Origin of the sequence: Butyricicoccus pullicaecorum (genome assembly GCF_002160355.1) — a bacterium.
In the GTDB taxonomy this organism is placed as follows: Bacteria; Bacillota; Clostridia; order Oscillospirales; family Butyricicoccaceae; genus Butyricicoccus; species Butyricicoccus pullicaecorum.
Map to the genome: position 1 here is coordinate 172896 of NZ_NFKK01000004.1, position 85075 is coordinate 257970.

The 85075-nt window shown below is 57.0% G+C and carries 95 protein-coding genes and 6 tRNA genes (1 of these 101 running past the window's edge); 94 read left to right on the top strand and 7 right to left on the bottom strand.

The window, feature by feature from the left end; all coding sequences use genetic code 11:
* The 5 genes from B5F17_RS05325 to B5F17_RS05345 all read left to right on the top strand — a co-directional run.
* On the top strand, positions 1 to 147 hold the 3' portion of the coding sequence (locus tag B5F17_RS05325; protein WP_087371610.1) for an S-layer homology domain-containing protein. Its footprint begins 3945 nt before the window's first position; the window shows 147 of its 4092 coding nt (coding positions 3946-4092); its start codon lies beyond the left edge, outside the window; its stop codon occupies positions 145 to 147.
* Positions 148 to 490: 343 nt separating this feature from the next.
* Complete coding sequence (locus tag B5F17_RS05330; RefSeq protein WP_162608089.1) at positions 491 to 2596, top strand: copper amine oxidase N-terminal domain-containing protein; 2106 nt, start codon at positions 491 to 493, stop codon at positions 2594 to 2596.
* A 99-nt stretch (positions 2597 to 2695) separates the two neighbouring features.
* The gene (locus B5F17_RS05335) at positions 2696 to 4774 is read left to right on the top strand and encodes a stalk domain-containing protein (protein ID WP_087371616.1); all 2079 of its coding nucleotides are present in this window, start codon (positions 2696 to 2698) and stop codon (positions 4772 to 4774) included.
* Positions 4775 to 4997: 223 nt separating this feature from the next.
* The gene (locus B5F17_RS05340; protein ID WP_016148825.1) at positions 4998 to 5339 is read left to right on the top strand and encodes an arsenate reductase family protein; all 342 of its coding nucleotides are present in this window, start codon (positions 4998 to 5000) and stop codon (positions 5337 to 5339) included.
* Between the two features lie 197 nt (positions 5340 to 5536).
* Positions 5537 to 5953, top strand: a complete 417-nt coding sequence (locus B5F17_RS05345; protein ID WP_087371620.1) for a helix-turn-helix domain-containing protein — start codon at positions 5537 to 5539, stop codon at positions 5951 to 5953.
* Positions 5954 to 6078: 125 nt separating this feature from the next.
* Here the strand turns inward: B5F17_RS05345 and B5F17_RS05350 are convergent, their stop codons facing one another.
* The 5 genes from B5F17_RS05350 to B5F17_RS05370 form a co-directional block, all read right to left on the bottom strand.
* Entirely contained in the window at positions 6079 to 6588 is a 510-nt protein-coding gene (locus tag B5F17_RS05350) for a hypothetical protein (protein WP_087371624.1), read from the bottom strand.
* Between the two features lie 144 nt (positions 6589 to 6732).
* Positions 6733 to 6942: a PspC domain-containing protein gene (locus tag B5F17_RS05355; protein ID WP_087371627.1), complete on the bottom strand. Its 210-nt coding sequence runs from the start codon at positions 6940 to 6942 to the stop codon at positions 6733 to 6735.
* Positions 6943 to 6975: 33 nt separating this feature from the next.
* A complete protein-coding gene (locus B5F17_RS05360; RefSeq protein WP_087371628.1) occupies positions 6976 to 7839 on the bottom strand; it encodes a DUF4097 family beta strand repeat-containing protein in 864 nt (287 codons plus the stop codon).
* A 2-nt stretch (positions 7840 to 7841) separates the two neighbouring features.
* Positions 7842 to 8513 (bottom strand): DUF1700 domain-containing protein, encoded by a 672-nt coding sequence (locus B5F17_RS05365; protein ID WP_087371631.1) that lies wholly within the window; start codon positions 8511 to 8513, stop codon positions 7842 to 7844.
* Entirely contained in the window at positions 8510 to 8827 is a 318-nt protein-coding gene (locus B5F17_RS05370) for a PadR family transcriptional regulator (protein WP_016148819.1), read from the bottom strand. The genes B5F17_RS05365 and B5F17_RS05370 overlap by 4 nt, the downstream gene beginning before the upstream one ends.
* A gap of 230 nt (positions 8828 to 9057) precedes the next feature.
* Here B5F17_RS05370 and B5F17_RS05375 point away from each other — a divergent pair, with 230 nt between their 5' ends.
* The 13 genes from B5F17_RS05375 (at position 9058) to B5F17_RS05435 (ending at position 20747) form a co-directional block, all read left to right on the top strand.
* Positions 9058 to 10128 carry a D-alanine--D-alanine ligase family protein gene (locus B5F17_RS05375; protein WP_087371634.1) on the top strand — a complete coding sequence of 357 codons (1071 nt, stop codon included), beginning with the start codon at positions 9058 to 9060 and terminating at the stop codon, positions 10126 to 10128.
* Positions 10121 to 10921, top strand: a complete 801-nt coding sequence (murI, locus tag B5F17_RS05380) for a glutamate racemase (protein WP_016148817.1) — start codon at positions 10121 to 10123, stop codon at positions 10919 to 10921. The genes B5F17_RS05375 and murI overlap by 8 nt, the downstream gene beginning before the upstream one ends.
* 476 nt (positions 10922 to 11397) lie before the next feature.
* Positions 11398 to 11838, top strand: coding sequence for a YwiB family protein (locus B5F17_RS05385; RefSeq protein WP_016148816.1), 441 nt, complete (start codon positions 11398 to 11400; stop codon positions 11836 to 11838).
* 47 nt (positions 11839 to 11885) lie between these two features.
* Entirely contained in the window at positions 11886 to 13580 is a 1695-nt protein-coding gene (gene argS, locus B5F17_RS05390) for an arginine--tRNA ligase (RefSeq protein ID WP_087371637.1), read from the top strand.
* Positions 13581 to 13654: 74 nt separating this feature from the next.
* Positions 13655 to 15130 (top strand): S41 family peptidase, encoded by a 1476-nt coding sequence (locus B5F17_RS05395; RefSeq protein ID WP_087371639.1) that lies wholly within the window; start codon positions 13655 to 13657, stop codon positions 15128 to 15130.
* Positions 15108 to 16175 carry a hypothetical protein gene (locus B5F17_RS05400; protein ID WP_087371642.1) on the top strand — a complete coding sequence of 356 codons (1068 nt, stop codon included), beginning with the start codon at positions 15108 to 15110 and terminating at the stop codon, positions 16173 to 16175. Before B5F17_RS05395 ends, B5F17_RS05400 begins: the two co-directional genes overlap by 23 nt.
* Before the next feature lie 398 nt (positions 16176 to 16573).
* Positions 16574 to 17536 carry a 50S ribosomal protein L11 methyltransferase gene (gene prmA / locus B5F17_RS05405; RefSeq protein WP_087371644.1) on the top strand — a complete coding sequence of 321 codons (963 nt, stop codon included), beginning with the start codon at positions 16574 to 16576 and terminating at the stop codon, positions 17534 to 17536.
* 111 nt (positions 17537 to 17647) lie between these two features.
* Positions 17648 to 18379 (top strand): 16S rRNA (uracil(1498)-N(3))-methyltransferase, encoded by a 732-nt coding sequence (locus tag B5F17_RS05410; protein WP_087371647.1) that lies wholly within the window; start codon positions 17648 to 17650, stop codon positions 18377 to 18379.
* Between the two features lie 21 nt (positions 18380 to 18400).
* Positions 18401 to 19204 (top strand): hypothetical protein, encoded by an 804-nt coding sequence (locus tag B5F17_RS05415; RefSeq protein ID WP_087371650.1) that lies wholly within the window; start codon positions 18401 to 18403, stop codon positions 19202 to 19204.
* A gap of 153 nt (positions 19205 to 19357) precedes the next feature.
* A tRNA-Met gene (locus B5F17_RS05420) sits at positions 19358 to 19434 on the top strand.
* 6 nt (positions 19435 to 19440) lie between these two features.
* Positions 19441 to 19515: transfer RNA gene (locus tag B5F17_RS05425), tRNA-Glu, on the top strand.
* A 3-nt stretch (positions 19516 to 19518) separates the two neighbouring features.
* Positions 19519 to 19594 (top strand) — tRNA-Val (locus B5F17_RS05430).
* A 496-nt stretch (positions 19595 to 20090) separates the two neighbouring features.
* Complete coding sequence (locus tag B5F17_RS05435; protein ID WP_087371653.1) at positions 20091 to 20747, top strand: hypothetical protein; 657 nt, start codon at positions 20091 to 20093, stop codon at positions 20745 to 20747.
* A 200-nt stretch (positions 20748 to 20947) separates the two neighbouring features.
* Here the strand turns inward: B5F17_RS05435 and B5F17_RS05440 are convergent, their stop codons facing one another.
* Complete coding sequence (locus B5F17_RS05440) at positions 20948 to 21811, bottom strand: YitT family protein (RefSeq protein WP_016148807.1); 864 nt, start codon at positions 21809 to 21811, stop codon at positions 20948 to 20950.
* 283 nt (positions 21812 to 22094) lie between these two features.
* On the opposite strand from B5F17_RS05440, the gene B5F17_RS05445 reads away from it, so the two are divergent.
* From B5F17_RS05445 to B5F17_RS05740, 60 genes are all read left to right on the top strand, one after another.
* The gene (locus tag B5F17_RS05445) at positions 22095 to 24437 is read left to right on the top strand and encodes a SpoIIE family protein phosphatase (RefSeq protein WP_162608090.1); all 2343 of its coding nucleotides are present in this window, start codon (positions 22095 to 22097) and stop codon (positions 24435 to 24437) included.
* 58 nt (positions 24438 to 24495) lie between these two features.
* Positions 24496 to 24765, top strand: coding sequence for a hypothetical protein (locus tag B5F17_RS05450; protein WP_016148805.1), 270 nt, complete (start codon positions 24496 to 24498; stop codon positions 24763 to 24765).
* Between the two features lie 101 nt (positions 24766 to 24866).
* On the top strand, positions 24867 to 25376 hold the full coding sequence (locus tag B5F17_RS05455; protein ID WP_087371661.1) for a DedA family protein: 510 nt from the start codon (positions 24867 to 24869) through the stop codon (positions 25374 to 25376).
* A gap of 592 nt (positions 25377 to 25968) precedes the next feature.
* Positions 25969 to 26943, top strand: coding sequence for a tRNA dihydrouridine synthase DusB (gene dusB, locus B5F17_RS05460; RefSeq protein ID WP_087371664.1), 975 nt, complete (start codon positions 25969 to 25971; stop codon positions 26941 to 26943).
* 34 nt (positions 26944 to 26977) lie between these two features.
* Positions 26978 to 27595 (top strand): RNA polymerase sigma factor, encoded by a 618-nt coding sequence (locus B5F17_RS05465; RefSeq protein WP_087371667.1) that lies wholly within the window; start codon positions 26978 to 26980, stop codon positions 27593 to 27595.
* Positions 27588 to 28625 (top strand): anti-sigma factor family protein, encoded by a 1038-nt coding sequence (locus B5F17_RS05470; RefSeq protein ID WP_087371670.1) that lies wholly within the window; start codon positions 27588 to 27590, stop codon positions 28623 to 28625. Before B5F17_RS05465 ends, B5F17_RS05470 begins: the two co-directional genes overlap by 8 nt.
* Before the next feature lie 90 nt (positions 28626 to 28715).
* On the top strand, positions 28716 to 29528 hold the full coding sequence (locus B5F17_RS05475; protein ID WP_087371673.1) for a metallophosphoesterase: 813 nt from the start codon (positions 28716 to 28718) through the stop codon (positions 29526 to 29528).
* Between the two features lie 47 nt (positions 29529 to 29575).
* Complete coding sequence (locus B5F17_RS05480) at positions 29576 to 30052, top strand: YbaK/EbsC family protein (RefSeq protein ID WP_016148799.1); 477 nt, start codon at positions 29576 to 29578, stop codon at positions 30050 to 30052.
* Between the two features lie 1065 nt (positions 30053 to 31117).
* A complete protein-coding gene (gene rpsJ, locus B5F17_RS05485) occupies positions 31118 to 31429 on the top strand; it encodes a 30S ribosomal protein S10 (RefSeq protein WP_016148798.1) in 312 nt (103 codons plus the stop codon).
* Positions 31430 to 31644: 215 nt separating this feature from the next.
* Positions 31645 to 32343: a 50S ribosomal protein L3 gene (gene rplC, locus B5F17_RS05490; RefSeq protein ID WP_016148797.1), complete on the top strand. Its 699-nt coding sequence runs from the start codon at positions 31645 to 31647 to the stop codon at positions 32341 to 32343.
* A gap of 19 nt (positions 32344 to 32362) precedes the next feature.
* Positions 32363 to 32986 (top strand): 50S ribosomal protein L4, encoded by a 624-nt coding sequence (rplD, locus tag B5F17_RS05495; protein WP_016148796.1) that lies wholly within the window; start codon positions 32363 to 32365, stop codon positions 32984 to 32986.
* Positions 32986 to 33279 (top strand): 50S ribosomal protein L23, encoded by a 294-nt coding sequence (gene rplW / locus B5F17_RS05500; protein ID WP_087371676.1) that lies wholly within the window; start codon positions 32986 to 32988, stop codon positions 33277 to 33279. The genes rplD and rplW overlap by 1 nt, the downstream gene beginning before the upstream one ends.
* Positions 33280 to 33439: 160 nt before the next feature.
* On the top strand, positions 33440 to 34273 hold the full coding sequence (gene rplB, locus B5F17_RS05505) for a 50S ribosomal protein L2 (protein ID WP_016148794.1): 834 nt from the start codon (positions 33440 to 33442) through the stop codon (positions 34271 to 34273).
* Between the two features lie 18 nt (positions 34274 to 34291).
* Complete coding sequence (rpsS, locus tag B5F17_RS05510; RefSeq protein ID WP_016148793.1) at positions 34292 to 34573, top strand: 30S ribosomal protein S19; 282 nt, start codon at positions 34292 to 34294, stop codon at positions 34571 to 34573.
* A gap of 16 nt (positions 34574 to 34589) precedes the next feature.
* Positions 34590 to 34925, top strand: a complete 336-nt coding sequence (rplV, locus tag B5F17_RS05515; protein ID WP_016148792.1) for a 50S ribosomal protein L22 — start codon at positions 34590 to 34592, stop codon at positions 34923 to 34925.
* A gap of 14 nt (positions 34926 to 34939) precedes the next feature.
* Positions 34940 to 35704: a 30S ribosomal protein S3 gene (rpsC, locus tag B5F17_RS05520; protein ID WP_016148791.1), complete on the top strand. Its 765-nt coding sequence runs from the start codon at positions 34940 to 34942 to the stop codon at positions 35702 to 35704.
* Positions 35704 to 36132, top strand: coding sequence for a 50S ribosomal protein L16 (gene rplP / locus B5F17_RS05525; RefSeq protein ID WP_016148790.1), 429 nt, complete (start codon positions 35704 to 35706; stop codon positions 36130 to 36132). The genes rpsC and rplP overlap by 1 nt, the downstream gene beginning before the upstream one ends.
* Complete coding sequence (gene rpmC, locus B5F17_RS05530; RefSeq protein WP_040333023.1) at positions 36132 to 36329, top strand: 50S ribosomal protein L29; 198 nt, start codon at positions 36132 to 36134, stop codon at positions 36327 to 36329. Before rplP ends, rpmC begins: the two co-directional genes overlap by 1 nt.
* Positions 36330 to 36344: 15 nt before the next feature.
* A complete protein-coding gene (gene rpsQ, locus B5F17_RS05535; protein ID WP_016148788.1) occupies positions 36345 to 36602 on the top strand; it encodes a 30S ribosomal protein S17 in 258 nt (85 codons plus the stop codon).
* A 14-nt stretch (positions 36603 to 36616) separates the two neighbouring features.
* Entirely contained in the window at positions 36617 to 36985 is a 369-nt protein-coding gene (gene rplN / locus B5F17_RS05540) for a 50S ribosomal protein L14 (protein WP_016148787.1), read from the top strand.
* A gap of 15 nt (positions 36986 to 37000) precedes the next feature.
* A complete protein-coding gene (rplX, locus tag B5F17_RS05545; RefSeq protein WP_016148786.1) occupies positions 37001 to 37318 on the top strand; it encodes a 50S ribosomal protein L24 in 318 nt (105 codons plus the stop codon).
* 16 nt (positions 37319 to 37334) lie between these two features.
* Positions 37335 to 37877, top strand: a complete 543-nt coding sequence (rplE, locus tag B5F17_RS05550; RefSeq protein ID WP_016148785.1) for a 50S ribosomal protein L5 — start codon at positions 37335 to 37337, stop codon at positions 37875 to 37877.
* Positions 37878 to 37893: 16 nt separating this feature from the next.
* On the top strand, positions 37894 to 38079 hold the full coding sequence (locus B5F17_RS05555) for a type Z 30S ribosomal protein S14 (RefSeq protein ID WP_016148784.1): 186 nt from the start codon (positions 37894 to 37896) through the stop codon (positions 38077 to 38079).
* 230 nt (positions 38080 to 38309) lie between these two features.
* Positions 38310 to 38666 (top strand): hypothetical protein, encoded by a 357-nt coding sequence (locus B5F17_RS05560; RefSeq protein WP_162608091.1) that lies wholly within the window; start codon positions 38310 to 38312, stop codon positions 38664 to 38666.
* A 78-nt stretch (positions 38667 to 38744) separates the two neighbouring features.
* Complete coding sequence (locus tag B5F17_RS05565; RefSeq protein WP_087371682.1) at positions 38745 to 39182, top strand: hypothetical protein; 438 nt, start codon at positions 38745 to 38747, stop codon at positions 39180 to 39182.
* A gap of 148 nt (positions 39183 to 39330) precedes the next feature.
* Positions 39331 to 39777 (top strand): immunoglobulin-like domain-containing protein, encoded by a 447-nt coding sequence (locus tag B5F17_RS05570; RefSeq protein WP_087371685.1) that lies wholly within the window; start codon positions 39331 to 39333, stop codon positions 39775 to 39777.
* 172 nt (positions 39778 to 39949) lie between these two features.
* A complete protein-coding gene (locus B5F17_RS05575; protein ID WP_143287684.1) occupies positions 39950 to 40351 on the top strand; it encodes a hypothetical protein in 402 nt (133 codons plus the stop codon).
* A 912-nt stretch (positions 40352 to 41263) separates the two neighbouring features.
* On the top strand, positions 41264 to 41662 hold the full coding sequence (gene rpsH, locus B5F17_RS05580; protein ID WP_016148779.1) for a 30S ribosomal protein S8: 399 nt from the start codon (positions 41264 to 41266) through the stop codon (positions 41660 to 41662).
* Positions 41663 to 41676: 14 nt separating this feature from the next.
* Positions 41677 to 42222 (top strand): 50S ribosomal protein L6, encoded by a 546-nt coding sequence (rplF, locus tag B5F17_RS05585; RefSeq protein ID WP_016148778.1) that lies wholly within the window; start codon positions 41677 to 41679, stop codon positions 42220 to 42222.
* 19 nt (positions 42223 to 42241) lie between these two features.
* Positions 42242 to 42601, top strand: a complete 360-nt coding sequence (rplR, locus tag B5F17_RS05590) for a 50S ribosomal protein L18 (protein WP_016148777.1) — start codon at positions 42242 to 42244, stop codon at positions 42599 to 42601.
* 18 nt (positions 42602 to 42619) lie between these two features.
* Positions 42620 to 43123 carry a 30S ribosomal protein S5 gene (gene rpsE / locus B5F17_RS05595; protein ID WP_016148776.1) on the top strand — a complete coding sequence of 168 codons (504 nt, stop codon included), beginning with the start codon at positions 42620 to 42622 and terminating at the stop codon, positions 43121 to 43123.
* 17 nt (positions 43124 to 43140) lie between these two features.
* Positions 43141 to 43323: a 50S ribosomal protein L30 gene (gene rpmD, locus B5F17_RS05600; RefSeq protein WP_016148775.1), complete on the top strand. Its 183-nt coding sequence runs from the start codon at positions 43141 to 43143 to the stop codon at positions 43321 to 43323.
* Between the two features lie 4 nt (positions 43324 to 43327).
* Positions 43328 to 43768, top strand: coding sequence for a 50S ribosomal protein L15 (gene rplO / locus B5F17_RS05605; RefSeq protein WP_016148774.1), 441 nt, complete (start codon positions 43328 to 43330; stop codon positions 43766 to 43768).
* Position 43769: 1 nt separating this feature from the next.
* Entirely contained in the window at positions 43770 to 45050 is a 1281-nt protein-coding gene (gene secY / locus B5F17_RS05610; protein WP_016148773.1) for a preprotein translocase subunit SecY, read from the top strand.
* Between the two features lie 17 nt (positions 45051 to 45067).
* Positions 45068 to 45697 carry an adenylate kinase gene (locus B5F17_RS05615; protein WP_087371691.1) on the top strand — a complete coding sequence of 210 codons (630 nt, stop codon included), beginning with the start codon at positions 45068 to 45070 and terminating at the stop codon, positions 45695 to 45697.
* A 3-nt stretch (positions 45698 to 45700) separates the two neighbouring features.
* Positions 45701 to 46465 (top strand): type I methionyl aminopeptidase, encoded by a 765-nt coding sequence (gene map / locus B5F17_RS05620; protein ID WP_016148771.1) that lies wholly within the window; start codon positions 45701 to 45703, stop codon positions 46463 to 46465.
* A 2-nt stretch (positions 46466 to 46467) separates the two neighbouring features.
* Positions 46468 to 46770, top strand: coding sequence for a KOW domain-containing RNA-binding protein (locus B5F17_RS05625; RefSeq protein WP_016148770.1), 303 nt, complete (start codon positions 46468 to 46470; stop codon positions 46768 to 46770).
* On the top strand, positions 46763 to 46981 hold the full coding sequence (infA, locus tag B5F17_RS05630) for a translation initiation factor IF-1 (protein WP_016148769.1): 219 nt from the start codon (positions 46763 to 46765) through the stop codon (positions 46979 to 46981). Before B5F17_RS05625 ends, infA begins: the two co-directional genes overlap by 8 nt.
* A 95-nt stretch (positions 46982 to 47076) precedes the next feature.
* Positions 47077 to 47190, top strand: coding sequence for a 50S ribosomal protein L36 (rpmJ, locus tag B5F17_RS05635; RefSeq protein WP_016148768.1), 114 nt, complete (start codon positions 47077 to 47079; stop codon positions 47188 to 47190).
* Between the two features lie 286 nt (positions 47191 to 47476).
* Positions 47477 to 47845 (top strand): 30S ribosomal protein S13, encoded by a 369-nt coding sequence (rpsM, locus tag B5F17_RS05640; RefSeq protein WP_016148767.1) that lies wholly within the window; start codon positions 47477 to 47479, stop codon positions 47843 to 47845.
* A gap of 14 nt (positions 47846 to 47859) precedes the next feature.
* Positions 47860 to 48264: a 30S ribosomal protein S11 gene (gene rpsK / locus B5F17_RS05645; RefSeq protein ID WP_016148766.1), complete on the top strand. Its 405-nt coding sequence runs from the start codon at positions 47860 to 47862 to the stop codon at positions 48262 to 48264.
* Between the two features lie 18 nt (positions 48265 to 48282).
* Entirely contained in the window at positions 48283 to 48876 is a 594-nt protein-coding gene (gene rpsD, locus B5F17_RS05650; protein WP_016148765.1) for a 30S ribosomal protein S4, read from the top strand.
* A 117-nt stretch (positions 48877 to 48993) separates the two neighbouring features.
* On the top strand, positions 48994 to 49941 hold the full coding sequence (locus tag B5F17_RS05655; protein ID WP_016148764.1) for a DNA-directed RNA polymerase subunit alpha: 948 nt from the start codon (positions 48994 to 48996) through the stop codon (positions 49939 to 49941).
* A gap of 124 nt (positions 49942 to 50065) precedes the next feature.
* Positions 50066 to 50407 (top strand): 50S ribosomal protein L17, encoded by a 342-nt coding sequence (gene rplQ / locus B5F17_RS05660; RefSeq protein ID WP_016148763.1) that lies wholly within the window; start codon positions 50066 to 50068, stop codon positions 50405 to 50407.
* Positions 50408 to 50611: 204 nt separating this feature from the next.
* Entirely contained in the window at positions 50612 to 51058 is a 447-nt protein-coding gene (locus tag B5F17_RS14640; protein ID WP_143287685.1) for a hypothetical protein, read from the top strand.
* 86 nt (positions 51059 to 51144) lie between these two features.
* On the top strand, positions 51145 to 51879 hold the full coding sequence (locus B5F17_RS05670) for a hypothetical protein (protein WP_087371697.1): 735 nt from the start codon (positions 51145 to 51147) through the stop codon (positions 51877 to 51879).
* 133 nt (positions 51880 to 52012) lie between these two features.
* Positions 52013 to 52528, top strand: a complete 516-nt coding sequence (locus B5F17_RS05675) for a flavodoxin family protein (RefSeq protein WP_087371698.1) — start codon at positions 52013 to 52015, stop codon at positions 52526 to 52528.
* Positions 52513 to 53121, top strand: a complete 609-nt coding sequence (locus B5F17_RS05680) for a hypothetical protein (protein WP_087371701.1) — start codon at positions 52513 to 52515, stop codon at positions 53119 to 53121. The genes B5F17_RS05675 and B5F17_RS05680 overlap by 16 nt, the downstream gene beginning before the upstream one ends.
* Positions 53122 to 53362: 241 nt before the next feature.
* Complete coding sequence (locus tag B5F17_RS05685; protein WP_087371703.1) at positions 53363 to 53713, top strand: DUF805 domain-containing protein; 351 nt, start codon at positions 53363 to 53365, stop codon at positions 53711 to 53713.
* A 168-nt stretch (positions 53714 to 53881) separates the two neighbouring features.
* Complete coding sequence (locus B5F17_RS05690) at positions 53882 to 54346, top strand: ribosome maturation factor RimP (RefSeq protein ID WP_016148757.1); 465 nt, start codon at positions 53882 to 53884, stop codon at positions 54344 to 54346.
* 63 nt (positions 54347 to 54409) lie between these two features.
* Positions 54410 to 55462 carry a transcription termination factor NusA gene (nusA, locus tag B5F17_RS05695; protein WP_016148756.1) on the top strand — a complete coding sequence of 351 codons (1053 nt, stop codon included), beginning with the start codon at positions 54410 to 54412 and terminating at the stop codon, positions 55460 to 55462.
* Positions 55463 to 55485: 23 nt separating this feature from the next.
* Positions 55486 to 55764, top strand: a complete 279-nt coding sequence (gene rnpM / locus B5F17_RS05700) for an RNase P modulator RnpM (RefSeq protein WP_016148755.1) — start codon at positions 55486 to 55488, stop codon at positions 55762 to 55764.
* Positions 55754 to 56155, top strand: a complete 402-nt coding sequence (locus tag B5F17_RS05705) for a L7Ae/L30e/S12e/Gadd45 family ribosomal protein (protein ID WP_016148754.1) — start codon at positions 55754 to 55756, stop codon at positions 56153 to 56155. The genes rnpM and B5F17_RS05705 overlap by 11 nt, the downstream gene beginning before the upstream one ends.
* A 109-nt stretch (positions 56156 to 56264) precedes the next feature.
* Complete coding sequence (gene infB / locus B5F17_RS05710) at positions 56265 to 58631, top strand: translation initiation factor IF-2 (RefSeq protein WP_087371706.1); 2367 nt, start codon at positions 56265 to 56267, stop codon at positions 58629 to 58631.
* 103 nt (positions 58632 to 58734) lie between these two features.
* Positions 58735 to 59118 (top strand): 30S ribosome-binding factor RbfA, encoded by a 384-nt coding sequence (gene rbfA, locus B5F17_RS05715; RefSeq protein WP_087371709.1) that lies wholly within the window; start codon positions 58735 to 58737, stop codon positions 59116 to 59118.
* Entirely contained in the window at positions 59115 to 60080 is a 966-nt protein-coding gene (locus B5F17_RS05720) for a DHH family phosphoesterase (RefSeq protein ID WP_087371712.1), read from the top strand. The genes rbfA and B5F17_RS05720 overlap by 4 nt, the downstream gene beginning before the upstream one ends.
* Positions 60081 to 60992: a tRNA pseudouridine(55) synthase TruB gene (gene truB / locus B5F17_RS05725; protein WP_087371714.1), complete on the top strand. Its 912-nt coding sequence runs from the start codon at positions 60081 to 60083 to the stop codon at positions 60990 to 60992.
* 33 nt (positions 60993 to 61025) lie between these two features.
* Positions 61026 to 61928: a riboflavin biosynthesis protein RibF gene (gene ribF / locus B5F17_RS05730; protein WP_087371717.1), complete on the top strand. Its 903-nt coding sequence runs from the start codon at positions 61026 to 61028 to the stop codon at positions 61926 to 61928.
* A gap of 458 nt (positions 61929 to 62386) precedes the next feature.
* Positions 62387 to 62863, top strand: coding sequence for an RNA polymerase sigma factor (locus B5F17_RS05735; RefSeq protein ID WP_162608092.1), 477 nt, complete (start codon positions 62387 to 62389; stop codon positions 62861 to 62863).
* A gap of 1 nt (position 62864) precedes the next feature.
* Positions 62865 to 63719 carry a DUF3298 domain-containing protein gene (locus B5F17_RS05740; RefSeq protein WP_087371723.1) on the top strand — a complete coding sequence of 285 codons (855 nt, stop codon included), beginning with the start codon at positions 62865 to 62867 and terminating at the stop codon, positions 63717 to 63719.
* 171 nt (positions 63720 to 63890) lie between these two features.
* On the opposite strand, the gene B5F17_RS05745 is transcribed toward B5F17_RS05740, so the two are convergent.
* The gene (locus B5F17_RS05745; protein ID WP_087371725.1) at positions 63891 to 64565 is read right to left on the bottom strand and encodes a hypothetical protein; all 675 of its coding nucleotides are present in this window, start codon (positions 64563 to 64565) and stop codon (positions 63891 to 63893) included.
* A gap of 506 nt (positions 64566 to 65071) precedes the next feature.
* On the opposite strand from B5F17_RS05745, the gene trmL reads away from it, so the two are divergent.
* From trmL to addA, 16 genes are all read left to right on the top strand, one after another.
* Positions 65072 to 65572 (top strand): tRNA (uridine(34)/cytosine(34)/5-carboxymethylaminomethyluridine(34)-2'-O)-methyltransferase TrmL, encoded by a 501-nt coding sequence (gene trmL / locus B5F17_RS05750; RefSeq protein WP_087371728.1) that lies wholly within the window; start codon positions 65072 to 65074, stop codon positions 65570 to 65572.
* A 23-nt stretch (positions 65573 to 65595) separates the two neighbouring features.
* Positions 65596 to 66477 (top strand): DegV family protein, encoded by an 882-nt coding sequence (locus tag B5F17_RS05755; RefSeq protein WP_087371730.1) that lies wholly within the window; start codon positions 65596 to 65598, stop codon positions 66475 to 66477.
* A 255-nt stretch (positions 66478 to 66732) separates the two neighbouring features.
* The gene (locus B5F17_RS05760) at positions 66733 to 67923 is read left to right on the top strand and encodes a phosphoglycerate kinase (RefSeq protein WP_242968705.1); all 1191 of its coding nucleotides are present in this window, start codon (positions 66733 to 66735) and stop codon (positions 67921 to 67923) included.
* 136 nt (positions 67924 to 68059) lie between these two features.
* Entirely contained in the window at positions 68060 to 68830 is a 771-nt protein-coding gene (gene tpiA, locus B5F17_RS05765; RefSeq protein WP_016148745.1) for a triose-phosphate isomerase, read from the top strand.
* Positions 68831 to 68924: 94 nt separating this feature from the next.
* A complete protein-coding gene (gene gpmI / locus B5F17_RS05770) occupies positions 68925 to 70580 on the top strand; it encodes a 2,3-bisphosphoglycerate-independent phosphoglycerate mutase (RefSeq protein WP_087371737.1) in 1656 nt (551 codons plus the stop codon).
* Between the two features lie 68 nt (positions 70581 to 70648).
* A complete protein-coding gene (eno, locus tag B5F17_RS05775; protein ID WP_087371740.1) occupies positions 70649 to 71959 on the top strand; it encodes a phosphopyruvate hydratase in 1311 nt (436 codons plus the stop codon).
* Positions 71960 to 72468: 509 nt separating this feature from the next.
* Positions 72469 to 73422 carry a polysaccharide deacetylase family protein gene (locus tag B5F17_RS05780; RefSeq protein WP_162608093.1) on the top strand — a complete coding sequence of 318 codons (954 nt, stop codon included), beginning with the start codon at positions 72469 to 72471 and terminating at the stop codon, positions 73420 to 73422.
* A 269-nt stretch (positions 73423 to 73691) separates the two neighbouring features.
* The gene (locus B5F17_RS05785; protein WP_087371746.1) at positions 73692 to 74975 is read left to right on the top strand and encodes an O-acetylhomoserine aminocarboxypropyltransferase/cysteine synthase family protein; all 1284 of its coding nucleotides are present in this window, start codon (positions 73692 to 73694) and stop codon (positions 74973 to 74975) included.
* Positions 74976 to 74999: 24 nt separating this feature from the next.
* A complete protein-coding gene (cysK, locus tag B5F17_RS05790) occupies positions 75000 to 75932 on the top strand; it encodes a cysteine synthase A (protein ID WP_087371748.1) in 933 nt (310 codons plus the stop codon).
* A gap of 591 nt (positions 75933 to 76523) precedes the next feature.
* Positions 76524 to 76685 (top strand): rubredoxin, encoded by a 162-nt coding sequence (gene rd / locus B5F17_RS05795; RefSeq protein WP_016148739.1) that lies wholly within the window; start codon positions 76524 to 76526, stop codon positions 76683 to 76685.
* 296 nt (positions 76686 to 76981) lie between these two features.
* A tRNA-Asp gene (locus B5F17_RS05800) sits at positions 76982 to 77058 on the top strand.
* 39 nt (positions 77059 to 77097) lie between these two features.
* A tRNA-Phe gene (locus tag B5F17_RS05805) sits at positions 77098 to 77173 on the top strand.
* 19 nt (positions 77174 to 77192) lie between these two features.
* Positions 77193 to 77417 carry a hypothetical protein gene (locus tag B5F17_RS14645; RefSeq protein ID WP_143287686.1) on the top strand — a complete coding sequence of 75 codons (225 nt, stop codon included), beginning with the start codon at positions 77193 to 77195 and terminating at the stop codon, positions 77415 to 77417.
* Between the two features lie 108 nt (positions 77418 to 77525).
* Positions 77526 to 77601 (top strand) — tRNA-Gly (locus B5F17_RS05810).
* A gap of 76 nt (positions 77602 to 77677) precedes the next feature.
* Positions 77678 to 81079 (top strand): PD-(D/E)XK nuclease family protein, encoded by a 3402-nt coding sequence (locus tag B5F17_RS05815; RefSeq protein WP_087371751.1) that lies wholly within the window; start codon positions 77678 to 77680, stop codon positions 81077 to 81079.
* Positions 81060 to 84587, top strand: a complete 3528-nt coding sequence (addA, locus tag B5F17_RS05820) for a helicase-exonuclease AddAB subunit AddA (protein ID WP_087371754.1) — start codon at positions 81060 to 81062, stop codon at positions 84585 to 84587. Before B5F17_RS05815 ends, addA begins: the two co-directional genes overlap by 20 nt.
* The last annotated feature ends 488 nt before the right edge of the window (positions 84588 to 85075 follow it).

Genomic DNA, 85075 nt, shown 5'->3' on the forward strand with positions numbered 1-85075 from the left:
GCAGAAACTATTGCAAATAAGATTGCTACGGCATGCAGCTCCTCGATTGGTTATGACGTATCGGCAAAGGGCAATGTGATTACTGTAGCTCAGAAGGACTCTTTCATCAAGAATCAGGATATGGTTCTGTCGATTGTTGAGGCTTAATCACCCCGTGTGATTACCCATCAAGTTAACACTTGAGTCCAAAAGGGGCTCCGCTTCGGCGGGGCCCTTTTTCTATGCTAAATGACTGTTAAAATAGCGAATTTTAGCGATTAGGCAGAGATTTCATGACTTGGCCGACGGGGTCGGCCACAGCCTTATGGAAAAAGATTCCACCGGAATCTTTTTGTGCCCCATAAGGTTTTCAAATTGTTCACAAACGAGGGGAACTTTTCATTGTTCCCGTTCGTCTATTATGATAGAATAGGGATAACAAGGTATCCTTTATCGCCCGGTCGCCGTCAGCGTCCGGCGAAAAAAACCGGAAATGAGGAGGTCTTACTCAATGAAATTCATCAAGCGTTTGGGTGCGCTCTTTGTCGCCCTCTGCCTGATGGCCACCATGGTTCCCGCAGCTTTTGCCGCTGACGCAAAGGCCACCGGTGCCATTACCCTCACCATCGGCAGTTCGACTATGTCGGTCAATGGTACTTCTACCACCATTGACGCAGAGGGTTCCCGCGCAACCCTCTACAAGGGATATACCATGCTCCCGCTGCGCTCTGTCGTCGAGAATATGGGCGGCACGGTTTCCTGGAATGCTGCAAACCAGCAGATTACCATGAAGTATAACGGTTCCACGGTCAGCATGACCCTGGGTTCCAAGACCGCTTATGCAAACGGCGTGGCAAAGTCCATGTCTGTCGCACCCTTCACCGACAACGGACGTACTTACGTCTGGCTGCGCTCGCTGGAGTTCTTCCCGGGCGTGACCGTTGACTGGCGTGCAGACACCCGTCAGGCAACCGTCGTTTATCCCATGGTCGCAGGCTCTACGCTGGCGACCCAGCCCGTACAGCTCAAGATCACCAACACCTCGACCGTTGCTTATAAGGAGATCCGCTTTGCTCCCGCCGGCACCGAGGATTGGGGCAACAATATCCTGACCAATGAGCTGTACGCAAACAGCATTGCAAACGTCACCGCGAACTTCGCAAAGGTCAAGTACGACATGCAGCTGACCGGCGTTTACGGCTATAAGTCTTATATCCGTAACCTGGACTTTTCGAACGCAGGCACCTACGGCTCGCTGACCATCACCTCGGCTGACGCTGCAACCCTGGTACTGGACGGTGTACTGGCTTCGGGCACCGACTCGAGCGTTCTGCTGACCGTCCGCAACAACACCGGCAACGTCATCACCTCGATCGTTTACGGCTCGGCTGCGACCGGCGCATGGTCTGACGAGCAGCTGGCGACCCGTTACCTGGCAGCCGGCGGCTACACCACCATGACCCTGCCTTACGCTTCCGCGAAGCCCTACTACGACTTCCGCATCACTTACCAGAGCGGCTGGCAGGTAACCTACACCAACGTAAATCTGGCTTCTTCCTGGGGCACCCAGATGGTAACCTTCAATGCAAACGGACAGGTTTCCTACGCGAACTCGTCCACCTCGACCAACAGCGGCAGCACGGAGATTACCTTCAAGAACAACTATGGCAAGACCGTTTACGAGCTGCGTATGGCTCTGTCCAACACTGACTCGGCATTCCGCAACGCAAAGAACCTGATCGATACCACCAAGAACGGCGATACCGATAAGTTTAGCATCGACCTGACCGGTATGCGCAAGTGGTACATCCGTGCATACGATAAGGACGGCGACGTCATCGAGTCCGGCAGCGTTACCTTCTCGTCCACCTCGCCCAAGACCGCTACCATCACCCTCAAGAAGAGCGGCTTTGCACTGGGTTCGTCTTCGTCCTCGAATGATGGCCTGCTGATCTCCAACCTGACCGATCAGGATATCTATGGCATGTTTGTCATCGATCCGGATGATAAGATCAGGGATAACTGGGATTACGACGACTTCAACGACGAGTACGACGATATCGGCGATCTGGATAAGGGTGAGTACGATCTCTTTGATCTCGACTTGTACGGCTCCAAGGACAATGAGCTGACGCTCGTTGTATTCACCAGCAAGAAAAACTTCGTCAAGAAGGACATTACCTTTAATAAGAACATCTCGAATATCGGCGTCATCTGCATCACCAGCCTGTCTTCGAGCAGCATGTCGGTCAAGACCTATGACGACGGCGCAGATGACCTGGACGATGATCAGATTGTATTCACGGTTTATAACGCCGATTCCAAGTACAAGCTGAGAAATGTCTACGTCCGTGATGCCGAAGACGGCGACGCAGACAAGGACGATACCGTCAATAAGTTCGACGGCAAGAAGATCTGGTCTTCGACCGATCTGTCCAGCGGTACTGGTACGGTTGCACTGTTTGACTACGACGAGTGGAAGAACGATGGTTACTACGACTTCCTGTTCGAGTATGATGATTACTGTGTCACCGTGGACAACGAGGATCTGAGCGATTACAGCTATTTCGTTCAGTTCGAGGTTGATCACAGCAGCGCTGATGTAGACGGCGAATAAATCCTACATGGTATAAAAGTCCCCCGGCCATACCGGTCGGGGGATTTTTAGATAAGGGACGATTCAGGGACGTCCGATGGATTATAAGGAGGAATCACAATGAAACTGCGAAAACGGCTGAGTGCGCTGATCGTGAGCGCAGCTCTGCTGCTGACCGCACTGCCGGCAATCGCGCCTGCAACCGCGTCAGCGGCAACGACGATGGGCTCCATCGTTCTGACGATTGACAGCCCGACTATGACGGTAAACGGCACGTCCAAGGCGATTGATGCCGAGGGCAGCAAGCCGACACTGGATGCCGGCGGCTATACCATGCTGCCGCTGCGCGGTGTGGTAGAGGCGATGGGCGGCAGCCTGACTTGGGATGCGGCAAATCGTACCGTCACCATGGTAAAGGATGGCCAGACCATCAAGGTACCGATCGGCTCGACCAAGCTGACCGTAGACGGTGTCCAGAAGGACATGCTGGCAAACAACGGCACCTACAAGGCTGCATACATCAATAAGTCCGGCCGCACGCTGGTTCACGTGCGTGCGCTCCAGGCGTTTGGTAACACCACCTGCACCTGGAACCAGGCAACCAAGCAGGTAACGGTCACTTACCCGATGGATGCCCCCGTGGTATCTTCCAAGAACTACCGCGTTGACCTGATTAACCAGACCGGCGCAGACATCAATGCACTGTACTATGGCCAGTCGGGCACGTATTCGTACAGCAAGAACGTCCTGACTTCCACCCTCAAGAAGAATGGTACTGCATCGTTCTATATTTCGGTACCGGACAATGCAACCACCCGCCTGTATGACTTCTACACCGAGGGCGTGGGCACCAAGTTCTTCAACGGTCTGAACCTGACCGGTGTCAATGCCTATGTCACTGTCGTGCTCAAGGAGAACGGCAAGTTCGAGCAGGCAAACGACAAGACCATCACGGTATCGACTGGCGACACCGCGCTCAAGGTCGAGAACAAGTCCAAGCTGGATATTGAAAAGCTGTACATGTCCAAGGACAGCAGCTTCTCGAGCTCCGAGATCATCTGGGACAAGACCATCGACGCAGGCGATGACGAGACCATCGACATCGATCTGGACGGTACCAAGACCTGGTACTTCCAGGTTGTCGATGAGGATGGCGATAAGTACTCGAGCGGTAAGGTAACCTTCTCGAGCAGCACGGTCAAGAGCGCAACCCTGACCTTCTCGAGCAGCAAGAAGCTGTCACTCAAGGGCAGCTCGTCCGGCGATTCGACCATCACCTTTAAGAACGAGTCGGGCGATACCATCAAGGCCATCTACATGGCAGGCTCCAAGAGTGAGCTGGACGACGCAGACGATCTGCTGGACAGCACGCTCAAGGATGGTAAGTCGGTCGAGGTCGACATGGATCTGGAGAGCGACACCAGCTGGTACATCACGGTCGAATTTGAGTCGTATTCGGATATTGAAGAATACTCCCTGAGCTTCGACTATAAGGACCCGGCATCGGCTACGCTGGAGATCACCAAGAAGGCCGTAGACATCACCAAGGAGAAGAAGACCAGCCGCCGCGGTGAACTGTCGGTTGCCTTTGTCAACACCTCGGGCCGAGAGATCGTCGAGGCATATCTGGTAGATGACGTAGATGACTTTGATGTCAGCGACTATGACGACCTGCTGGACGGCGACGGTCTGGCAGATGATGCTGGTATCGTGATTGACGAAGCAGCAGATGCAGACACCTACGATCTGGTTCTGTTCTATGACGACAGCGATGACGATGATGATGCGTATGATTCGATCGAAGTCGATTTTGACGACGCGACCGATTACGCAGCTGTTTGGATCGACAGCTCGACCAGTACCAGCTTTGACGGCACGGAATATACCGATGGCGGCGACAAGATGATCGTTGGCGTTTACAATAACACCGATGATGATCTGACCAGCCTCAAGGTATATGATATCGATGACGATAGTGTCGAGTCGATCGGCAGCCTGGATCAGGAAGAGTATGCTTTCTTTGAGCTGGACACCGATGACTATCCGGACATTTACTTTGAAGCATCGAAGAGCGATGAATCTTACGATGTAAGCGATCTGGATGAAGAAGTTCCGTTTGCAATCGTAAATCTGGATGATCTGGAAGACGGCGACTGCTCGCTGGACAGCTTCGACGACATCAGCGATTTCGATTTTTAAGCACAAAATGCAGCCCCCTGCCATTCGGCAGGGGGTTTTTGCATGTTATGCATTTCGCGATGTGTGCTAAAAAGGATAGGAAACGAGACAAAAAAGCTAAAGTTACACACATTTCAGTAAAAAAGGTGACAAAAAGGTTAAATAACCAAAAAAAGGGTTTCCTTTGAAACAATAATTTGCTATAATGAGACAACACAAAGGGAGACAGGAGGTTAGACCTCTTATGAATATTCAAATTTTTGGAAAAAGTAAGTCGTTTGACACGAAAAAAGCCGAGAGATGGTTCAAAGAACGCGGAATTAAGTTCCAGTCGATCGATCTTGCGCGGTACGGCATGTCGCGTGGCGAATTCGACAGCGTAAAGCGTGCGGTTGGATCGATCGAGGCGCTGATCGACGAGAAGGCCAAGGGAGCAGCGGCGCTCAAATATCTGGCTTACGAGTCGGACAGGGAAGAAAAACTGCTCGAAGAACCCGCGCTGCTGCGTGCACCCATCGTGCGCAACGGCAAACAGGCGACCGTGGGATATGCGCCTGACGTGTGGGAAATGTGGACAAAGGGATAATCAAACGAACAAATTATACAATTTGTAATCGTTTGCAAAAAGGACCGATCGGCGTTGCGGCATAGAAGATCGGTTCATTGGGGTATGCCTGGGAAGAGGATCAGAGAACAGGCGATCAAGCGAAGATGGCATCATAAATACAGAAGATAGGCAATGCCCGATGCGTGTGAGGCGATTTGGGCAGGTAGGAGGTATCTATGCTGTTTACGGAGCTGAAAAAGATTCAAGATAACGATATTGAACAGACACTGGCCGAGAAGCTGGAAGCGCGGGGCATTGACCCGTCGATCTTGCAGCAGGAACTCGGAGGCACCGCGGTAACGGTCGAGCAGTTGATTTCCGAGGTGGTCGAGGGACTGATCGCGCAGGCAGCCGATGCCAACCGCGAGAGCTTCCGCGCACGCCAGCGCAAGGGCTTTGAGCAGGCGCAGGCAGCGGGCAAGTCGGTCGGTCGTCCGTCGCGCAAGTCGCCCGAGTCCTTCCGTCAGGTGCAGCAGATGTACGAGACGCACGAGATCAGCGGTACGCAGGCGGCAGCCCTGCTGGGGGTTGCACGCGGTACATTTTATCGCTGGCTGAAGGAAGCGCAGGAGGGCGTGCAGCAGGCGCCGTGACACAAAAAAAGAGGGTACAATCGTACCCTCGTCTTTCGCTCCCAGCATGGAAACTGAGATGAATGTTTTGATTCCGCTTCCCGTATTGGAACCGGTCAGGCCGTTCCGTATGGAGCGGTCTTTTTTTATTCTGCCTGCGATTCGGTGGACTGTGCAGCAGCTTCTGCGGCTTCGGCCTCAGCTTTTGCCTTGGCTTGCAGGCGCTTGGTGGCGTATGCACCGATCAGGTAGCCGATGACGGCACCAACGATACCGGGAATCGAGGAGGTGGTGACCTCACGGCCGGTGATGATGCCGAACAGACCGGTCACCAGCAGACCGCCGCCGTAGCCGAAGCAGATACCGTAGAGGGCAAGGCGATAGACACCGAACACCTTGTCGCAGTAGGGCGGGGTGTTGTCGACTTCCTCTTCGACTACTTCGTCGTCTTCGTCTTCTTCCTCATCATCGTCCTCGTCGTCCTCGTCGTCCTCGTCGTATTCCTCGCTCTCGGGGACTTTATCCTCACGCAGCGTGACGGCCTGCTCGGTCGGCTCGGCCTGCTCTGCGGGGGTGTCGTCGACGGGTGCGGTCTGTTCGGATGCCTGTGCGGCATCGACCGTCTCGTCGGTTTCTCTCAGGTTTTTCTCTTCCATTCTCTCGTAACCGTCCTTTCCGGGGATTGCCTTTATTGTAGCACAGACCAAGGGAAAAATCATCAACAAATTGCAAATAGGGCGGTATTTTGACGACAAAAAAGCCTGCCGCAGGAGGGCGGCAGGCTGGGGGAATCGTGAGGGTTAGGGCTCGTCGGGCATAACCACAGCGGCGAGGATATAGAGAATGATGCCGGTGGAGAAGCCGAGCACGGCGAGGGCGACAAAGGCCAGACGGACAAGGGTGGAGTCCAGACCGAAATAGTCTGCCAGACCGCCGCACACACCGCAGATTTTGCGGTCAGTCGCCGAGCGATACAGACGCTTGGGGGTATTGTTTTTGTTGTCGTTCATGGAAAAACGCTCCTTTCCGCGTTGATGGTTGTGTTAAGCTTGTGTGGTCAGGTTGATGGAACCCATGCCGCACGCAAGGTTCAGATGACGCGAACCGCTGCCGGCTGCGACCTCACCCGCGATGCCCTCGGTCAGCGTGATGCCGTTTGCCGTGACGCTGCCCATACCTGAGGTGACGTCATAGCGGTAGTCGCTCCAGCCGCCGCCAAGTTTGACATCGGCCGAGCCTGCGCCGACGGTCAGTTCCAGTTCCTGCGTGTCGAGCGCGTCAGCGGTCAGACTGCCTGCGCCTACGTTGACTTCGATCTCGTCAGCGCCTAGCGCACACAGCGCAGCCGAGGCCGCACCGATGTTCAGCTCAACCTGTTCGGGGCGGAAATTCTGGGGCAGGGTGATGGTGACCTTGCGGTCTTCCTGCTTACTTTGCCGATCTTCGTAAAAAATATTCCACGTATCGCCGTCGACCCAGTTGGTCAGCGCGTCCAGACCGGTGCCCGAGATGGAAAACTGGTCGTCCTGCCCGCGCACGATGGTGTATTCACCGCGTCCGAGGCTGAATGCCAGATTTTTGGTGTGGTTGTCGGAAAAGGCGGTCTCACCGTTCTGCATGGAGCCAGTGTGCTCGGATTCCGGGTGATGACCGACCGCGTCCCGCGCATCGTCCAGTGCATCGCGTGCATCATCCAGCGCGTCGCGGGCAGCGTCCTTGGCATCGTTCACGATATCACCGCGTTCATTTTGCCAGCTGCTCCAGCCGATGCTGAACGCCTCGCGGAAGGGGTGAAGCGCACCATTGTACCAGGCCGAGTAGACCGAGCCGCCCATAGCGTGACCGGCGGCGAACAGGATACCGCCGAGGATGAGCACCACGACGGCGAGTTTTGCCAAAAATTTCATGTTCACGCACCTCGTTTCAGACAGTTACGGATTTTCTCGATCGGCCAGCGAATGAGGGCGACCAGTCCGCGGATGATGGGCGGGACGAAGAGGATGCACAGCTTGATGACCAGCAGCACGAGCAGCAGACCGATCGCGCCGACGACCAGACCGGCACCCAACGTCGCGAGGGCGGAAGCCGGGGTTGCCCAGAGCAGGAAGGAGAACAGCACGAGCGCACCGCCGCCGATCAGGGTGGCAGCCGGGACGGCGACCACACAGGCGGCAACGCCGATGACCAGACCGACGATCGCGACGATGATGGCACCGATGACCGCGACAGCAATCGGGCCGAAAATCAGAGCGAGCGGCACGATGCAGGCCAGCATCCAGGGGTTGATGCCCTTTTTGCGCGTGAGCGGCTTGCCATCCCGGCCGAGCGGGACACCGTCCACCGTTTGCGCTTTTTCCTCCTCAAAGCGCTCGGGACGGCGGCGGGCAACGCCGGTGTAGTCGCGCAGAATGGCTTCGGCGACCTGCTCGGGAGGCCCCAGCTGCTCGATGACCTGGGCTGCGTTTTCATCCCCCGCGTCCAGGAAATAGTCCTCATAGTAGCGCATCGCGCTGTCGATTTCGTCGTCCGGCAGGACGGCGAGCGCCGCGCGCAGCGCCTGTAAGTATTCGTATGCGTTCATTTGGAACTCCCTCCAAAAAAGACAGATTCGATCTTGTCGCGGTAGTCAGCCCAGTCGGACAGATATTGCATCAGCTGCATGCGGCCGATGGGCGTGATCTTGTAGTAGCGCCGCATGCGGCCATCGACAGCCTGATCGTAGGTCTCGAGTGCGCCCGCCTTGAGCAGACGGCGCAGAACCGGATATAAGGTAGAATCGGAAACGTCGCAAACCTTGCGGATGTCCTGCGTGATTTTGTAGCCATAAGTCCCCTCACGGGAGACGACAGACAGCACGATTGCATCGAGCAGGGCGGCAGAGATGGGGAAAGACACGGCTCACACCTCCTTACTTGTTGTATAATACTATACGGCATATAATATTGCGTGTCAAGAGGCATGGCGCGGATTTACAAATCGTTCACAGATGTGCCGCAGGGTGCACAAGGGAGGCGAGCGACACAGAGCACTTTTCGGAAGACTTTTTATGCAAATCGTTTGTATTTCCTTCTGGTTTATCGTATAATAAATACTGAGTAAATATGTAAAAGAGGGTTTGGAAAAACATGTTAAAACTTGCGGTTTTATTCGGCGGACTGTCGAACGAGCATAGCATTTCTCTGTTGTCTTCGGCTTCCATCCTGCGGAACGTCGACCGAAACAAATATGACCTTGCAGTGATCGGTATTACCCGCGACGGCGCGTGGTTCCTGTACGAAAATGCCGACCCGGACAAGATCGAGAGCGGAGCATGGGAGAAGGAGCCGGGCCTGCGCCGCGCCGTGCTGTCGCCCGACCGCGAGACCCACGGCATCATCCTGCCCGAGACCGGTGAGACCATCCGAATCGACGTTTGCTTCCCGGTGCTGCACGGCATGGGCGGCGAGGACGGAACCATTCAGGGCCTGCTGACCCTTGCGGGCATTCCGTTTGTCGGCCCGGGCGTTGCCGCTTCGGCAAACTCTATGGATAAGAGCCTGACCAAGATCATCGTCGATACCACCGGCGTGCGTCAGGCCGATTACTACATCGCGCTGCGTCCCGATTACGAGAAGAACGCACAGGCAGTCGCTCGCGCAGCGGCTGAAAAGCTCAAAAATACCTATCCGATGTTCGTCAAGCCCTGCTCGTCCGGCTCGTCGGTCGGCGTTGCCCGTGCGGACGACTTTGACACCCTGGTTTCCGGCCTGGCTGAGGCATTCCGCTGGGATACCAAGGTACTGGTCGAGGAGTTTATCGACGGACACGAGGTTGAGTGCGCTGTGCTGGGCAATATCGACCCGGTCGCATCGACCGTCGGCGAGATCGCACCCACCCAGACGTTCTACACCTTCGACGCAAAGTATAACGACGAGACTTCGGCGCTGTACATCCCGGCGCACATTTCTGAAGAGGCCATCGAGACCGTTCGTAAGAACGCAGTCCGCGTCTATACCGCGCTGGGCTGCCGCGGCCTGTCGCGCGTCGACTTCTTCTGTACTTATAAGAATAACGAGATCGTGTTCAACGAGATCAATACCATTCCGGGCTTTACCAGCATTTCGATGTACCCCAAGCTGTTCGAGCACGCCGGCCTGTCCTATCCGGCACTGATCGACCGCCTGATCGAGCTGGCGCTGGAGGAAGCACATGGATAACCGTCCCATCGGGGTCTTTGACTCGGGCGTGGGCGGCCTGACCGCCGTGCGCCGCCTGCACGAGATTTTACCGCACGAGGATATCATCTACTTTGGCGATACCGGACGCGTGCCTTACGGTACGCGCTCGGCCGAGACCATCTTAAAATATACCCGTCAGGACGTGCGCTTTCTGCGCAAGTTCGACATCAAGGCGATCGTCGTCGCGTGCAATACCGTGTCGGCCACCGCACTGGACATCGTCGCAAACGAGACAGACGTCCCCATGATCGGCGTGGTCTGGCCGGCATGCGCCGCCGCCCGCGCCGCCACTAAGACCGGCCGCATCGGCGTTATCGGTACCCCGGCAACCGTCCGCTCGGGCGTCTACGACCGCATGCTCAAGGCCGCCGACCCAAACCTCGCGGTGTTCATGCAGCCCTGCCCGCTGCTTGTCCCGCTGGTGGAAAACGGAAGAGTGCATTGCGGCGATATCGTCGCCGAGACCGTGGTGCGCGAGTATCTGGCACCGATTAAGGCACAAAACGTCGATACTTTGATTCTGGCTTGCACCCATTATCCCTTGCTGAGCGAAGTGGTTGCTGCGGAAATGGGTGAAAACGTGACGCTAATCGACTCGGGCGCGGCTGCTGCCGAGAGCGTCCGCGGTATGTTGGTTCCGGCAGAGGAACGACAGGGAAAAACCCGGTATTTCGTGTCCGATGACCCGCAAGGCTTTAATCAGCTCGCTCCGGGATTTTTGAATGGAAGCCTGGATTTTCCGGCGGAACAGGTCGATATCGACGCATATTAAGGAATAACCACCGTACCCATTCCCGCCCGCAGGCGACAAGCGGGTCCGGGTCTGCGACCCGGCGCGATCCAGCCGCGCAGGCTGGCCGGACTCCGCAGAGTCCGGAATTCCCCTTTGAAACCCGGTGTCCGACCCGGGTTTCAACCAAAAAATAAAAAAGAAGCGCGTCCGCAGACGCGCAAGATTCTTTTGATTCCGGCCAAAGCCGGAATCAACTAAAAAAAATAAATTAGTTGATTCCCGGGTCGAATCCCGGGAATCAAAAGAGAGTTTCGAGCCTGCGGGCTCGACTAGGTTTCACCTGGACGGACCAGGCTGCGCGCCTGGACTGCGCCGGGCCTCAGGCCCGGACCCGATTTCGCCCACTCGTTTTATTCGCGCTCGGCGCGAGAATAAGGATAGTGACCTACGGGCTTTGGGCGGGAATCCGTTTATCTTTTTTCCCTTGACTCATACACAGAGAGGAGGAGACAACCATGGAAAACATCAAGAAAGACGTCTGGCTGTCCATCCATTCAACCCAGTGTTTTGAAGGCTGCGATCAGGAAGAAATCAATCTGGTCACCGCCGCACGTTTGTATCGCCGCAACGGCAAATACTACATCGCCTACGACGAGAGCGAGATTACCGGTCTTGAGGGCACGCGCACCACGCTCAAGCTTGACGGTAAGACGGTCTCCATGATTCGCACCGGCACCTGCCCGTCCGAGATGCTGTTTTTGGAGAACCAGCGCCACGTCGGTCTGTACCAGACCCCGATGGGTATGTCGGTCACCATTTCCACCCATACGTCGCGCATTCGCAACACGATTGGCGAGAACGGGGGAGAGCTGGCGATTGATTACACGGTCGAGGTCGACCACAATCTTGCAGGCAGCCATCACTTTGAGCTGACCGTTGCCACCCAACCCATGTAAATACAAAAAAGAAATAAAAAATAAGAATATTACGGAGTGTATTATCTATGAACCTGTTAGACACCGCACGTCAGGCCGCTGCCGACGTCGTCAAGGCCGCATACGACAAGGCAGTCGCTGCCGGAACCCTGCCGCAGGCCGAGCTGCCGCCGGTTGCTGTTGAGATGCCCAAGGATGCCGCAAACGGCGACTGGGCTTCCACCTTCGCAATGCAGTGCGCAAAGCCGCTGCGCATGGCGCCCCGCAAGATTGCCGAGGCAATCGTAGAAAATCTGTCCCTCGAGGGTACCTGCTTCGAGAAGATCGACATTGCAGGCCCCGGTTTCCTGAACTTTACTCTGAATCCTGCTTGGTATCAGGACGCTGTCCGTGCCGTTGAGACCTGCGGCGCAGACTACGGCAAGACCCGCGCGGAAAAGCCCGAAAAGATCATGGTCGAGTTCGTATCGGCCAACCCGACCGGCCCGATGCACATGGGTAATGCACGCGGCGGCGTTCTGGGTGACTGCCTGGCCGAGGTACTGGCATGGGCAGGCAACGACGTGACCCGTGAGTTCTACATCAACGATGCCGGCAATCAGGTGGACAAGTTCGCGCACTCGGTTGAGGGTCGTTACATCCAGGAGCTCAAGGGCGAGGACGCAATCGAGTTCGACCCGTCCTGGTATCAGGGCGCAGACATCCGCGAGCTGGCGCACGATCTGGCCCTGATGCACGGCGACAAGCTGCTGGACATGACCCCCGAGGAGCGTTTCGACGCAATCGTCGGCTACGGTCTGCCGCACAACATCGAGAAGATGCAGAAGGACCTCGAGCGCTACAAGATTCACTACGACGTATGGTTCCGCGAGTCCACCCTGCACGACTCTGGCGCAGTAGCCGAGACCGTTCAGATGCTGACCGACGCAGGCGTGACCTACGAGCAGGACGGCGCACTGTGGCTGAGGTCCACCGCATTCGGTGCAGACAAGGACGACGTTCTGCGCCGTGCAAATGGTTTCTACACCTATTTTGCAGCCGATATCGCATACCATCGCAACAAGTTCGTCACCCGTGGCTTTGACCGCGTGATTAACATTTGGGGCGCAGACCACCACGGTCATGTCGCGCGTCTCCAGCGCGCACTCGATGCACTGGGTCTGGACGGTTCGGGCCGTCTGGAAATCGTCCTCATGCAGCTCGTCCGCATGATGCAGGGCGGTGAGGTCGTCCGTATGTCCAAGCGTACCGGCAAGAGCCTGACCCTGTCCGACCTGCTCGACGAGATTCCGGTTGACGCAGCGCGTTTCTTCTTCAACTCCCGTGCCGCTGAGACCCAGATGGAGTTCGACCTTGACCTGGCTGTCAAGCAGGACTCCGAGAACCCGCTGTACTACGTCCAGTATGCGCATGCGCGTATCTGCTCGGTACTGCGCAACGCAGCCGAGAACGGCGTATCCGTGCCCAAGGCTGCTGATGTTGACCTGACCGTGCTGACTCACGCAGACGAGAAGGCACTGATTAAGGCCATCGCCCTGCTGCCCGAGGAGATTCGTGAGGCTGCGCTGTCGCGTGACCCGTCCAAGCTCAACAAGTACGGCATCATGCTGGCGGCTCAGTTCCACAGATTCTATAACGCTTGCCGCATTATGGATGCCGAGCCGGCTGTGCGCGACGCCCGCCTGTGCCTGTGTCAGGCGACCGTGCAGACCATCAAGAACGTGCTGGGCATCATCGGCGTAGACGCACCCGAAAAGATGTAAGCAAAGGCCGGGCGCGGCCTTCGCGCCCGATTCACCCAAGGAACTCTGGTATCCGCCGTGAAAGGAGCGTATTTTTGAAGCGAATCCTGCAAACCTGTATGGCAGTCGTGCTGTGTCTGACCATTTTGACCGGACAGGCGGCAGCGCTCACCGCATCCGAGCGTTTTCGCCGCGCCGCCAACATCATCAACGAGCGCGGACTGATTGCCGAACAGTCACCCATTCCGCAGGAAACCATAGACGAGGACGCGGTTTATCTGGAAGACAACCCGGACGCGCTTTCCAACATCTTAAACGACATTCTGAGCGGCATGGACGCGCATTCCATGTACCTGACCGCGGAGGAGTACCAAGCCGGATTTTCCACCCTGTCGGGCTACGCGGGCATCGGTATCGCGGTGTCCCAGACCGATGACGGGCTGATCATCCGCGAGGTCGTGCGCCACTCACCGGCAGCCGAAGCGGGCATGCAGGTAGATGACCGCCTGATCGCGATTGACGGCAAGGACGTGACAAAGACCCCGCTGAGCGAGATCGGCACGCTGCTGCAAGGCGAGACCGGCAGCACCGTGCGCGTGACGGTCGAGCGGGAGGGCAAAAAGCTGGACTTTTCCCTGATTCGTGAGACCATCCTGAGTGAAAACGTGTCTGCCCGTCAGGCTGCACCCGGCGTGGAGTATATCGCGATCAGCGCGTTTTCGTCCATGAATGACGCGGAGGATTTCGAGGAAATCTGGAACGGATTGGACGAAAAAGAGACCAAAGCGGTCATTTTGGACCTCAGAGACAACGGCGGCGGCATGATCGACGCAGCGCTTGCCATGCTCGACCTGATGATCGAACCCAAGACCAAGATCGCCACCATGCACTACCGCGAAGACCAGGGCGGCGATGAAGTTTACTATTCCACCGGCGGCGATCTGCCATTAAATAAGATCACCGTGCTGGTTAATGGCAATACCGCCTCGGCAGCCGAGCTCATGGCAGGCGTGCTGCACGAGGTCGGCGGCGCAACGCTGGTCGGAAGCAAGACATACGGTAAGGGTCAGGGACAGTACCATCTGAAGCTGGACGGCGACTATCTGGTGCTGACCTGTCTGGAAATGCTGCTGCCGAAGTCGGGCGGCTGGGAAGGTAAGGGACTGACCCCGGACGTGGAAGCGCACGCGCTGCGCACCATTCGGGGATACCTCAAGGACGCCGCCCCGCTGGACGAGACCAAACCGGTGCGCTACGGCGAGCAGAGTGCGCAGGCAAAGGCGGTCTGCCAGCGCTTGCACGCGCTGGGCTACCTTGCCGAACCCACCGACGTACTCGATACCCCTGCACTGGGCGCACTGCGCCGGTTCCAGACGGATGCCGGACTGGGCACCCGACTGAACGCGGATACCGATACGCTGCAGGCGCTGAGCCTTGCCTGTGAGAGCGCATCGAGCCGCGGACGCATGATAGATGACGTGTATTATACGGCGCTTGCCCTGTGCACCGAGGCGGCACAGAAGCCGCTGCGCTACAAGCCGCAGGCAAATGGCAGCTGGCGCGCCGCCTGACACCAAGGAGGAGACCATGGAACCCATTCCCTTATCCGGTGGACAGCTTATCCTGACCAATCCGGACGATCACACCCTGCTCGCGCGTGACCCGTCGCTGATCGGCGGCGCACTGGCGCACGATCTGGACACCTTGCAGAAAATGCGTATGACCTGCCCGGAAGTACCGGTGGGACTGTCGGCGGCCTGCCCGCCGCTGCCCGAAGATCGCGACGTGCCCCTGTGCGAGCGCTACATCCGCACCTGCCGCGCGGCATTTAAGCCGTTTGTGCAGGAACGCCCGGCGTTTTATTACCTGCACGGTGCGGAAAACTTCCGCGCCCTGCGCGCTGCCGTGCTGGCGATGACCGATCTTTCGGGCGCAGCCCTCATGGCCGAACTGCCGGTCGACGCGGACGGACGCATGGAGGACGGCACCGACGTGCTGGCCGCCGTGGCGGTCTTGCAGCGCATCGGCGTGTCGACCATCATCCTGACCGCTGAGGAATCCCAGGATTTGACCGACGCATTGCGCATCATCGCGCCCTATGCGCGAGTCTCGCTGGGTGTCAGATGCCCGGCTGTCTGGCTGCTGCGCGATATGGAGCTGCCCAACGTCGAGCTGTTCGTCCCGCTGCCGCACGAACGCGCCAGACGTCTGGCCGATCTGGTACGCACCAGACCGCATGGCCGCACGGTCATCCCGCGTGAGGTAGACGACGTGGCACTGGTGTCCGATGGCAGAGACGCACACTTTATCGACTGGACAACGGGCATTTCGGACGAGATTCCGTGCGATCACGAACTGGACGAGCGTTTGATCGAACTCGAGGACGAAGCCCCGGCAGCGTTTAAACTGCTCATCGAAGAGGAAGAGGACGTTATTACACTGGAAGAGAATCTGTATATGATTACGCGCCCGGTGTGCCTGTGCGCCCAGTCACCCGAACTCTTGGAAAAGGCGCTGCGCGTGTACGCAGGTCTTGCATTGTATGACGGAACCTGGGAACAGGAAGAGCGGATTTTGAAGTATTTTACTGAGAAATATGGCCTGATTTGCATGTAAAGACAAGTACCGCACCCCTAATGGAAGCTTTCGCCAGCCTTTCTCGAAAGGCTGCGGGTTCTCAGGGCAGAGCCCTGAGTCGCCCGTCGCAACGGGCGAAATTCCCCATTGAAACCCGGTGTCCGACCCGGGTTTCAACAAAACTCTCGTTCAAAGCGCTCGCCGCAGCGAGCAAGATTCTTTTGATTCCGGCCCGAGCCGGAATCAACTAAAAAAAGAAATTGGTTGATTCCCGGGCCGAATCCCGGGAATCAAAAAGGGGATTCCGCCGTCTGCGGACGGCGGCTTAGGGCGCTGCCCTAAGAACCTGCAAGCCTTTCGAGAAAGGCTTGAGCGAAAGCTTCATTTCGCCTGCGGGCGGGATTACCTTATCTTCTCACATCAAAAGGAGAAACCACATGGATTGGATTGAAGTGACGATTTTCACCACGACGGCGGGCATTGACCCGGTCGAGGGTGTGCTCGAAGACCTTGGCATTGAGGGCTATGCGCTGGAAGATGCTGCGGATTTCGAGGAATTTTTACAGGATACCGAGATTTACTGGGATTATGTAGACGAGAAGCTGTGCGAGGAGCTGCGCGGACAGGAGACCAAGCTCAAGGTATACATTGAGGACTCGGACGACGGCAGAGCGCAGATTGCAGCGCTCAATGACCGCCTCGCCGCACTCAAGGCGACTGATACCGACGACGTACTCGGCAGACTGGTGACCGAGCAGAGCGTGACTCGTCAGGAAGACTGGGAATGGGGCTGGAAGCAGTATTTTAAGCCTTTCCCGGTGGGTGAAAAGTTCCTGATCAAGCCGTCGTGGGAGACCGTAGACGATCCCGGCGCACGTCAGATTCTGGAGATCGACCCGGCGTCCTCGTTCGGCACGGGCACCCATGACACCACCCAGCTGTGTATCACTATGCTGGAAAAGACGGTCAAGGGCGGCGAAAAGCTGCTGGATATGGGCACTGGTTCGGGCATTCTGGCCATTGCAGCCGGTATGCTGGGCGCAAACCCCGAGGTCGCAGTCGATATCGACGAGCACTGCCTGACCTGCGCACTGGAGAACGCCGAGCGCAACGGCGTGACCATTAAAAAGACCCTGCACGGCGATGCGCTGCGCGATGACAAGCTGGCCGAGGAGATCGGCGGCGGCTATGACATTATCTGCGCGAATATCGTTGCCGATATCATCATCGGCATGGCGCCCATGTTCTTTGAAAAGCTCAAAGAGGGCGGTACGCTCATCACCTCGGGTATCATCGAGGAGCGCGCAGACGAGGTCGGACAGGCGCTCGAACAGGCCGGATTCCGCCTCACAGACCGTCAGGTCTCGAACGGCTGGGCAGCCTTTACCGCGGTACGATAAGACCGATTTTGGCAGTTCTCGGGCTGCTTTCGACGAAATTTGCCCTAGACAAGTGCGCGGGAGTTTGCTAAAATGGTTTGAGAATAGCGAAAGAGAGAGAGGGGGATCGCCTTGCCGAGATTTTTTGTAGACGGGGCATGCGACGGGGATACGATAACGCTTACCGGCGATGACGCACACCACATCACGCGTGTTCTGCGCATGAAGCCGGGCGAAGCCCTGACCGTGTGCGACGGTGCGGGAACCGATTACCATTGTACCCTGACCGATACCGCAGGCGGTACGGCGGTTTGCCGCGTGGACGCGCGCGAAGCCTCGCGCGGAGAACCGGACGTTTTCGTGACCCTATATATGGCGCTGCCCAAGGGCGATAAGATGGATTTCATCGTCCAGAAGGCGGTCGAACTCGGCGCGTGCCGGGTCGTGCCCTACGTGGGCGCACGCAGCGTGTCGCGCCCGGATGGAAAAGCGTTGCAGAAGAAGATCGAGCGCTGGCGCAAGATCGCACGGGAAGCCGCACAGCAGTGCGGCCGTGGCCGCGTGCCCGAGGTAGGGGAGTGCGTCTCCTTTGCCGAGGCGGTGCGCATGGCGAGCGAGAGCGATCTGCCCTTGTTTTTGTATGAGAGTGAGCAGGAAAACAGCCTGCGCGCGGTGCTGACCGCGCATTCCTTTGCCTCAGCCGCCCTGATGGTCGGCCCGGAGGGTGGATTTGCGGACGAGGAAGCCCGAGACGCTGTCCAGGGCGGCCTTGCGTCCGTATCCTTAGGCCCGCGCATTCTGCGCTGTGAGACCGCACCCTTGGCTGCGATCACCGCGGTGCTGTATGAGAGCGGCAATCTATGAAAGTATTAGGAGTTGATTTTTTTGGCTGCACAGATGCCTGAAAAGAATAGCAAACAGACGATACCCGGCAAGACCGATCCCAAGAGAAGCGAATACATCACCAATAAGGTGCTTCTGGTGTTCTCGGGCTGCCTGCTGGGTGTACTCGGACTGATGTTTCTCAACAATGTGCTGGGATACTCGGTGTACTGGGAGATCGGCCTCGCGGCAATCGGGGTTATGCGCATTGTAGGCGTCGTGCTTGCGGTCATCGGCGTGCTCCTGGTACTGCGTGAGAAGAAGCGCGGATTTGATATGTCCTATCGCGTGTTCAAGGGCAGTACCTTGGTCGTATTCGGTATTGCGCTGGCGATCGTGTTCTCGATCGTGGACTATAACGCTGTGACCGGTATTCACTTCCTGTACGTTGCACTTCCGGCATACGCCTTCGCGTATCTGATTTATCACTCGTACCAGCCTGAGTTCTTCATCATCGCGATGGACTGCGCAGCGGCAGCGGGTGCGATTGCAGCATCGCAGACCACGGTCGGCGAGGGCTACGAGAAGGTACTGCTCGCAGGCGTGCTGGTGCTGTACGTTTTGCAGATCATCGGCGTTGCCAAGGTCAAGAGCGACCTCGGCCGCATCCGCCTGGGCGATAAGCGCCGCTACGTGTTTGACTTCTCGCGCAATGCGTACGTGATGATGTTCCTGACTCCGGTAATTATGGCCGCTGTCTCGGCGGCAGGCCTGATGCTGACCGGCCGCGTGCCGTTCGGCTGCATGGTTGCCGCAGGCGCATACTTCTTCATCACCGCGGTCTATTACACCGTCAAGCTGGTGTGATCGAATCGCCCTTGGAAAGACCCTGTTTGGAGCGCAAAAAGCGCTCCAAAATTCTTTTCAAAAAAAATAAAAAAAGGTGTTGACAAAAAGCACCTCATAGCATATAATAAATATCGTCGCTGGCAGAGAGCCGCGCGAAGGAACTGTTGAAATGGCGGTATAGCTTAGTTGGCTAGAGCGTTCGGTTCATACCCGAAAGGTCATTGGTTCAAGTCCAATTACCGCTACCACAGTTTGGCCCGTTGGTCAAGTGGTTAAGACACGGCCCTTTCACGGCTGTAACATGGGTTCGAATCCCGTACGGGTCACCACATGGAAGTTTAGCTCAGCTGGGAGAGCATCTGCCTTACAAGCAGAGGGTCACAGGTTCGAGCCCTGTAACTTCCACCAGAAAAAAGAGACACCGAATGGTGTCTCTTTTGCTTTTCCCTGAACGAAAAAGAAAAAGTTCTCTCGTCCCGCCGGCAGGCGAAATAAAGTTTCGATCAAACCTTTTCAAAGGTTTGCGGGTTCTCAGGGCAGAGCCCTGAGACGCGCTCCGCAGAGCGCGGAATTCCCCTTTGATTCCCGGTGTCCGCCCCGGGAATCAATAGATTCTCGAAAAAAGCGCGACCCGCAGGTCGCGCAATCTCCCCGCGCGCCAGGCGCGCTCATAAGACCCGACCTGCTGGATCGGGTCTTTTTTTCTCAAATCCGCCATGTTTTCCACCTCACCACCCACCCTTTCGGTTTCCTTTTCACTAAAAGTTCATAATAATGATACCTGATTGAAACCATTTCGTTTCTGTTTTGTTATCGACAAACCCCTAAAAAGTTGTGTATACTAGCACAAATCCAAGAAAACAACGAGTATACAGCTGCTTTTGCAGCGAAAGGAGATAACAACATGAGCAGATTAAATAGAAAGACTATCGCTGGTATCGCCCTCGCATTGGCTCTCGCCCTGTCCATCACCGCATGCGGCGCAAAGAAGCCGACCGCAGAAACGCAGGACACCAAACCCACCACCGTGACCGAACAGACCACCGAAAGCCCGGATAATGCGGTCGTTCACGTGGAATCGGCGAAGATCACCGATGCCATCCGCTATCCGCAGGTGACCGAAGCACCCGGCGAGCTCATCATGGAATATATGAACCAGTCGCTCGAAGCTCCGGCCGCTGCTCTGCAGGAGGTAAACGGCGAGAGAGAAATGACCTACGAGGTCAAGCGCAACGATAACGAGATGCTGAGCGTGCTGTACACCCAGACCGTAAAGGGTGAGGACGGCAAGGAAGTCAAGACCCTGATTCCGGTGAACCTGCAGGTGAGCACGGGCGCAGAGGTCACCATGGACAACGCGTTTAACGATATTGCGGCAGTCAAGAAGCTGCTGGGAGAGGACGCAGCCAAGGCGGAGAATCTGCAGTTCTATCTGACCGATGACGGCGCGGTGTTCTTCTACCGTGAGGCAGACGATCAGGAGTACACGACGGTAGAGGTTGGAAACGACGCACTGGCGCCGTACTGGAACCAGTCTTTTGGCGAGAAGCCGGCGTCGTAATAAAATCAAGAGATATGAGAAAGACCGCTCGGTTTCCCGAGCGGTCTTTTTGTGTGTTTGTTTTAATTGAAACCCGGGTCGGACACCGGGTTTCAAGAGGGGATTCCGGACTCTGCGGAGTCCGGCTCAGGGCTCTGCCCTGAGAACCCGCAAGCCTTTCGAGAAAGGCTTGAGCGAAAGCTTCAATTTGGGTGCGGTGGTTAATCGGTCGGTTTCTGATAGAATCGACCGTTGAGCATTTCGGTGCGCTGGATATTGACGAAGGCCTTGGGGTCGATGGCGCTGATGCGCGAGCACACCAATTTCAGCTCATCACTGGACACGATCGAGTACAGCATCTGACGTTCCTGTCGCTTATAGCAGCCCACGCCCTTGAACAGGGTTGCGTCGTGGTTGGTGACCTCCGCGATCATCTGATAAATCTCTTCCGGGTGCTCGGTGATAATCCACAGGGTATGGCGCTGGTAGCGCTTGTGCAGGGTGTGGATGACCTGTGTCGAGACGAACTGGAAGATGATGGAGTAGAGCGCCTTGTCCCAGCCGAACAGCATGCCTGCGATGCCGAGGACGACGACGTTCATCAGGAAAATGGCGTTCCAGCAGTCGCGGCCCTTGATCTCACCCATAAACAGGCCGATGATATCGGTACCGCCGCCCGAGGCGTTGGCCAGCAGGCACAGCGAGACGGCCAGACCGTTGAAGATACCGCCAAAGACGGCAACCAGCAGCGGGTCTTGTGTGAGGGGGAAGGCAGGCAGGGCGTCGGTCAGGAAACCGGTCAGAACGACGCTCAGAACCGACAGGATGGTCAGCTTTTTGCCGAGATAACGGAAGCTGATGTACAGGGGGATGAGGTTTAAGGTGTAGTTGACGAGTGCGAAGGGTGGGGAGATGCCTGCAAATTTTTCGAGACAGGCGATGATCAGCAGTGAAATACCGTTGAATCCACCCGAGAAGATACCACCCGGACGGGCGAAGCTCTTGATGGTGAAGGCCATAACGAATGCAGCGAGCACGATCAGCGCGACGCGCTGCCAGAAGGGCTGTTGCTTCCTCCGAGCCATAAATAAAATTCCTCCTTTGGGGACGTTTCCCTTATATGTCTATGATATCGGCTGGACGGCCAAAAAGCAAGGAGGAAAAACATTGGATTTTATCCCTATAATCGGTCGCAGAACTCGACGGCGGACGGGAGCAAACACACCCGAACCGTCAAAAGTCTCATTGCTTCCGCATTCCCGCCCGAAAAAAAGCCCAGGGCGGGGGTATTTCCGGCTGTATTTTCCGACGGGCTGCGCACAGGGTTTGGCGTATACTGTTCCCACAAGCAAAAGGAGGGACGTGTTTATGGACAAGCATGTGTTTACAAGGAGAGGGTTCACGCTTGCGGCACGGGCGGGCAATCTGGCGCAGCGGGTGCAGAACGACGACCATGCGCGGGTGATCGTCGGAGGCCTGCGGCAGTTTGTGCTGGCGTTCGTGCTGTCGCGCGGTACGATGTTCGGCGGCTATGCACCGTTTGGACTGGCAGTCACCGCGGCGGCAGCGGGGGCCGGCGGCGGCTACGGTGCAGTGCTGGGGCTTTTGCTGGGCAGCTTTCTGCTGTGCGGCGGACTGTACGGACTGACAGCCGCGGCAGGCGGTGTGCTTGCTGTGGTGTGTGCGCATGTGTTCGACCGAGAGACCCGCCAGAAGGTATGGTTCATGCCGGTGTGTGCGATGGCGTGCATGGCAGCGACCGGGTTCGTACTGATCCCAGAGTTCACGCTTGCGCCAATCGCGCGGTTTGTGTGCGTGACGCTGGCGACCGGCGCCCTGACCGCCTGTTACGGCTTCGCGCTCGGGCCAGCCCGTCCCATGCGGATGATGCGGCCAGCCGGATTTCTGGCACTGTCCGCGTCAGCGCTGGTCAGCCTTTCTGACCTGACCATATTGGGGACGATTTCCCCGGCTCGCATCCTGCTGTATGCGCTGGTGCTTGCGGCGGCCTATTTGGGCGGCAGCGCGACCGGTACGGTAGCTGGCGTGGCGGCGGGCGCGCTACTGGATGCCTACACCGGGCAGGGCGCGTTCTTTACCTGTACATACGGATTGTCAGCGCTCATTTCGGGCGCGTTCCAGGGCGCAGGGCGGGTGGGCTTTGCGGTCGCGGCACTGATCGCAGGCGTGGGTGCAGCCCTGGTCGGCGCAGAAAACCCGGTTTTCGTGTTCGCACTCTATGAGGGCGTGTTTGCCGTGCTCATTTACGCCGCCGTGCCGGGCGGCGTGTGGCAGTACGCAAAGGACTGCCTAAACCCGGTGCGGCGGGACACGGCCGAGAGCATCGGACGCATCCGGCGGACTGCGGGACGGTACGCAAATGAAGCGTCTGCGGCCTTTGGCGAGCTGTACGAGGCGCTGCAAAGCGGTCTTGAGCACGGCAGAGCCGAGAGCAGCGACGAAGTACGGGCGGTCTTTGACCGTGCGACCGACGCGGTCTGCGCGCATTGCGAGGCGTGCGGTGCGTGCTGGCAGAAGGAGTCTGTCCAGACCATGAACGCATTCAGCACGCTGGCTGCACCCATGCTCAAACGAGGACGCGCCGAGGCCAGCGACTTTCCGCAGGGTTTTCAGGGTCGGTGTGTCCACCTGCCCGAACTGGTGCAGGCCATCAACCGCGGCCTTGCCGCCCTGCACGAGCGCCGCGCCTATCGCCGGCGTGCGCTGGACAATCGTGCGCTTATCGCCCAGCAGTACGCCGGTCTGACCGAGATTTTGCGGCAGGTGGGCGGCAGTTTGTCTGCCGATCAGGCATCTCTGCCTGCCCGCGAGCGGCAGGTGCGCTCGTATGCCCAGGCGTTCGGCAAGATCGATAAGGTGGCCGTGTTCCGGGACGTGTCCGGACGGCTCAGGGTCGAGCTTGCAGGCGAGGGCGCCGAGCGCATTCTGCAAGACCGGAAGGGGTTTGCGGTCGGACTGTCAGCTTTGCTCGGCTGCGGGCTGAGCGAACCCGAAGCGCTGACCGATGACCTTGGCAGCCGGGTGGTGCTGCGCGAACAGGCACCTTACCGGGTCATTGCAGGCATCAGTCAAAAACAGAAGGAGGGAGAGCAGGTATCAGGAGACACCGTACATACATTCGTGACCGAGGACGGACGGGCGTGTATGCTGCTGGCTGACGGGATGGGCACAGGGCGTGAGGCGGCCGGGGACAGCGGACTTTTGCTGTCCATGATGGAGCGATTTTTAAAGGCAGGCATTACGGTGGACGACGCGCTGCGCACAGTCGCGCCGGCGTTTCGGATGCGGGTCGAGGGCATGCGCGGGGTGACGCTGGACGCGCTGACGGTCGATCTGTATTCGGGCAAGGCGAGCTGTCTCAAGTGCGGCGCAGCGCCCAGCTATCTGAAGACGGGAGGAGGGATCACCACCCTTGCAGGAGAGAGTTTACCCATCGGACTGATGGAGTCGCCCGAGGAGGCGACACCCATACCCTTACGGATGCTGCACGGCGATCTGTTTATCCTGCTGTCGGACGGGGTGTCCGACGGTACGGATGACGGATGGGTGAAAAAGATCGTGGAGGAGCGCGCAGGGGACAGCCCCAAGGAGCTGGCCGCCAGACTGGTGGCGGCAGCCGAGAAGCGCGGCGCATCGGACGATCTGACCGCCCTTGTGGTGCGGCTGGAGCGCCGGAAACCGGCGGTATAAACCCGGAAGAACTGGGGCACAATGGAAAGGAAGTGAAAAGCAAGGAGGAAAAAGAGCCATGGTAAAAGGCGTATCCAAACGGGTCGTGGTGGTACGGCCGGACGACAGTCGGTTTTTCGAGCAGGCGTTCTTCATCGTACGGGAGGGACGGACGGCGAGCGGTGACGCGCTGAGGGAAGCATGCGCCCTGGCGGCGCGCTACCACGCCAAACACCCGGCAAGACCGCTGCCGCTCAGACGCTACACTGCACCGCAGATGGTACTGTCGGCACTGTTTGGAAGTGGACTGATGGGCGCCGCGTGGGCGGTATCATGTCTGGTTTTTTAAGACATCGTGAATTCTTTTTGAACTTCCGCGGCATAGCCTTGTAAGCAGGGCGGGGCTTTGCTATAGTAGGAGGTAATCAAAAGAGAAAGCATGGTGTAGACGTGACCTTCGAGACCTTTCTGGAGTTTTTCGCCAAGTATGGCTATCTGTTTATTCTGGTCATCTGTTATTGTGAATACCTGAATCTGCCGGGCTTTCCGGCGGGCATCATCATGCCGGGCATCGGGGTGCTGGCGGGGCAGAGCCAGCTGAACCTGATTTTCGCACTCATCCTGTCGATTTTCGCGGGAACGATGGCGAGTCTGACGCTGTACGGTGTCTGCCGGTTTGGCGGTGCGCCGCTGCTGCATAAGCTGTTCGGCGGGAACAAAAAATTTCAGCACTTTGTTACGCAATGTCATGCACGGATCGAGAAGCACGGCGGCCGCGCGCTTTTCATCTGTCGATTGATCCCCGTGCTGCGCACGATTGTGTCGATTCCCGCGGGACTGCTGAAGGTACCGGTCGGCGAGTATACGGGCTGGACGGCAGCGGGTATCACGTGTTGGAATACCGTGTTTATCGTCTGCGGGTATCTGGGTGGACATGTGATCGTCGGCTGGCTCGGCTAACCATCGCACGGGTTCCCGCCCGCAGGCGACAAGCGGGTCCGGGTCTGCGACCCGGCGCGATCCAGCCGCGCAGGCTGGCCGGACTCCGCAGAGTCCGGAATCCCCTTTTGATTCCGGCCAAAGCCGGAATCAACCAAAACAAAAATGAAAGGCGCGACCCGCAGGTCGCGCAATACTCCCGCGGCTGAAAGCCGCTCATGAAAACCGTTCCGAGAGGAACGGTTTTCTTTTTTTGTCGGGATTTGTTGAAACCCGGGCCGGACACCGGGTTTCAAGAGGGGATTCCGCCGTCTGCGGACGGCGGCCAGCCTGCGCGGCTGGAGCGCGCCAGGGAACTCGTCCCCTGGACCCCGATTTTCGCCTAGCGCTCGTTTTATCCGCGCACGGCGCGGGAAAAAGGATAGTGACCTACGGGCCGGGCGGGAATCGGCTGTTCCGTTTGCGTTCTGATTCTCGCAACAAAACCCCACAAAATTGCCAAAAAACGTCGAAAATTCCGCTGTTTTTGAATTGTAACCCGGAAAAAGTTTGCATTATGCGGTCTTGTGTGCTACAATAAGACGGAATCAAAAAATGACAAGGAGGCCGAACTGTGTTCTGTATCGGCAACGTAAATCTACCGAATCGCTTGATCTTAGCCCCGATGGCGGGCGTGACCGACCTGGCATTTCGCCAGATCTGCCGGGAACACGGCGCAGGATTGACCGTTACCGAGATGGTCAGTGCAAAGGCGATGGAGTTCGGGGACAAAAAGACCCCAAAGCTGCTCCGTCTCGCGCCCGGAGAACATCCGGCTTCCGCCCAGATTTTCGGCTCTGATCCCGAATGTATGGCGCGCAGCGCACAGCGCGCACTCGAGATCTCGGGCTGTGAGATCATTGATATTAACATGGGCTGCCCTGCGCCCAAGATCGTAAACAATGGCGACGGCTCGGCGCTTATGAAGTCTCCCGACCTTGCCGCACGCATTGTCGAGGCGGTCAAGAAGGCCGTGCCCGTACCGGTCACTGTTAAGTTCCGCATGGGCTGGGACGCGAACAGCATCAACTGCGTGGAGTTTGCACGCATGTGCGAGCAGGCCGGCGCGGACATGATCGCCGTGCACGGACGCACCCGCAGCCAGCAGTACAGCGGACAGGCCAACTGGGATATCATCCGCGCGGTCAAGCAGGTCGTATCTATTCCGGTCACGGCAAACGGCGACGTATTTACCCCGGAGGACGTGCCGCGCATTCTGGCGCACACGGGCGCGGACTTCGTCATGATTGGCCGCGGCAGTCTGGGTGACCCGTGGATTTTCGAGCGCGCAAACGCGCTCTTGCAGACCGGCGAATTGCCGCCGCTGCCGCCCTTCGCCGCGCGCATCGACACTGCCGTTCGTCAAATCGAGCTTGCGGTAGAGGACAAGGGCGAGCACATCGCGCTGCTCGAGGCCAGAAAGCACGTCAACTGGTACTTAAAGGGCGTGTCCCATGTGCGCGACTTCAAAAAACGTATCTCGGCGCTGGAAAAACTGTCCGAACTGCACGCGCTGGCCGAGGAAATGAAGGCGCAGATCACCGACTGATGAGAAAGAGAGAGAAAGAGAAAGGAGGCGTTCGATGACTGGAGAGAAAGTGCTGCTTGCCCGGGCAAAGAAGGGTGAGATCGCCGCTTTTGAGTCACTCATGACCGCCTACGAGAACCGCATCTATTCGCTGGCGCTGCGCTCGACCGGCTCGGAGCAGGATGCAGCGGATATCACGCAGGAAGTCTTCCTGCGTGCCTGGAAGAACCTGGATTCCTTCCGCGGTGACAGCAGCCTGTCCACCTGGCTGTACCGCGTAACGTCCAACCTGTGCGTAGATTTCGCACGAAAGAAGGCAGCCGAGGGTATGCCGACCTCGATCGACGACGAGGAAAGTCCGGCAGCCGACCTTGCAGACTCTTCGCGCATGGCGCAGCCCGAAGCTGCCGCCGAGAACAGCGAGCTGCGCGAGGAATTGCAGTTTGCGCTTGCGCAGCTGTCCGAGGAGCACCGGCGCGTCGTGCTGCTGCGCGACGTGGCAGGCATGACCTACACCGACATTGCCCGCACGCTCGGACTGGAAGAGGGCACAGTCAAGTCGCGTCTGGCGCGTGCGCGTGCAAGCTTGCGCAAAATCTTGCTCGAACGAGGGAACATTTCGCTCTCTGCTTCGTCTAAACAAGCAGAAGGGAGGCGGGCAGACCATGAATGAAAATAATTGTGCACGATACGAAGAACTTTGTTCGGCTGCGGTTGACCATGCGCTGACCGAGCAGGAACAAAAAGAATTGGACGCACATCTGGCCGAGTGCCCGGCCTGCCGGGCGTATCTGGAAGAGCTGCGCGTGATGCGCGAGCTTTGGAAGGAACTGGAAACCCCGATGCCGCCCGCGCTGCATGAGAAGATCATGGGCGAGATCGAGGCCGAAGTCCAGAAAACCATCATACAAACCCCGCAAAAACATCGCCGCCGTCCGCCGGTCTTTACCATGCTGGCAGCGGCAGCTGCGTGCGTCATGCTTGCGGCGACCGGCAGCCTGACCGGACTGTTCGGTCACGTCGGTACGACACCGCTTCAGGCCGCGACTGCGGACGCATCCACACAGACCGACCCGGGTGTCTCGACTGCCGAGGACTTGCCGCGCAGCACGATTCAGGCCAATGACCCGACGGCCGACGCGGCGCAGGACACGCAGCCCGAGACCGAGGAGCAGACGACCGAGTCCAACAACACCGACGAGAACACGAACGAGAGCACGCAGTCGACCGAGGATGACACAGCTGCCGCACCGCGCAGCGCCAAGGTCGCACCCAAGTCGTCGAGCGACAATGCGGACGCACAGGACAGCGGTACCGACTCGAGCAGTGCATCGTCCGAGTCGAGTGACAGCGCAGGCGTCGCGACTGCGTCCATCATGCCGTTTTCTGCCGCGTCGGGCAATCGCTCGGCAGCCGCAGACGGTAATTCCATTCCGCAGGAAGTAAGCAGCATGTCGTTCGCGCGCTGCTACACGGTATCGCGCACCGATAAGAGCCCAGACAGCGTACCGGTCATTGAGGACATGTCGCTCATCATCGCGGAGGACAACACCGCGTATTACTGCGTGGAAAACAACGAGTCCAAGATCGAAAAGGTCTTGCAGGAACTGGAGAAGAATGGATACACCACCGCACTCAACCAGTCGTCCGGCATCACCACCCAGCGGGACGCCAAACTCGTCCTGCTGCTCGTACAGCAATAACATATCGCAGGACGGCCTCTTTTGAGGTCGCCCTGTTTTGCTTTTTACAGACATCTATTATATGGAACCGACACGGAGGGTCACACCGACATGAAAGGACGTTATTGGAAGATCGCGGCGGTCTGCGCCGTGGTTGCCCTGAGCACGGCAGCCCTGTGGCAGGGTCTGCAAACGACGCATTACACCCTCGCTTCACCGCACCTCAAAAAACCCGTGCGCTTCGCCGTGGTCACCGACCTGCACAGCACCTGGTACGGGGAAAATCAGTCCGAACTCGTCGGCGCAATCGAGCGGGAACACCCGGACGCTGTGCTGCTGTCGGGCGATATCGTGGACGACAAGGAACCGCGCGACGCAGCCAAAGCCTTTTTGGAGACCATCGCACAGAAATACCCGACCTATTATGTCCTCGGAAATCACGAGTTCCGCACACCCGACCCGGAGGAAGTCAAGGACTGGACGAGAAATCTGGGTGTCACCGTGCTGGACGGCACGGGCGAGACGGTCACGCTGAACGATCAGACCGTGCTCATCTGCGGGACGGATGACCCGGCGTGCGGCATTGCGGACTTCCAAAACCAGTTTTTCGCGGTCAGCCGCATGGCGCAGGAAACTGACGCCTTTACTGTTTTATTATCCCACCGACCCGAACTCATCGACTGGTACACAGACGCAGGGTTTGACCTCGTAGTATCCGGTCACGCACACGGCGGACAGGTCAGATTGCCGCTCGTCCTGTCTAACGGACTGATCGCACCCGGTCAGGGACTTTTCCCAAAATATACCACCGGCCTGCACGAACTGGAGGACACCACCTTGCTCGTCAGCCGGGGACTGTGCCGGAACTGGCTGCCGCGGGTGTGCAACCGACCGGAACTGGTCATCCTTGACGCGACCCCGTAAACATCCTATTATATAAGGAGTACGTCACCAAAGGGAGGCAGATTACTATGTCGATTGAACGCGCAAAGGCGCATCTGAAGAATAAAGGATACTTAGACCGCGTGATTGAACCCGAAGCCGGTACGTTTACGGTGGAGGACGCAGCGCGTGCGCTGGGCTGTGAACCGGCTCACATCGCGAAAACCATGTCGTTCTATGCACCCGATAACGAAAAGACCATCTTGATTGTCGCAGCGGGTGATGCCAAGATCGACAACCGCAAATTCCGTGATGCACTGGGTGTCAAGCCGCACATGCTCAAGATGGACGAGGTGGAACCCCGAATCGGTCATGCACCCGGCGGTGTGTGCGCGTTCGGTATCAATCCCGGCGTCGCGGTGTATTGTGATGTGTCGCTCAAGCGGTTTGATTATGTCTATCCCGCTGCGGGAAACGATCACTCGGGCGTGAAGCTCAATTGTAATGAGCTTTATGACGCTTGCGACGCGAAAGCGTGGGTGGATGTCTGTAAGGGGTGGGAGTGACCCAACCACCGCACCCCTAATTGAAGCTTTCGCCAGCCTTTCTCGAAAGGCTGCGGGTTCTCAGGGCAGCGCCCTGAGTCGGACTCCACAGAGTCCGAAATCCCCTTTTGATTTTCCCGTCCCCCGCAAGGGAAAATCAACTAAAAAATGATTTTCAGCGCGACCCGCAGGTCGCAAGACTCTTTTGCGCGCTAAGCGCGCTCATGAAAACCGTCCCCATTGGGGACGGTTTTCTTTTTGCGGCTGGCGCCGCAGTTTTGACTTTTCTGCTTCCGTCTCACCCGGAAGACCAGTGTTAATCCCCTTCTGAGGGGAACGAAGGCCAAAGGATGGGGAACCCATGGTTCCTCACCCTTTGGGAACCCGTCTTCCTTCCTCGTTAGCTTTACTGTGTACCGCCGATAGGGTGGGAAAGTACGAACTCCGCACAGCGGGAGCGTGCTATGCGGCGCTTCTGTTTATGCTAGGACTGCGGATTTGCCGTGTACTTTAAGGGACGACTGCGAGCCGAGTATCGGTTTTCTACGGTTCGGGCGCTCAGTGCGGCAGTACGACCGGCTTTTTCGGTGCCGATCTGCGCGCCCGGGTGAGGGCGCGGCGAATCCGATGTACAGTTTGTAATCAAGGCCAAATTTGATTACAGGGTAGACAAGCGCCGCGAAAAAGTTCAAAAAAATTTGAAAAACCTCTTGACATTGCGCGTCCGATGCGGTAGACTATTAACGCACCTGTGAGAACAGGCAAGAGCGATGATGCCGGAGATTGCTGGTAGAAACCAGGTAACTTCGGCGGAGTAGGTCCGACAATCGGGCGGTTGAGACAACTGCTTATCAAGTAAGCACAATGTTCCTGCGTAAATTCGGGACTATCGGCGCGTGCGCCGGTCAGCCGATGGCACGAACCACTTGCGCTTTTGTTAAACCGGACCCCGGCACCTTTGCGTGCAATTCCGGTTATTTTCATGCCCCGAGGTGATACACCGGGTGGGGTTGCAGTTTCTCTCCGTAACGAGTCGGTACATTGCATTGCATGTACGACTGCAAAATACGAGGAGGAAAATCCAAAATGGCAAACGCTGAAAAGATCCGTATTCGCCTGAAGGCATACGACCACGAGCTGATCGACCAGTCCGCAGAGAAGATCGTAGAGACCGCTAAGCGCACCGGCGCTAAGGTTTCCGGCCCGATCCCGCTGCCGACCGAGAAGGAGATCGTCACCATCCTGCGCGCAGTACACAAGTACAAGGATTCCCGCGAGCAGTTTGAGCGCCGCACTCACAAGCGTCTGATCGACATCCTGAACCCGGCTCAGAAGACCGTTGAGTCTCTGATGACCCTGGATCTGCCGGCAGGCGTAGAGATCGAGATCAAGCTCTAAATCGTTTGATACGTCGTTGCACGCTGCGTTGCGTATCCCAAATACGCGGCCTCGCGTGCGCCTAGTCTGAAACGATTTAAAATTATCTCACTTTCGCACACACTCCGCGGACTTTAACCCAATCCGCGGGTTGTTCACCTAGCCGCCATCTGGAGCGGCGGGGTCAAGTTGGCGGTTCCGCCCGTCAACCAATAACCTTTAAGGAGGAAAAACGTATGAAGAAAGCAATCATCGGCAAGAAGATTGGTATGACCCAGATCTTCGACGCTGAGGGCAAGGTAATCCCGGTTACCGTCATCGAGGCAGGTCCCTGCGTCGTAACTCAGCTCAAGACCGAGGAAAAGGAAGGCTACAACGCTGTACAGATGGGCTTCCAGGACGTTAAGGAAAAGAAGCTCAACAAGCCGCAGATGGGCCACCTGAAGAAGGCTGGCGAGGCTGTCAAGAAGTACCTGAAGGAGTTCCGTTTCGACGACTGTTCCATGTTCCAGGTTGGCGACACCATCAAGGCTGATATGTTCGCAGAGGGCGATTACGTAGACGTAACCGGTATCTCCAAGGGTAAGGGCTACGCTGGCGTTATCAAGCGCTGGAACGCAGGCCGCTCCCCGATGAGCCACGGTGCTGGCCCGATGCATCGCCATCAGGGTTCCATGGGCGCTTGCTCTGACCCGTCCAAGATCATGAAGGGCAAGATGATGCCTGGTCACCTGGGCGCTGAGCAGGTTACCATCCAGAACCTGGACGTTGTCAAGGTTGATGCAGAGATGAACCTGATCGCTGTTCGTGGCGCAATCCCCGGCCCCAAGGGCGGTATCGTATTCCTGAAGAATACTGTCAAGAACAACCGCGTTGCTAAGGGTCCGGCTGCTGCAGTCAGCAAGAACCCGCAGAAGGCTTCGGCCAGAAAGTAAGGGGAGGAGGAAATAAGTCATGCCTACCGTTAAGGTTTACAATATGGCCGGTCAGCAGACCGGCGAGATGGAGCTCAACGCCGCAGTATTCGGCATCGAGCCCAACGTACCCGCTATGCACGCAGCAGTCAAGAACTACCTGGCTAACTGCCGTCAGGGTACTCAGTCCACGCTCACCCGCTCCGAGGTTCGTGGCGGCGGCATCAAGCCGTGGCGCCAGAAGGGCACCGGCCGCGCTCGTCAGGGCTCGATCCGTGCACCCCAGTGGACGCACGGCGGTATCGCTCTGGGCCCCAAGCCCCGTTCTTACCGCTACAGCCTGAACAAGAAGCTGAAGCGTCTGGCAATGCTGTCCGCACTGTCCGCTAAGGCTCAGGCAGGCGAGATGATCGTCGTTGACGGTCTGGATATGGGCGAGATCAAGACCAAGACTTTCGCTGGTTTCCTCAAGTCTGTTGAGTCCACCGGCAAGGCTCTGGTTGTTACCCCCGAGGTTCGCAAGAACATCGTAAAGTCCGCTGCTAACATCCCGGGCGTTCGCACCACCATCGCGTCCACCCTCAATGTTTACGACATCCTCAACGCTGACATGTTCATCATGGACAAGGATGCGGTACAGAAGCTCGAGGAGGTATACGCATAATGAAATTCGCACATGACGTAATCAGAAAGCCTGTTATCACCGAGCGTTCTATGTCCGGTCTGGCTGAGAACAAGTACGTGTTCGAGGTTGCTCCCGGCGCAGGCAAGATCGAGATCAAGAAGGCTGTCGAAGAGATCTTCGGCGTAAAGGTTGCTAAGGTCAACACCATTAAGCTGCCCGGCAAGTGGAAGCGCATGGGCGTTTACACCGGCAAGACCGCTGCTAAGAAGAAGGCAATCGTCACCCTGACCGACGATTCCAAGAAGATCGAGATCTTCGAGAACATGATGTAAGTTCCGGCGCGTCCCGCTCTTATATAAGAGAGGGAAACCGTTCGGACGCGGCGCGGAGGGCGCAAAAAACAGTGTCCTCCACCGCAAAAGGACTCCCGGAGTCCGGTTATGGGGAAAGCACCCCGATAAGAAAGCATATGATTTAAGGAGTTGAAATCAAATGGCGATCAAGACTTTCAACCCGACGACCCCGTCCCGCAGAAACATGACCGTTCTGTCTTTCAAGGGTCTGTCTAAGGTGAAGCCCGAGAAGAGCCTTCTCGTAAAGCTCAAGAAGACCGCCGGCCGCAACAGCTACGGCCGCATCACCGTCCGTCATCATGGCGGCGGCAACAAGCAGAAGTACCGTATCATCGACTTCAAGCGTCAGAAGATGGAGATGCCCGCTACCGTCATGACTCTGGAGTACGATCCGAACCGTTCTGCTAACATCGCGCTCATCCAGTACGAGGATGGCGTTAAGGCATATATCCTCGCTCCCGAGGGTCTGAAGATCGGCGACAAGGTCGTATCTTCCGCAACCGCGGACATCAAGCCCGGCAACTGCCTGCCGATCGCTAACATCCCGGTTGGTACCATCATCCACAACATCGAGCTGTATCCTGGCAAGGGTGCGCAGCTGGTTCGCTCCGCAGGCGTTGCTGCACAGCTGATGGCAAAGGAGAACGGCAAGGCACAGGTTCGCCTGCCCTCCGGCGAAGTTCGTTACGTTCGCCTCGACTGCAAGGCTACCATCGGCCAGGTCGGCAACCAGGATCACTCCAACGTACAGCTGGGTAAGGCTGGCCGTACCCGTCACATGGGTATCCGCCCGACCGTCCGCGGTTCTGTTATGAACCCCTGCGATCACCCGCATGGTGGTGGTGAGGGTAAGAGCCCGATCGGCCGTCCCTCTCCGGTTACCCCGTGGGGCAAGCCGGCTATGGGTTACAAGACCCGCAAGAAGAATCACCGCACCGACAAGCAGATTGTCAAGCGTCGTAACGGCAAGTAAGGAAAGGAGACTTAAAACATGGGCAGAAGCATTAAGAAGGGCCCTTTTGTGGCTCCTGAGCTTTACAAAAGAGTCGTTGCAATGAACGAGGCAGGCGAAAAGAAGGTCGTTAAGACCTGGTCTCGTGCCTCCACCATTTTCCCGGAATTCGTTGGCCACACCATCGCAGTGCATGACGGCCGCAAGCACGTTCCGGTATATGTGACCGAAGACATGGTAGGTCATAAGCTGGGCGAGTTCGCGCCGACCCGTACCTACAAGGGCCACGCGGGCAGCAAGACCTCCAACAACGGTAAGTAAGGGGAGGTAAGAACAAATGGAAGCAAGAGCAATTGTTAGAAATGTCCGCATGACCCCCCGCAAGATGAAGCTCATCTGTGACCTCATCCGCGGTAAGGACGCTGGCACCGCAATGGCTATCATTATGAACACCCCGAAGGCTGCCTCTGAGGTTATGGCAAAGCTGCTCAAGAGCGCTGTTGCCAACGCAGAGAACAACCACGGCATGGACACCGACAAGCTGTATGTCAAGGAAGTCCATGTAGCACCCGGCCCGATCATGAAGCGCGTTATGCCGCGTGCACAGGGCCGTGCATTCCGCATCCTGAAGAGAACCTCTCATGTCACTCTGGTTCTCGCAGAGAAAGAATAAGGGGAGGTTAAACAATGGGCCAGAAAGTTAATCCGCACGGTCTCCGTGTAGGCGTAATCAAGAATTGGGATTCCCGTTGGTTCGCAAAGGACGCACAGTTCGGCGATCTCCTCGTGGAAGACTACAACATCCGTAAGGTTCTGAAGAAGAAGCTGTACGACGCAGGCGTTGCAGCAATCGAGATCGAGCGTACCCAGAAGGACGTTAAGATCATCCTTCAGGTTGCACGTCCGGGCCTGGTTATCGGCAAGGGCGGCGAGCTGATCGAGAAGCTGCAGGCTGAGATGAGCAAGATGATCGCAAAGCCGGTCAAGATCTCCATCATCGAGCTGAAGAACCCCGACACCAACGCTCAGCTGGTTGCAGAGAACATCGCTTCTCAGCTGGAGAAGCGTATCTCCTTCCGCCGCGCAATGAAGCAGTCCATGGGCCGCGCAATGCGCATGGGTGCGAAGGGCATCAAGACCTGCTGCTCCGGCCGTCTGGGCGGTGCAGAAATCGCACGTACCGAGCACTACCATGAGGGTACTATCCCGCTGCAGACTCTGCGTGCAGACATCGACTACGGTTTTGCTGAGGCAAACACCACCTATGGTAAGATCGGTGTCAAGGTTTGGATTTACAAGGGCGAAGTCCTGACCGGCGGTCCCCGTCTGGGCCGTTCGATCGAGGCTCCGAAGCCCGCTTTCGAGCGCCGCGACCGCCGCGACCGCCGCAATGGCGACCGTCGCAACGGTGACCGTCGTCGCGCACCGCGTCAGGAAGGAGGCAACCGCTAATGCTGCTCCCCAAGAGAGTTAAATATCGTCGCGTACACAGAGGCCGCCTGAAGGGCAAGGCTTCCCGCGGCAACTTCGTTGCATACGGTGATTTCGGCATTGCGGCTACTGAGCCCGCATGGATCACCTCGAACCAGATCGAGGCAGCCCGTATCGCTATGACCCGTTACACCAAGCGTGGTGGTAAGGTCTGGATCAAGATTTTCCCCGACAAGCCGGTTACCGAGAAGCCTGCTGAGACCCGAATGGGTTCCGGTAAGGGCTCTCCGGAGTACTGGGTAGCTGTTGTTAAGCCGGGCCGCGTTCTCTTCGAGATCGCTGGTGTTTCCGAGGAAGTTGCTCGTGAGGCACTGCGTCTGGCTAGCCACAAGCTGCCGGTCAAGACCAAGTTTGTAGCCCGTGAGACTAAGATTGGTGGTGAAGAATGATGAAGGCAAAAGAGATTAGAGAGATGAGCGCCGCTGAGCTCGAGACCAAGATCGCGGAGCTGAAGAAGGACCTCTTTAACCTGAGACTTCAGCATGCTACCAACCAGCTTGACAACACCAACAAGATTTCCGAGGTTAAGCGCGATATCGCGCGTGTCAACACCGTTCTCCGCGAGCTTCAGCTTGCGGGCAAGTAAGGGAGGTAAGCGAAGTTGAGCGAGAGAGCGTTACGCAAGACCAGAGTCGGCAAGGTCGTATCCGACAAGATGGACAAGACCATTGTCGTTGCTATCGAGGACAGCGTTCAGCATCCTCTGTATAAGAAGGTTATGAAGAGAACCTACAAGCTGAAGGCACACGATGAGAACAACGAGTGCAAGATCGGCGATAAGGTTAAGGTTATGGAGACCCGCCCGCTGTCCAAGGACAAGCGCTGGAGACTGGTCGAAGTGATCGAGAAGGCTAAGTAAGGAGGAGCGCACACATGATTCAGCAGGAAACTTTTCTGCGCGCGGCTGACAACAGCGGCGCAAAGGAGCTGAAGTGCATTCGTGTTCTCGGCGGCTCCACCCGTAAGTACGGCAACATCGGCGACGTTATCGTCTGCTCCGTCCGCAAGGCAACCCCGGGCGGCGGCGTCAAGAAGGGCGACGTTGTCAAGGCTGTTATCGTCCGCTCTGTAAAGGGCCTGCGCCGCGCGGACGGCAGCTACATCCGCTTCGACGAGAACGCGGCTGTCATCATCAAGGAAGATAAGAACCCCAGAGGTACCCGTATCTTTGGGCCCGTTGCACGCGAGCTGCGCGACAAGGACTACATGAAGATCCTGTCTCTGGCTCCCGAAGTACTGTAAGGAGGTCCCCGAAACATGAATACTCTGCATCTCAAGACGGGCGACACCGCAGTTGTCCTCTCCGGCAAGGAGAAGGGCAAGCAGGGCAAGGTTCTGTCCGTTAACCCGAAGAAGGGCATGGTAGTCGTAGAGGGTGTCAACATGATCACCTGCCACCAGAAGCCCCGCCGCCAGGGTGAGACCGGCGGCATCGTAAAGCGCGAGGGCGCACTGCGCGCTTGCAAGCTGATGAAGGTTTGCCCGAAGTGCGGCAAGCCCACCCGCCCCGCTGCCAAGATTCTTGAGAACGGCCAGAAGGTTGCCGTTTGCAAGAAGTGCGGCGAGACCATTTAAGGAGGAGGTTTAACTTATGCCCAGACTGAAAGATAAGTACGTCGCAGAGGTTGCACCTGCTCTGATGAAGAAGTTCGAGTACAAGAGCACCATGCAGATCCCGAAGATCGACAAGATCATCGTTAACTGCGGCTGCGGCAAGGAAGCAAACGGCAACGCTAAGGTTCTCGAGGCAGTTGTCCGCGACCTGACCACCATCACCGGCCAGAAGGCAGTTGTTACCACTGCTAAGAAGTCGGTTGCAAACTTCAAGCTCCGTGAGGGCATGCCGGTAGGCGCAAAGGTTACCCTGCGCTCCGACCGCATGTGGGAGTTCCTGGATCGTCTGTTCAACGTGGCTCTGCCCCGTGTACGTGACTTCCGCGGTATCTCCGCTAACTCTTTCGACGGCCGCGGCAACTACGCATTCGGCCTGAAGGAGCAGCTGATTTTCCCGGAAATCTCCTACGATCAGATCGACAAGGTTCGTGGTATGGATATCATCATCTGCACCACTGCCAACACTGACGAAGAAGCTCGCGAGCTGCTGACCCTGATGGGCGCTCCGTTCGCGAAGTAAGAAGGAGGAGAATTCAATGGCTAAGAAGGCAATGGTACTCAAGCAGCAGAAGACTCCGAAGTTCTCGACTCGTCAGTACAACCGCTGCAAGATCTGCGGCCGTCCGCACGCTTACCTGCGTGATTTCGGTATCTGCCGTATCTGCTTCCGTGAGCTGGCTTACAAGGGCCAGATCCCGGGTGTTCGCAAGGCTTCCTGGTAAGTCCAAGCGATTTAAGCGATTATACAAAGCCGCACAGCATAAGCTGTGCGGCTTTTTTGTGTTGCCAGAAATCAAAATCTTAAATAATTCTTAAGCAAATCTCAAGCTGGGCTTAATTGTATTTGCAGAGGGGGAAACGTATAATATAGATAAAGAAACCGGATCGCAGCCATGGTATAGCGGTTTTAATGGGATCAGAGGTGAGACAGCTGAAGAAAGTTCTTTGTCTTGTGATAGCAGGTATGTTGTGTGTTCTTGCTTGGGGAATGTGGTCGATCAAGCGTCCGCAAGAGGCTCAGATGCTGCAAGATTCGGTAAAGGGTAGTGCAGCAGGTGCTGCGTTTGAGAAAACAGCAGTCCTGACCGATAGCAATGGGAAAATCGTAAATTTTTGGATTCGCAACAACGGTACAACATCAGTCGCGATTACAATCAACGGAAAAGGAAGTCGTACAATAAAGCCGGGGACTGAGGGACATATTTCGGCAGATGTCGGATATTTCACGAAAGACTACACCTTCAAGGCCTCTCCGACTCCAAACGGCGGCGATATTGATATCGAATATAAGATCGCTCAACAGGATTGACCGCACATGATACAAAGCCGCGTGGCATCCATCAAGTGGTGTTTTTGCATCGGCAGGATTGTTTAAGGAGTGATTTTTATGACAAAGCATACGATACGCAAAATCAGTGCGATACTCTGTGGGGTACTGCTGTGTGCAGGTACAGCACAAGCAGGGATTTATATGCGGCAAAAAGATCTTGTCGCGGAGCAGAAGAAGCAAATGACGTGTCGGGAAGAGGATTATCGAGTCTCCTTGGGCAACAATGGTACGGAAAAGGAAATTTGCAGAGCACTTATCAATGATGCAACAAAAGTTGCAGTTGTTTTTCAAGGAACAGGCGGGCCGGAAAAGGTAAAAATTAGAATTTACCAGAGTGGGGAGCAATCTGACGAGATCGTCAAAGTAGAGACCCTACCGCTTGGCGACGCAGCGGCGGTATCCATTGACCGGGATGCATTTGATGAGTTTTATATCACCGCAGAGGTCACAGAGGGAATGGGTGGCAACGCTACATTTCGGGTTTCGTGGACTTGAGTCAGTAAAGTAAACTTTTTCAAGGTATACAAAGTCGCACAGTACATGCTGTGCGGCTTTTTTGTGTTTCAAAGAGTCATTTCAGAAAACGATTGACAGGATATTTCGTACATTATATGATAAAGAAAAAATCAGAGAGGTGTTTACAGTGCGTCGAACGGTGTCGATTGTGGCAGTTGCAGCATGTGCGGTCTTGATTGCTGGGTTCTTTATCTGGACGCGGTCGTTTCGCACTGCGCCGAGTGAGTATGGGTCGGCTGTGCCGGTGAGCGGCGTAACTTGGCAGATACAACCTGACCAGACGCAGCTGGACTGGGGCATGTACAACGAGAGTGGCGCAGATTTGCTGTTTGGTGAGCAAATGGCTCTGGAATATCAGAAGGACGGAACTTGGGTGGAAGTACTGACGCGCCTGAGCCGTCGCGCTTCGGAACGTTCATATACTGCCATGGGACGAGAGTGCCCGAACGGGGGAAGCACACAGGGAACATTTTCTTTGAATGAATACCCGGCGCTTCGCGCGGGAATCTACCGGCTGGTCATCCCGTTGGACGGTGGACAAGCACTGTTCAGTCAATCATTTGTTATATCCTGACTGTGGAAAAAGGCGCCGCAAGGCGTCTTTTTTGCTATATGGTATTTTACGGGTTTTCTCACAATTTTAACCGATCTGTCTTGCAATTTCTGCAAAAATCATCCATGATAGAGATAATAGATATTTCCCGGGAATCAGGAAAGAAAGAGGTGTTTTGATTTTGTATCGATATGTGATAACCGGAGTCGCAGCCGGTGCGCTGTGCATTGTAAGCGTTTGGGGCGCACTGATGGCGATTGGACAGGTAGGCGTACCGGGCAAAACACCGACCGAGCCGCTGACAGACCCGGATGCAGCCCTGACCGAGGGCACTTCGTCCTGGAGAGGATTGGAACTGACCCAGTCGCTGACCGCCGAGCATGGCGGAACGGTGAATTTCTGGATTCGGAATGAAGGATTCGACCCGGTCGAGATCACGATCAACCGCACGGGCGCGCGCGTGATCGAACCGGGTGCTGAGGGGCATATCTCGGCAGAGGTCAGATGGGAAAAGACCGACTACCTGTTCGAGGCCAAACCGGCAGGGGAGACCGGCTCGGTCGAAGTTGACTATAAAATCGCCCAACGGACATAAAAATAAGAAAAAGGCACCGTAAGGTGCCTTTTGTATTGTAGAAATGGTATCGGTGCATGGATTTCGGGCCTTGACCGAGCAAGTCGGTCACAGCCTTACGGGAAAACACCCCACAGGGGTGTTTTCTGATTCCGTAAGGTTGCCGAAATCTACGGTAGGCGGTTATGTCCTCCATTCCGAAAGGAAGGGGGTGATCTTATGGTGACATATTCAGAACTGTTTCAGTTTTGTCTGGTACTCATAGGATTTGCCGGTCTGATTTTCCAGATTTGCAAAAGAAAATGACCGCCCCCACGCCAATGAGTTGCGGTCATTTTCTGACTAAACTCTGAGGGCGTAACCGTCTGCTGGTAACGCGCCCTTTTTCTATCCTTACTATAATACAAAGCGATGAAAAAGTCAATTCATAAGATGGCGGGTACGCTTGGTCATCCGGTCAAACTGCCCAAAAACTTCCTGCAAAATTGTGCGAAATCGCGCGAAAAAAATCTTGCAACCCCGGGCGTATCTTTGATATAATATGTTGTAGACGTGCGATGCACGCTTAACTGCCAGCCTCAATTTTGAGGCCGAGCGCGGTGCCAATTTAGAGCACTGCCCGCCCGCTGGCCGTCAACCGGTTTTCATCCGGCGCGGTCTGTGGAGCGCAAAAAACGGCCGACCTGCCGTTATAACATTTTGACCCGCCCAAAGGGAATTTTCTGCGCAAAAATCGGCATAATTTCCATTGCGGACGGGCTCTTACTGTGTTATAATTATCGATGGTCTGGTCAAAAACAGGCCATCGATTTTTATATTTTTCCCCAGCACCTGCCGTGAAAAGGTCACGGCAGCGTTAGTAAGAAAAGTGGGCGGCAACCCGTGGGCGAACCCACACGAAGTACCGCCAAACTTCTGAAAGGAGCAAAAGTAATGCAGATCACTGATCCGATTGCGGATATGCTGACCCGCATCCGCAACGCGGGCGCTGCTCGTCACGAGACCGTTGACGTACCGGCGTCCAAGATGAAGAAGTCCATCGCGCAGATCCTGCTCGACGAGGGCTACATCAAGGCTTTCCAGCTCGTTGACAACGGCAACCAGGGCCTCATCCGCATCACCCTGAAGTACGGTGCAAACCGCCAGAAGGCAATCACCGGCATCAAGCGTGTATCCAAGCCCGGCCTGCGCGTCTACGCTGGTGCACAGGAGCTGCCCAAGGTTCTCCGTGGCCTGGGCGTTGCCATCATTTCTACGTCCAAGGGCGTCATGACCGACAAGAAGGCTCGCGAGCTGAACGTCGGCGGCGAAGTCCTGGCGTTCGTATGGTAAGGAGGTAATTCACAATGTCGAGAATTGGTAGAATGCCTATTGCCATCCCCGCTGGTGTTACTGTCACCCTGGACGGCAATGTCATTACGGTTAAGGGCGCTAAGGAAACCCTGACCCGCGAGCTTCATCCGAACATGCAGGTTGCTGTTGAGAACAACGAGATCGTTGTTACCCGTCCGAACGACGAGAAGCAGAACCGCGCACTGCATGGCCTGACCCGCACCCTGATCCACAACATGGTTGTCGGCGTAACCGAGGGCTTCAAGAAGGAGCTGGACGTTAACGGCGTAGGTTACCGTGTTGCAAAGCAGGGCAAGGATCTGGTTATGAACCTCGGTTTCTCTCATCAGGTTGTTATGAGCGAGATCGACGGCATCTCCATCGAGGTTCCGAACCCCAACAAGATCATCATTTCCGGTCCCGACAAGCAGAAGGTCGGCCAGTTTGCAGCGGAAGTACGCGAGAAGCGTCCGCCGGAGCCGTATAAGGGCAAGGGCATCAAGTACGTTGATGAGCACATCCGCCGCAAGGAAGGCAAGACCGGCGGCAAGAAGAAGTAAGAAAGGAGAGTGTGCTTAAATGGTTTCTAAGAAGGATTCTAACAAGGCGCGCCTGAAGCGCCATAAGAGAGTACGCGGCAAGATCTCCGGCACCGCTCAGTGCCCCCGTCTTGACGTATACAGAAGCGCAAAGAACATCTATGCACAGGTGATCGACGACGTAGCCGGCGTGACCCTCGTCTCCGCTTCGACGATTGAGAAGGACTTCACCGAGTACGGCGGCAACAAGGACGCTGCAAAGAAGGTTGGTCTGCTGGTAGCAGAGCGCTGCAAGGCAAAGGGCATCGAGAATGTCGTATTTGACCGCGGTGGCTATCTGTACCACGGCCGCGTGAAGGAACTCGCAGAGGGCGCTCGCGAGGGCGGCCTTCAGTTTTAAGTCGGGAGGAGGTAAAACATGGCTAAGTTTGATCGTAACGAGAAGAGAGAGGACGAGTTCAAGGAAACCGTCGTCGCTCTCAATCGCGTATCCAAGACTGTTAAGGGCGGTCGTATCTTCAAGTTTGCGGCTCTCGTAGTCGTAGGCGACGGCAAGGGCACCGTTGGCTTCGGTCTGGGCAAGGCCTCCGAAGTTCCCGACGCGATCCGCAAGGGTATTGAGGATGCAAAGAAGAACCTCATCAAGATTTCCCTCAAGGGCACCAGCATTCCCCACGAGGTAATCGGTGAGTTCGGTGCAGGCCGCGTGCTGATGAAGCCCGCTGCTCCTGGTACCGGTGTTATCGCAGGCGGCGCTGTCCGTGCTGTCGTTGAGGCAGCTGGCATTAAGGATATCCGTACCAAGTGCCTGCGTTCCAACAATCCGCAGAACGTTGTAACCGCAACCATCGAGGGCCTCAAGAGCCTGCGCAATGCAGCTGAGGTTGCAGCAGTTCGCGGCAAAGACGTAAACGAACTGTAATAGGAGGGGTAATAGACATGGCAAACATTCAGATTACCCTCAAAAAGAGCCTGGCAGGCCGCAAGCAGCAGCACATCGCGACCGCTCACGCTCTGGGTCTTAAGAAAATCAACGACGTAACCGTTCAGCCGGACAACGCTGCAACCCGCGGCAAGCTGGCTCAGATCGGCTACCTCATCGAAATCGTAGAGGAGGCGTAACGACATGAAGCTTCAGGACTTACAGCCCGCTCTGGGTTCTACCAAGAAGGCATACCGCAAGGGTCGTGGCGCTGGTTCCGGTAACGGCAAGACCGCAGGCCGCGGTCACAAGGGCCAGTGGGCTCGCTCCGGCGGCGGCGTTCGCCCGGGCTTTGAGGGTGGCCAGATGCCTCTGGCACGCCGTCTGCCCAAGCGCGGTTTCAACAATATCTTCGGCACCACCTACGCACCGGTTAACGTTTCCGCTCTGGAGCGTTTCGAGAACGGCACCGAGGTTACCACCGAGCTGCTGCTCGAGACCGGTGTCATCTCTAAGGCACTCGACGGCGTCAAGATCCTTGGCAACGGCGAGCTGACCAAGAGCCTTACCGTAAAGGCTGCGGCATTCTCTGCTTCCGCAAAGGAGAAGATCGAGAAGGCAGGCGGAAAGGCCGAGGTGATCTAAGGTGCTCGAGACCATCAAGAATGCGTGGCGGGTCGCAGAACTGCGTAAGAAGATTCTGTACACTCTGTTCATTGTCTTCATCTTCCGCCTCGGTTCTTCTATCCCGGTTCCGTTCGTAGATTTCGCCATGCTGTCTCAGGTCTTTGAGCAGCAGACCTCCAACGGCTCGCTTCTGAGCTTCATGGATGTCTTCACCGGCGGCGGCCTGTCCAATGCGACGATTTTCGCAATGGGCATCACTCCCTATATCAACGCATCGATTATCCTGCAGCTGCTGACCGTTGCCATCCCTGCTCTCGAGCACATGGTTAAGGACGGCGGTGAGGAAGGCCAGAAGAAGATCGCAAGCTGGACGCGCTACGTTGCTGTTCTGCTCGGCTTCGTTCAGGGCTTCTCCTACTACATGCTGCTTAAGAGCTGGGGTCTGCTGACCGAGACCGGCGTCTGGGCTGCAATCGTCATCATCATGGCGTTCACCGCAGGTACTGCGCTGATTATGTGGATGGGCGAGCACATCACCCAGAACGGTATCGGCAACGGTATCTCGATCATCCTTTTCGCGGGCATTATCTCCCGCGGTCCTTCTCTGGCAACTGCAGTTATGCAGCTGTTCAAGACTTCCGCAGTCATCGGCATCCTTATGATCCTGGTCGGTCTGGCGATGGTCGTATTCATCGTCTACATGTCGAATGCTGAGCGCCGCATCCCGATCCAGTACGCAAAGCGCGTTGTGGGCCGCAAGATGTACGGTGGCCAGTCGACTCACCTGCCGATCAAGGTCAACGCAACCGGCGTTATGCCGATCATCTTCGCGTCTTCGATCCTGTCTCTGCCGGCGACCATCCAGATGTTCTGGAATCCCGAGGCAGGCACGGTCGGAGCCTCGATTATGAGCCTGTTCCAGCAGACTTCCCCGTTCTATATCGCACTCTATGCGGTTATGATCTTCGGTTTCTCGTACTTCTACGCTTCGATTCAGTTTAATCCCATCGAGATTGCGAACAACCTGAAGAAGAACGGCGGTTATATCCCGGGCTTCCGTCCCGGCAAGCCCACGTCCGACTTCATTATGAAGGCACTGGGCAAGGTTGTCTTTGTTGGCGCGATCTTCCTGTGCGTCGTCGCGCTGGTTCCGCTCATCATTGGCGCATTCAACTCCAACCTGCGCAATGTTGCACTGGGCGGCACCTCGGTCATCATCGTCGTCGGCGTTGCGCTTGAGACTGTCAAGCAGCTCGAGGCACAGATGATGATGCGTCACCACAAGGGCTTCTTGGAGTAATTTAGGGGGCATTTTCTGTGAATCTGATTCTTTTAGGCGCTCCTGGCGCCGGCAAGGGCACGCTCGCGTCCTATCTGATTGAAAAGATGGGCGTTCCGTCGGTTTCGACCGGCAACATCCTGCGCGAGGCCATTGCCAATAAAACTGAGCTTGGCCAGAAGGCTAAGGCATTTATGGATGCCGGCCAGCTGGTACCCGATCAGCTCGTCATCGACCTGCTGCGTGACCGTATCGCTCAGGATGACTGCAAAAACGGCTTCATCCTGGACGGTTTCCCGCGCACCATCCCGCAGGCCGAGGCACTCGACCAGATCGCTTCTATCGACTGCGCGCTGTCGCTCGAAGTTGATGACGCGGTCATCGAAGGCCGCATGACCGGCCGCCGCGTCTGCCTCAAGTGCGGCGCGACCTACCACATCAAGGCGAACCCGCCCAAGCAGGAAGGCGTCTGCGACGTCTGCGGCGATACGCTGCACATCCGCAAGGACGACAAGCCGGACGTGGTCAAGCATCGTCTTGCGACCTATCACGAGCAGACCGAGCCGCTGAAGGATTACTACGGCGCACAGGGCAAGCTCAAGAGCATCGACGGCGCACAGGGCATTGAACAGACCAAGGTTCTGGCATGCCAGGCGCTGGGTCTGTAAGATATGATTCCGATCAAAACGAATGAACAACTGGAGCGCATGCGCGTCGCCTGCCGGATCACCGCCCTGGCGCGGAAGGCAGCGTATGACGCGGTCGCTCCCGGGGTTACCACGGACGACATCGACCGGATTGTCCGCAAGACCATTGAGGAGGCGGGCGCTAAGCCCTCCTTCCTCGGTTACGGCGGCTTTCCGGCGAGCGCCTGTGTATCGATCAATGACGAGGTCATTCACGGTATCCCTTCCAAAAAGCGGGTCGTCCGCTCGGGCGATATCGTAAAGATTGACGTTGGTGCCTATATCGGCGGCTTCCACGGCGACTGTGCGTGCACAGTACCGTGCGGGGAGGTCTCCGAAGAGGCCAAGCGGCTGATCGAGGTAACCCGGCAGAGCTTCTATGAGGGCATCAAGTTTGCCCGAGAGGGCTGCCGCGTTTCCGATATCTCGGCCGCGGTGCAAGCCTACGCCCAGGCCAACGGGTTCTCTGTCGTCCGCTCCTTCGTAGGTCACGGCGTTGGCCGCCAGCTCCACGAGTCGCCCGAAGTTCCGAACTTCGGCCGCCCGGGACATGGCGTCCGCCTGCAAAGAGGTATGACCCTTGCGGTCGAACCGATGGTAAACGCCGGTGTGTACGACGTGCGCGTTCTGTCTGACGGCTGGACCGTCAAGACCAAGGACGGCAAGCTGTCGGCACACTATGAAAACACGATCGCCATTACCGATGGCGAGCCGGAAATCTTGACGGCCATCGACGGCGAGGTGCTGTGACCATGTGTTCCCATGTATCTGACCTGGTGATCTCGCTGGCCGGACGCGACCGGGACGAAGTGATGCTGGTCGTGCGCGAGGAGGAGAACTTCCTCTGGCTTGCAAACGGCAAGCTGCGCCGGGCGGAAAAGCCCAAGCGCAAAAAGCGCAGACACACCACGTTTGTCGCACACTGCGACGAACGCACCCGGGAAAAGCTTCTGACAACCGGACGACTCACCAACAGCGATATCCGGAAAGCCCTGTCCATCTGGGCAGGTGAGAACCAAAACACTGACCAAGAAAGGGAAAGCGAACATGGCTAAAGACGACGTAATTGAGCTGGAAGGTACCGTCATAGAGGCGCTGCCCAATGCGATGTTCCAGGTTGAGCTGCCCAACGGGCACAAGATCCTGGCTCACATCTCGGGTAAGCTCCGCATGAACTTTATCCGCATTTTACCCGGCGACAAGGTCACCGTGCAGATGTCGCCCTACGACCTGACCCGCGGCCGCATCACCTGGCGTTCCAAGTAAGACGCCCTTTGTGATGAAAAGGCGGGCGGAGGCTCCAACGTGACCGCGGAGCCGTTATCCACCACCGATCTATTATCTGATGGAGGTTTATTCTCATGAAAGTAAGACCGTCTGTAAAGCCGATCTGTGAAAAGTGCAAGATCATTCGCCGCAAGGGCCGCGTAATGGTCATCTGCCAGAACCCGAAGCACAAGCAGAAGCAGGGCTAATTTAAGGGAAACGACCCTTGGGTTAGAGCGCTCCGCAAACGGCTGCGGCAGGGAAGCAAAAAGACACCCCTGGTCGCAGAACGTGCGGCTGTATCCCACACGGAGGCAAGCAAAGTTCTGTCTCCGGCGCTTCTTTGTGTGGGGATTCCGTTCGGGATTCCCAATATACAAGCGACGGTACCAACAAGCACGTGCGCCCAGGCGCACGGCGCTACAAGGGCGGGGACGGCCCTTAGACTGGTTACCGCACACACGTCCCAGCAAGATACTTTGGAGGTAAATGTAAATGGCACGTATTGCCGGTGTTGACCTTCCGCGTGAGAAGCGCGTAGAGATCGGCCTGACCTACATCTACGGCATCGGACGGAAGCTGTCCAACGAAATCCTGACCAAGACCGGTATCAACCCGGACACCCGCGTTAAGGATCTGACTGAGGAAGAAGCAGCAAAGCTGCGTGAGTGCATCGAGCACGGCTACACCGTAGAGGGTGACCTGCGCCGTGAGATCGGCCTCAACATCAAGCGTCTGGTTGAGATCGGCTGCTACCGCGGCCTGCGTCATCGCCGTGGCCTGCCGGTTCGCGGTCAGCGCACCAAGACCAACGCACGTACCCGCAAGGGCCCGAAGAAGACCATTGCGAACAAGAAGAAGTAAGGAGGGGAGCATAAATGGCTAAGGTTCAGAAGAAGGGCGCTCAGGTACGCACCAAGCGTCGCGAGCGCAAGAATATCGAAAAGGGCGCGGCTCATATCCGCTCCTCTTTCAATAATACCATCGTTACCATCACCGACACCAACGGCAACGCTCTGTCCTGGGCATCCGCTGGTGAGATGGGTTTCCGTGGCTCTCGTAAGTCTACCCCCTACGCTGCACAGACCGCTGCAGAGACTGCTGCAAAGGCAGCTATGGAGCATGGCCTGAAGACCGTAGAGGTCTACGTAAAGGGCCCGGGTTCCGGCCGTGAGGCAGCCATCCGTGCGCTGCAGGCAACCGGCCTCGAGGTAACCATGATCAAGGACGTTACCCCGATCCCGCACAACGGCTGCCGCCCGCCCAAGAGAAGAAGAGTTTAATCAAGGAGGAAACCAATAATGGCAAAGAATACGCAGCCCATTCTGAAGAGATGTAAGACCCTGGGCATTTCCCCTGCAGTTCTTGGTTACTCCAAGGAGACCAAGCGCAACCCGAAGCAGTCCCGCCGCAAGCAGTCCGAGTACGGCATGCAGCTGACCGAGAAGCAGAAGGTCAAGTTCATCTACGGCGTCCTGGAGAAGCAGTTCCGTAAGTACTACGAGAAGGCTGAGAAGAAGCAGGGCATCACCGGTGAGATCCTGCTGCAGGAGCTGGAGCGCCGCCTGGACAACACCGTTTACCGCATGGGTTTTGCAAACACCCGTCGTGAGGCTCGCCAGCTGGTTAGCCATGCACACTTCACCGTAAACGGCAAGCGCGTCAACATCGCTTCCTACCAGGTAAAGCTGGGCGACGTTGTTGCAGTATGCGAGAAGTCCCGCACCTCGACCAAGTTCAAGACTCTGCTCGAGGAGAACGGCAAGAAGGCTTGCCCGAAGTGGATTGAAAAGGCAAACGACTCCTTCGAGGGCAAGATCGTTGCAATGCCTGCTCGTGACGACATCGACTACGAGGTAGCCGAGCACCTGATCGTCGAGCTGTACTCCAAATAAGCCAAACCCTTATTTCCTTGGATTTCTTTTACGCGCTGCCGCGATTTTCGCGGGGCGCGTGAAATTTCCATCGATATTACAAGTGAATTGGCCGCATGAAAAGGAGGGTATCTTACAATGATCGAAATTGAAAAGCCGCGCATTGATTGCGAGGAGCTGGCAGAAGACGGCTCCTATGGCAGATTCGTCGTAGAGCCGCTGGAGCGAGGCTATGGCACGACGCTGGGTAACTCCCTGCGCCGCATCCTGCTGTCGTCCCTCCCGGGCACTGCCGCGACCTCCATCAAAATCGCTGGCGTGCAGCATGAGTTTTCCACCATTCCCGGTGTGAAGGAGGACGTAACTGAGATCGTCCTCAATGTAAAGGGCATCATTGCCAAGCTTTACTGCGATGGTCCGAAGACCGTCTATATCGAAGCCGCAGGCGAAGGCGAGGTCAAGGCCGGTGACATCCATTCGGATGGCGAGGTCGAGATCCTGAACCCGGACCTGCATATTGCGACCCTGATGAGCGACGCGCGCCTGTCTATGGAGATCACCCTGGCATCCGGCCGCGGATACGTTCCGGCAGAGCGCAACAAGCAGAATCAGAACGCGATCGGCGTCATTCCGGTGGACTCGATCTACACCCCGGTGTACAAGGTAAACTATACCGTAGAGAACACCCGTGTCGGCAACACGACCGACTACGACAAGCTGACGCTGGAGATCTGGACCGACCGCACCATCCATGCGCGTGACGCAGTTTCTCTGGGTGCAAAGGTTCTGCGCGATCACCTTGACCTGTTTGTTGATCTCTCGGAGGAGATCGGCTCGAAGTCTACCGTCGTAGAGAAGGCGGAGGCACAGCACGACAAGGTACTGGAGATGACCATCGAAGAGCTGGACTTCTCGGTACGTTCGTTCAACTGCCTCAAGCGTGCTGGCATCAACACGGTAGAGGACCTCATCAACACCTCGGAAGAGGACATGATGAAGGTAAGAAACCTCGGACGCAAGTCGCTCGAGGAAGTCATCGGCAAGCTGGAGGCTATGGGTCTGTCGCTTGCCAAGTCCGAGGAATAAGTTTCCCCGGCCCACGCGCTTGCTGACAAGATCAGGAGCGCCCTGGTAATTTAGCACGAAAGCGGCGGCGTTTTGCCGCGCCGTCGCTTTATATCTATTGACCTATATATGGAGGTACACGAACATGGCAGCAAATCGTAAGCTCGGCCGCACGACCGAACACCGTATGGCGATGCTGCGTGCAATGGTAACTTTCCTGCTGGAGAACGGCAGAATCGAGACCACCCTGGCACGTGCAAAGGAAGTCGCTCCCCTGTGCGAGAAGATGATCACCCTGGGCAAGAAGAACACCCTGGCAACCCGCCGTCAGGCTATGGCTTTCGTTACCAAGGAAGCTGTTGTTGCAAAGCTGTTCTCTGAGATTGCTCCGAAGTACGCTGAGCGTAACGGTGGTTACACCCGCATCATCAAGACCGGTCCCCGCCGTGGTGACTGCGCTGAGATGGCAATCATCGAGCTGGTATAAGTTCAAAGTGTCAGGCGTTAGCGCTTTTTTGTAAAGGTTAACGCATAAAGGTCAGTTCACCTGAGGCGTGCTCCCAGGTGAACTGATTTTTTTTGCCCAAACCACCGCACCCCTAATGGAAGCTTTCGCCAGCCTTTCTCGAAAGGCTGCGGGTTCTCAGGGCAGAGCCCTGAGCCGCGTCCCGCAGGACGCGGAATCCCCCTTTTGATTTTCGCGAAGCGAAAATCAACAAAACTTTCGTTTCACTCGCTCGCCGCAGCGAGCGAAATCCCCCCGCGGCTGAAAGCCGCTCATAAGCCCAACCCGCTGGATTGGGGCTTTTTTCATCCCACAAAATCCCACCTTGCCACCCATACCCGCCTGTGCTACAATAATAAAAAATCATCAAAATTCCGTCCTTATGAAAGGGGAATCCCCTCCATGAATCGAAAGCAAATCGGCCAGATCGGCATGATTGCCAGTGCTTTGATACTCTCCCTAGAGTTGTTCTCACTCAAAATCCTCCAATCACTCGACAAAATCACCGGAGAATGGGAAACCAGCGCATGGAGCTACCTGACCTATCCGACCAGCTTGCTCGCATTGCTGCTCGTCCTCATCGTTTTTGTCGTTTCGCTGGTGCTGTACTTAAACGGAAAAGAAAATCTGTAATCATAATCTCCCTCTTGTATCTGCCATAATCTGTGCTACAATGAGGGAAACAGAGAGATTTTTCCGAATAAACTGGGGGTGTCCTTATGTTGACCCGCATCTGGAAGACCTATAAAAAACAGTGCATCATCGCCATTGTCGCACTCGCCGCTGTCCTTATCCCGCTCTATCTCTATTTCATGTTCCAGACCGGTATCTGGTATCAGGATGCCTTTCTGGTCAAACAGAGAGACGGCAGTTTTCAGGGGAAAAAGGACGGCATACACTATGTATTGCACATCACCCCAACCCAAAACGGTGCACAGATCGACTTTTCGGTGAACGGCCAAAGCCGACAATATGAAGTTGTCAAGACCGAGCTGGATGGAACACGCGGAGCACAATTTTACGAAAATGGCACACCGGTCTTTGAGGGATGTGTACTGACCTCGAACGCCCGCACGCACGATTATATGATCGCGACCGAAGACTTTGACATTGTGGATGGTCTCGATTTTCACATCCGTGGAGACGCAGAGCCTGAGCCAGTGGAATATTTTCCCGGATACGGTACGCAGTATGGCTGGACAGTAATGCGCTTGGAAGAGTCGTACGAGACCCGCGGCGAGCCGCTTATGCTGTTGCCTGCTCTAATTGTAGCCTTCTTTTTGTGGGTGGATATCCTGTATCCCGACTTGTTTTTTGAGCTGCGCTACCGACGGTATGTCGACGGCGACTGCGAGCCGAGCGAATACTATCGTTTCTGGCAGGTCATCGGGCGCGTGGTGCTGGCCATTGTCATTATCATGTGCCTGTGGATGGGTATGCTCAATATCATCTGAGCATGCTCAGGGGCAGTCTGTTAAAATTCAGGATTTACGCCGCAAATTGGACGTGGTAGAATAGGGGGGACTGATAGAAACCCGGACGGTATGGGATATATTTTCCATCTGTCCCTGTATGGAGAAGTAAAAGATGAAACTTGTATTGAGCGACCGCCCTCTGCCGCTTTCGGACAGCCTGGACGCGGACACCCGATATTTCGACCTGTCCAGCTGCCGGATTGCGCACTGTGTCGGCTGCTTTGGCTGCTGGACAAAGACGCCGGGGCGGTGCGTGATTCGTGACGACGCGGTGAGGATTTACCCGGTCATCGCCAAAAGCGAACGCGTCCTATATGTAAGCAGGGTCAAGTACGGCGGCTATGACAGCCCCATGAAAACCATGCTCGAGCGTGCCATTCCGGTGCAGCAGGCGTTCATCCGCGTGCTGGACGGCGAGACGCACCATGTCCAGCGTGCGGTCGAACCCAAACGCGCAGTTATTCTCGCCTACGGCACGACATCGGACGAGGAACGCGAAATTTTCCGTGCACTGGTTGCGAGAAATGCCAAGAACATGAACTTTTCGTCCTATGAGATCCGGTTTGTGACCGAGGACGAGGTAGAACAGGCCGCAGCGCAGGAGGTACGGGCATGGCAGGCATCCTGATTTTGAACGGCAGCCCGCGTGCGCCGCGCTCCAACTCCAAGCGCTACGCCGCGCTGTTTATGAACCGCTGCAAAGTGCAGTGTGAGTACCAGAACATCACCCGAACCAATCACGCCGCGCTGTGCGAGAAGATGAACGAAGTGTCCGACGTGCTGCTGGTCTTTCCGCTGTATGCGGACGGCTTGCCGGTGACGCTGCTTGACTTCCTCAAGACGCTGGAAACCTGTCCGCCGGAGCGCAAACCGGTCATTTCGGTGCTGATTAACTGCGGATTTTTTGAACATCACCAGAACGATATCGCCGTGCGCATGGTCGAGCTGTTCTGCCGTCAGAATGGGTATCGGTTTGGGTCGGTGCTCAAGATTGCGAGCGGTGAGGCCATTTTGGACACGCCGTTTTGTGGGCTGGTGAAGCGCAAGCTCGGGCAGCTTGCGGCGGCGATCGTGCAGGGCAAGGCGCGGGTGCTGCATGTGAGCATGCCGCTGACGCGTGGGATGTTCGTACGGGCATCGACGCGGTACTGGGTCAGCTACGGGAAGAAGAACGGAGTCAGCCGGGAACAGATGGCGGTTATGGAGATTGAGGGGAAGTAAAAGGTTAGGGAAAACCAATCCGGCAGGTTGGTTTTCATGAGCGGCTTTCAGCCGCGGAGATTTGCGCGTCCGCGGACGCGCTGAAAGTTAAGTTTTGGTTGATTTTCCCTTGCGGGAGACGGGAAAATCAAAAAGAGAATTCCGCCGTCTGCGGACGGCGGCCAGCCTGCGCGGCTGGACCGCGCCGGGCCTCAGGCCCGGACCCGATTATCGCCTGAGGGCGGGAAAGGAGAGACGTTATATGGAAACCAATGCTTTTGGTGCATTTATTGAGATGTGGGCGCGTGCGTTTGACTTTTCCGGTCGGACGCGGAGAGCGACGTACTGGGAAGCGTTCCTGATTACGATTGCCATCAGTCTGCTTCTGGGCGCATTTTTCCCCTATGCCGATGTGATTTTCACCGTTTTGGCAGCCATTCCCATGCTGTCTATGGCGGTACGCCGTTTACATGATATCGACAAGCGTGGCTGGTGGGTACTCTTGGGACTGATTCCCTTTGGTGGGATTGCAGTCTGTGTGATGCTGCTGATGGACAGTGACGGCGCAAATCGTTTCGGCGACAGCCCGAAATACGGAAAGGTGCCGCTCTGACCGGCAGAATGTGCGCAAAAAAGACAGGAACCGCTGCAAAAAATTTTCCAGACGGCTTGCATCGGGCAAAAAAAGATGGTATACTAACAAAAGTAGTATGTAAGTTTTTCGGAGAGTGGGGCAACCCACTCTTTCTTATTGCTTATGACCATTTTTGAGGAGGTAGGTATGCAGACCAAGGAACTGATCCGCCGCGTGGAGGAAATGGCGCTGCCGCTGTGCGAGCAGGCAGGCGTAACGCTTTGGGACGTGGAATTTGAAAAAGAGGGTGGCCAGTACATGCTGACCATCACGATCGACCGCGACGGCGGTGTGGACATCGACCACTGCGAGCAGATTTCGCGTGCGATCGATCCCATGCTGGACGCGAAGGACTTTGATTCTCTGCCGCCTTATACGCTGTGCGTGTCCTCGGCAGGCTTGGAACGCCGCCTGAAGAAGCCCGAGCACTTCGCAAAGTACATCGGTGAGACCGTTGAGGTCAAGTTCTACCGTGCGATCGACGGCGCAAAGATCGTCGAGGGCAAGCTGATGGGTTATGATAACGGCAACGTCACCGTCGAGGTCGGCGGCCAGACCGTTGTATACGAGGCTGCGGACGTTGCATCCGTTCGCCTGACCGTGCAGTTTTAAGAGAGAAAGAATGTGTCCTGAACGGGGCACCCGCTAAGATATAAGGAGTGAATCACAACCACAATGATCAATAAGGAATTTTTTGCCGCCCTCGAGCAGCTGGAAAAGGAGAAGGGCATTCCGGTTGACTACATGCTCGACCGCGTCGGTCAGGCACTCATCACCGCATATAAGCGTGAAAACGACGGTATGACCGATAATGTATACGTCGTACCCGACCGTCAGGGCAAGGACATCCGCATGTTTGTCCGCAAGACCGTTGTAGACGATGTTTATGAGCCGTACGAGGAGATGACCGTCGAGGAAGCACGCGAGTATAAGGCTGGCGCAGTTCTGGGCGACGTCATTGACATCGACATCCCGACCAAGTCCTTTGGCCGCATCGCAGCCCAGACCGCAAAGCAGGTCATCATCCAGGGCATCCGTGAGGCAGAGCGCGGCATGGTACTGTCCGAGTTCGAGTCCAAGGAGCATGAAATTCTGACCGCAACCGTTTCCCGTATCGACCCGCGCGGCGGCTACATGCTGGAAATGATCTCGCAGGGTGAAAAGACCGAGGCAATGCTGCCGCTGTCCGAGCAGGTACGCACCGAGCAGTTCAAGGAAGGCGACCGCATCAAGGTTTACGTCATCGAGGTTCGCAAGGGCACCCGCGGCCCGCAGATCCTGATCTCCCGTACCCATCCGGGTCTGGTCAAGCGTCTGTTCGAGCTGGAAGTACCCGAGATTCACGACGGTATCGTAGAGGTTAAGTCCATTGCGCGTGAGGCAGGCAGCCGCACCAAGATCGCAGTCACCTCGAACGACCCGAACGTTGACCCGATCGGTGCATGCGTCGGTACCCGCGGCGCACGTGTCGGCAACATCGTTGACGAGCTGGGCGGCGAGAAGATCGACATCATCAAGTGGAGCGAGGACACCGCTGCGTTTGTATCGGCAGCACTGGCTCCGGCAGATGTTATTTCTGCTACCATGCAGCCCGAGACCAAGGCTTGCCGCGTCATCGTGCCCGACGATCAGCTGTCTCTGGCGATCGGTAAGGAAGGCCAGAACGCACGTCTGGCTGCTAAGCTGACCGGCTGCAAGATCGACATCGCGCCGGCATCGCAGGCCTAAGTTTGTCTGGGAGGACAGCCGTGATGCAGCACAAGAAGATTCCGATGCGGCAATGCCTGGGCTGCCGCACCATGTACGAAAAGCGTGCCCTGATTCGCGCCGTGCGCTCGCCTGAGGGCGAAATCACGCTGGATTTCAGGGGAAAAGCCCCGGGTCGCGGCGCCTATCTGTGTCAAAATCCCGAATGCCTGAAGAAAGCCCGCAAGGCGCGCGCACTGGAGCGTGCCTTCGGCTGCGATATTCCGGCAGAGGTGTATGATGCGCTGGAAAAGCGCATGGAGGAGGCCGGACATGCAGATTGAGCCGCTTTTGGGCCTGATCGGTCTGGCACGCCGTGCGGGCAAGCTGGCAGTCGGTGAAGCGCTGACGGCAGAGCTGGTCGCAGAGGGCCGTGCCCGTGCCATCTTCCTGGCTGAGGACGTGGGCGAGGCCACCCGCCGCAAGGTCATGCGGCACGATGCCCGCGTACCGGTCTTCCGTCTGCCCTGCGCAAAGGCCGAGCTCGGCCGCGCGGTCGGTTTCCCGGACTGCGCTGTGTGCGCCATGCAGGATATCGGCATGGCACAGGCTGCGGCAAAGAAGTTCGCGGACAGCTCGGAGGAGAACCGACTGGCTGCCGCCCGCGTCGCTCAGAAAAAGACGCGCATTGACAGCCGCAAGGGCATCAAAAAGGATAAAAAATCCCGCGGATAATCCGCGTTTGCATATTCCGCCGTGTTCCGAACGGGATTCGGCGGCCTTCCAAAACCACGCGCCGCGTGTGAGCGCGGCCAGGTGGAAATCTTTCTGGAGGTGAACGCCAATGGCATTAGAAAATAAATACCGCGTCCACGAAGTCGCAAAGGACTTTGGCGTGGGCAACAAAGAAGTGACCGATATTTTGGCGAAGTACGCCAAGGCGCCCAAGAACCACATGCAGGTTCTGGAGGATAACGAGCTGAGCCTGATTTTTGAGGTTATGACCCGTGACAATCAGGTTGCCGACCTCGAGGGCGTACTCGAGCGCCAGCAGCAGGCGCGCAGCAAGAAGCTGGCAGAGTCGCGCCAGCAGGCAGCTGCACACAAGCAGGAGGCGAGCAAGCAGCAGGCACAGCAGCCGGCAAAGGACAACAAGCAGTCGTCCCAGCAGCAGCCGCAGCAGCAGGCACAGCCGCAGCAGCACAGCCGCGTTAAGCAGGTACACCGCATCGATACCCGTACCGGCGGCGACGTCAACCTCGACAAGTACGACGAGCGCATTGATTCTCTGGTTTCCGAGAAGGCAGAGCGTATGTCCTCGTCCAGCCAGAAGAAGCAGAAGCTGACCAAGAAGTCCGACCAGCGTGCCAAGCAGCAGGCATCGGGCAAGCGCCGTCAGGAGGAGCAGGAGAAGATGCGCCGCCTGCAGCGTCAGCAGCAGCAGGCTGCTGCCAAGAAGGTACAGCTCAAGGTCTCCATTCCGGACGAGATCAACGTCGGCGAGTTCGCACAGCGCATGAAGCGCACCGCAGCGGACGTCATCAAGGAACTGATGAAGCTGGGCGTTATGGCTTCGGTCTCCGAGACCATCGACTTTGACACCGCGGCACTGGTTGCCGAGGAGATGGGTGCAAAGGTTGAGAAGGAAGTCCATGTCACCATCGAGGAGCGTCTGTTCGACGAGCACGAGGACAAGGACGAAGATCTCAAGCCCCGCGATCCGGTTGTCGTCGTTATGGGTCACGTTGACCACGGTAAGACCTCTCTGCTCGACGCCATCCGTAAGACCAAGGTCACCGAGGGCGAGGCCGGCGGTATTACCCAGCACATCGGTGCATACCGTGTACAGGTAGACGGCAAGCCCATTACCTTCCTGGATACCCCGGGTCACGCGGCGTTCACATCCATGCGTGCCCGCGGCGCACAGGTTACCGATATCGCGATCCTGGTTGTCGCAGCCGACGACGGCATCATGCCGCAGACCATCGAGGCGATCAACCATGCAAAGGCAGCGAACGTACCGATCATCGTTGCCGTCAACAAGATCGATAAGGAAGGCGCAAACCCCGACCGCGTGCTCCAGCAGCTGACCGAGTACGAGCTGGTGCCCGAGGAGTGGGGCGGCGATACCATCGTCTGCAACATCTCGGCAAAGTTTGGCCAGGGCATCGAGAACCTGCTCGAGATGGTTCTGCTGACCGCCGAGGTTTCCGACCTCAAGGCAAACCCCGACCGTCAGGCAAAGGGTACGGTCATCGAGGCAAAGCTCGACAAGGGCCGCGGCCCGGTTGCAACCGTGCTCGTACAGAACGGTACGCTGCATGCGGGTGACGTTGTCGTTGCCGGTACGGCAGTTGGCCGTGTCCGTGCGATGACCGACGACGACGGTAAGAAGATTCAGTCTGCCGGCCCGTCTGTTCCGGTCGAGATCATCGGTCTGGGCGAAGTTCCGGGCGCTGGTGATATCTTCTACGCAGTCGACGACGAGCGCATGGCACGTGAGCTGGTCGAGCAGCGCAAGCAGAAGGAGAAGGACGAGCGCAATAAGCAGTTCCACAAGGTTACTCTGGATAACCTGTTCGCTTCCATTCAGGAAGGCGAGATGAAGGAACTGTCCATCATCGTCAAGGCCGACGTACAGGGTTCGGTCGAGGCACTGCGCGCATCGCTCGAAAAGCTGTCTAACGAGGAAGTACGCGTGCGCGTTATCCACGGTGCAGTTGGTGCGATCAACGAGTCCGACGTTATGCTGGCTGCCGCTTCGGGTGCCATCATCGTTGGCTTTAACGTCCGTCCTGACCGCGTTGCAACCGATTCGGCTGCCGCACAGGGCGTTGACATGCGCATGTACCGCATCATCTACGACTGCATCGAGGAGATGGAGCAGGCGATGAAGGGTATGCTCGCGCCCAAGTTCCGCGAGGCGGTTCTGGGTCACGCAGAGGTGCGCACCACCTTCCGCGTATCCGGTGTCGGCACCATCGCAGGCTGCTACGTTCAGGACGGCAAGATCCAGCGCGCAGCACAGGTTCGTATCGTCCGTGACGGTATCGTCATCCATGAGGGCGTTCTGTCCTCGCTCAAGCGCTTCAAGGACGACGTCAAGGAAGTTGCATCCGGTTACGAGTGCGGCTGCGGCTTCGAGAACTTCAACGACATCAAGGAAGGCGACGTATTCGAGGCCTTCGTGATGGAGGAAATCAAGCAGTAATTTTTCGGGATTGGGGCATCCTAGTCCTGTTACACCGATCAGCCACAAGGGGCGGGCACACTGCCCGTCCCTTGTTTTCATTTGCTCCGAAGGAGGGAGACTTATGGCGAACAATCGCATCGACCGCATTTCCGAACTGTACGGCCGCGCATTGGCCGAAGCCATCCGACAGGTCAAAGACCCCCGTGTGTCCGGCGCATTCGTGTCTGTGACCCACTGTGAGGTCACCAATGACCTGCGCTATGCCAAGGCCTATATCTCGGTTCTGGGCGCAGACGACCAGGCCAAGGAAGTCATGAAGGGTCTCAAGTCTGCTGCCGGCTGGCTGCGCCGCGAGGTCGGACGCGCTGTCCAGCTGCGCTACGCACCCGAGCTGGTGTTCACGCTCGACCACTCGATCGAGAGCGGCGCACACATCAACGACGTCATCCATCAGCTCGCGCGTGAGGGCAAGATGGGCGCACCGGAAAGCGGGGAAGAGGAATGACCGGTACGGCCTCTGAGGCAGCCCGCGCTCTGCTGGCTGCCGACAACATTCTCATTCTGACCCACCGCCGTCCGGACGGTGACACCACCGGCTGTGCGGGTGCGCTGTGCCGCGGCCTGCGCCAGCTGGGCAAGACCGCATATATTCTGGAAAACGTCGAGCTGACCCGACGCTACGAAGGGCTGATCGCGCCGTGCTACGCACCGGCAGACTTTGTGCCCGCTTGCGTGGTCACGACCGACATTGCCGATTACGGTCTGCTGACCGACAACGCAGAACCTTACCGCGACCGTCTGGACGTGGTGCTGGATCATCATCGCTCGAACGCCATGACAGCACCCGTGCGCGTCGTGCGCGAGACCGCCGGCGCGTGCGCCGAGCTGATTGCCGACGTGCTGGACGAGATGGGCGTTGAGCTGACCGCTGACATTGCCGAGTGCCTGTATATCGCACTGTCGACCGACACCGGCTGCTTCCGCTACTCTAATACCACACCCGACACCCTGCGCATCGCGGCGCGCTGCCTGGAAGCGGGTGTGGACGGGGGCGAGATCAACCGCCGCCTGTTCGAGGTCAAGAGCTGGCCGCGCTTTCAGATGGAACGCATCATTTTTGATACCATGGAGTTTTTGATGGACGGCAAGATCGCGCTGGTCATCATCCGCCGCGCGGATATCAACCGCACGGGCGCGGATATGGATGATCTGGACTCCATCGCCTCGCTGACCCGCCAGATCGAGGGTGTACAGGTGGGCATCACCATCACCGAGAACACCGACGGCACGAGCAAGATCTCGGTGCGCACCACCAAGGAAGTGGACGCATCGGCCATCTGTGCCAAGTGCGGCGGCGGCGGACACCTCAGAGCGGGCGGCGCAAGCCTGTCCTGCGGCCCGGATGAGGCGCGTGACCAGATTGTCGACGCAGCCCGTCAGGTGTACGCGGAAAGTGAGCTGGCCTGAATGGAACTGAACGGCATCCTGATTTTCCATAAACCGCAGGATTTCACCTCGCACGACGTGGTCGCCAAGCTGCGCGGCATTCTCAGAACGCGCAAGATCGGTCACGGCGGCACGCTCGACCCGATGGCAACCGGCGTGCTGCCCATCTTCGTCGGCGGCGCGACCAAGGCTGCCGACTACGCCGCCGCGCAGGACAAGACCTACGAGGCCGGGTTCACGCTGGGTTTTTCTACCGACACACAGGACACGACCGGAACGGTCACCGCACAGTCGGAAAAGCGCGTGACCGAGGACGAGGTACGCGCAGCACTTAACACCTTTTTGGGTGCACAGAAGCAGGTGCCGCCCATGTACTCGGCCATCAAGATCGACGGCCAGAAGCTCTACGACCTCGCTCGCAAGGGAAAAGAGGTCGAGCGCCCGGCGCGTGACATCACCATTCTGGACATTGCGCTTTTAAATTTCGACCCGGACAGCCAAAAGGGGGCGTTCCGCGTGACCTGCTCTAAGGGCACTTACGTGCGCACCATCGTGCACGATTTGGGCGAAAAGCTGGGCACCCACGCGGCCATGCACGCACTGACCCGCACCCGTGCGGGCGTGTACGACCTGTCCGAGGCGGTGACGTTCGAGCAGATCGAGCGGGCACGTGACGACGGCACGCTGGAAAGCCTGTTCCGACCGACCGACAGCCTGTTCGTAGACTACCCGGCAGTTACCTTGAATGCCGAGGGACGCGACCGCGCCGCACGCGGTGCGACCGTGTTCGAGCGTCAGACTGACGGCCTCGCGCAGTTTGCACCGGGTACCCTGTGCCGCGTGTACGCGGACGGCAAGTTTCTCATGCTCGGCCGGGTGGATACCCTGGACAAGGGCGGAAACGGCCTCTTTGTCCACAAGAATTTTCGATAAACAGGGGAGAGTCCTCCCCGCTGGAGGTTCCAGATGAAACAGCACAGACCACCGCGTGCCATCGCACTGGGCTACTTCGACGGCGTACACATGGGTCACCGCGCCCTCATGGAACGCGCCGTCCAGCGTGCCCGGGAGATCGGCGGCACATCCGCGGTGTTCACCTTCGACAAACATCCGTCGTCGGTCATGACCGGCCGTCAGGTTCCGCTCCTGACCGCGGGCGCATACCGTCAGGACGAGATCAAACTGCTCGGCGGGGTAGATGAGGTCATCTTTGGACATTTCGAGGAGCTGCGCACCATGGATTGGCGCGATTTCATCCACGAATTGCTCATCGGACGCTTCGGCGCGCAGTATATTATCTCCGGACATAATAATCGCTTCGGCTATATGGGCAAGGGCACCCCGGAGGGTATGGCGGAAGAGTGCAAGAAGGCCGGTATCGGCTACGACTGCATCCCGGACGTCAAGATCGACGGCATCGTCGTGTCCTCTACGTACATCCGTCAGCTCATTTCGCTCGGTGATATGGAGCGTGTGACCAAGTTTTTGGGTCATCCCTATACCATCACCGGCGTGGTGGCACACGGCAGAAAGGTAGGCCGCACCTACGGCGTGCCGACCGTCAATCTGCCCCTGCCGCCCGAGATGGCATTGCCGCCCTATGGCGTGTACGCTACCCGCGTGCGTGTGGACGATCAAGTATACCTCGCCGCAACCAATATCGGCGTCAAACCGACCTTCGTGGACGGCGGCGCACCGACCATCGAACCGCATCTGTTGGATTTTTCAGGCGATCTGTACGGCAAACTCATTCATGTTGAGCTGCATCAGTTTTTAAGACCGGAAAAAGCCTTTGATTCGGTGGAGGAATTGCACGCGGCGATTGAGGAGAATGTCCGCCAGACTAGAGCGTTTTTCGTGGACAAATAAGCACCGCACCCCTAATGAAGCTTTCGCTCAAGCCTTTCTCGAAAGGCTTGCGGAGTCTTGAGGCAGAGCCTCAAGTCGCGTCCCGCAGGACGCGAAATCCCCTTTTGATTCCCGGTGTCCGACCCGGGAATCAATGAAAACAAACAAAAAGGAAAGACCGTCCGACCGGACGGTCTTTCCAGAAATTGCGCGTCCAGCGGGACGCGCTTTTCTTTTTCATTTTGGTTGATTCCGGTCTTTGACCGGAATCAAGAGGAGGTTTCGCCATCTGCGGATGGCGACTCAGGGCTCTGCCCTGAGAACCTGCGGCCTTTTGAAAAAGGCCGGCGAAAACTTCATTTCGCCTGCGGGCGGGTTTCCATACTCCCAACAAAAAATTTTTCCTTTCCCGGGAACAAAACAAAAAAGCCATCCGTGTAAATAGTGTAATGCGCAAGGGACAGAAAGAAGGGAACACGATGAAAGATAAAACCGCGCTGTGCGCAGCCATGGACGCGCACGGTGATATGGTCTATCGATTGGCGCTTTGCCGTCTGGGCACGAAATCGGATGCCGAGGACGTGTATCAGGACGTATTCCTGCGACTGTTCCGAGATGATACGGTATTTCGAGACGATCACCACCTGAAAGCATGGCTCATTCGCGTGACAGTGAATTGCTGTACAGATCTGCACCGAAGCGCATGGTTTCAGAAGAGCGCACCGCTGGAAGAGTGGTCGGCGGACACCGCGCCGGTGCCCGAGGACTACGCCGATTTGTGGAACGCCGTCGCCGCACTCCCGGAGGAGCTGCGCACGGTCATCTATCTGCATTACGTCGAAGGCTATCAAACCGATGAGATCGCGAGCATGCTCAGGTGCCGCCCGGCAACCGTGCGCACTCGTCTGCATCGTGCGAGAAACAAACTGAAATTGAAACTGGAGGAGGACACCTGAAATGAAAAATTTAGAGGAACTCCGAAGGCTGCAAGAAATCCACGCGCCGGAGCAGCTGAAAGAGCGTACACTGGCCGCGATCGAGCAGGGAAAGGAAGTTATTGATATGAAACAGCTGAGAAGAAAAACCAGACGCCGCATTGCGACTGCCGTTACCGGTGTTGCAGCTTGCTTTATCGTAGCCGTCAACGCAAGCCCGGCTTTTGCACTCGGTCTTGCCGATATTCCGGCGCTGGGTGCGCTGGCACGCATTGTCTGCGTGCGCAGTGATATTTATGAGACTGCGGACAGCACGGTGACCGTATCGGTACCCGAGGTGCAGGGCGAGCAGACCGACCGCGTCAATCAGCTGATCGACGAGCAGGTCAAGGCATACGAGGCCAAGGCCGCAGCTGACCTTGCGGAATATAAGGCTGCATTCCTCGCAACCGGCGGCACGGAAGAGGAATTTGCTGCAAAGGACATTCAGGTCAAGGTCGATTATGACGTGAAGTACCAGAGCGATGCAGTGGTTTCCTTTGTTCTGACCGGTTCGCAGGATTGGAACGCTAGCACCGTCGAGCGTCATTACTATAACCTGCGTCTGACCGACGGCAGCGAGATTACCCTCAAAGATCTGCTGGGTGAAAACTGGGTCGAAGAGGCCAATACGCAGATCAAGCACCAGATGGATGTGCACGACGGCGCGAGCGAAATGAAGTATTTCACGGCGGAGGAAGGCGGCTTCCAGACGGTCGATGAAAATACCAAGTTCTATCTGAATGAACAGGGTCAGCCGGTTGTCGTGTTTGAGAAGTTCGAGGTTGCACCGGGTGCAATGGGCGAGCCGGAGTTTACACTGGATTTGACCCACTAAATAATGAAGCTTTCGCTCAAGCCTTTCTCGAAAGGCTTGCGGAGTCTTGAGGCAGAGCCTCAAGTCGCCATCCGCAGATGGCGAAATCCCCTTTTGATTCCCGGTGTCCGACCCGGGAATCAACCAAAACAAACATACAAGAAAAGACCGTCCGGTTGGACGGTCTTTTGATTATTTACTTCCCATCACATTGTTTTCATAGGCAACCACACCAGATACCGAAAAGGGCACAGCTGATCGCCCAAGTAAGTGCAGTTTTCCGCCCCAAGAAACCTGTAAGATCGCAGATGCATCTGGATTTATCGTAGAATCCAGCACAGATGCATGAACTTCCAATGTCAAAGGCAGAGATGCGTCTTTTATGACAAGCGATTTCGGATATTCAGCCGATAAGACCTGACCCATCGAATCTGTGACAAGTCCTAATGTGGTGTTTGCGTCCGGTACCAGAGATAGTTCCAGTTCGTTTGGCAGCAAGATGCGGCCAGAGTTGCCAAACTGCAGAATATCCAGATGAAACTTCCAAGATGTTGTGCCTGCTGTGTAAACTGGATTGCTTTCCACGATCAGATAGGGAAGACACATCGAGCTGTGTTCGGAATCGGAGCGCGTCGCATCACCGAATAAATAGAAGTCGCCAAAGAATACGGTGTTGGGGCTGTGTGCCTGCAAAACCATTGCGATTTTTTCCGTAACGGATGGACGCTGCATCAGCACGGTATACGCAGATGACTGTGGTGTGATGCATTGGATTCGTTGTGCTGTGTACAGGAGATTGTAAAGGACGATCAGAAAAATGCAGGTAAATCCTATAAAAATTTTAGGATAGATTTTAGATAAGATCATAGCGTTACCTCAAATGCAAATATAGGTTAAGGAATTTTTCATGTTGACATGAACCGCGTGATCAAAGGATGTATTGGTTCTACCATAAAAAGGCAAAAGAAACAAGAGGGAAACAGGATAAACTATGACAGGAAAAATTGTCTATGTTCCACAAAGCACAAGAGATATATTATATGCAAAGAAGGTCCAAGACGGTCTTTCTAGAGATTGCGCGTCCTGCGGGACGCGCTTTTCTTTTTTATTTTGGTTGATTCCGGTCAAAGCCCGGAATCAATGGAGAGTTTCGCGCGCTGAGGAGCGCGACCAGGTTCCACCTGGACGGGCCAGCCTGCGCGGCTGGACCGCGCCGGGCCACGGGCCCGGACCCGTTTGTCGCCTGCGGGCGGGAAGCGGGGTGAGATAATGGCTTTTTTGCTCTGCAATTCGCGGAAAAATCCCAAAACCGCTTGAAAAAATCTTATTTTTCACATAAAATAGGGAAAGTAATAAGAGTAGAGAGGCGTTTTATGTTTCATATTGTATTGGTCGAGCCTGAGATCCCGCAGAATACCGGCAACATTGCGCGCACGTGTGCGGTGACAGGAGCTGTTCTGCATCTGGTCGAGCCGCTCGGTTTTTCCATTGATGACAAGCAGCTCAAGCGCGCCGGTCTGGATTACTGGCATTTTCTGGACATCCGGCGCTACAAGAATGTAGAAGAATTTTTTGAAAAGAACCCGAATGGACGGTATTTCTACCTGACCACCAAGGCAAAGCACGCATATACCGACATTTCCTTTGAGGACGGCGATTATTTCCTGTTCGGCAAGGAGACGCGCGGACTGCCCGAGGAAATGCTGATCGAGCATCCCGAGCGCTGCATCCGTATTCCCATGCGTGAGGGCGCACGCAGTATGAACCTGTCCAACTCGGTTGCCGTGACCGTCTTTGAGGCGCTGCGCCAGACCGGTTTTGCCGGACTCGAGCAGGCCGGACGGTTTCCGGGCGAGATGGGCCCGGCACTCTGACCAACAGAAAGGAGAGGAATCCGATGGAAAAGATTTATATTTTCTGCGACTCGGCGGGCGACATTCCGCGTGAGGAAGTCGAGCGATATGGAATCGATATCGTACCCGAGCGCATTACACATGCCGGACACTCGTTCCGGGAATACTACGACATGACCCCGCAGCAGTACTGGGATCTGCTCGAATCGTCCGACGAGATCCCGACCACCGCGCAGGTCACGCCGGCGCTGGCGATGGAGTGCTATGAGCGTGCCCGTGCAGCCGGATGCACCCACGTTGTTGGTGTGATGATTAACGCGGCCGGTTCGGGCGGCTATCAGTCGTGCGGCATTGCGCGCGCGATGTTTTATGAAAAGTACGGCGAGGACATGCGCATTGAGCTGATCGATTCCGAGAGCTATACGTATATTTATGGCCGCGTGGTCGTGGACATGTGCCGTATGCGTGACGCAGGCGATGCATTTGACGATATTGTGCGCATTGCGCGTTCCCGTTTGGCACGCAGCGAGGCCATTTTGGGTGTATACACGCTCAAACACCTCAAAAAGTCCGGTCGTATCTCGGGCGGCGCGGCATTTATGGGTGAGGCACTGGGCCTCAAGCCGGTCAGTCTAGTGTGCGCGGGCAAGGTTGACGTCATCGACAAGGCACGCGGCGAAAAGAACCTGATTCCTAAGGTGCTGTCCCACGTGGCAAAGCGCGTCGTCCAGCCTGAAAAGCAGACCGCAATCCTGCTTTACGGCAAAATCGCGCCCGAAAAGCTCGACCAGATCGAGCGGGCGCTGCTGGAAGATCTGCACTTTGCAGCCGTCCATCGCACCCCGATTGGCATTTCGGTTACAACAAATACCGGCCCGCAGGCCTTCGCCGTAGCCTACCACGGCGAGCAGCGTCCGGTTTCGTAACTTCCAAAAAGCGGGTAATGTTGGGGAAATCCTTGCACGATTGAGGTAAATTTACGGTTCTGGCCGCGTCAGGGCGTGAAAATATTGAAAAAAACACAGATTTTTCAGATTTTCTATTGAAACCTGATAAAAAACCAAGTATAATTTTGTCTTAGTGGTGGGAACCTGGAAAAGGCGGTGCTTTTGGCCAGGAATCCCCGGTATTTTCCGTTCATCCGTCTATAATTTTCATCTGATATAAAGGAGATGCTATTTATGGATTACAACAAGAAGAGCGTAGAGGATATTGACGTTTCCGGCAAGAAGGTTATCGTTCGCTGCGATTTCAATGTCCCGCAGGACGAGACCGGCCGCATCACCGACGACAAGCGTATCGTCGCTGCACTGCCGACCATCAAGTATCTGCTCGAGCATAACGCTGCTGTTATTCTGTGCTCGCACCTGGGCCGCCCGAAGGGTGAGTTCAAGATGAAGTACTCTCTGGCACCGGTTGCAGAGCGCCTGTCCGAGCTGCTCGGCAAGGAAGTAAAGCTGGCGAAGGACGTCATTGGTGAGGACGCTAAGAAGCTGGCTTCCGAGCTCAAGTGCGGCGAGGCTATGCTGCTCGAGAACGTTCGTTTCCACAAGGAAGAGGAGAAGAACGATCCCGCTTTCGCGAAGGAACTGGCTTCCATGGCTGAGATCTACGTTAACGATGCATTCGGTACTGCACACCGTGCACATGCTTCCACCGCTGGTATTGCTGACTACCTGCCCGCAGTTTGCGGTTTCCTGATCAACAAGGAAATCTCCATCATGGGCAAGGCTCTGGCAAACCCGGTTCGTCCGTTCGTTGCAATTCTGGGCGGCGCAAAGGTTTCCGATAAGATCGGCGTTATCAACAACCTGATCGAGAAGTGCGACACCATCATCATCGGCGGCGGTATGTCCTACACCTTCATGAAGGCTATGGGCAAGGAGATCGGCACCTCCCTGTGCGAGGACGACAAGCTGGATCTGGCTAAGGATCTGATGGCAAAGGCTGAGGCAAAGGGCGTTAAGCTCCTGCTGCCCATCGACACCGTTTGCGCAGACCACTTCGCAGCAGACGCCACCCCGGTTGTCTACGAAGCAGGCGCTCTGCCGGCTGACATGATGGGTCTGGACATCGGCCCCAAGACCGTAGAGCTGTTCTCTGAGGCTGTTAAGGACGCTGGCACCGTTGTTTGGAACGGACCCATGGGCGTATTCGAGTTCGACGCATTCGCAGTCGGCACCAAGGCTATGGCGAAGGCAATCGCAGAGTCCAATGCTGTTTCCATCATCGGCGGCGGCGACTCGGCTGCAGCAGTTGAGAAGCTGGGCTTCGCAGACAAGATGAGCCACATCTCCACCGGCGGCGGCGCTTCCCTGGAGTTCCTCGAGGGTCTGGTTCTGCCGGGTATCGCTTGCCTGGAAGACAAGTAATTTCTTTTCGGTAATCCCGGGGCGGTGCTTTTCCGCCGCCCCGTGTTTTACATATAAATCCTAAGTTTAAATTGTAATCCATCCGCACACAAGCAAAAATTACCATCGTGCGGGTGTTGAAAGGGGTATTTGAACAATGAATCGCAGATATCGCAAGACGATCATCGCCGGTAACTGGAAGATGAACAAGACGCCGAGCGAGGCGAAGGCTCTGATCGAGGAGATGAAGCCGCTGCTGAGCAAGACCAAGTGGTGCGAGATGGTACTGTGCGTACCGTTCACCGACATCCAGGCTGCTGTTAAGGCTGCAAAGGGCTCCAAGATCGCAATCGGCGCTGAGAACATGCACTTCGAGAAGTCCGGCGCATTCACCGGTGAGATCTCGGCAGATATGCTCAAGGAGCTGGGCGTTAAGTACGTGATCGTCGGCCATTCCGAGCGCCGTCAGTACTTCAACGAGACCGACGAGAACTGCAACAAGAAGGTAAAGGCTGCAATCGAGAACGGTCTGCGCCCGATCCTGTGCGTTGGCGAGTCTCTGGCAGAGCGTGAGCAGGACGTTACCATGGAAGTCATCCGCAAGCAGGTCAAGATTGCCCTGCAGGGTGTTGCGGCTGAGGACATCAAGAAGGTCGTCATCGCTTACGAGCCCATCTGGGCAATCGGCACCGGCAAGACCGCTACCTCCGAGCAGGCTGGCGAGGTCTGCGCTAAGATCCGCGACTGCCTGCGTGAGCTGTACGGCGCACGCGCAGCTCGTGCAATTACCATCCAGTATGGCGGCTCTATGAACGCAAAGAATGCGGCAGAGCTGCTGGCACAGCCCGACGTTGACGGCGGCCTGATCGGCGGCGCGTCCCTGAAGTCTGCTGACTTCGCTGCCATCGTTGAAGCTGCAAATCAGTAATTTCTGCGTGCGGGTGTTTTCCCCGTGCACATTTGTGGAGGGGGACAACGGGCATCTGTTGTCCCTTTCTCACGGCGTGAAGGAGTAAAAAGAAATGGCAACCAAGAGAACAAGCAAGACGACCGCGGCGAAGAAGGCTGCACCGGTTGCTGCACCGGCTGCGACAACCGCGGCAAAAACGACCGCGAAGACCACCGCAAAGGCGGCAAAGACCAAGACGTTTAAGAAGCATCCGCTGGCACTCATCATCCTCGACGGCTTCGGCTATCGCAAGGAGACCGAGGGCAACGCCATCGCAATGGCAAAGAAGCCGGTGCTGGACGAGGTATTCTCCGCACATCCCCACACCCTGATCGGTGCGTCCGGCATGGATGTCGGTCTGCCCGACGGTCAGATGGGTAACTCGGAGGTTGGCCACACCAACATCGGCGCTGGCCGCATCGTCTATCAGGAACTGACCCGCATTACCAAGGCAATCCAGGACGGCACGTTCTTCGAGAACGAGGCATTCCTGCATGCTGTGGATCAGTGCAAGTGGTTTAATTCTACTCTGCATATCTTCGGCCTCATGTCGGACGGCGGCGTACACTCGCATATTGATCACATCTGCGCCCTGCTCGACCTGGCAAAGCGCAACGGCCTGACCAAGGTCTGCGTGCATTGCTTCATGGACGGCCGCGACACCGCACCGACCTCGGGTGCTGGCTATGTCCAGAAGGTGCAGGATAAGATGGGCGAGCTGGGCATCGGCTGCATCGCAACCGTATCCGGCCGTTACTACGCAATGGACCGTGACAAGCGCTGGGAGCGCCTCGAGCGCGCTTACGCTGCTATGGTTTACGGCCAGGGCGAATTCTGCCCGGATGCTGTCAAGGGCATTCAGGCATCCTATGACAAGGGCGTGACCGATGAGTTCATCGAGCCGTTCGTTGTCACCGAGGGCGCGACCATCCAGAAGGATGACGCAGTAATCTTTGCAAACTTCCGCCCCGACCGTGCTCGCGAGATCACCCGCGCACTGGTCGATCCGGCGTTCGACGGTTTTGCACGCGAGAACGGCAACCTGCCGATCAAGTTCGTATGCATGACCCAGTATGACGCGACCATGCCGGGCGTAGAGGTCGCATTCAAGCCCCAGTCGCTCGAGAACACCTTCGGCGAGTACATCGCAGAAAAGGGTCTGACCCAGCTGCGTATCGCTGAGACCGAGAAGTACGCACATGTTACGTTCTTCTTCAACGGCGGTGTTGAGCGCGAGTACAAGAACGAAGAGCGTGCACTCATCAAGTCTCCCTCTGTCGCAACCTACGATCTCAAGCCTGAGATGTCTGCGTTCGAGGTAACCGATGAGGTTGTAAAGCGCATCGAGTCGGACAAGTACGATGTCATCATCCTCAACTTCGCAAACTGCGATATGGTTGGTCACACCGGCGTAATTCCGGCAGCAGTCAAGGCTGTTGAGGCAGTGGATACCTGTGTTGGCCGCGTTCTGGAAGCCCTCAAGGCTCACGGCGGCTGCGCACTGATCACCGCTGACCACGGCAACGCTGACCAGATGCTCGAGGCAGACGGCAAGTCTCCGTTTACCGCACACTCCACCAACCCGGTTCCGCTGGCTCTGGTTGGCCGCGAAGACGTCAAGGCTCTGGCTGAGGGCGGCGTTCTGGCTGACCTGGCTCCGACCATGCTCGACCTGCTCGGTCTTGCACAGCCGGACGAGATGACCGGTCACTCGCTCCTCGTTAAGTAAGGGCATTTTTAACTAGCTTTTCTTTATCCACCATATATATCAAATCTAGAAAAGGAGATGTACGAATTATGAAGGGTTACATCGAAATTATGGACGTAGTAGGCCGCGAGATCCTGGACTCGCGCGGCAACCCCACCGTTGAGGTTGAGGTTTACGTTGAGGCTGATACCGGCGCATTTATGGGCCGTGCAGCTGTTCCGTCCGGCGCATCCACCGGTATCTTCGAGGCTTGCGAGCTGCGTGATGGCGACAAGGATCGCTACATGGGCAAGGGCGTTCTGAAGGCTGTTGACGCTGTTAACGGCGAGATCGCTGAGGAGATCATCGGCATGAACGCTCTGGATCAGCAGGCGATCGACAAGGCTATGATCGATCTGGACGGCACCCCCAACAAGACCCGTCTGGGCGCTAACGCTATCCTGGGCGTATCTCTGGCAGTTGCAAAGGCTGCAGCTGAGGCTCTGGGCCTGCCGCTGTACAACTACATCGGCGGCTGCAATGCTAAGGCTCTGCCCGTTCCGATGATGAACATCCTCAACGGCGGCGCTCATGCAACCAACAACGTTGAGATTCAGGAATTCATGATCATGCCTGTTTCCGCTCCTTCCTTCCGCGAGGCTCTGCGCCGCTGCGCTGAGGTCTTCCACACCCTGAAGAAGACCCTGAAGGAGAACGGCACCCCGGCTGCTGGTGTTGGCGACGAGGGTGGCTACGCTCCGAACCTGAAGAAGGACGAGGACGCTCTGAAGGTTATCGTTCAGGCGATCGAAGAAGCTGGCTACAAGCCGGGCGAGGACTTCATGATCGCGATCGACGCTGCTTCCTCCGAGTGGTGGAACGACGAAGAGAAGTGCTACATCCAGCCGAAGTCTGGTAAGAAGATGACTCAGCAGCAGCTGGTTAAGATGTGGAAGACCTTCGTTGACAAGTACCCGATCATCTCCCTCGAGGACGGCATGGCTGAAGAGGATTGGGAAGGCTGGGCAATGCTGACCAAGGCTCTGGGCGACAAGATCCAGCTGGTTGGCGACGACCTGTTCGTAACCAACACCACCCGCCTGAAGAAGGGCATCGATCTGGGTGTTGCTAACTCCATCCTGATCAAGGTTAACCAGATCGGTTCTCTGACCGAGACCCTGGACGCTATCCAGATGGCTAACCGTGCTGGCTACACCGCTGTTGTATCTCACCGTTCCGGCGAGACCGACGACACCACCATCGCTGACATCGCTGTTGCACTGAACGCTGGTCAGATCAAGACCGGTGCTCCGTCTCGTACCGACCGCGTTGCGAAGTACAATCAGCTGCTCCGCATCGAGGAAGAGCTGGGCGATATCGCAACCTATCCGGGCCGCGCTGCTTGGTTCAACCTGAAGTAAGTTAAAAGACTTAAGGTTTTTGAGACCGCTCCCTTGATTGGGAGCGGTCTTTTTTTGGAAAACCACCGCACCAAATATTGAAGTTTGGATCAAACCTTTTCAAAGGTTTGCGGGTTCTCAGGGCAGAGCCCTGAGTCGGACTCCGCAGAGTCCGAAATACTCCTTTGATTCCGGTCTTTTGACCGGAATCAACTAAAAAAGAATAAAAAGCGCCGCCCGCAGGCGGCAAGATACTCTTGCGGCTGAAAGCCGCTCATGAAAACCGTTCCATTGGGAACGGTTTTCTTTTTTGTATATTTAGGTTGATTTTCCCTCGCGGGAGATCGGGAAAATCAAAAGGGGAGTTCCGCCCGTTGCGACGGGCGGCTCAGGGCTCTGCCCTGAGAACCCGCGGCCTTTTGAAAAAGGCCGGCGAAAACTTCAATCAGGGCTGCGGTGCTGATTGCTACTTGGAATCTACTCTTTTCTGTTGTATAATAAGTTAGAAAATGCATCACAGGAGGAAACTTATGCTGCGTCGCAGAAGATATTCCGGTTATTCCTCGCGCTATCGCCGTCGACGGGTGAGTGTCAGCGCGGTTTTTCGTTTTATTCTCATCGTTCTGCTCATCGGTGTGATTGGCTACTGTGCGGTCACGGTTTACCGTGCCTTCCGTTCGAGTGCCTACATTGCCGAGCTGGAAAGCCAGAACAAGACCTTACAGGCAACGGTTGACCGCTATCAGGCGGCGCTGCCTGACCCGTCCATTGCCGACAGCATTGAGCCTATGGACTACCAGACGCTCTATCCCGAGATGAAGGTCGATCCCAAGCCGACCCCAGCGGCTGCACCGGAAAATACGGTCTATCTGACCTTTGACGGCGGCCCGTCGCAGAACACGGTTACCATCCTTGACGCCCTGAAAAATGCCGGACAGAAGGCGACCTTCTTTGTCGTGGGCAAGAACATTGCGGGAAATGAGGCGATTGTCAAGCGCATTGTAGATGAAGGCCATACAATCGGCATTCGCAGCTATTCCAACGATTACAACGCCATTTACGCCTCTCCCGAGGCCTTTCTGGAGGACTTCCACCAGGCTTATCAGGCGGTTTACGACGCTTGCGGCGTTTATCCGGCCGTATTCCGTTTCCCGGGCGGCTCGGTCAGCCCGTACAATCAGGCAAATTACGAGCAGCTGATCGCAGAAATGCTGCGCCGCGGCTTTATCTACTATGACTGGAGCGTCTCGGCAGGGGATGACACCAGCGCTTCGCGCACGATCACCCAGATTACGCAGGCGGTTCTGAACGGTCTGAGCAAAAAGTCGTCCTCGACGCCCGTCGTCCTGCTGCACGACGGTGCCAACAAGACCAGCACGGCGACGGCGTGTGCAAATCTGCTCAGCGAACTGAGCCGCGCAGGCTACACCTGCGACCGTCTGACCGGTTCGGTGCGTCCCGTGACCTTCGCATACAACCGGTAAAAGGTTATAATTTGACACAAAAGCAAAAAGATGCGGAATTCCCGCATCTTTTTTTATCAGACCGGTCATTGACAGAAAGACTTTTGCGTGCTACAATACAAAACCAAAGAAGCCAACAGAACCCCCGATTTTGAGGAGGCTCGCGCATGCAATTTATTTTCCCGCTTCTCCTGCGCGCCGGCTGGCGCTGTGGACGAATGTGAGCGCTGGAAGAACCAGCCATCCGTTCGTTTATCCACCTACAGCCGACCAAAAAAGGAGAAAATACAATGAAATCCAATCAGACTTACCGTTTTGAGACCCTGCAGCTGCACGCCGGACAGGAAACGCCCGACCCGAGCACGGGAGCACGCGCCGTACCGATCTACCAGACCGCGGCCTACGTGTTCGACTCGTTCGACCAGGCGGTTGATCGCTTTGCACTCAAAGATGCAGGCAATATCTATTCTCGTTTGACCAATCCGACGGTCTCGGCGCTGGAAGCACGCATTGCAGCTCTGGAGGGCGGCACGGCCGCGCTGGCGCTGGCCTCGGGCGCAGCCGCAATCACCTACGCGCTGCAAAATCTGGCGCAGAACGGCGGCCACATCGTCGCGCAGCGCACGATCTACGGTGGGTCTTACAACTTACTCGCGCACACGCTGCCGCAGTTCGGCGTGACGGCTACCTTTGTCGACCCGCTGACCGAGTCGTTTGAGGACGCCATTCAGGACAACACCAAGGCGATTTTCGTCGAGACGCTGGGCAATCCCAACAGCGACGTGACCGACATCCGCGCAGTTGCCGACATTGCACACCGTCACGGCATTCCGCTCGTAGTCGACAACACCTTCGGCACACCTTATCTGATTCGTCCCATCGAGCACGGCGCGGACATCGTCGTCCACTCGGCCACCAAGTTCCTTGGCGGTCACGGTACCTCGCTCGGCGGCGTGATCGTCGAGGGCGGCAAGTTCGACTGGCGTGCTTCGGGCAAGTTCCCGCTGCTGGCCGACCCCGACCCGAGCTATCACGGTCTGTCGTTTGCCGATGCGTGCGGCGCGGCTGCTTTCTGCACCCGCATTCGTGCCGTTCTGCTGCGCGACACCGGCGCTGTCCTGTCGCCCTTCGACGCATTCCTGCTCCTGCAGGGGCTGGAAACCCTGTCGCTGCGCGTCGAGCGCCATGTACAGAACGCGCTGCGCGTCGTCGAATTCCTGAACAATCACCCGGCAATCGCGCGCGTCAACCATCCCTCGCTCCCGGACAGCCCCACCCACGCGCTTTATCAGCAATATTTCCCGCAGGGCGGCGGCTCGATCTTCACCGCCGAGCTCAAGGGCGGCAGGGAAGCGGCCAAGCAGTTTATCGATCATTTGGAAGTGTTCTCGCTGCTGGCAAACGTCGCAGATGCCAAGTCGCTGGTCATCCACCCGGCATCGACCACCCATGCGCAGCTCAATGACGAGGAACTCGCCGCCGCCGGTATCACACAGGGCACGGTGCGCCTGTCCATCGGCATCGAGCACATCGACGACATTCTGGAAGATTTGAACCAGGCACTGAACGCCTGAATTTTTGAAGGAGGTCTCACCGTTATGGCAAAGATTTTTGATCGTGTCACCGATCTCATCGGCGGCACGCCGCTGGTCGCATTCGACCGCATCGCACAGGCACACGGCGCAAAAGCGCGTATTTTGGCTAAGCTCGAGTGCATGAACCCGGCTGGTTCGGCCAAAGACCGCGCGGCGCTGTCCATGATTGAGGACGCAGAGCGCTCGGGCAAGCTCAAACCCGGCGCGACCATCATTGAGCCGACTTCGGGTAATACCGGCATCGGCCTGGCATCGGTCGCTGCTCCCCGTGGCTATCACGTCATTCTGGTCATGCCTGAGACCATGTCCCTCGAGCGCCGCCGCCTGATCGCGGCTTACGGCGCAGAAATCGTCCTGACTCCGGGCAAACTGGGCATGCAGGGCGCAGTCGACAAAGCCAATGAATTGAATCGTGAAATCCCCAGCAGCATCATCGCCGGTCAGTTCGTCAATCCCGCAAATCCCGCCGCACATTATAAGTCCACCGGCCCGGAAATCTGGCGCGATACCGACGGTAACGTCGATGTTTTCGTCGCTGGCATCGGCACGGGCGGTACGATCACCGGCGTTGGCCGCTACCTCAAGGAACAGAACCCGGGCGTGCAGGTCGTCGCAGTTGAACCCGCTGACTCGCCCCTGCTGTCGACCGGTAAGGCCGGCCCGCACGGTATTCAGGGCATCGGCGCTAACTTCGTCCCGGAAGCACTCGACTGCACGGTCTACGATCAGGTTAAGACCGTCCAGACCGCTGACGCAAACGCCATCGCACGCGAAATTGCCCGCACTGAGGGTATTCTGGTCGGTATTTCCTCCGGCGCAGCCGTCAGCGCTGCACTGGAACTGGCAAAACAGCCGGAATTTGAGGGCAAAACCATCGTGGTTATGCTGCCTGATACCGGTGAACGCTATCTGAGCACCGGCATCTTCGACGATTAAAGGGAATTCCCGCCCCGTGGGCGAACTGAAGCTTTCGCTCAAGCCTTTCTCGAAAGGCTTGCGGGTTCTCAGGGCAGAGCCCTGAGTCGGACTCCGCAGAGTCCGAAATACTCCTTTTGATTTTCCCGACCTCCCGCGAGGGAAAATCAACTAAAAAATAATCAAAAGCGCGTCCGTAGCCCGTAGGCCACTATCCTTATTCCCGCGCTGTGCGCGGATATGACGAGTGTACGCGCAATACTCCCGCGCGTCAAACGCGCTCATCAAAACCGTTCCTTCGGGGACGGTTTTGTTTTTCCCTCATCCCATCCACCTCCCAAAAACCCATAAAATCCTGTGTATAAAGTGACAAAAAGAGGCGGTTTTGTTAGGAATCTCTATCAATTAGACAATATAACCAAAAAATAACGCGCAAATATTACTAAGACGGTATACATTTTTGCGCAAAAAAAGCTTGCAAAATCGGCACACTCGGTGTATAGTAAAGGTACAGAAAGGGAACACTGAAAACTGAAAAATACAGTTTATAACCTTTCTTATTCCGTGTAAATACATTTCAAAAATAGAAAAACTTTAAAGGAGAACAATGAGATGAAGAAGTACGTATGTGATATCTGCGGTTATATTTACGACGAAGCTACCGGCGATCCGGACAACGGCATCGCAGCAGGCACCAAGTGGGAAGCTCTGCCGGACGACTTTGTTTGCCCGCTCTGCGGCGTAGGCAAGGACTCCTTCTCCGAGCAGGCCTAACATAAAAACCTCTCTTTTCTAACCTCCCAAATGAAATCTTTTCCCAAATCTCAATCTTTTTGAAATCCCCCTTTTTGAATCTCTTTTTGATCCCCCTTTTATCTTATCCCTGAACGCAAAGAGGACGCTGCCCGGCGTCCTCTTTGTGCGTCCGTAAAGACCAAAAGATAGGAAAGATACGCAAACGCATTATAGTTTACGCGTCAACCACCAGAAGCCCCCAAAAGACGAAAACAAAAAATTTGAAAAAAGTTGTTGACACGGGCGGAAAATTCGCTTATAATAAACAAGCACTTGGCCCGGTAGCTCAGTTGGTTAGAGCGCTAGCCTGTCACGCTAGAGGTCGTGGGTTCGAGCCCCATCCGGGTCGCCAACTTTTTCTCTCAGAGAAAAAGGGAAGAAAAGTTTAGATGCCTCTGTAGCTCAGTCGGTAGAGCAGGGGACTGAAAATCCCCGTGTCGGTGGTTCGATTCCGCCCGGAGGCACCATTTTTCTCAAAGCATTCCTTTGGAATGGGTTGAGAAAAATCAGAGCTCTTTCGAGCAAGGAATCGAAAGGCGGCTCTTGGAAATTGTCCGGTGGACAATTTCAACCGCCGTGGCTTTTCCCGCAGGAAAAGCGATTCCGCCCGGAGGCACCACTTACTTTCTTTTGAAAAAGAAAGTAAGCAAAGAAAACTTCAGTGAAAGCGACTGCGTTGCTTTTTCAAAGTGCACCGTGTTTCCAGTCTGACTGCATGAGAAAACATGCAAAGGGAGCTTCGGCAAACGCGATTCCGCCCGGAGCAAAGAACTTCAGTAAACGGTAAGTAAACCGGTTTACTAAACCAAAATTTGATATGCGGATGTAGCTCATCTGGTAGAGCGCCACCTTGCCAAGGTGGAGGTAGCGAGTTCGAGCCTCGTCATCCGCTCCAAAACCAAGACCACTCGGCAGAGTGGTCTTTTTCGTTTTATCCCGCGTCAAAACGCGAAAGGAGGCTGTTTTTTGCCATGCGCATCGTCATTGGCCGCTCTCGCAGCGGTAAAACCGCTTTTTTGGTGAACGAAATCGCCCAGCAGGCCGAAAAACGGGAGGGAAGGCAGTATCTGATCGTCCCGGAACTGTTCTCGCACGCCTACGAGCGCCGACTGGCTGCCGCAACCGGCGGTCACGCTGCCCGCACCGCCGAAGTTCTGTCCTTTACCCGCCTGTCCGGTCGTATCTTCGCCGAGGTCGGCGGTCTGGCACAGACCACGCTGACCGCGGCAGGCCGTCTGCTGACCCTGCACGAGGCCGCACGCCGGGTGCAGACCAGCATGGAGGTTTACCCCGGTCTGACCGACCGCCCTGAGCTGCTGCGCGAAATGCTGGGCGTGATCGACGAGCTCAAGACCTGCGCCCAGCCGCCCGAGGCCATTTTCCGTGCGGCGCAGGAGATGCGCGCCGAGGGCGACGATCTGCTCGCGCGCAAGCTGACCGACCTGGGTGCGCTGTACACGGCGTACGACCGCCTGTGCGACGAGACCGTGCCCGATCCGCGTGATCTGCTCGGACGACTGGCCGATGCGCTGCCGCAGAGCACGGTGCTGGACGGCGCCGCCATCTATATTGACTCCTTCGCCTCGTTCACGCCGCAGGAACTGCGCGTCATCGACCGCTTTCTGGAGAAAAAGCTGCCGCTGACCGTGGCGATTGCTGCCGACCGCAGAGAACCCGACGTGTTTGTCTCGGGCTGCAAGACGGTCACGCTGCTGTCCCGCATGGCGGCACGGCATGGACAAAAAGCCGAGGTCATCGACCTGGGCGCGGCTGCGCCCCGTCCGCACGATCTGGCCGTGCTCGAGCGCGTGGGCTTGCAGGCCGCGGCAGCGCCCGAACCGGCTGACGGCCAAAGCGTGCACCTTGTGTGCGCGTCCACGCCCTTCGAGGAGTGCACCCACGCCGCCGCGCTCATTCGCCGCATGGTGCGTGAGACCGGTGCGCACTGGCGCGACTTCGCGGTCGCGGCGCGCGACGGCGACAGCTACGCGGCAGCGCTCGAAATGGCAATGGCGCGCTACGACGTGCCCATCTTCCTGAGCGAAAAGGCCGATCTGCTGCAAAAACCACCGCTTGCGCTGGTCACCGGTGCGCTGGAAGCCGCAGCAAATGGTCTCAGATACGAGGATGTGTTCGGCTGTCTCAAAACCGGTTTGTGCGCGGCCGACCCGGACGAGATCGACCAGCTGGAAAACTATGTCCTGACCTGGCGCGTCCGCGGCGGCGGATGGAATAAGCCGTGGAAGAACCACCCGGACGGCTACGGTCTTGCGCTGGACGAGGATGCCAAAGCTCGTCTGGACACGCTCAACGAACTGCGTGAGCGTATCATTTCGCCTTTCGTCACCCTGCAAGCAGCGCTTAAGCATGCTCAGACCGCCGGGGACTGCGTGCGTGCGCTGTATGCCTTCCTCGAAGCCGAGGACACTGCCGGACGTATGACCGATCGTGCGCAGGCGCATGAAGCGGCAGGCCGCTTGCAGCTGGCCGACGAGTACCGTCAGCTGTGGGAAATTCTGGTCGGTGCGATGGAACAGACCGTGTGGGTGTGCGGCGACGCGCCCATGACCGCGGCACGCTTTTCGACCTTATTCCACCTTGTCCTGTCCGAGTACGACGTGGGTGCGATTCCGGTCTCGCTCGACCGCGTGACCTGTGGCGCCATCGACCGCGTGTGCAGCGGACAGGTCAAGTATTTGATCGTACTGGGCTGCAACGATGGTGTGCTGCCCAAGGCACCCGGCCCGTCGGCTGTGCTCACCGAGACCGACCGTCTGGCGCTGGACGGCATCGGCATGACGCTGTCGGCCTTCGGTGCCGAGCGCATGCTCATGGAGCAGGAGACCATCTATAAAGCCATCGCCTGCCCGACCGAGCAGCTTATCCTGTCCTATCACGCCGCCGCAGCTGACGGCAGTCCGTGCCGTCCGTCTTATCTGATCGGCGCATTCCGCGCCCGACTGGACGGTCTGACCATCCAGACCGCCGACCCGGACACCGACGCGCTGGAAGCACCGCGCCCGACGGCCGAGCTTGCGTGCGCTGCCCTCGGAGACGACCGCTCCCCGGCAGCCTGCGCCGCGCTCAATCACTGCGCAGATACCGAACTTGTCCGCCGTGCGCACCGCTGGTCACCCGCACGCGGCCCGCTGCACGATCGGGAGGTCATCGAGGGACTGTACGGCAAGCGCCTCAACCTGACCGCCTCGCGTGTGGACAAGTTCTATTCCTGCCGCTTCGCCTTCTTTATGCAGTACGGACTCAAGGCCAAGCAGCGCAAACGCGCGGACTTTGCCGCGCCTGAGGCTGGTACGTTCATCCATTTCGTGCTCGAGACCGTCTTGCAGCAGCTGGCAAACGAGCCGGGCGGCGTGATGGCAGCCGAGCCGCGCACGATCAAAAAACTGCTCCGCGCTGCCGTGCAGACCTATATCGATGAAACCCTCGGCGGCCTTGCCGACAAAACCGCACGCTTTCAGGTGCTCTTCCGCAGACTGGTCAAGAGCGTCGAGACCATCTTAAACAACGTCCTCGACGAACTCCGCGCATCCGACTTCGTCCCCATCGACTACGAGCTGGACTTTTCGCGCGGCGGCGACCTGCCGCCGGTCACTGTGCAGGACGATGACGTGACCGTGTCGCTGTCGGGCAAGGTCGACCGCGTGGACGGCTACATTCAAAATGGCCGTCTATACCTGCGCGTCATGGACTACAAGAGCGGCAAAAAGTCGTTCTCACTGTCCGACGTGTGGAACGGCCTGAACATGCAGCTCATTATCTATTTATATGCCCTGCAAACCGAGGGTTTGGAGCGCTACCGCGCCAAGCTAACCGGCGAGCTCAACGAAATCCGCCCGGCGGGTGTGCTGTACGTGCCCGTGCGTGATACCATTCCGGACGGCGAGCGTGCACAGGACGACGAGACCCTGCACGCCCTGCGCGAGCGCGCGCTGCGGCGGTCGGGTCTGCTGTCTGACGACATCGACATTCTGGAAGCCATGGAAAAGGGACTGACCGGGGAGGGCAAATTCCTGCCGGTCAAGCTCAAAGTGGCCAAGCCGACCAAGAAAAACCCCGAACCCACGCCCGAGCTCGCGGCGGTGTCATCGGTGGCTGATCTGGAGAAATTCGGACGGCTGGCGCGATACACACAGACCAAACTCTTAGAAATGGGTCGGGAACTGCTCGCAGGCGACGTGAGCGCCGACCCGTGCGTGCAGGGCAACCTGCCGCAGTGTCAATTCTGCGACTACCGCGCCGCCTGCCGGTTTGACGAGAGCGCGGGCGACCAGTACCGACCGCTTAAAAAGTTCAAGGACAGCGAAGTTTGGGACAAGCTGGAGGGAAAAGACCATGACCAAGTGGACAAATGACCAGTTGACCGCCATCACGGCGCGGGGCAGTGACCTGCTGGTGTCGGCGGCAGCCGGTTCGGGCAAGACCGCCGTGCTGGTCGAGCGCGTCATCCGCCGTCTGACCGACCCGCAGGACCCGGTGGATATCGACCGCTTTCTGCTCGTGACCTACACCAACGCGGCAGCGTCCGAGATGCGCGGTAAGCTGGCCGACGCGATCGCCGCCCGTCTGGCCGATGACCCGGACAACGCGCGTCTGCGCCGTCAGCTGCTGCTCGTGCACAAGGCGCGTATCACCACCGTGCACGCATTCTGTCTGACACTGGTACGCGAGCAGGCTGCCGCACTCGATCTGCCGCCCGATTTCCGTCTGGCGGACGAGAGCGAGCGGGGCATGCTGCGCGACGAGGTGCTGGAAGACGTGCTCGAAGCCAAATATGCACAGGACGATCTGGGCTTTGCCGCGCTGTGCGACCTGCTGACCAGCGGACAGGACGACCGGCCGCTGGCGGCTGCTGTGCTGGACACCTTTGAAAAGACCCGCGCGCACGCCGACCCGGAGGGCTTTCTGGAGGAAGTGCGCAAGAGCCTGATGGACGGCGGCAGTCCGGCGGACACTGCGCACGGTCAGTTATTGCTCGATCAGGCGCGCATGGCGGCACAGTACGGACTGGCCTTTCTGCATCACGCACTCGAGCTCTTGCACGAGGACGAAGCCCTCAAGGCGGCTTACGCCCCGGCCATCACGTCGGATGTTAAGCAGGCCGAAGCACTCCTTGCCGCCATCGACGCAAACGACTGGGACAAGGCGGTAGAACTCGCACAGGACTTGCACTTTGACCGTCTGGGCACCATCCGCGGCTATGAGGACAAGGACTTTCAGGAGGAGATCAAGGGACTGCGTGAGGAGTGGAAGACGGTCGCGGGTGAGATCAAGGGCAAGCTGCTGTGCGTGACCACCGAGCAGGCTGCCTACGACCGCGCACTGGTGCGCCCGGCACTCGATGCCCTTATCGATACGGTCGAACAGTTCGCCGAGGCTTTTGCCGCCGAAAAACGTCGCCGCAGTCTGGCCGACTTTAACGACCTCGAGCACTTTGCCGTGCGCCTGCTGTACGAGAACGGCAAACCGTCCATGCTGGCCGACCGTCTGGCCGCGTCTTTCTGCGAGATTCTGGTCGACGAGTATCAGGACACCAACGGCGTGCAGGATGCCATCTTTTCGGCCATCGCACGCGATAACCTCTTTATGGTCGGCGATGTCAAGCAGTCGATCTACGGTTTCCGTCTGGCCGACCCCTATATTTTCCTCGATAAATACCAGTCGTTCACCGACGAACCCGCCGAGGGACAGGGCAGACGTGTCGTTCTGTCCAAGAACTTCCGCTCGCGTGCGCAGGTACTCGATACAGTCAACTATATTTTCCGCGCGGTCATGAGCGAGCGGGTGGGCGATCTGGACTACACCGACCGCGAAGCGCTGTATGTCGGCGCGGACTATCCCGAGCAGGCGCCGGGCACCGACGACACCGAGGTCTGGCTGCTGGACACGGCGGACGACGAGAGCGGGGAGGATAAGGCGCTGCTCGAAGCGCGCATGGCGGCCTGCCGCATTCGTGAGCTGATCGACAGCGGTTTTCCGGTCACCGACCGGGGCAGCGACAGCGCAAGACCGCTCCGCGCCTCCGACGTGGTCATCCTCATGCGCTCGCCCAAGGCACGCGCGGCGACCTACCGCGCAGCGCTGGCCGAATACGGCCTCGCGGCACAGACCGAGGAGAGCGCAGGACTCATGCAGACCACCGAAGTCGGCACCATCGTGTCGCTGTTGTCGGTCATCGACAACCCCAGACAGGATGTGCAGCTCATCGGTGTGATGCGCTCGCCGCTCTACGACTTTTCCGAGGATGAGCTGGCCGAAATCCGACTGCTGGGTCGCAAAATCAGCTTTTACGAGGCCGCACGCCTGAGCGAGTCGCCCAAGGTACAGACTTTCCTGCGCGAGCTGGACGAACTGCGCGCGCTGTCCTGCGATTTGCCGGTCTACCAGCTGCTCTGGCGCATCTACGACCAGACCGGTGCGCTCGGCCTGTTCGGTGCGATGCCGGGCGGTGCGCAGCGTCAGCGCAATCTGCTGTCCTTCTTCGAGCGGGCACGCGGATTTGAGCAGTCGGGCACACGCGGCCTGTTCCGCTTTGTGCGTCTGCTGCGCTCGATGGAGGAAAACGGGGATGATTTCGAGACCGTTCGCGCCGAGGGCGGCGAGGGCGCGGTGCGCATCATGTCCATCCATAAGTCCAAGGGGCTGGAATTCCCGGTCGTTGTGCTCGCGGACACTGCCAAGCGCTTCAACGAGCGCGACCTGACCGCGCCCGTGCTCGTGCATCCGTCGCTGGGCTTCGGCGCGAAGTGCCGCGATCTGACGCGCGGCGTGCGCTATGATACCTTGGAGCGGCAGGCGGTCACGGCCAGAATGCGGCAGCAGGCGGTGAGCGAGGAACTGCGCGTCTTATATGTTGCGCTGACGCGCCCCAAAGAAAAACTCATCATTACCTGCGCGTCGGCACAGTTTGCCACCCAGCTCGACCGATTGGCACGCTTTGCTGCGCTGGACAGCCTGCCGCCCTACGCGATGGGCAGCGTACACACACCGATGTCCTGGATTTTGGCGCCGCTGCTGCGCCATCCCAAGGCGGGCGCGGTGCGCGGCGTGACCGGACGCATTGTAGAGATGGACGGCAAAGCGCCGGATGAGATCGCTTTCTATTATAAGAAGCCGGGCGAGCTGACTGGCTGGCAGTCGCAGACCGCCGAACCGGTGGCCTTTGCCGATCTGCCTGCCGTGCCGCCTGCGCTCAATTATCCCGATGCAGCACTGGCCGATATCCCGGCCAAGCTGACCGCGACCGGACGCAAGACCGATTATAAGTCGGTCGAAGCTGCCGAGGACACCCGACCGGTTCGGCCGGCACCGGCGCTGCGCAGACCGGACTTTGAGCAGCAGGTACGCGGTCTGACCCCGGCCGAGCGCGGCACGGCGCATCATCTGTTTATGCAGTTCTGCGATTTTGACGTGTGCGCCGACGGACGGGTGCGGGAGGAGATCGCACGCCTGCGCGAGCGGGCGATTCTGTCACCCGAGCAGGCCGACGCGGTCGAACCCGAGCGCATCGAGGCATTTTTCCAGTCTGATCTTTATCAGAAGCATATGCAGATGGGCGAGCTGCGGCGCGAGTTTAAGTTTTCGGTCACCGTTCCGGCGGCGGACTATTACCCGGAAGCCGCGGGGACGGAGGAGGAAGTGCTGCTGCAAGGTGTCGTGGACTGCATGACCGAGACGGCGGACGGCTTCCTGATCGTGGACTTCAAGACCGACCGCGTGACCAAAAAGGGAGCGCTCGAGCGCGCCGAGCAGTATCGGCCCCAGCTGGATGCGTACCAGACCGCGGTCGAGAAGATTTTCGACAAGCCGGTTTTAGGCCGTGCGCTGTATTTCTTTACCAGCCATAGCACCGTGTATATTTGATGGAAAACCGGGCAGACTGTCTCATGGACGGCCTGCCCGAAATTTTTCGGAAAATCACGAGAAAACCGTTGACTTTGGGAAAAGCTGGTGGTATTATATTTAAGCTGTCTGTTTGAGGACGGCATGCCACGAAGAAAATCTGATAAGTTACAAAGTTTTTTTGAATAAGATTCAAAAAAATGAAAAAACTTATTGACAGAGGCTCTTCGCTGTGGTACTATAAATAAGCTGACCACACGGGCAGCGAAACCGGACGAAAAGTTTGGAAAAGTTCAGATTTAGCGATTCGGAGCACGAAAAACTTCGAAAAAAGTTAAAAAAGAGCTTGACAAACAGAAATGAGTCTGGTAAAATAAATAAGCACTCTTACAAGAGAGCTGCTTAAAAAACTTTAGCGGTTGGTACCTTGGTCAATTTCCTGATGAAATTGACACGCGGTACAAAAAATCGCTGAAGGCAAAGATTTTTTGTACCTTGTAAATTAAACA

Excerpts from the sequence above, each read along its gene's own strand:
- B5F17_RS05330 (WP_162608089.1), top strand. The coding sequence starts at position 491 with ATGAAATTCATCAAGCGTTTGGGTGCGCTCTTTGTCGCCCTCTGCCTG.
- B5F17_RS05335 (WP_087371616.1), top strand. The coding sequence starts at position 2,696 with ATGAAACTGCGAAAACGGCTGAGTGCGCTGATCGTGAGCGCAGCTCTG.
- B5F17_RS05340 (WP_016148825.1), top strand. The coding sequence starts at position 4,998 with ATGAATATTCAAATTTTTGGAAAAAGTAAGTCGTTTGACACGAAAAAA.
- B5F17_RS05345 (WP_087371620.1), top strand. The coding sequence starts at position 5,537 with ATGCTGTTTACGGAGCTGAAAAAGATTCAAGATAACGATATTGAACAG.
- B5F17_RS05350 (WP_087371624.1), bottom strand. The coding sequence starts at position 6,588 with ATGGAAGAGAAAAACCTGAGAGAAACCGACGAGACGGTCGATGCCGCA.
- B5F17_RS05355 (WP_087371627.1), bottom strand. The coding sequence starts at position 6,942 with ATGAACGACAACAAAAACAATACCCCCAAGCGTCTGTATCGCTCGGCG.
- B5F17_RS05360 (WP_087371628.1), bottom strand. The coding sequence starts at position 7,839 with ATGAAATTTTTGGCAAAACTCGCCGTCGTGGTGCTCATCCTCGGCGGT.
- B5F17_RS05365 (WP_087371631.1), bottom strand. The coding sequence starts at position 8,513 with ATGAACGCATACGAATACTTACAGGCGCTGCGCGCGGCGCTCGCCGTC.
- B5F17_RS05375 (WP_087371634.1), top strand. The coding sequence starts at position 9,058 with ATGTTAAAACTTGCGGTTTTATTCGGCGGACTGTCGAACGAGCATAGC.
- murI (WP_016148817.1), top strand. The coding sequence starts at position 10,121 with ATGGATAACCGTCCCATCGGGGTCTTTGACTCGGGCGTGGGCGGCCTG.
- B5F17_RS05385 (WP_016148816.1), top strand. The coding sequence starts at position 11,398 with ATGGAAAACATCAAGAAAGACGTCTGGCTGTCCATCCATTCAACCCAG.
- argS (WP_087371637.1), top strand. The coding sequence starts at position 11,886 with ATGAACCTGTTAGACACCGCACGTCAGGCCGCTGCCGACGTCGTCAAG.
- B5F17_RS05400 (WP_087371642.1), top strand. The coding sequence starts at position 15,108 with ATGGCAGCTGGCGCGCCGCCTGACACCAAGGAGGAGACCATGGAACCC.
- prmA (WP_087371644.1), top strand. The coding sequence starts at position 16,574 with ATGGATTGGATTGAAGTGACGATTTTCACCACGACGGCGGGCATTGAC.
- B5F17_RS05435 (WP_087371653.1), top strand. The coding sequence starts at position 20,091 with ATGAGCAGATTAAATAGAAAGACTATCGCTGGTATCGCCCTCGCATTG.
- B5F17_RS05440 (WP_016148807.1), bottom strand. The coding sequence starts at position 21,811 with ATGGCTCGGAGGAAGCAACAGCCCTTCTGGCAGCGCGTCGCGCTGATC.
- B5F17_RS05445 (WP_162608090.1), top strand. The coding sequence starts at position 22,095 with ATGGACAAGCATGTGTTTACAAGGAGAGGGTTCACGCTTGCGGCACGG.
- B5F17_RS05450 (WP_016148805.1), top strand. The coding sequence starts at position 24,496 with ATGGTAAAAGGCGTATCCAAACGGGTCGTGGTGGTACGGCCGGACGAC.
- B5F17_RS05465 (WP_087371667.1), top strand. The coding sequence starts at position 26,978 with ATGACTGGAGAGAAAGTGCTGCTTGCCCGGGCAAAGAAGGGTGAGATC.
- B5F17_RS05470 (WP_087371670.1), top strand. The coding sequence starts at position 27,588 with ATGAATGAAAATAATTGTGCACGATACGAAGAACTTTGTTCGGCTGCG.
- B5F17_RS05475 (WP_087371673.1), top strand. The coding sequence starts at position 28,716 with ATGAAAGGACGTTATTGGAAGATCGCGGCGGTCTGCGCCGTGGTTGCC.
- B5F17_RS05480 (WP_016148799.1), top strand. The coding sequence starts at position 29,576 with ATGTCGATTGAACGCGCAAAGGCGCATCTGAAGAATAAAGGATACTTA.
- rpsJ (WP_016148798.1), top strand. The coding sequence starts at position 31,118 with ATGGCAAACGCTGAAAAGATCCGTATTCGCCTGAAGGCATACGACCAC.
- rplC (WP_016148797.1), top strand. The coding sequence starts at position 31,645 with ATGAAGAAAGCAATCATCGGCAAGAAGATTGGTATGACCCAGATCTTC.
- rplD (WP_016148796.1), top strand. The coding sequence starts at position 32,363 with ATGCCTACCGTTAAGGTTTACAATATGGCCGGTCAGCAGACCGGCGAG.
- rplW (WP_087371676.1), top strand. The coding sequence starts at position 32,986 with ATGAAATTCGCACATGACGTAATCAGAAAGCCTGTTATCACCGAGCGT.
- rplB (WP_016148794.1), top strand. The coding sequence starts at position 33,440 with ATGGCGATCAAGACTTTCAACCCGACGACCCCGTCCCGCAGAAACATG.
- rpsS (WP_016148793.1), top strand. The coding sequence starts at position 34,292 with ATGGGCAGAAGCATTAAGAAGGGCCCTTTTGTGGCTCCTGAGCTTTAC.
- rplV (WP_016148792.1), top strand. The coding sequence starts at position 34,590 with ATGGAAGCAAGAGCAATTGTTAGAAATGTCCGCATGACCCCCCGCAAG.
- rpsC (WP_016148791.1), top strand. The coding sequence starts at position 34,940 with ATGGGCCAGAAAGTTAATCCGCACGGTCTCCGTGTAGGCGTAATCAAG.
- rplP (WP_016148790.1), top strand. The coding sequence starts at position 35,704 with ATGCTGCTCCCCAAGAGAGTTAAATATCGTCGCGTACACAGAGGCCGC.
- rpmC (WP_040333023.1), top strand. The coding sequence starts at position 36,132 with ATGAAGGCAAAAGAGATTAGAGAGATGAGCGCCGCTGAGCTCGAGACC.
- rplN (WP_016148787.1), top strand. The coding sequence starts at position 36,617 with ATGATTCAGCAGGAAACTTTTCTGCGCGCGGCTGACAACAGCGGCGCA.
- rplX (WP_016148786.1), top strand. The coding sequence starts at position 37,001 with ATGAATACTCTGCATCTCAAGACGGGCGACACCGCAGTTGTCCTCTCC.
- rplE (WP_016148785.1), top strand. The coding sequence starts at position 37,335 with ATGCCCAGACTGAAAGATAAGTACGTCGCAGAGGTTGCACCTGCTCTG.
- B5F17_RS05555 (WP_016148784.1), top strand. The coding sequence starts at position 37,894 with ATGGCTAAGAAGGCAATGGTACTCAAGCAGCAGAAGACTCCGAAGTTC.
- B5F17_RS05565 (WP_087371682.1), top strand. The coding sequence starts at position 38,745 with ATGACAAAGCATACGATACGCAAAATCAGTGCGATACTCTGTGGGGTA.
- rpsH (WP_016148779.1), top strand. The coding sequence starts at position 41,264 with ATGCAGATCACTGATCCGATTGCGGATATGCTGACCCGCATCCGCAAC.
- rplF (WP_016148778.1), top strand. The coding sequence starts at position 41,677 with ATGTCGAGAATTGGTAGAATGCCTATTGCCATCCCCGCTGGTGTTACT.
- rplR (WP_016148777.1), top strand. The coding sequence starts at position 42,242 with ATGGTTTCTAAGAAGGATTCTAACAAGGCGCGCCTGAAGCGCCATAAG.
- rpsE (WP_016148776.1), top strand. The coding sequence starts at position 42,620 with ATGGCTAAGTTTGATCGTAACGAGAAGAGAGAGGACGAGTTCAAGGAA.
- rpmD (WP_016148775.1), top strand. The coding sequence starts at position 43,141 with ATGGCAAACATTCAGATTACCCTCAAAAAGAGCCTGGCAGGCCGCAAG.
- rplO (WP_016148774.1), top strand. The coding sequence starts at position 43,328 with ATGAAGCTTCAGGACTTACAGCCCGCTCTGGGTTCTACCAAGAAGGCA.
- map (WP_016148771.1), top strand. The coding sequence starts at position 45,701 with ATGATTCCGATCAAAACGAATGAACAACTGGAGCGCATGCGCGTCGCC.
- B5F17_RS05625 (WP_016148770.1), top strand. The coding sequence starts at position 46,468 with ATGTGTTCCCATGTATCTGACCTGGTGATCTCGCTGGCCGGACGCGAC.
- infA (WP_016148769.1), top strand. The coding sequence starts at position 46,763 with ATGGCTAAAGACGACGTAATTGAGCTGGAAGGTACCGTCATAGAGGCG.
- rpmJ (WP_016148768.1), top strand. The coding sequence starts at position 47,077 with ATGAAAGTAAGACCGTCTGTAAAGCCGATCTGTGAAAAGTGCAAGATC.
- rpsM (WP_016148767.1), top strand. The coding sequence starts at position 47,477 with ATGGCACGTATTGCCGGTGTTGACCTTCCGCGTGAGAAGCGCGTAGAG.
- rpsK (WP_016148766.1), top strand. The coding sequence starts at position 47,860 with ATGGCTAAGGTTCAGAAGAAGGGCGCTCAGGTACGCACCAAGCGTCGC.
- rpsD (WP_016148765.1), top strand. The coding sequence starts at position 48,283 with ATGGCAAAGAATACGCAGCCCATTCTGAAGAGATGTAAGACCCTGGGC.
- B5F17_RS05655 (WP_016148764.1), top strand. The coding sequence starts at position 48,994 with ATGATCGAAATTGAAAAGCCGCGCATTGATTGCGAGGAGCTGGCAGAA.
- rplQ (WP_016148763.1), top strand. The coding sequence starts at position 50,066 with ATGGCAGCAAATCGTAAGCTCGGCCGCACGACCGAACACCGTATGGCG.
- B5F17_RS05670 (WP_087371697.1), top strand. The coding sequence starts at position 51,145 with ATGTTGACCCGCATCTGGAAGACCTATAAAAAACAGTGCATCATCGCC.
- B5F17_RS05675 (WP_087371698.1), top strand. The coding sequence starts at position 52,013 with ATGAAACTTGTATTGAGCGACCGCCCTCTGCCGCTTTCGGACAGCCTG.
- B5F17_RS05680 (WP_087371701.1), top strand. The coding sequence starts at position 52,513 with ATGGCAGGCATCCTGATTTTGAACGGCAGCCCGCGTGCGCCGCGCTCC.
- B5F17_RS05685 (WP_087371703.1), top strand. The coding sequence starts at position 53,363 with ATGGAAACCAATGCTTTTGGTGCATTTATTGAGATGTGGGCGCGTGCG.
- B5F17_RS05690 (WP_016148757.1), top strand. The coding sequence starts at position 53,882 with ATGCAGACCAAGGAACTGATCCGCCGCGTGGAGGAAATGGCGCTGCCG.
- nusA (WP_016148756.1), top strand. The coding sequence starts at position 54,410 with ATGATCAATAAGGAATTTTTTGCCGCCCTCGAGCAGCTGGAAAAGGAG.
- rnpM (WP_016148755.1), top strand. The coding sequence starts at position 55,486 with ATGCAGCACAAGAAGATTCCGATGCGGCAATGCCTGGGCTGCCGCACC.
- B5F17_RS05705 (WP_016148754.1), top strand. The coding sequence starts at position 55,754 with ATGCAGATTGAGCCGCTTTTGGGCCTGATCGGTCTGGCACGCCGTGCG.
- infB (WP_087371706.1), top strand. The coding sequence starts at position 56,265 with ATGGCATTAGAAAATAAATACCGCGTCCACGAAGTCGCAAAGGACTTT.
- rbfA (WP_087371709.1), top strand. The coding sequence starts at position 58,735 with ATGGCGAACAATCGCATCGACCGCATTTCCGAACTGTACGGCCGCGCA.
- B5F17_RS05720 (WP_087371712.1), top strand. The coding sequence starts at position 59,115 with ATGACCGGTACGGCCTCTGAGGCAGCCCGCGCTCTGCTGGCTGCCGAC.
- truB (WP_087371714.1), top strand. The coding sequence starts at position 60,081 with ATGGAACTGAACGGCATCCTGATTTTCCATAAACCGCAGGATTTCACC.
- ribF (WP_087371717.1), top strand. The coding sequence starts at position 61,026 with ATGAAACAGCACAGACCACCGCGTGCCATCGCACTGGGCTACTTCGAC.
- B5F17_RS05735 (WP_162608092.1), top strand. The coding sequence starts at position 62,387 with ATGAAAGATAAAACCGCGCTGTGCGCAGCCATGGACGCGCACGGTGAT.
- B5F17_RS05740 (WP_087371723.1), top strand. The coding sequence starts at position 62,865 with ATGAAAAATTTAGAGGAACTCCGAAGGCTGCAAGAAATCCACGCGCCG.
- B5F17_RS05745 (WP_087371725.1), bottom strand. The coding sequence starts at position 64,565 with ATGATCTTATCTAAAATCTATCCTAAAATTTTTATAGGATTTACCTGC.
- trmL (WP_087371728.1), top strand. The coding sequence starts at position 65,072 with ATGTTTCATATTGTATTGGTCGAGCCTGAGATCCCGCAGAATACCGGC.
- B5F17_RS05755 (WP_087371730.1), top strand. The coding sequence starts at position 65,596 with ATGGAAAAGATTTATATTTTCTGCGACTCGGCGGGCGACATTCCGCGT.
- B5F17_RS05760 (WP_242968705.1), top strand. The coding sequence starts at position 66,733 with ATGGATTACAACAAGAAGAGCGTAGAGGATATTGACGTTTCCGGCAAG.
- tpiA (WP_016148745.1), top strand. The coding sequence starts at position 68,060 with ATGAATCGCAGATATCGCAAGACGATCATCGCCGGTAACTGGAAGATG.
- gpmI (WP_087371737.1), top strand. The coding sequence starts at position 68,925 with ATGGCAACCAAGAGAACAAGCAAGACGACCGCGGCGAAGAAGGCTGCA.
- eno (WP_087371740.1), top strand. The coding sequence starts at position 70,649 with ATGAAGGGTTACATCGAAATTATGGACGTAGTAGGCCGCGAGATCCTG.
- B5F17_RS05780 (WP_162608093.1), top strand. The coding sequence starts at position 72,469 with ATGCTGCGTCGCAGAAGATATTCCGGTTATTCCTCGCGCTATCGCCGT.
- B5F17_RS05785 (WP_087371746.1), top strand. The coding sequence starts at position 73,692 with ATGAAATCCAATCAGACTTACCGTTTTGAGACCCTGCAGCTGCACGCC.
- cysK (WP_087371748.1), top strand. The coding sequence starts at position 75,000 with ATGGCAAAGATTTTTGATCGTGTCACCGATCTCATCGGCGGCACGCCG.
- rd (WP_016148739.1), top strand. The coding sequence starts at position 76,524 with ATGAAGAAGTACGTATGTGATATCTGCGGTTATATTTACGACGAAGCT.
- B5F17_RS05815 (WP_087371751.1), top strand. The coding sequence starts at position 77,678 with ATGCGCATCGTCATTGGCCGCTCTCGCAGCGGTAAAACCGCTTTTTTG.
- addA (WP_087371754.1), top strand. The coding sequence starts at position 81,060 with ATGACCAAGTGGACAAATGACCAGTTGACCGCCATCACGGCGCGGGGC.